The sequence below is a fragment of the Mesorhizobium sp. AA23 genome, assembly GCF_001672435.1.
GTDB lineage: Bacteria > Pseudomonadota > Alphaproteobacteria > Rhizobiales > Rhizobiaceae > Mesorhizobium.
The window spans coordinates 1-109088 of sequence record NZ_LYTP01000006.1; the positions used below are offsets into that span (position 1 = coordinate 1).

The window sequence follows — 109088 nt, forward strand, 5'->3', positions numbered from 1 at the left end:
GTAGAGCTGGACGTCGGATTTCTCGCGGGTGCCGGGGGAAAGCCAGGCGGGCGGCATGCTGCGCGCCGGTTTGCGGGCTTTGGATTTTTTGGGTTTGGGGGGAGTGCGGGCATCCGGCTCCGTGGATAGCTCAACAGCCGATAGGTTGGCGGGACAGCACCCCCCTCTGCCCTGCCGGGCATCTCCCCCGCAAGGGGGGAGATTGGCAGTTGCGGCGCCGGCGCCCTCAATCAGTTCGGCATGCCTGGAAAGCGCTGCCGGCTCGGAGAGCGTGACACCTCCAGCCGCCACCCTGCCCCGCCGGCCCGGCCGGTCCGGCCGTGCATGTTTCCGCGGCCTGCCGCCGGCGCGGCCACCCTTCGGGTTGGCGAAGCCGATGGCACGAAGGCCGGCGTTGCGGTGCACGATGCCGATAATGGCGTTGCGCGAGACCGGGCTGCCGCGCAGCGCGCTGAAGCGGCCGGCGATGCGGGAGGCCGATAGCCCCTCCTTCAGCCAGGCGGCGATCTCGTCGATTTCCTTTTCGGTGTAGGCGGCAGCCATGTCTCATTCCATTGCTTGCGAAGGGTTGCGAAGCGCTCGGCATGTGGCCAAGCGCCAGGGTTCGGCCGCGGGGCCGTTGGTCAGGTCAGGGAAACGGTTGGGATCAGGCGGCGCCGGGCGCCGCACCAAGCAGGCGAAGAAGGGCCGCCTCGGCGGCGGCCCGGGTCAGGCCCGACACCGCCAGGCCCGCCTTGCGGTCGAACAGGATGACGGTGCCGTCCTCGGTGCGGATGCAGGAGACGAGCCGGCCCGAATTGGGGGCCGGAGCCGGGGGAGGAGCGGCTCCGGCCGTTCCGGTGAACCGGGGTGCGGGCGGTTCGACCGGATCCGGGGCAGAGGCCCCGGAAAGCGTCCGGACCGGGGAGGAGGACGGCCCGGACGACTGGAATTCGACAGGTGAGGCAAGCGCGTTCATGCCGCCTCCCCTTGCATGGCGGCAGCGGCGCGATGGCCCGCCAGCCATTCGTAGCTGATACCGGCAATGCCGCGCCTGCGGCTCGCGGCCACCACATGCGGCCAGTGCTGCGGCGCGATGCGTCCGCGACGGCGCATCTGGCGGGCGGCTTCATAGCCGCAGCCGACATCTGCGGCGAAGGCGCCGATACTCTGCCAGGAATCAATTAGCCCCGAGATGCTCGTTGGCAGCCCCGAGATGCTCGTGGGCGGCCCCGGCACATTCGCGGCGGAGATGCTCGCAGGGAATGCGGAAACGCTTGCGGTAGGCTCATTCATGCGCTAAGCGTACGTTATGTACGAATGACGCGCAAGCGAAATCGTACAATTTGGACGATAATTTTCAGGCATTTTGTACGATGATGGATTCTCGGCACAGATTGCAGCAGGCGCGCGCCCAGGCCGGCTATGCCTCGCCCAGCGATGCCGCTCGGGCCTTGCGCGAAATCAACAAGAACACGCTTATCAGCCATGAGAACGGCAACCGGCCGCTGTCGCGCAAGGCGGCGGAGAAATACGGCCGGCTGTTCGGCGTCGACCCGGGCTGGCTCTTGTTTGACGCCGACGGCGTCGAAGCCGCGCCTGTGCACCTCGCCGCCTCGCCCATCACCATCGACGTGCCGATCGTATCGTGGATCAGCGCCGGCGAACTCGGCAGCCAGGACAGCGTGGTCAACCTTTCGGACTACCCGACCATCCCCACCGCCGATCTCGAGGAAGGCGAGTGGATTGCGCTGCGCGTCGACGGACCGTCGATGAACAAGATCTCGCCGCCGGATTCGATCATCTTCGTCAACCTGCGCGACAAGCGGCTGGTGACCAATGGCTGCTATGTGATCGCCGACGAAACCGGCCGCGCCACCTACAAGCGCTACCGCCCGAACGACACCCCGCCCTTCCAGCCGGCGTCCTATCTCGACATCCCGCCGCCGGAGCTCGAAGGCGCGATCACCATCATCGGGCGGGTCAAGCGCTCAATGATCGATATGTGAGAGACAATCTCGCTGAGAAACCGTCGCTCAACGAAGAACAAGAAGAACGTCGCGTTGCCAGGCTTTGAGGGTTGCGTTCTTTGGCCGAGAGCGAACACAGGATAGCGTTCGCAATTTCTGCTTGCATTTCGGAACAAAAACGGAACTATATAGGCAATTGCAGCCGCTGCCGCGGCAACTCCGGGGGGAGGATCAAAACATGTCACGCCGCACCGGCGCGTTCACCCGCGCATTCGTTGCATGGCTTTCATTTGGCCCGCTTTTGGCGCCGGCGGGAATAGTGGTGACGCTTGGCGGGCTTCGCAGTCCGGCCCTCGCAGAGAGCAAGGATTACGCTACTTGCTTCAGCGACGGCGCCCTCTCCGCCGACCAGCAGATTAGCGTCTGCACGCCCATCGCCGAGGACAGCGCCGAGATTCCCGATCTTCGCGTTAACGCCTATTTCTGGCGTGGCCTGGCTTACACGCAGAAGAACGATATCGACCGCGTCATCGCCGACATGACCGACGTGCTCGCGCTTGATCCGACATACGTGCCCGCCTTTACCAATCGCGCCATTGCCTGGGAGAGCAAGGCAGATTTCGAGCGAGCCGTCGCGGACTACACTCGCGCAATCGCGCTCACGCCGGACGATGCCAACCTCTATGCCGACCGCGCCAGGGCACTCAACAAGAAAGGCGAGCACGACCGTGCGATTGTCGAATGCGACAAGGCGATCGACATCGATCCCGCCAACGAGATGGCCTATGGCGTGCGCGGCGTCGCCTGGGAGGACAAGGGCGACGCCACGCGGGCCCAAGCCGACTATGACAAAGCAGAGAGCGTCCGCGCGGACCCCATCACGCCTTACCATGACCGCGCACTTTCATGGATCGCCAAGGGCGAGCGCAGGCGCGCGGAAGCCGATTGCAAGCACATCGCCGGCGTCGATGCGGACAAAGGGCGTGATTGCTCACGCCGGATCGCCGAGGCTTTTGGCGAGCCGCGCGACGGAGGTGGCGAGAAAACCGCCACCGCCCAAAATGCGGTCGGCATAGAATGGCAGGAAAAGGGCGACCATACCCGCGCCATCGCCGCATTCGACGAGGCGATCCGGCTCAATCCAGCAAGTTCCGCATTCTACTTCAACCGCGCCAAGAGCTGGGGCTTAAAGAAGAACTATGCCCGCGCTATCGCCGATCTGGATGAAGCCGTACGCCGCGACCCGGCCAACGCCCCGGCTTACCGCGTGCGCGGCATGACTATGGCTCGAGTCGGCAATTCGAAAGAGGCGCTTGCCGATCTCGACAAAGCGATTTCCATCAGTTCCGACGATCCAAAATCGTATTTCGAGAGGGCGCTTGTCTGGGAGGCGAGCGATCCTGATAAGGCAATAGCGGACCTGGACAAGGCAATCGCGCTCGACCCGGCCAACGCGGACTACCGAAAGGAACGGCTGAGCGTCCAGATTGGCAAGCGCAGGGCCGAGGGGCAACCCGTGCTGCAGTCACCGGGCGCTACGACCAGTCAGGCTCATGTCCCAATCCCAGCTGAGCCGCAGGCGGCCAAGCCTATCGCGCCTCCCACGTATGAGCCGCCGCAACTCTATGCCAAGCGCGACAATTCCGCCGCCATCGACTGGAATATGAAATCGGGGTTGCAGCAGATGCAGGTCGACCCCAAGGGCGCGATAGATACATTCAGCTTTGTCATCGGCCTCGATCCCTACAACGCCGATGCCTACTACCACCGATCCATCGCGGAGGCCTTGCTTGGCAATTTCGACCTCGCCGTCGGCGACTGCCGGCGAGCCGTCGAGCTCGACCCGAAGCGGGCAGGCACGTGCAGGGAACACCTGCCCGGCGAGCAAGGCAAGCCGACCGCCGCGAAGCCAGGCAGGGATCCGGCGACCGCCAGGATCCTGCTCGAGCGCGCCCGGATGCGGCTGTCGAAATATGGCGTGGACGGCGCATTGCTCGATTTCGACAAGGCCATCAGCCTCGATCCCGAAAACGCCGACGCCTATTTCGGTCGCAGCCGCGCCCGGATGCTCAAGGGCGATCAGGCCGGCGCGGCAGTCGATTGCCGGCGTGCCATCGAACTCGACCTGAAGCGGACTGGAAGCTGTGACGAGCAGGCTGCCGTTGGCGAAAACAGGCCGGCGCCGCCAGTGGACATGCAACAGTTGCAGCCCTCTGTTGCGGCCGCCGTTGAAACCTTGGCCAAGCAACTCGGCCAAGGCAAAGCGAGCCCAACGCGAATACTGTCCGCTTCAAAGATGCTGGAGGCGGCCGAGGCGACCGACCCACGTGTCCTGAGCGCCGTGCAGAGCGGCGACACCTTTTCCGACGCGGGCAAATATGACCATGCCATCGCAGAGTATGAGAAGGCGATCGCGCTCGACCCCAGTAGCCCATTCGCCTATTTCGGCCGCGGCAAGGCCTTGGCCGCCAAGCGCGCCTACGACCTGGCGATCGCCGACTACGATCGGGTGATCCAGCTCGTTCCGGATCTGGTCTCGGCCCATATTCGCCGGGGGATGGCCAAAACCATGTCGGGCGATGTCGAGGGCGCGCTTGCCGATTGCGGCCATGCCGCCACGCTCGACCCGAAGGCGCGCGACGCGTTCTTTTGCAAGGGCATGGCCTGGCACGCCAAGGGCGACGGCGGGCGGGCGATCGCGGCCTATTCATTAGCGATCGCGATCGATCCGAAAGACGCCGCCAGCTATTATGGGCGCGGCATGGCACGGGCCGACAGGAAGGACTATGACGGCGCCATCGCCGATTTCGACCGGGCAATCGACCTCGACCCGCACAATCCGGATTACCTGGTCAGCCGCAAGGCGGCCGACGCGGCAAGAGGAAAAGGCGATGTCGCGGCCGAAGCCGGCGGGCCTGATCCGAAGAAGCTCAAGGCTTTCATCGATCTCGGCGATGCCCTCTACAAGAGGCACAAATATGATCGCGCCATTGCCGAATACAGCAAAGCCATCACGCTCGATCCGAAAATGGCGTCCGCATATCTGGGGCGCGGCATGTCGCTGGTAGCGAAGGGCAAGTATGACGCGGCCATCGATGATTACGGCAAGGTGATCGAACTCTATCCTGCCTACGTCGAAGCTTACCTCGGCCGCGCCGTCGCCTGGAGCAAGAAGAACGAACTGGATCGAGCGATCGCCGATTTCAGCCGCGCGGCCAAGATCGACCCCAGTTCTGCGCCGATCTATTTCGGGCGTGGCAGCGCCTGGCTCGCCAACGGCGATTACGACCAGGCGATTGCCGACTACGACCAGGCGCTCAAGCTGGATCCAAGGCTGGCCCTAGCCGAGGAGGGCCGCAAGCTCGCCGTGGCGGCCAAACGCAAGTCAGCCGGAAGCGATCCTGTCGGCTCTGACCAGAGCAAGTTGAAGACCATCGTCGACCACGGCTACGTCTGGTACAAGAAACGCAAGTATGCACGCGCCACCACCGCGTTCGAACAGGCCATCGCGCTCGATCCGAAAAACCCCGCCGGCTATCGCGGACGGGCGATGGTCCGCACCGACACCCATGACTATGATGGCGCCATTGCCGATTTCAGCAAGGTCATCGAACTCGCGCCGAAGAGCAGCGATGCCTATTTTGGGCGTGCCGCTTTGTGGGGGAAGAAAAACGAGCTTGACCGGGCGTTAGCCGACTATGACCGAGGCCTCGAGATCGATCAGAGTTGGAGCATGGCCTATTACGGACGGGCAACCAAAAGGCTGGAGAAGGCCGATTACGAGGGTGCGATGACAGACTTCGACAAGGCGATCGAACTGGATCCCAAAGTCGCGCGCTTCTACATCGATCGCGGCTTTGCCTATGCGGCAAAAAAGGACATCGACAGCGCAACGCGAGACTTCAACAAGGCGATCAGCCTGGACCGGAAGAAGAGCGCTGGCGCCCATTTCGGTCTAGGTGCAATCAAGGAAAGCCAAGGCGACCACGATGGCGCCATCGCCGAGTACAGCCGCTCTATCGAGATCGACCCGACATATGCCGACGCCTACGATTTGAGGGCACATTCCTGGAGAGCTAAGGGCGATTTGAAGCGCGCCGAGGCCGACCGCAAGAAGGCGCTGAGCCTCGGACTGAACTAGACAGGCATTTTAGAGGGGCGGATGTCGCGTTGGAAATGGTTGCAGGTGGAGGCGGTCGTCCCTTTGAGCTTCGTTGAGGCAAAAGTGCTACCAGCGATGTTCGGCGGCGGCGATACCAGCAGATGGGCGGTCGCCGATCTGCGGCACAGATATGCACCGCTCCTGCTTTCAGCTCCGGACAGCGCAGTCTCGCAAGCGCTTTCGGCGCAACTCGACATGCTCAATCATGTCATGGCGCGCGAAACGCCGGCCACTGCAACAATTACCTGCGCTACGGGTAGGTCTCGAAGTATGGCCTTTCCTTCAACGCCTTGCCGTTGCGGTCGAGCAGTATTCCCGAGGCAAACAAATACCCGCCCATCGCTTCCATCTTCGCCATGTCCATGGTGCCGATGGCGCCGTTAGCACCCTTCAAAAAATGCCGGTCGTTCAGCGCCGGGTTGTGAGCGTGTCCTTGTTCGCCGCGATCAGCGGGTCGCCTGCATGCTTCGCGCGGTCGACGGCGAAGGCGTAGCCGGCCCGCGTCCCTCGAAAAAAGCAGCGGCGGCTTGTCGGTTGGCGCCAACGAACACGTTTCCGGAAACGATCAAGGTAGTGTGCTCGCCCGGCACGCCGTAATCGGCGTAACGGAAGCTGCGCTGCTCCAAGCTTCCAAGCCCGGCCTCAACGCCTTCCAGGTCGAGTCTTCGGGCGTGACGTCGACCGCACCGGGCAAACCGTTTCCCCAATCCGCAGAAGAGTGGCCCATCTCTCTTAGGAGATGCCGGTCGTTATAAGATTTTTACCAGTTTCTTATAACGCTCTTGAAATCTCGCCGAATAAGGCCCAGTTATAAGAAAACTGCAGGTTTCTTATAATGCTGCGCACGCCCGGGAGCGGCCATGAAGACCATCGATCTTGCCTATCGTACCCTCTATGCCGAGCTGGTGCAGCGCAGCCTGGATGCCTCCTTCGAGACCGATTTCTCGACGGCAGGCAATTTCGTGCGCGTGCCGGTGAAAGGCCGCGACTACTGGTATTTCGAAGAGACGCGGCCGCAAAAGTCCAGGCGCTATGTCGGCCCGGCGGAAGATCCCGAGATCGCCAAACGGGTCGCGGCCTTCAAGGAGATCAAGGACGATCTCAGGGCTCGCCGCAAGCTGGTCTCCACGCTGGTTCGCGACGCCGGTCTGGCGGCGCCCAATGCTTTCAGTGGCGACGTCGTCGAGGCGCTGGAAAAGGCCGGGCTCTTCCGCCTGCGCGCGGTGCTCGTCGGCACCGTCGCCTTCCAGACCTATGCAGGGCATCTCGGCGTCAAACTGCCAGGAGCCGCGCTGCAGACCGGCGATGCCGACTTTGCCCAGTTCCATTCCGTCTCGGCCGAAGTCGACGACAGCATGCCGCCGCTCATCGAGGTGCTGAAGGCGGTCGACCCGACATTCCGGGAAATCCCGCACCGAACCGATGCGGGGCGCACGACGCAGTTCGAGAATGCTTCGCGCTACCGCATAGAATTCCTCACTCCGAACCGAGGCAGCGACGAGCATGCTGACCATGCCAGCCCGATGCCGTCGCTGGGCGGCGCCTCGGCCCAGCCCTTGCGCTTCCTCGATTTCCTGATCCGAGACCCGGTGCGGGCAGTGCTGCTCCACCGCTCCGGCGTGCCGGTGCTGGTCCCCTCGCCCGAACGCTTTGCGGCCCACAAGCTGATCGTCGCGGCGCGACGCGCGGGAAGCGCTGCCGCCAAGCGGGAAAAGGACCTGCATCAAGCGAGCCTGCTGGTCGAGGCGCTCGAGACCACGCGTCGGCGAGACGACCTCGCCCATGCCTTCGCGGAAGCGTGGAACCGGGGCGAAGCATGGCGTGAGGCGCTGCGCAAAGGCTTGCAACTGCTTCAGCCGGACAGGCGCGAGATGGTGGACCTGGTCCTCGGCAGGGCGCTCGACGAAGCGCGCATCGAGCTCGACGGTTTCATGAGACGGTCCAGGTGAGGTATCGTTCAAATTGTACGAAACGTTCTTGACCACTTTTCGTACCTAATGTACGATACTGCCCTTCGTTGAGGGGATGTTCTTGAACACCGCGAACCATGCCGCTTTCGCCGACCTTTCCCGCCCATTGCTCTCGCCTTTGCCGCTCGCCGAGCGCGAACGCCTGGCCGGCGCGTGGCGCATGGCCAGCCAGGACATCGCCGACGACATCCGCTTCATCCGGCAATATCTGAAGGTGATCGCGGAGAAGGACGACCGGCTTTCGACCGGCACGCTGGTGCACGGCCGCGCCTATGTCGAGGCCTGCGCAGCCTGGCTGCCCGAAACGATCGCGCGATATTTGAGGAACCTCAGGCTGATCAGCGAATGCGAGTGCGCGATGACTGCGGCGGGCGTGCGCTTTGCAAAATCCAGCGATGCTTGGGAGTGAGATGTCTTCCTTCTTCGCGGAAGAAGACCACCAATCGCGAGGAGACAGAGGGGGCGCAAAGGAGCGCGGCGGCGGAACGGTTTCCGCCCGCGCCGGGTGCAGAGAATTCCCTTTTGCAACTTTCGGATGCACCTCGACAAATGTATCGTTTCACACAATTGCCAATTGGTGGACGCGGGCGAGCGGCCGGTAGTTAATTCCTTTCGGGCGAAAAGGCATAGTCGCGTACCAGGGAGGAACTCGTTTGATAGACCAGCAAATCGACATCGGCGCACCAGCCGACGATCAGCCTTACGAAGTCACCTCATTCGCCAGGAAGCATGGGCTGACGATCCCGATCGCGGACGCGGTGCTTTTTGCCAAGGGTCCGTCGCCGTCGCGGGCGGCCTGCGATACCGCCGCGCTGGCTTTCCTCTGCGCCGTTGCGCAATACGCCAGAAAGCAAGGGAGGCGATAGCCGTTCAGCCTCCACCTCCGCGCCCTAAATCTTCGGGCGCGGGCTTGCTACATTTCGATTGTGCGGATGGCAGCGGCGGAACGGCCGCTGGGTCAGGTCTTGGCTTTCGGCTTGGCAGGAGCCTTGGCCTTGGCGGGGCCTTTGACGGGCGTTTCGGCCTTGGCCGACTTCGGCTTGGCGGCGGCCGTCTTTTTGGGCGCGGCCTTGGACTTCGGCTTTACTTCGGCGTCGATCTCGGCGGCCGCCTGGTCCCAGTGCTCCATATGCGCGCCTTCCGGCCGGCCGGCCTGCTCCCAGATCTCGTGCGCCCGCCGGCGAATGCGTTCCTGCCTGTCGTCCGTCACTGTCGCCTCCTTTGAGTGGGGCCGCTCCCCGACGAAACATTAGCTGAATTTTCCGGTGGCGTCTTGCGCATCGACGCGTAGGTGCCTGAACGTCGGCAGCGATTTCTTCAGTGCACGTCGGAGACGATCGCAACGCCCAGATACGCCGCCTTCTTTGTAATCAATGCGGCTAAATCGGCGTCAGAGCGTTCGGTTCCGGTGCGCCTGCGCAGCAGGCCAATCGCTTCCTTCATCGATAAGAGGCCAGTGCGGCGTTCGGCCAGAAGCTGGTCGACCGCCTTTGCACAGTCGACTGATTCGACATGGGGGTGATGCATGGCTGCGACTCCTTCCTAGGAGCCGGCATCCCCCCGCCGGCATGGCGGGAGGATCGGGGCTCGTAAGCGTAAGATCACTCGATGACGTGGATGACCCTGCGTGTACCAGGATCGATCAGGACAGTGCGATCGTTGACCACGGCATATCTGTACTGAACGTCCGGCACCTCCCGCAGCTCGACCGTGTCAGGCACCGTCGAGCCGACGCCCAGTTCCAGCCCCAGTATGTTGACCGAGGCGATCGGGTGCTTGTGGACATATTCCTTGACGACAGTCTGCTGCTCCGGCGTGACGATGATCTGGTCCGCAGCGGCAAAGCCTACGCCGGCGATCAGAGCAAGGCCGGCAACAGCAGGAATAAGGGTGCGTTTCATCATAAGTCTCCTGTTGTGTTGGCGAGCTCCGCCCGCCTCCGCCGTCGCGGAAACCTGGCAGGTCGAACATAGGAGCTCCCGGGGCAAACGCGTGCATTGGGGTCTTGTTCCGTCTGCGGCGCCTAATTGATTGTTGCCGGCGGAACCGCCGGGGCAGCTTCGCATTGTTTGAATTGAATAAATTCGACCAGCAAAGGCCCGCCATGACTGCAGTTCACATCACAAGCGACATGCCGCTCCGCGCGCCGGTGGCGATCGCAGTCGGGGCCGGTTTCAAGCGCGAGATCGCTTCCCTGGCGGCGATGCAGAATTTCCTCAAAGAATGGCCGCCGGCAATGCGCGGCGACTGTTATGCCGCGGCCGTGCAGACCTGCGAGGCGGCGCGGACAGGCGAGAGGAAACTCGGGGAAGCGCGGCAGGCCTTCGTGGCATTCGCTCAGAAGGCCGGCATTCTGTGGACCGGCGTCGACCCCGTCACCGCGCTACGCGAAGCCAAGATCAGACGTCTCAAGGCCAGGAGCATAAGCCAGCAGCGCCGGCAATGGCCGCTGACGTGACAGGCTGCTGAAGTCCGGGCCTATAGGATCGGGCTTATCGAACCAAGCATCATCGAAAAAGCCCTCGCGGCCGAAGGCTTTTGTCGCGTAGCGCCGCTCACTGCCGCCCAGTGCTGGACGGCAGCCAGTCGACATCGATAACGGCTGTCAGTTCAGCGAAGCTTCGCACGACTCGGTGAGGAAAGATGCGGCGATCAGATCGTCCGCATCGATGCGTAGGGAGCCATCGCCGCCCCCCATTATGGCCGCGACCTTCTGGAAGGTCTTTATTTCATGTGCGGTGATGTGGGCGTCTTCCATCCTGGCCCGCAACTCGGCGACGCGCATCCCGAGCGAGCGGGATGTTCCGATTTCTCGTTTCGACATGTTAACTAGTCCTCCTCGCCCCTGCCCATGCCTGTTCGCCGCCGCCCGATTCTGCTCTCTGCCACCGGTTTGTGTTGCCTATGAGACAGGTTTGTTTCTGCCACCGGTTTGTGTTGCCTATGAGACAGATTTGACCCAAAGCGCCCAACTTGGGTGTGGGTCAAAGGTTCCGTTAGCATATCGTAAATTAATAATTTTCCGTTAACCGCCCGCCGCCGTGACCGGCGGCGGGCCATCCGTTCGGCCGATTACGCTATCGGTTAATTGAGCACCTTGATGATCTTGCGCGTGCCGGGGTCGACGATCACAGTCCGGTTATCGACCACGACATAGCGATATTTGACGTTCGGCACCTCGTGCAGTTCGACCGTCTCGGGAAGCGTGCTGCCGATGTTCAGCTCGATGCCGGGAACCTTCACCGAAGCCAGCGGCTGCTTTTGCACATATTCCTTGATGACGGTTTCCTGCTCGGGCGCGATCACGACGGTGTCCTGCGCAGCGACGGCGCCAGCGCCGGCGAGAAGCAGGAGGGCCGCGGCGGCGGTGGTGATGTGCATTTTCATGGTCGTCTCCTTTGTGTGGTCAATCGCCTCCTCTGCTGCGCCTGCGATTTCCACAGCCGATCGGCACCGTCCTAACGCCGAGGACCGCGGCTTGTTCCTGCAAAATTCCGCGCATCCGCCGGCGTAAGAACGCCGCCGCCGCTTGGCAAAACAATCTCGGAACAATGCCTTCCAAGTCGTGTTTAACCAACGAAGGGACCGACTTTCCGAGGAGAAATCAGATGAAGCATCTTCTGATCACGAGCATGATCGCGCTCGGCGTTGGTTGCGGCGCCGCGATGGCGCAGACCGAGTCCGTGCAGCCGAGCGGCGGCGATAGTTGTGCCGCCGGCCAGGCCGACTGCCCGAAGGGCGGCAAGGCTGGCGAGCAGGCCCAAGGCAAGATGAAGTCTCAGACCGAGCAGAATGCCCAGGGCACCACCAAGATGAAGACTGAGCAGAATGCCCAGGGCGAGGCTGGCACCAGCACCGAGCAGAACGCCGAGGACAATACGCAGCTGAAGAAGAAGCAGCAGGCGCAGGGCAAGGCCGACACAAAGACTGAGCAGAACGCTCAGGACAATACCACGCTGAAGAAGAAACAGCAGGCCCAGGACAAGACCGGCACCAGCACCGAACAGAATGCTGACAGCAACACAAAGGTGCAGACCGAGCAGAATGCTCAGGGCAAGACCGGCACCACCACCGACCAGAACGCCCAGGGCACCACCAAGATGCAGACCGAGCAGAACGCTCAGGGCAACGTCCAGACCGACCAGGACAAGACGGCCTCGATCACCAATGTGACGGTCGAGCAGCGGACGCAGATCACGCAGATCATCCGCGAGACCAACGTCCAGCCGGTTCGCGATGTCAGCTTCGACATCTCGGTCGGGGTCGAGGTTCCGCGGCAAAAGATCCGGCTGCATCGCCTGCCGGCCCGCATCGTCAAGATCGTCCCGGCTTACGAAACCTATATGTATTTCGTGCTGGCCGACGGGCGCATCGTGATCGTGGATCCGGACACCTACAAGATCGTCGTGATCCTGGAGGCCTGATCCAGACAGCATTTCAGACAGGAGGCCTGCCGTGCCGCATGGCATGGCGGGCTTTTCTTATGTCGCTTCAGCCGCGGGCGCAAACGCCCCTCTCCCCGAGGCCGGGGCAGCCCCATCAAAGCCTTATCGCCCGCCCTCACCGGAACACAGCCGTCGGACTGAGGTCTGGTTTGGCAGGGCATTGGTCCCCCTCTCGAAACATACAGGCAGTTATCTTGTTGGATCATGACTGGCGAGCATGGGTCCCTTCATCGTCGGTTGTTGTTGCACCCGCCGCTACCTGCGATGCGGCGGGTGCTCCTTTTGGGGGTGCTGCATGCAACTCGGAGAGATCATTGCGAACCTGTTCGCCGCCGTTCTTCTGATCTGCGTTGTGGCGCTTGTGTTCTTCGCAGGCGGCAGGCCACTCTGGCCGGATCGCGAGGCCAAGATGGTCATCCTCTTGCCGCCGGATGCCATGAGAACGGGATCGGTCAGGGCGCTGGCGCACGTTCGCCTGCCCGACGCCTTCGATACAAGAATGGTGCAGCCAAGGCCCCAATCCCGATAGCCGGTGGGCCAGCCCCTAGCCGGCCGCGACGTGATCCGGCCGAAATGGGGGTCAGAGCTAACCCTCCACTTCTTTCGCGGAAAGGCGGAGAGGCCGGCCTCCCGCCGATGAAGGGACGAGCTCGGCGGGCGGGCACTGCGGCGATCGTCAGAGGGCGTCAGCTCAGCAGCATTGCGGCAGCGGCGAAGACGATGCGCGTTCCAAAAGCAGGCGCAACAAGCCAGCGCGCCGCGTAGACGCTGCCGTCCATTAGCTACTCCTGATCATCGTTCCGCGAGGGAACGGAATCGGCCTCGGCTGGGTTCCTCAGGCGTAGGTCCTTCGGCGGGCCGGAATTAAGACCTATGGCAAGGGGTCTGCGTGAAGTCTTGCGATCCTGGCGGAAAAAGTGCAAGGGTCAAAATGGGTAGAGCAATGGGCGAGATCGTCGAAGACCCTAACTGGTCGCGGCGCTCGGTTGGGCAAATGTATTTTCCGCAGTTTCTTGTGGGAATGACGGCAACGCTTCTGGTGGTTCTCGGCTGGACCTTCATGTCCACCGGGTCCGTCTGGCAGTCGCTTGGCTGGACGTTCCTGGCGGGCGTGGTGCTGCAGGCAGGCTACTTCGTGGCCGTGCTGTGGCTCGTGCAAGCCGAAGGCCGGGCCACGGACGAGAGCAAGGCGAGCGACGCCGGCGCCCCCGCCAAGCTGCCCGGCCCGTTCGAGCGCGACGGCATCGTCCACGCGCTGATCTCGCGGCTGTTCCCGAGGCTGCTGCCGTAAGGCGGCTCAGCGTCCGGCCGAAGCCCCAACGCCGTCATCGTTGGGCGTAGCGACGCGAAGCGGAGCGAAGACCCGAGAACCCACGCTGTGACCTCGTCGAGGAACGCAGCGCGGCGGAATTCTCAACCGTCGTAACGCTCTGAGCTTACGGCCTGCAGTCTGCGCCGCGTCGCTTCGCTCCCTGCTCCGCCACAGGATGACGTGCCAATCTTGGCCGCGTGCGATCGAGCAATTGAGCGCGTCGCACTGGGCCGGTTCAGGCGACGCGCTGTTGGGTGCACCGTTACTGCGCCGGAGCAACCGTGGCCGAGCGCACCGTCTCTGCGGACGAGAAGACGATGAAGGCAAAGGTCAGCACCGCGGCGGCGACGATCAGCGAGCCGATAGCCACGACCGGCTCGATCTCCGGATGGCCTGCGGCCAGCATCCAGTAGAGCGCCGGCAGCATGATCACGAGGCCAACCGTGTAGAGACCGTAGTGGATCATGGCGATGCGGCGCTCGGCCTTGGCCGGATTGAGCGCGTAGTAACCGCCGAAGATCGCGCTGGTCACCCAGCCGAGAAGGTTGATGTGGGCGTGCGCCGGGAAGGCGCCGTGGTCGCCCGAAATCGCCATCTGCAGCCCGGCGCCTATGCCCAGGATGAGAAAGACGATGGCCGTCTTGAAGAAAAGCTCCGAAACCCGTGGCATTTTGTTGTCCTCCCAATGCCCTGTGAAATCCTTCACCCGCTAAGTCTACACACCGCAATGCATATTAGCCACACGACAGCGACGTTTTGGTGTGCATTGCGCACAGCGTCAGGCGAGGCAAAAAGACTCGCAAGGTCGGCGGCGGCGGGGCAGCGCTCCCGGGCCTGCAGTTGTTTTCCCCAATGCAGGGCGGCTCGCAAAAGAAATTGCCCGTTCCCCATTCCAACGCCGGCTTTTATATCGTAGCACGACATTCACAGCGAGATCTCGGGGGTGGCAACCGGGGGCCGGGAGCTGACCACGCAGCTCCCGGTCAAACTCGTTTTCGGCGGGCCGATTTTCGACTACCCGGTCTGCGTCACCGCCGTCGGTTCTGCCACCGTTTCAACACGTGGCACAACGCCGACCAAAACCGACGAAAGGCTTCCAGCGGTGCGGACGCCGAGGGATTTTTAGCTATTCCTTAACTAATGTTATTCGGTCGGTACACCCCCGCATGTTAACCTTCGGACGCGGGTAGAAGCCGTCTGACCACCTCGGCTTTTGCTACTTTTGGGCTCGCCTCAAGGGCGAGCCTTTTTTTGAACTCCGCCTGTGCCTCGGCGTGGCGTTTCTGCTCGCCGCAACCAGGATTCCCCCCGGCCTTCCCTGGGTCAGTAGCCATCGTTCCAATGCATTGCCGTCAAGCCAAACAAAATGCCGCCGGGTCGCCCCGGCGGCATGCATGCACTCCACTGCGGCAGGTTCGCCGCGTGTGCCTTATGGCGTGGACGTCGCCGCGGCCGCCTGGTCGATCTTGTCGGCCAGCACGTCCTTGGCCCAGTCCGTCACCTCCTGATCGACCGGCTTGTTGGCCATGTCCTGCAGGGCGGCGTCGAGCGTGGCGTCATCGGGCGCAGGGTTAGCGGTCACCGCAGCCTGTGCATCCGTGACCGCCTGGGTGTCAGCGGCGATCGCGGCGTTCTGGGCGTCGATCTGCGCCTGAACGTCGGCAACCTGCGCATCGAAAGCCGCCTTTTCCTCGGCCGTCATGTTGGTCGTGTCGGTTGCATTGAGGTCGGCGAGCTGTTGGGTGAGCGTGCCGAGCTGGGCCTGGTCGGCGGCCAGCTTCGCGTTTGCCGCGTCAAGCTTGGCCTGCGCGTTCTGGGCTACTGCGGCCTGGGTCACATAAGCCTGAATGCCCGCGAACTTCTTGCTCTTGGAATTCATGTAGGCATTGATGTTGCGCTGGAGCGAGTTCAGCCGGCCGAGCTTGGCATGGATGTTCTTCTCCTTCGGGGTGGCGGCCGTAGTGGTATCGTCCGTCGTGTCGTCATCGGTTGCATTGTCGACCTGCGACTTGGCGGCCTTTGCCGATGCCGACTTGCCGTGCGAGGCGCCGCTGTTGCTGCTTTGGCCCTTGCCGCCGCCGTTGCCGCCGCCGTTGCCATTACCGCCGCCATTGCCGTTACCGCCGCCATTGCCGTTGCCGCCGCCATGGCTGCCGCCATTGCCGTTGCCACCGCCATTGCCGCCGGCTCCGGCGAGTGCGGGAGCAGCCGCGAGCGCCAGAATGGCAAGCGAAGCCAAAAGTGTTTTCCGGATTGTCATCATGTTTCTCCGCAGGTGAATCGCCACCAATGCCCAACCGCTAGATCGCGTCATATGAGATTTCCCTAACGGCTTGGAGTAACTTTTAAACAAATTCGGTGGCGGCAAGAGAGTATCCCGAGAAGCAGCTCCGGAAATCCTGCTGAACACCTGTTAACTTGCTGAAATTATTGCGTAAATAAATGGGCCAAGGCCAGGTCCGCCCTCTGGAACAATGAAGGCCCACCTCCCGTCGGACCATGGGCCCAACGCTATGCGGCCAGCGTCCGTCGAGGAGTACAAGACGCCTGTTTATAAAGGCGATTTTCGGACGTGCGCGGCATCGTTTCGGGCAACCCGCGGGAGCGGTGATGCCACCAGCGCTTGGGGCGCGCTACCGAGGTGTTCTTATCCCGCTTTGCGGCCAATCCCAGATATATACTTATATATTCTTCCTCGGCATGCCCTGAAGCGTGTCGCAATCTTTCGGCCCACACAGCTTGTTAAGCTTAGCCCTGGCTTTGACCCGAAACGAAGTCTCACTTTGGGGAGACGTGCTTCAGCTGTTGATCAGCGGCACGGTGACAGTGGTCGAGTAATTGATCGGAAAATCGCTGAAATAGGGAAAGTTGATGACGAAGGCATAGCTGGCGCTGACATGCGCCATCTTGAAGCCGCCGCTCGGCGGGTCGGTGGTGATCGTAACTGTCACGTTCTGCAAGCCGAGCGCCTGTAGTTTCTGCGTCGCGATCGCCTGGATCTGAGCCTGGGTCATCGTCCTGTCAAGCTGCAGCGAGCGCGCCGAGGCCTCGAGCGCATAGCGCACGCTGGACTCGTTGTTCATCGACCAGCCGAAGGCGAAGATGCCGAACAGAAGCATGATCAGGAAAGGCACGATCAGCGCGAACTCGATCGCGGCGCCGCCAGAGGCGTTGCTGGCAAACAGCCTGGTTTTTTGCTTAGCGGACACGGACCACCTGCTGATGGCTGAGCGCGCTATTGCCCGGGAAGACGCCGAAGGTGAACGGCGGAACCCAGGTGCCCGACGCCTGGATCTGGACATAGATGGAAGGTACTTTCGATCCCGCACAGGTGGTCGACGACGTGACCACGGTCGTTCCGCATTTGTAGGTGCGTGTCACCGTGATCGCCGCATCGGAGGGTTTCTTCTCCCAACTCGCAAGAGCGGCGGCCTGAACGGCGGTGTCGTCTCCCCCGCCGGCCAGCAGCAGATTCGCCGCCGTCTTCACACCCGCCCGCATCGCCATCGAGCTGGTGACATAGGACCAGCCATCGGCGATTCCGAACAGCGCGACGCACAGCACCGGCAACACCAGCGCGAATTCCACCGCGGCCGCGCCGGAGCGATTCTTGCGGAAGCGGATCGCTGCCGGCGCCACGCGGCTACTCGACAATCGCAACAGACGGGGCGGCGGGGATGTCTTGCAGCCCAAGGCTCGAGCAGTTCTGGTTGATTGTGGAATTGCCCGACCACTGGATGGTGTCGGCCACAACCTGGGTGCAGCCGTTCGCGCCCGAGAAATTGCCGAGATAATTGACCTGCTGCTTGGGGAAATAGATTGCCCCGGTCAGCGAAGAAGTCGCCGTGCCGTTGAAGGTGCTCTGTGCGGCGTTGCCCGTCCTGTCGCCATAAAACAGCACGCCGGAATAGGTCCCCGAGGTCGGCGCGCTGAGCGTCACCGTGGCGTTGCCGTTCATGCTTATGGTGTTGCTGCCCGTCATATAGATGGTTACGCCGTTGGTGCAGGGTGCAGCGCAGGTGATGACCGCGCCGGCGTTGATCTTCAAATTGCCCTGGACAACGTAAGTGCCGGAAGAAAGCGCGACATTGCCGTTGAGGTTCATACCATTGCAGTAGGTACCGGGCTGGATTGTTTGCGTTGACTTGCCGCTGTTGACATTCTGGCAAGAGCCGCTGGTCGAGGGCGCCGGCAGGCTGGAGAACGGATCGGACGCGGGCAAGGCCTGGGTTATCGGCGACTTGCAGGTCGTGGTCACCGGGTTGTTCAGCGAAACGCCGCCGACCGAGATCAGGCAGTCGGCCTGAAGCCCTGCCGACCCCTGGACCTTGATGGCGTCCGCGGCGCTCGAATTCGACATGACCGAGCAGCCGGTCAGCTTGACGCTGGTGCTGCCGGAGAAAAGCGCCGCCTGCGAGGCCGACTTATTTAGCGCCAGCACGCAGGCCTTGGAAGCATCGGTAATGAGCGCCACCGCCCTCGCCTGCTCCGGCACCTTGGTCTGCGTGAAGATCGAGGTGAACATCCGGTCGAGGTTCTGGTTGAGGATGACCTCGACTGCCTTCTTGGCCGTGTTCGGCCCCGAGGTGGGCGGCGTGTGGACGGTGATGGTGCCATTGCCGAGGCCGTTGTCGGTCGCCGACTGGGTCGCGGCCGCCGTGATCGTCGCAGTGTCCGATCCCTGGATCTTTTCCAGCGCGCCGGCATAGGCGGCGGCGTCCGCCGTCGCCTGCAGCTTCAGGCTCGAATAGTACCAGTAGGACGTCTCGACGCCGAGCCCTGCCCCGCCGACGACGATCGGCAGGGTGAGCGCGAAGATCGTCGCAACATTGCCGCTCTCGCCGCGCCGCAGGCGGCGGGAGACGAACTGTCTGAAAATCCGACCGAATGTGTTCATGGCCGAGCGCGCCCAAGCTATCCCAGCCACCACGTTCAACACCCGGCGATAAACGAATGGCTAATTTTTTTCCTCGACTTGCGATTTTCAGACCCTTGCATGCATATTTACCACCCTGCGCGGCCACGACTCAGACTTAGGTCCCACTCTATATAGGACGTTAGGTCAAGCTGCGGATAAATCAGCGATTTTAGCTTTTGCTGCATTTTATCTTTTTCGGAAATCGGTCGTAGAGACGGCTGGAGTAGTGTCTCTGCCGTTTCCGGCGAGGGGTGCTGCCATGATCAGACGGTTCTGGGCTTCGACGCGCGGCAATTTCGCGCTGGCGACCGCAATCGCCATGGTGCCGCTGATGCTTGTCGTGGCCGGCGCCGTCGATGTGGCCGGCACGAGCGACGACGCGGCGCAACTGCAGAACTCGCTGGACGCAGCCGGGCTGGCGGTGGGCACGAAATACCAACCGACCATGTCGGCCGGCGATGTGCGCCAGCTCGGCCTAACTTTCTTCTCAGCCAATTTGAGCGTCGCCGACGCCGGCGAATATTCGGGCAGCGTCGGGGCGTTCCAGGCAGCGGCCAGCGGCGATCCGAGCGGCTACACCATCTCGCTGTCGTCGAGCATCAGCCGGGCGGCTTTCATCAGCGGCGCGCCGGCCTGGCAGGCGACCCGCTCCGCCTCCGTCGAGGTCAAACCCGGGGCGCAAGCGTGCGTTCTGGCGCTCGATCCGCATGTCGGCTCCGCCGTTAACCTGCAGGGCTCGACCAATGTGGCGATGAACGGCTGCGTGATCGCCGCAAACTCGGACGCGGCCGACGCCATCGACCGCGGCGGCTCGGCCCTGCTCAGCGCCGCATGCGTCTCGACGGTCGGCTCGACCTCGGGGATAACGCCGCCCAACGCAACACTCTCGTGCGACGCACCGCTCGAAAACCAGTACGCATCGTTCGACCCGTTGGCCAATGTCACCCCGCCCGCTTACGGCATGTGCCAATCGATGCCGAACGGCAAGACGGTCACGCTTTCGCCCGGCACCTATTGCGACAAGACCTGGTCAGGAAAGATCACGCTTAATCCGGGCGTCTACATCCTGCGCAATGTCACCATAAAGCCCGGCGGCAACGGTAGCCTCACCGGCCAGGGCGTGACGATCTTCCTGATGGAAGGCTCGCAGCTCTACATCAATGCCAATGAGCAGGTGAACCTCTCGCCGCCCACCAGCGGCGCCTATGCAGGCATCACCATCTTCCAGGCCAAGGGCAACACCTCGGCGCTGACGATCAACGGCGGATCCGGCTCGGTGGTCAGCGGCTTCATCTATGCCCCCGACGCGGCGATCTCCTATGCCGGCAATTCGGACATGAACGCGCAGGGCAATTGCCTGCGGCTGGTCGGCAATACCGTAGGCATGACCGGAAACTCGGCGGTGAAATCGGACTGCGCGGCCGAGCTCGGCAATCGCGAGATGTATGCCGGCAGGATGATCACCCTGGTGAAATAGCGCCGCTCTTCCTCAAGGGGAAATCAGTACTCGCCGACGATATCGGCGCCGGGCTGTTCGTCGAACAACACCGCGCAGCCGCGCTGCAGCGCCACCTGGCTCAACGCGTTCGCCGCCGCTTCGTCGGATGAGACGAAGTCACCGGTCAAGACGCGCAGTTCCTCGACGGCTCTCGACATTGAAACGAGGCGCCCAGCCGCGCCATCGCTGGCGCAGGCGTGGACGACGCAGAGAAGATCGATCAGTTCGAAGCTGTCCATGGCGGCCTCCGCCCACAGGATCCCTTCGCGGAAGTCAACGGCGTGACGGGCGGCCGGGTTCCGCTCGGAGTGGTGCATCATGATTTGGCGACAGCCTGGGCGGCCCGCGCTGAGATCGAGCGAAGCGGCAGGCAGGGCTTAAAAGCACGTCGCGCACGCCTGTGGTCGGATCGACCGGCAAAAGCGCGGAGAACGGGGTTCGCGAATCTCGGCAGACTGCGGGATTGTGGGAGTTGCCCGCCACATCGCAGGAAATGGCGGGCAACTCCACTTTCAAACCGCCGATGAAGGGACGTTACTCGACGGTTGTGCCACAATGAGTTGTGGGCCTACTTGTTTCCAGAAATAGCGCATTCGGACCTCTGCGCTCAAAGGTGCGGCCTCAGGTCCCGCCTGACAAGGGACCGTGGCCCGAAAGCAGGAACATTCCAGCTTTGGCGCCGTTGCCACGACATCCCAATCGGCAGAGGAGAGGAAACCATGGCCGACAGACCTACAGTTGTAAACACCAGTGGCGGGGGCGGCGCCGGCACAGCAGTGGCCATCGTTCTTGCCATCATCGCAATCGTGGCCCTGCTGTTCTTTACCGGCATCATCAATGTCGGTGGCCGCACCGGCGGTGGCGGATCGACGGATGTCAATGTGAAGCTCGATGCGCCGAAGGTCGAGGCGCCCAAGGTGGAGACGCCTGCGGCACCGTCGACGACGCCGGCACCCGCGCCTGCCGCTCCGGCTCCGGCCCCGGCTCCGGCCAACGGCGGTTGATCCGCCTGGCGCAACCGGTAGGCCGGCTGCGCGTTTATCGAATGGCTACTCCAGCTTCGGCCCGCGCATTCCTCTGGTAGGCGCGGGCCCTTTTTCTCTCGGGCCCTCTTTTCTCGGGCAGGTCCGCTCAGTCATCCAATTCCATCGGCCGATGGCCCGGCCTTTGATGCCAGACGACCTGGCGGAAGTCCGTCAGTTCGACGACTTGGTCGCAGGTCGGACAGATATAGTTGTCGCAGCACTGGCGAAGCGCCGGCGGAGTGCGGCGCACTGCCCCGACCGGCGGACGGGTTTCCGTTTTCCCTACCTGATGAAGCATCGATTCCTCCCAGTTTTTCTGATTTTCCGAGTATCGCCTTCCACCCGGCCTGGCCTCGCCTATGGCGGTTTCGATGGGCGCGGTGAGCGCGCGCCCGCGAGCGGAAATGAAAATGGACTATCGCGGACGGGGCCTGGCTTTGCCGCGGCCCTATTGGCGAAATTCACTTGCCTAGGGTTCACAGGATTCTCCCCAAGGGGCGACAAACGGGGTGGCCCCTCAACCACCGTCGTGCCAGGCGCAAGGAACAGCAAAACACCGGCAGAGCGTGCTTGCAATAGGGCCTGCGCGGCAAAATCGATTTCGCGCCGCGCCAAGCAACTTAGATTAGCAATCGGCTCCTGACTTCGTCCTAGCATGACGCAGTTTTGGGCCGCGATCCTTCCCGCCCCTCCCTGGTCTCGCGGTCAACCCGTCAAAGGGGAGCACACCGGCGCAACCGGTCAAAGCCCTTGGTTGTGACGGGTTGCAGATGTTCTCATCCCCAGCTGGCCGGCTTGACAGGAAACTCCTTTTGTTCTCTTTATGTTCACACGCATTACCGCTTACAACAGTTGCTGCTAATGCTGCGATGCCGCAAAGCGGATGGATGGAGCCGGGAGCGCGATGGCCGCCACGAACGCCGCTTCGGCCGCTACGATCCTGCATGCCGATCTCGACGCCTTCTACGCCTCGGTCGAGCAACTGCTCGACCCGTCGCTGCGCGGCAAGCCGATCGCAGTCGGCGGCGGCGTAGTGCTTGCCGCTTCTTATGAGGCGAAGATTTTTGGCGTGCGCGGCGGCATGCCCGGCCGCAGGGCGCGCGAGCTCTGTCCGCAGCTCATCTTCGTCGGCGGCCGCTTCGGCGAATACCAGCGTCTCGGCGACGCCGCGATCAAGGTGCTCGACGATTTCACGCCGCTGGTCGAGCGCATCTCGATCGACGAGGCTTTCGCCGATGTCGCCGGCTGCACGCATCTGTTCGGACCGCCGGACGAAATTGCGCGAACCATCCGCCGCCGCGTGAAGAGCGAGCTCGGCCTGCCGATCTCGATCGGGGTGGCACGGACGAAGCATCTCGCCAAGATCGCATCGCAGGTGGCCAAGCCCGACGGGCTGGTGGTGGTCGAGCCTGGCACCGAGCTTTCCTTCCTGCACGATTTGCCGGTGTCGCTGATGTGGGGCGTCGGTCCGGCAACCAAAGCCAGGCTCGCCGAGATCGGCGTCGAGACGATCGGGCAATTGGCGCGCACGCATAGCGGCGCGCTGGAGCGGCTGATCGGCCATGCCGCCGGCCAGAAGCTCGCGGCCCTTGCCTGGAACCGCGACCCGCGCCGGCTGGAGACGCATCGCCGCGCCCATTCCGCCGGCGCGCAGTCGGCGCTGGGCCGCAAACCGGCGCTGCCGCGCGTCTTCGTGCCGACGCTCCTGCATCTCGCCGATCGCGTCGCCAGCCGCCTGCGCGCCAAGGACCGGCCCGGCTGCACGGTGACGGTGCGCGTGCGCTTTGCCGACATGCGCGCGGTCACGCGCTCGGTGACGCTGGAGCAGCCGATCCAGGCGACGACCATGCTCGCTGACGTCGCGGAAGAGCTGGTCAGAGGCGTGCTCGCCGCTCACCCGGGCGAACGGGAAATCTCGCTGCTGGCGATCTCGGTCTCGCATCTGGAAGAGCATGCCGAGCTGCAGCTCGAACTGCCGCTCGGCCTGGCGGACGAGAAGCTGAAGCCCGGCAGCCGCAAAGGCCTCGCCCGCTTCGGCGCCGACCGCGCCATAGACAAGATCCGCCGGCGCTTCGGCAAGCAGGCCGTCGGCTACGGCACCGTCGCGCTGCAAGCAGCGCGCTCGGTGCCGGATGAATTCAGGGAGCTGGCGGAGAAGGAGCTGTGAGGGAGGTGCTTCGGCATGCTCTGCGGCGCTGGAGATTGGCGAAAGCCGACGCGCCCTCCGATCTCCCCCTTATGGGCCGGCAGGACAGAGGGGGCGGCGACCTATCCCTTCGTCATCCTAGGGCGAAGCAAGGAGCGAAACGACGCAGCGCAGACCCTAGGATGACGAACGGCCGCGATCCTTCGCGACCCTCTCTGGCCTGCCGGCCGTCTCCCCCTCAAGGGTTGAGATCACGCGCTCGGTCGGCTGCCCTCAACCCGCCACAGCCCAGTCCAGCCGCATCGTCGCGCTCATCGTTTGCCCATCTTCAAGCACCGTCAGCCCTTCGCCGTGATGCGCATCGACCGGGTGCGAGACCGGCTCGAAGCAGAAGAAGTCGGCGTCGGATGACGGCGAATAGAGGATATAGACGCCGAGCTCCGGCGAGGCGGTGAGCGTGATCCTGATCCCCTCCTCGAGCTGCGTGATCGAGGCGCGACGATTCCAGCCGTCGAAGGCGTTGTTGACCCAGTCCCACGGCAGCGGGATGGAGCGCGAGAAATCCCAGGCCGGGCGCTCGCTCACCGGCACGACGCCGACCGGCAAATGGCACTCGTCCTCCAGCCAGACGCGCCTCGCCTTGGCCCCGAGCAGCGTTGTGTCGCCGCGCGGGAACCAGGGATGGAAACCGAGGCCGTAAGGCAGGCGCATGCCGGCGCGGTTCTCCACCGTCAGCCGCGCCTCCAGCGCGCCGTCCCGCAGCGCATAGGTCACGGTAGCCGCATAGCGGTAAGGACCGATCGCGCCCTCGTCGAGCACCAGCTCCGCCTCGGTGTCAGTGCGGCGGGCGAGCCGCCACGGTTTTTGGAAACCGTCGCCATGGATCGGAAAGGCTTCGCCCGGAATGTTCGGCGCGACGGCGTGGAAGCGGCCGTCGAAAGTGAAGCCGCCGCCGGAGATGCGGTTCGACCACGGCACCAGGAGTTGGCAGCCGGACGTGCCGGTGCCATCGCCCGGCTTCAGCAGCGGTACCGGCGCGCTGCCGATCACCAGTGCGTCATAGCGCGCGATCGCCGCGCCCTTCTCAGGCGCCAGGACCAGCCTCGCCTGCCCGTCGTTCAGCTCGACCGCGCCGGCCATATCCTCACCAGCCGCCATCGATGGCGATGTTCTGGCCGCTGATCATGTCGGAGGCGGGTGAGACGAGGAACAGCACGAGCTCGGCGATGTTCTCAGGCTCGATGCGCGTCTTGAGGCTTTGGTTCTCGAGGATCCAGTCATTGTACTGCTTCAACCGGTCGCCGAAGACGCGCGCCTCCGCCTCCGAGACCACCGCGCCGGGCGACACGGCGTTGACGCGGATGCCATGCAGCCCGAGCTCGCGCGCCAGCGATTTGGTGAGACCGAGCATGGCGCCCTTCGAGGCGACATAGGGTACGTAGCCGTCCCAGCGGCCGTTGAGCGTGATCGAGCAGAAGTTGACGATCTTGCCGTAGCCCTTCGCCTTCATGCCCGGCGCGCAGGCCCGCGCCAGCGCAAAGGCGGCCGAGGAATTGACGCGGATCTGATCCTCATATTCGGCCAGCGAGAACTGCTCGAACGGCCGGTTGATGATCAGCGCCGCGTTGTTGATCAGGATATCGATCCCACCTTCCTTCGCCGCCAGCGCGGCAACAGCCGCTTCCGCCTCGGCCAGCCGGTTGAGATCGCAGCCGACGAAGGCCATATCGCCCCTGGCCTGTCCGGCAAGTCCCGCCACCGTCTGCTCGCCCTCACTAATGTCGGGGCGGTCGAGCACCAGCACGCGCGCGCCGGCCCGCGCCAGCGTCACCGCCTGGGCCCGGCCAAGCGAGCCGAGGCCGCCCGTCAGCAACACTTTACGACCAGCGAGCGCCTTCATTGCCTAACCCCTCACAGGACAGAATGGACTTCGTCGATCGAAGTGTCGCCGATACGCTTGTCCAGCACGATCTCGCCGCGCGCCATCGCGACGATACGGTCGCAGCACTCGAAGACGTGGTGCATGTTGTGACTGATGAAGACGCCCGTCACTCCCTGTTCTTTCAGGCCGCGCACGAAGCCGATCACCTTGTTGGTCTCCTTGACCGAGAGGTGATTGGTCGGCTCGTCGAGGATCATCACCTTCGACTTGAAGTGCATGGCGCGCGCGATCGCGACGCCCTGGCGCTGGCCTCCGGAGAGCTCGCCGACGAGCGCATCGGGGGAGCGCAGATGCAGGTCGACATTGGCGATGGCGCGCACGCTTTCCTCGGCCATCTTCTTCTGGTCGAGGATGCCGACGCCGAGGATCGAGAACCGGGTCGGCTCACGGCCGATGAACAGGTTGCGGGCGATCGACATGGTGGGGACCATGGAATTGTACTGGTAGATGGTCTCAATGCCGAGATCCATCGCGTCGCGCGGGGTGGCGATGCGGACGTCCCTGCCCTCGACCTTGATCTCGCCCTGGTCGGCACGGTGGACGCCGGACAGGATGTTGATCAAGGTCGACTTGCCGGCGCCGTTGTCGCCGACCAGGCCGAGCGCTTCGCCACGCTTGAAGTCGAGCGTGACGCCTTTGAGGGCATGCACGCCGGAATACCATTTGTGCAGATTGCGCACCGAGATGATGGCGTCGCTCACGGCTCAGCCCTCCATCTTGATGGCCTTGGCGCGCTTGCGCATCCAGGCATTGGCGACGACGGCGAAGATGGTCAGGAAGCCGATGGCGAATTTGAACCAGTTGGCGTCGACATGGCTGAGCACAAGGCCGTTGTCGATGACGCGGATGAGCGTCGTGCCGATGATGCCGCCCATGACGGTGCCGATGCCGCCGGCGAGCGAGGCGCCGCCGATGACGGCGGATGCCACCGCCTGCAGCTCCATGCCCTCGCCGATCGAAGGCAGCGGCGACCCCAGCCGCAGCACCTGCAGCATGCCGGCGAAGCCCGAGAGCACCGAGCACAGCATGAAGCAGACGATCTTGACCCTGGCCGTCGGGATGCCCATCGCCGCGGCGGCCGGCAGGAAGCCGCCGGTAGCCTTGATCCAGTTGCCGAAATTGGTGCGCGACAGCATCAGCGAGGTCAGCACCGCGACCGCGACGAACCACAGAAACGACATGCGGAACATGTTGCCCGGCCCGACGAAGGAAGTGAACAGCCAAGTCGGCAGGTCGGCGGGCAGCAGCGGCGGGAAGCCGCCGGACACGACGACGGTGAGCGAGCGCGCCATGAAGAGCATGCCGAGCGTGGTGATGAAGCTCGGGATGGCGAAGCGGATGGTGACGTAACCGTTGATGAAGCCGATGGCCGCCGAGACGAGCAGCCCGGCGAGCAGCGCCAGCGGGAACGGCCAGCCCTGCACCATCAGCACCGCCATCGTCATCGGCATCAGCGCGAAGACCGAACCGACCGACAGGTCGAACTCGCCGCTGATCATCAGGATGGTAACGCCGATGGCGACGAGGCCGGCCTCCGGCAGGATGCCGAGGATGCCGCGCAGATTGTCCTGGTTCAGGAACACGCCGTGGGAGCGGACCTGGAACAGGACGATGAGCAGCACCAGGAGGATCAGCCCGGCCAGTTCCGGCTTCTCGAGATAGGTCTTGAACAGGCGCTTCAATGAAAGGCTCCGGTGCGGTGATTGTGAAAGGTACTGTGGCGCCGCGTTCCTTCACACCCCCCTCTGTCCTGCCGGACGGTCCGGCAGGACAGAGGGGGGTGATGTCCCGCCAGCATTTCGGTGACGGGCGTCTCGGCCAATCTCAAAGGCATGCGACCTCAGCGCATGCCCTGCGCGGACAGCGCCATGATCGCATCGGCGTCCTTCTGGCGCACGATGCCCTGCCCCGTGTCGATGTCGGAAGGCGCAAGACCGAGCTTCTTGTTGAGATAGACTTCCATCACCGGCATGAAGCCCTGCATGTAGGGCTGCTGGTCGACCAGCGCCTGGACATAGCCCTTCTGCATCTGCTGCAGCACTTCCGGCACGAGATCGAAGCCGCCGAGCAGGACCTTGCCGGGCGCGACCCCGCGATCGGCCAGCACGCGCGCCACGCCGGCGCACCAGAAGCCGGTGTCGAAATAGGCGGTGGTGTCGGGATGCGCGTTGAGATAGGCGCCGACGCGGTCGGAAGTGATGGCGAGGTCGGTGCCGCTGTCGATACGCTCCCACGAAACGTCGCGGTCCTTATGAGCGGCCTTGTACTCCTCGAGGAACTGCATGACGCCGGCGCCGCGGGTTTCCGACCAGTTCTGGCCCGGCGCCGAAATGCCGACCAGCACCTTGATCGGACCATCCTTCGGAAAGTTCTCGGAAATCGCCTTGGCGAGCGAGTAGCCGGCTGGCTTGAAGCCCTGGCCGATGAAGGCCTGGCGCGCATTGCCCTTGGCGCCTTCGGTGTCGTCGACATTGACGGCGATCACCACCACGCCGGCGTCGCGGGCCTCCTTGATGACATCGTCGAAGGCATGGTCGTCGACGATGGAGGTGAGCAGCGCGTCGGGCTTGGCGGCAAGGGCCGCGCGCATGTTCGCGACCTGCTGCTCGATCGATCCCTCGGTCTGGGTGAAGACCATGTTGCAGTTGGCCTCGACCTTGGCGCAGCCATCATCGAAACCTTTCTTCACCGCCTGCCAGAATGTGTTGGAGGCCGACGAATGATGGGTGAAGACGATGTTGAGCCCGTCGGCTTTGGCGGCCGATTGCCCGCCGATAAGGGCGGCGCCGAGCAGAAGCATTGCTGTCAGTTTTCTCATGTTTGTTCCTCCCTATGGATCCTAGATGTGCGTCTTGGGCTAAATGTCCGTCTGGCTGCTGACGCGGCGGTGGACGGTGTAGGCCTTGCCAAGATCGGGACTGAGCGCCAGCCCGAGCCCAGGCCCCGGCGGCACGGTGATCATGCCGTCTTTCACCTCGGGCAGCGCCGTCACCAAGTCGCGGTACCAGGTGCGGTAGAAGGCGCGCACGCTTTCCTGGACGAGCGCGTTGGGCGCGTTGAGCGACAAATGGGTGGACGCTGCGAGCACGACCGGACCGGTGCAGTCGTGCGGCGCCACCGGCAGCCGCCAAGCCTCGGCCATCGAAGCGATCTTGCGCGCCTCCGACAGGCCGCCGCACCAGGAGATGTCGAGCATGACGATCCCCGCCGCTCCAGTCTCCAGAAGGTCGCGGAAAGCCCAGCGGCTGCCCAGCGTCTCGGAGGCCGAGATCGGGGCCGGACTGGCGGCGGCGTAACGCCTCAAATCGCCGAGGCTGTCCATGCGGATCGGGTCCTCGTGCCAATAGGTGGCGTAGGGCCTGAGCGCCTCGGCGATCCTCATCGCCGGCAAGAGCTGCCACATCGAATGGAACTCGACCATGATGTCGATCCTGTCGCCGACGGCTTTGCGAATCTTTTCAAAAGGCTCGAGCGCCGCCTTCAAGTCGGCTGCCGAGATGTCGTTGCCGCGCGTCTTCTCCGCCGCGTGGTCGAACGGCCAGATCTTCATGGCGGTGATGCCGTCGGCGAGCAATTCCTCGGCCAGCTCGCCGGCGCGGGTGAGGAAAGCGTTGAGATCGTCGTAATCGCGCCCGGCGCCGATGCCGTAATTGGCCGTCGTCTGGCCCTTGGCGTCCTTGATGTACTCGGTGCCGGCGCAGGTGTTGTAAGTGCGGATCGAGCGACGGCTGAAACCACCGAGCAGCTGCGCGACCGGCTGGCCGGTGGCCTTGCCGAAAATGTCCCACAGCGCGATGTCGAAGGCCGAGTTGCCGCGCACCTCGGCGCCGCTGGAGCGGAAGCCGAGATAGCCGACGAGATCGGCGGCCAAAAGATCGATCTCCAGCGGATCGCGGCCGATCACCCTGGGCGCCACATATTCGTGCAGATATTCCTCGACGGTGCGCGATAGATAGAACGTCTCGCCGAGACCGGTGATGCCCTCGTCGGTATGAACCTCGACCCAGAGCAGGTTGGGCCGTTCCTCGATGCGCACGGTCTCGATGGCGCGGATCTTCATCAGGCTAACCCCGCGTCGATCAGCGCCTTGACGCTCTTGTCGAAATGCTCGGCCATATGCTCGGCCGCAAGCCGCGGATCGCCCTTGAGGATGGCGTCGGCGATGTCCTCATGGCCCTTGATCATCTTGAGCTGGTCCTCGTCGGAGGAACGGGTTCGCCAGCCAATGACCCAGGTGCGCCGCGTCACGCCGCTGAAGGCGGTGACGATCAGCGAAAAGACCGGATTGTGCGAGGCCGCCGCGATCGCCTCGTGGAAGGCGATGTCATGCTCCATGACGGTCTCGGGGCTCTTGCAACTCTCGCGCATCAGCCGGGCCGACTGGGCGATCGCCGCGGCTTCCGCGTTGGTGCGGCGCAGCGCGGCCAGCGCCACGGTGCGCATCTCGATGGTGCGCCTGACGTCATAGACCTGCTGCACGCTGATCTGCTGGGTGGTGATGCCATGCTCGATCACCATCGACATGGCGCCGGTGTCGAGCTTGGCGACGGTGGCGCGGCGCCCGGCGCTCATGTCGATCAGCCGCATCGCCGACAGCGAGCGGAAGGCCTCTCGCACGACCGTTCGGGAAACGTTGAGCTGGCGCGTCATGGCCGCCTCGCTGGGCAGCGGATCGCCGGGCGCCAGGCCTTCCGAGCGGATGTGCTGGGTTATCGCCTGAATCGCCGTGCTGACCAGGCCAGGACTCGGTTCATCCCGTGGGTCCGTCTGCTCTTGCATCCGTTTCCTCAACACCTGTATGACAGGTTGATGTTGAATTGCTCATATTTCGGCTTAAAGATATATGTCAAGCTGATTTTCTGACACCCTGCCCCGAGGCGCCCCATGCACGAGAAGCAAGCCGGCCTGATCTTCGATGCGCGCGACGTGGTCGGCGAAAGCCTGGTGTGGGACGAGCGCCGCGAAAGGCTGGTTTGGGTCGACATCATCGGCCGCAGGATCCATCGGCTGGATCCGCTGAGCGGCGCGCATGAAAGCTGGCAGACGCCCGATCTCGTGACCTCGGTCGGCCTGCGCAACGACGGCGGCGCGATCGTCGGGTTGCGCAAGGAGATCGCGCTATGGGACTTCGATGGGCCGTTCCGGACGCTCGCGACGATCGAGGACGACAGGCCGGGAACGCGGCTCAACGAGGGCGTGGTGGCGCCGGACGGTTCGTTCTGGGTTGGAACGATGGCCAACAACATCGGCCCGGACGACGCGCCGGTGCCCATCGCCAGCGATGAAGGTCGGCTCTACCGGGTCGGCCGGGAGGGCAAAGCGACGCCGCTCAGCGAAGACCGGTTCGGCATCACCAACACGATGGTGTGGCTGCCCGACGGACGCTTCGTCACCGCCGACACGACGAAGAACGCGCTCTACAGCTATGACTGGGACAAGAAGGCGGGACGGCTCGGCCGGGCGCTCCCCTTCTTCACCGGCTTCGAGCGCGGCCTGCCGGACGGCTCCTGCCTTGACGCAGAGGGCTATATCTGGAACTGCCGGGTGGTTGGCGGAAGCTGCCTCGCCCGCATCGCGCCCGACGGCAGGCTGGACCGGATCGCCGAATTGCCCTGCAGCTGGCCGACGAGCTGCGCCTTCGGCGGCCCCGGCCTCGACACGCTGTTCGTCACCTCGGCGCGCTTCACCATGAGCGCCGAGCATCTCGACGCCAACCCCTTCGAAGGCGGCCTGTTCGCGCTCAGGCCCGGCGTGCGCGGCGTGCAAGGCAACCGGTTCGGATAATCTCCCCATCGAGAGATCGGCAGCAGCGATCAAAAAACTTCACCATCGATGTCGGACTGGCCAATCACCGTTCGTCATAGGAGCATAGACCGGCAATCAACAGGAGAAACGAAATGCCCAGCACTGTCCGCCTGCACCGCGTGCTTTCCACCAAACCTGAAAAAGTCTATCGCGCTTTCATCGAGGCGGACGCGCTGGCGAAATGGCTGCCGCCGAACGGCTTCACCTGCACGGTGCATCACTTGGATGCAAAGGCCGGCGGCAACTTCAAAATGTCGTTCCGCAACTTCACCACGGGCGAAAGCCATGCTTTCGGCGGCGACTATGTCGAGCTCGTTCCGGGTGAGCTCGTGCGCTACACCGACAAGTTCGACGATCCTAACCTGCCCGGCGAGATGCAGGTGACGGTGACGTTGAAGAAAGTCTCGGTCGGCACGGAGATGGAGATCACCCAGGCCGGCATTCCGGACGCCATCCCCGCCGAGGCCTGCTATCTCGGCTGGCAGGAGTCGCTCAAGAACCTGGCAAGGCTCGTCGAGCCCGAGATCAGTCAGTAAAGATCGATCGCAGGGTCTATGCAGCCGGCCGCGACGGAGCGGCCGGCACGCGGCCCGATTTCCAATCCGCGACGTTACGCGTTTCCCCCGCTTGCCAGAATGGCTGCGCTGGGCTGGATTGAGCAAAGCCGAGCTCGAATGCCGAACGGACAGGCAGAAGGGGGGCGCGATGGAGCCGATTCCAGCCGGATCGTCACCGGCTGACGACAAGGTCGAGCATTACGAGCTCGGCCTCTGCCTGTCGGGCGGCGGCTATCGCGCCATGCTGTTCCATGCCGGCGTGCTCTGCCGGCTGAACGAGGCCGGCCTGCTTCAGAAAATCGACATGGTCAGTTCGGTCTCGGGCGGCTCGATCGCCGCCGGGCTGCTTGCGGTTCTCTGGCCGCGCCTCAGCTTTGCCGACGGCGTTGCCACGAATTTCCGCGAGCTTTACGTCGAAAAAATCCTCGCTTTCTCGCAGGTCTTCCTTGACGCGCCGTCGATCCTCAAGGGCGTGTTCAACCCGTTTTCGAGCGCGGCGCGCGAAGTCGCCACCTGCTACGAGCGCCATCTGTTCGACGGCAAGGTGCCGACGCTGAAGAGCCTGACCCGGCGTCCGTGGTTCGTGTTCTGCTCGAGCAATCTCAGCACCGGCTCGCTGTTTCGCATGTCCAACCGCTACATTGCCGATTACCGGATCGGCATGGCCAAGCATGCGGACCTGCCGGTCGCGACCGCGGTCGCGGCGTCGTCTGCCTTCCCGCCGTTTCTGTCGCCGCTCAGGCTCGACCTCACTCAGTTCGCGTGGGAGAACGACAAGCTCGACGCGAGCGTCGGCCCGCCGGTCCCGGCCGGCCGCGCCGTGCTCACCGATGGCGGCGTCTATGACAATCACGGCATCGAGCCGGCGCTGAAGCGCTGCCGCTGGCTGTTGGTCAGCGACGCCGGCGCGCCCTGGCGAGCGTCCGGCTCCGGCTACTGGAACTGGTTCTCGCAGTTGAAGCGCGTGCTCGACACCACCGACAACCAGGTGCGCTCGCTCCGGCGGCGCGACCTCATCGCCCGCTTCCAGGCGGCGAAGGATGCCGACGACCAGGGCCTGCCCAATGACGCGACCCGGCCCGACTATGCCGCCACCCGCGGCGTCTACTGGTCGATCGCCAGCAAGCCTGACGCCGCCGAGCCGAGCTTCGTGCAAAGCGCGGCAATCGCGCCTGCCGATATCGGCACGTCGCTTCATTTCCTGGGAAGCGAGGAGACGATCGATCTCGTCAATTGGGGCTATTGCGCCAGCGACCAGGCGCTGCGGAGCTGGTACCGGCCGGCGGTGCCGGCTGGAAAGGGCGTGCCACTGAAGGCGGGCGACGTGAAGCCCGGACGCTGTGCGGTGGTGTCGAAGGCGCTGATGAGCGGTTTCAAGGTGTGAGCATGGCGTTCGGACTCCGCGTCCGCTTTCGCCAATCGGCATCGTGGCGCAATCCAAACCGGTTCGTGCCCTGCACCGCCGCGTGCTAACAGAGGCGCTTTCAACAAGGATGGACAGCGACATGGCAGGAGAAAAAGTAGCTCTGGTGACGGCGGGGGGCAGCGGCATGGGCGCGGCGGCGGCGAAGCGGCTGGCCGCCGACGGCTTCAAGGTCGGCGTGCTCTCCTCCTCCGGTAAGGGCGAAGCGCTGGGCAACGAACTCGGCGGTTTCGGCGTCACCGGCTCCAACCAGTCGAACGAGGATCTGAAGCGGCTGACCGACGGCGCGCTGGAACGCTGGGGCCGCATCGACGTGCTGGTCAACAGCGCCGGCCACGGGCCGCGCGCGCAGATCATCGAGATCAGCGACGAAGACTGGCACAAGGGCATCGACACCTATTTCCTCAACGTCGTGCGACCGACCCGGCTGGTGACGCCGGTGATGCAGAAGCAGAAGGCGGGCGTCATCATCAACATCTCGACCGCCTGGGCGTTCGAGCCGAGCGTCGCCTTCCCGACCTCGGCGGTGGCGCGCGCCGGGCTCGCCGCCTTCACCAAGATCTTTGCCGACACCTATGCGGCCGATAACATCCGCATCAACAACGTGCTGCCGGGCTGGATCGACAGCCTGCCCGGCGTAGAGGAACGCCGCCAGAGCGTGCCGATGAAGCGCTACGGCACATCCGAAGAAGTGGCGGCAACGATCTCCTTCCTCGCTTCCGACGGCGCGGCCTATATCACCGGCGAGAACATCCGCGTCGATGGTGGATTGATGCGGGGGTACTGAGGCTCGTTTCGGCAGGCACAGCTGTCGCTCGCCGGTACGCGGCTGCGGCTGACCGCTGGACAATGGCCGCCGCCTGCCGCACCCTTAAGACTGCAAGGGAGACACAAATGAGCGCTTCACTCAGGCTGGGCATTGTCGGCGGCGCCGGCTGGCTGGGCGGCGCCATCGCGGGTGCCGCGCTTTCGGCCGGCGTGGTGCGGGCGGAGAGCCTCACCCTCTCCTATCGGAGCACCAAACCGGATCGCTTTCCAGGCGTCTTCTGGACCGGCGACAACCAGGCGCTCGCCAACCGCTCGGACGTCATCATGCTTTCCGTGCAGCCGCAGGACTGGCCGTCGCTCGAGCTGGATGCCAAGGGCAAGCTGGTGATTTCGGTTATGGCCGGCATCCGATTGGCCGAGATCGGCGAGAAGCACGGCACCGGCCGCGTGGTGCGCACGCTGCCCAACGCGGCTGCCGAGGTCGGCAAATCGTACACGCCGTGGATCGCGAGCGGCGACGCCACCGAATTGGACCGCGCGACCGTGCGCGCGATCTTCGGAGCCTGCGGCGTTGAGGATGAGGTCGGCAGCGAGCGCGACATCGACTATCTCACCGGGCTGACGGGCTCGGGGCCCGCCTTCCCTGCCCTGCTCGCCGAAGCGATGATGCGCGACGCCGAGGCCTTCGGCCTCAAGCCGGAGGTCGCGCGCCGCGCGGTCAACACCGTTCTCACCGGAACCGGCCGGCTGCTGGAGCTCAACGACGCTTCTCCGACCGATACGGTCGAGGCCTTTCTCGGCTATCGCGGCACGACAGCGGCCGCGATCGAGACGATGCGCGAAGCAGGCTTCGACCAGGCCGTTGCCAAGGGACTGGCGGCCGCGTTCCTGAAGTCGATCGCGATGGGCAAGGCGTGAGCCGACGACGCTGCCCTTTGAGCGCGGAAAGCATCAGGCGAGCATCCGCCGGATCGGCCCCGCCGCTCAGGAGAGTCGTGCCGCCTAGGCCCCTCCCGCGCGATGCTTAATTTTTGATAAAGAAATTAGTAATATTGTGTAAAACTGAGTGAGCCCTCGCGTACAGATTGTATTAGGGCGTTCTCACTCTCTTTTCTTGCGAATAATTGATCGCTGAACGGCAAATTTTCTCTGTACTATTACACAATTCCTTGGAACGATACCCGGAATTACCAGTTGACCCGCTAGCGATCGGTTGAGTTCGCATCGCCGATTCAAGCAAGCCGTGTATTGCGAGGAGGGTTGTCCGATGAGCAGCTTCGTCAATGCCGTAGGCGTTCCTCTCCCCTATAGCGGCTCGTCCAACCATTGGTACTCGGCGGCGGGGTCCGGACCGGACTTGTGGGGCACCTCCGGAAACGACACCTTCTATGGAGCTTCCGGCGTCAATGTCACCATGCACGGCAGCTACGGCGATGACATCTATTATCTCTATGCCGCGGGCAACAAGGTGGCCGAGGGCTATGGGGCAGGCATCGACACAATCAGCACATGGATGAGCTACACGCTTCCCGACAATGTCGAGAACCTGATCGTCACCAACGCCAAGAACTACGCTTTTGGAAACGACCTGGACAACATCATCACCGCCAAGGCCGGCCACCAGACGCTGGACGGCGGCAAGGGCAATGATGTGCTGATCGATGGCGGCGGCGGTTACGACACTTTCATCATCGCGAAAGGCAACGGAAGCGACCTGATCGCCAATTTTGCCGCGACTGACAGCGTCCGTCTCGATGGCTATGGGTTCACTTCCTTCGACGCCATCCACTCGAACATGATCCAGGCGGGACCGAACGTCATCTTGAACCTCGGATCCGGCGAGATCCTCATGTTCAAGGACACGACCATCGACAAGCTGCAGCCCAGCCAATTCCAGCTGCCGATCGACAAGTCCGACATGACGCTGTCTTTCAGCGACGACTTCAACGCGCTGAACCTCCACAACAGCCAAGGCGGCACGTGGGATACCAACTTCTGGTGGGGCGCGCCGAACGGCAGCACGCTCGCCACCAACAACGAGCTGCAATGGTATATCGACGCCAATTACGCGCCGACGAGCTCGGTCCACCCGTTCAGCGTGAACAACGGCGTGCTCACCATCACCGCGGCGCAAGCGCCGGCGGACATCAAGCCGCTGATCAACAATTACGAATACACGTCCGGCATCCTGACCACGCATGACAGCTTCTCGCAGACATACGGCTATTTCGAAATGCGCGCCGACCTGCCGGAAAACGCCGGCGCCTGGCCGGCCTTCTGGCTGCTGCCGGAAGACGGCTCGTGGCCGCCTGAGCTGGACGTCATCGAAAGATACGGCCAGACCCCGAACTCGCTTCTGATGACCGCGCATACGATGGAGACGGGTACGCACACCATGGTCGGGTCTACGGTGAATGCGATGGATACTGCCGGTTTCCACACCTATGGCCTGCTGTGGACGCCGGACAAGCTTGTCTGGACCTATGACGGCGTGCAGGTCGCGGAAGCGGCGACGCCCTCGGACATGGATAAGCCCATGTACATGCTGGTCAATCTTGCGATCGGCGGCCAGGCCGGCGCGCCGCCGGATCATCTTGCCACACCGGCTGAGATGAAGATCGACTACATCCGCGCCTATACGCTGGACGCTGTGGAGGCTAACCCCCTGGTCGCCACCAGCAGCACCACCACCGCAACGCACAGCACTGCCACGCACAGCTTCGGCAGCAGCACGCTGCATCACGGTTCCGAGTTTGGGGGCCACGCTTAAGATTTTCAGGCGATCGGTTCGATGTCCCGGGATCATGCAGCGGCGGCCGATATGACTGCACCGTCGAGCCTGCGGGCGGTGTTCCTGCGCGCCGTCGCCGATGTCGGCATCTTCTCGCTGCTGATCAACATCCTGCTTCTGGTGATCCCGCTTTATCTGCTGCAGGTCTATGACCGCGTGCTGCCCTCCTCCAGCGTCGAGACGCTGGTCTATCTGTCGGCGATTGCGGTTCTTGCGCTCGCTTTCCTCGGACTGCTGGACGCGATCCGCGCCGTCTACACGCAGCGCGTCGCGGCCGCCGTCGACAGGAAGCTCGGGGCAAGGACATTCGCCCTCTCGCTGGCGCCCAAATATGCCGGCGGCCTGTCGCCGCTGCGTGATCTCGCCTCGGTCTGCGCCTTCGTCCGGTCGCGCGGCGTGGCGGTGCTGTTCGACCTGCCCTTTGCGCCCGTCTTCCTCGCTTTGCTCTATCTGATCCATCCGGTGCTGTTCTGGGTGACAGTCGCCGGCGCGGTGCTTCTGCTCGTCCTTGTCGTCGCGAACCAGCTCGCCATTGGCCGGAACGATGCCATGTCCGCGGAACGCTCGGCGTTGGCGAGCCATGCGGAACAGGTCTTTGCCCGCAATGCCGAAACGCTGCGCGCCATGGGCATGGTCGAGAACGCCGCTCGGGTCTGGGGGCGGCATGTCGGGGCAGCGCTCACGCTTTACGACCGTTCCTCGAGCGCCAATGCGATCTTCAGCGGCGCCTCGCGGGCGCTGCGCATGATGCTGCAGCTGGCGATCCTCGGCGCCGGCGCGTGGCTGGTGCTCGAGGGGCAGATGACGGCGGGTATGATCTTCGCCTCCTCGCTGGTGTCGTCGCGCGCGCTGCAGCCGCTCGACCAGCTGATCGGCGCCTGGCGGCAGATCGTCGAGGCAAAGCTGGCCTGGAAGCGGCTGGAGACGGCGCTTGCTGCGCATCCGGCTGGGAAGCGGAAACTGGCGCTCCCCGATCCATTAGGCGCGATTTCGGTGCAGGACGTTTTCTTCATGGCGCCGAACGCGCAGCCCGGCACCGAACCTATCCTCAAGCGGCTGAATTTCCAGATCGGCGCGGGCGAAGCGGTGGCGATCGTCGGGCCGAGCGGCGCCGGCAAATCGACGCTGGCGCGGCTGCTTGTCGGTGCCGCGCAGCCGACCGGGGGCGCAGTGAGGATCGACGGCGCCGACCTCAGGACGTGGGACGAAAAACAGCTCGGGAGACAGATCGGCTACCTGGCGCAGGAGGTGGAGCTCTTTCCCGGCACGATCGGCGACAATGTCGCCCGCTTCGACGCGCAGGCAGAGGACGCCGCGATCGTCGAGGCCGCCAGGCGCGCCCAGGCGCATGAGTTGATCCTGGCGCAGCGCGACGGCTACCAGACGATGATCGGCCCTTCCGACAGGACGCTCTCGGGCGGCGAGCGGCAGCGGATCGGGCTGGCGCGCGCCTTCTACGGCAACCCGCGCATTCTCGTGCTCGACGAGCCCAGTTCCCATCTCGACGGCAGCGGCGAGGCGGCGCTCGAAGTGGTTCTGGTCGCCGCGCGGGCGGCCGGCGTCACGATCCTCGTGATCACACATCGGCCGTCCATCGCAACGGCCTGCGACCGCGTGATGGTTCTGCGCGGTGGTGTGATCGAGGCCTTCGGCCCGAGCGCCGAGGTGCTGCGGCGGTCCACTGTCGATAGAGGCGCCGGCAACGCCCCGGCCGCCCAGCAGGGCACGGTGGTGACCGGATCATTCGCGCCGATGATCCGCACGCACGGCATCCGCTTCGGATCCTAGACGATGGCGATCGAGAGCCTTGCCTGGGATGGACAGCCGCGCACCGACTTCCGGCGCGTGGCCTTCATAGGATATGCGGCAATCGCGCTCTTTGCGGGCGGCTTCGGCTATTGGGCGGTAAGCGCGCCGCTGTCCGGCGCGGTAATCACGCAGGGCACGATCTCGGCGACGGGCGGCAACATCCTCATCCAGCAGCCCGAGGGCGGCATCATCCAGCAGCTGCTGGTCCGCGAGGGCGACCGCGTGCAGCAGGGCCAGGACCTCATCCTGCTCGACCGGACGGCAGCGCAAGCCGAGCTCAACCGTCTGACCAGGCAGTCGATCGCGCTCAAGGCGAGCATGGCGCGGCTGGAGGCGGAGCGCGACGGGCTGGACAGGCTCGCGCCGATCACCGAGGCAGCGCCGGCGCCGTTCCAGCAGGATTTCCAAAACCTCATCCGCGAGCAGCAGAAGGAGTTCGACGCCAGGCTCGCCCGGTTCCGGTCGGAGCAATCGATCATGGCGCAGCGGGTCGCCATGCATCGCGAGTCGGTCGTGGGCTTGAACGCCCAGAAGCTCGCCATCCAGCAGCAGGCCGATGTCGTGAAGAAGGAGCTCGGCATCAAGACAGGCCTGCTCGACAAGGGCCTCACCAACCGTACCGAATATTCGCAGTTGCTGCGCTCGGAAGCCGATCTGGTCGGCCAGGCCGGCGCGCTGGAGGCCAATCTTGCCGGGGCCAACAGCCAGATCGTCGAGGCGCAGGTGCAGGTCGAGCGGCTGACCACGCAGCGCGTGGAGGAAGCGCTGACCAAGCTCGACGAGGTGCGCACCAACCTCGGCGACATCGAGGAGCAGATCAGGGCAGCCGAAGCGGTGCTTCAGCGCACGACGATCAAGGCGCCGGCGGCAGGCATCGTGGTGTCCTCCACCTATAATTCAAAAGGCAGCGTGATCGCGCCCGGCGAAAAGATCATGGAGATCCTGCCCACCGCATCGGGCCTCAACGTCGATGCCAAGCTGCGGCCGAAAGACGTCGATCAGGTGCGCGTCGGCCAGCCGGCGAAGCTCAGGCTGTCAGCGCTCAACACGCGGCTGACACCAGAGGTATCGGCGACCGTGACGCAGATCTCGGCCGACCGGCTGATCGACCAGGCTACCCACGAACCCTATTTCCGCGCCAAGCTGAAGATCGCCGACGCGCTCCCGCCCGGCGTCAAGCCGGAGCAACTCTATCCGGGAACGCCGGTCGAAGCCTTCATCAACACCGGCGACCGTACCTTCTTTGAGTATCTGGCGCGGCCGATGACGGATTCGTTCGCCCGCGCGTTTGCGGAGAGGTGAGCGGGCGCTCCGCCCGACGCGACGGCGCCGTCGGGAGTTGCGTGCCTACGCAGGAACATAAGTCAACCTGATCGCTTCCTCCCCGATCAAATCACTGGCCACGAGGCGGAGCGGCGGCCGGGGGCCGGCGAAGAATGGCTTTCCGTGACCAAGCACGACGGGATGGATGTAGAGACGATACTCATCGATAAGCCCGAGGTCGGTCAGGCTTCGCGCCAGGTCCGGTCCGGAAACCGCGATCTCCCCAGCGAGCCGAGCCTTCAGGTCACGTATCATCTCCGCCAGGCCGCCTTCGACAAGCGTGGCGTTGGGGCCAACGGACTGCAACGTGCTCGACACGACCCACTTCGGCTGGCTACGCCACGCCGTCGCGAATTCGCGGAGCTCAGGGGTCCACTCGGAACGGTCCTCGTCCCAGTAGCGCATGACCTCGTACATGCGACGGCCGTACACGCTGCCCGTCAGGCCGCGCACTTGCTCTATCCAGTGACGAAAGAGCGCGGGATCGGGCGCAAATGCCTCGTGGTCGACATAGCCGTCCAGTGACTGATTCATTCCGAAGACGAGCTTCGCCATGCCTAATTCCATCCCAGCATTCTTTCAGGATACCAGTGAATCGCGCCGCTGCGTGATCTGTGACGGCCTCGTCACGCTCCTGGCCAGCACGACGGTTTCAAACGGCGATCTGAAGCGCCCCGTAGCGCTTGACTTCGGCTTCGATCTCCCTGACCAAAGTCTCCAGCGCGGGATTTCGGGAGTTGCGCGCGCGCCTGATGACATAGGCCAGGTCCGGCGGTTTGGGGAAGTGTTTGTCGACGATCTCCATGCCGGGTTGCAGGTGCCGCTGGCTCAAGAGCGCGACGCCGAGCCCGGAGGTCACGCCGGCGATGATACCGGCTGCGCTGGAGCATTCGAACACGGTCTCGAACACCGTTCCCTCGTCCTGCCCAAGATCGAGACCCCAGCGCCGATAGAAGCAGTTCTCGTCGAAGGACAGGAACGGGATCGGCTTTTCCTTCGACAGGACCAGATCCGGCGACTTCACCCAGTGCAGCGTCTCGCGGTAGAGGACGATGTCGGCAGGGCGAACCTCGTGCTGGAACAGCTGGACGATCGCGGCGTCAAGGGCCCCCTGGCTGAGCTGCTCCCGCAAGACGAGGCTCATGCGCACTTGCGTACGGACGCTCACCTCGGGATGAAGCCTGCGGAACCGGCCAAGAATGCGCGAGAGATCCGTGCAGGTCGTATCCTCGGTCATTCCCAGCGCGATCTTGCCTTGCAGCGTGCTTTTCGAGAGGCTCAGTACCGCCTCGTCATGAATTCCCAGGATGCGCCGCGCATAACCCAGGAGATCGTGCCCGGCCGTGGTGAACAGCGGCGCGTTTGGCTTCCGGCTGAGGATTTCGCAGTCGAGGCTCGCTTCCAGCCGCCTCATCTTGTGGCTGACGGCCGATTGCGACAACCCCAGAATCTCGGCCGCACGAGTGACACCGCCGTGTTTCTCGATCGCGACCAGCGCCCGCAGGGCATCGACATCCAGGCGGCGACTCATAATTCCAGCCATGACAATCCTCGCTTGCAATGAAAGCACCGCGCCAAAGCTCTGACACAGAGCGGGTTTTCGGGCAAATAATTATGTCATTGTTCGTGGCTGTTTCATGAGCCTATCGAAATTTGTCATGTGCAAGGCAGCGAGTGTGAAGTCATAAGTCTGCGCCAGACAGCGCTGGTGATCCGCTTCAGGAGCATGGCGCACCGCTCGAATAAAGACAGCCCATGACGCTTCTGCAGAACAAGCCTCATCCTCTGGTATGGCCGACCGTGGCGGCAGCCCTGGTCCTAAGCTGGAGCTCCGGCTTCGTCGGCATCCGCTACGCCAGCGAGAACGCCGACGTCATGCTGGTCCTGTTCTGGCGGACTTTTTTGTCCGGACTTATCCTTCTGCCATTTGCTCTTTTGATCGGGCAGCGCATCAGCGGGCGCGCCTTGGCGCAGCAGATGGCGTTCGGCGTGGCGACGATGTTCCTCTATCTAGGCGGATTCGCCCTTGCCATCGGCCAGCGCGTTCCGACCGGCCTTGTCGCGCTGATCTCCGATCTTGTCCCTCTCGCCATCGCGGCGCTGTCGCAGCCCATTCTCGGCCACCGGCTGAGCGCAAGACAATGGATCGGAACAGCCCTGGGCGTAACGGGCGTCCTTATCGTCTCCCTGGACAGCCTCAGTCTCGGCAAAGCACCGGTCTGGGCCTATGTCCTCACCGTCGCTTCCATGCTGGTGTTCGCCCTGGCGACCGTGGTGCAGAAGCGGATCAGGACGATCGATATGCCCATCCATCAGAGCTTGTGCATTCAATGCCTGACGGCGGCGATCCTCTTTGCCGCCTGCGCCGAATGGAACGGCGGCCTGACACCGCCGCTCGACGGGCGTTTCCAGTTCGGCATGGCGTGGCTGGTGCTGTTCTCGACCTTCTTCTGCTACGGCGTCTACTATATGAGCCTGCGTCACTACACCGCCGCACAGGTCAGCAGCGTGGTCTATCTCAGCCCGCCGGTGACGATGCTCTGGGCGTGGCTGATCTTCGGCGAACCGCTATCGAGAGCGATGTTCCTCGGCCTGGCGGTGACCCTGTTCGGTGTCTGGCTGACCTCATCGAGGAGCGCTGCATCGAAGGACAAAGCGCGTCTGAGCTCATGCGAGCAGCCTGCCGGATAATCACGCGACACCAACAAGGAGTGCAATTCCATGAAGCTGACCGATTTCAAGGCCCTGACCTTCGACTGCTACGGCACGCTCATCGACTGGGAATCCGGCATGATCGAGGGCCTGAAGCCACTGACAGAGCGCGCCGGCCGCCGTTTGAGCCGCGACGACATCCTCGAGGCGCATGCCCGGCACGAATCCAGCCAGCAGAAAGGGACTCCGGCAAGACGCTACCGCGATCTTCTGCCGATCGTCTACAAGCGGCTTGCCGAGGAATGGGGCGTCGTCGCCACCGCAGAGGAATGCACGGCCTATGGCGAAAGCGTGAAGGATTGGCCGGCCTTTGCCGACTCGGCGGAAGCCTTGCGGTATCTCAAGCAGCACTACAAGCTGATCATCCTTTCCAACGTCGACAACAAGAGCTTTTCGTTCAGCAACAAGAAGCTCGGCGTCGACTTCGACGCGATATACACGGCAGAGGACATCGGCTCCTACAAACCTTCCGCCCGCAACTTCGACTATATGCTCGAAAAGCTGGCGACGATCGGGGTGGAGAAAAGCCAAGTCCTGCACACTGCCGAAAGCATGTTCCATGATCACGCTCCCGCCAATCGCGTCGGCCTGGCATCGTGCTGGATCTATCGCCGTCATGCCGACCAGGGCTTCGGCGCCACGATGCACCCCGGTGACATGCCAAATGTGGATTTCCGCTTCGACAGCATGGCCGACCTCGTCAACGCGCACAGGCAAGAATTGGGCGCCTGAGTCCGCAGCGCGCGGAGGAGGCGCTGACCGAGCCGATGAGACCCCGAGATAGCTACACGACGCTACGCCGCCTGCTTTCGTGGCGTCCTCTCGCAACCGGATTCAATCCGCCAGCCTTGGAACCAAAAGACCTGCGAGACTGTTCAGCTATCGTTTCATACAACGCTGACGTGCCCTGCCGGTTGGGCAATCGGCGCTTTCGAGGAGTCTCACCATGTCCAGAATTCGTTCAGCCGCGATTGCGGTCATCGCCGCTGTCGGCGTGAGCTTTGCCAGCGCTGCTCACGCCGACAGCGGCACGATCCGCTTCTCGATCTATAAGGCGGCCTTCTTCATCGGCGGCGCCGGCGGCGAAGGCACGCTGACCTTCCGTGGTCGCAACTATCCCATCTCGATCGGGGGCATCTCGGGCGGCCTCGCCTTCGGGGCTTCCAAGACCTATTTCAAAGGCACAGTGCGCCACATTCGCCGCGCCCGCGACGTGGCGGGAGTGTACGGCGCAGCGGGCGGCGGCGGCGCGCTCGGCAGAGGCGCTCAGGTGATCGTGATGACCAACGACAAGGGCGCCGAACTCCAGCTCACAGGCCGGCAGGTAGGCCTGCAGATCAATGCCGATCTCAGCGGCATGACCATTGGGCTGAAATAAGGGGCGGGCCAGGCGGTCATTCCCTCCGCCCATTGGCGCTACCTGATCCAGCCGAACCAAGGGTCCGGTAGAATGGGAAGGGCCCGATGTCGGGCCCTTTCCCTTGCTTGCCTGGACTGTTTGCGTGGAGGCACGGGACGACGCGATCGCCAACAGTCGGAGGCTCTCTGGCTCAATCGCCGCCTGTAGACATCGCGCTCCCAATCACCCAATCTGAGCTGCGGGAACAGAAGCGCTTCAAAGAAAGCGCGGACCTTCGGGTGCGCATGAAAAATCGATGGACCTTGTATGATCCACGGCTGGCCTGGATGCTGATCGCGCCGGTGCTGCTGCTCTTGATCTTCTTCCTGGTGCTGCCGATCGCCGTGATGTCGGTCTACACCTTCTTCACCTTCGTCACCGCCGGCGTGGAAACCAGCGCGCTGACAACCGCGAACTGGCACGAATTCCTCACCGACAGCTACTATCACGGCTTCCTGTTGAAGACGCTGCGGGTCGGCGCCGTCACCGCGCTGCTCTGCGGCGTGCTCGGCTATTTTCCGGCCTATTTCATCTGGGCGACGAGCTTCAGGCACAAGTGGCTGCTGCTTCTCCTGCTCATCGTGCCGTTCTGGATCAGCTTCACCATCCGCACCTTTTCCTGGATCAACATTCTCGGCGAACAGGGCGTCATCAACGTGGCGCTCATAAAGTTGGGCATTGTCAGCGAGCCGCTGCCGATGCTCTACACCGAGGGCGCGGTGATCATGGGGCTGCTGCATTTCCTGCTGCCCTACATGATCCTCAACGTCTATGTCAGCCTGGAAAGCATCGACCGCACGCTGATTGCGGCAGCCCGCTCGATGGGCTGCACCAGTGCGCAGGCGTTTCGCGAGGTGACGCTGCCGCTTTCGTTGCCCGGCCTCGCGGCCGGCCTGCTGCTCTGCTTCGTGCTTGCCGCCGGCAGCTATGTGACGCCGCAGCTTCTGGGCTCGGGCCGCGACGCGCTGTTCGGCAATCTGATCTACGACACCATCATGAGCGAGCTGAACTGGCCGATGGGCGCCACGCTTTCGATCGTGCTGTTCGTCGTGCTCGGTTTCTTCGCCGCCATCTACACCCGCTACATGGGCATGTCGCAGATCGTCAAAGGCCTTGGAGGATGAGGGGATTGGGCGGATGAAGCCTGCACGCCGGAAAGAGGAAGGCAGATGGGCCTGGCGGCTGACTGGCTTCGTCACGCTCTGCGTCTACATCTTCATGTTCGCGCCGATTGCGGCGACCGTCATCCTGTCGTTCAACGCCTCGATGTTCGGCGGCTTCCCGATGACCGGCTTTTCGCTGCAATGGTACGGCAAGCTGATGGCCAATGAGGCGGTGCTGGCCGCGTTCCGAACGTCGCTGTGGATCGCCCTGGTCACCGCGGCCGCCACCACGGCGATCGGCGTCGTCACGTCGTTCGCGCTGGTGCGTTTCGAGTTCCCCGGCAAGCAGACGCTGAGCACGCTGGTGATCCTGCCGGCGCTGGTGCCCGAAACCATTCTGGGCGTCGGCCTCCTGGTGCTGATCAAGGCGGTCGACCAGCCGCGAACGTTGCTCCTCCTGGTGCTCGGCCATATTCTGCTCGCCGTGCCCTATGTGGTGCTGATCACCCAGGCGCGCATGGTGGGCATCCGGCGCGTCTATGAGGAGGCCGCGCTTTCGCTCGGCGCCTCGCGCTTCTCGTCCTTCCGCGAGATCACGCTGCCGCTGCTCATCCCGGCGGTCGTTGCCGGCGCGCTGCTCGCCTTCACCATCTCGTTCGACAACACCTCGGCCAGCCTGTTCTGGCGGCCGGCCGGCGTCGAGACCATGCCTACCCAAATCCTTTCGATGCTGAAGATTTCGATCAGCCCGGAGATCAATGCGCTGGGCACGGTCATGATCCTGGTGACCGTCGGCATCCCGCTGATTGGCGGCATTCTCATGCAAAGCCTGACAAAATTGAGAAGACGAGGCGAACCAAAGGAGGAAGCAAAATGAAACTATCCACCACCAAACGGCTGGAACGGCTGCATGACCGCTACGTGAACGGCGATTTGAGCCGCCGCACCTTTCTGAGCCTGACCGCCGCCGCCGCGGCCTCGGCGGGCCTCTCCATGCCGTGGATGAGCCGCGCGCTCGCCGCGGTCGAGCAGGTGCGCTTCGACGGCTGGGGCGGAACCGTGCAGGAGGCGATCGACAAATACGCCTTCCAGCCCTACACAGCCAAGACCAAGATCAAGGTGGTCCAGGGCACGTTCGGCGACGAGAACGAGATCATCACCAAGATCAAGACGGCGAAGCCAGGCGACTTCCAGATCGTGCATTCGTCCGGCGTCAACTACTACATCAAATACGTCAATGCCGGCATGAACTCGGAGATCAACGAGGCCAACATTCCCAACATGGCGAATGTGCTGCAGCCGATGATCGAGCCGTTCCGCAAGCTGACGCCAAAGCTCTCGGCGGTGCCCTACGACTACGGCACCACCGGCATCGCCTACAACACCAAGGTGATCTCGCCCGAGGAGGCGAAGGAAAAGGGTGCCGGCCTGCTGCTCGACAAGAAATACGCCGGCAAGGTCGGCGGCTATGCCGACATGACCACCCGCGTCTGGTACGCGGCTTTGGCCACCGGACAGGATCCCAACAACATCAAGGACATGGATACGATCTGGGCCAAGGTGCGCGAGACGCGCGACCTCGCCAAGAAATTCTGGAGCTCCGGCGCGGAACTGATGGACCTGTTGTCCAAGGGCGAGATCGTGGTGACCGACGCCTGGTCGGGCCGCGTCGCCGCCCTGCAGGATCAGGGCCATCCGATCGGCTATCTCGATCCGGCGGGCTCCTATGCCTGGATGGAGGACATGCTGATCCTGAAAGGCTCGCCGATGACCGAATGCGAAGAGCTGATCAACTTCATGCTCGATCCGGCGACCTCGATCGCGGTGGCCGAGGGCCAGAGCTACCCGCCGTCGCTCGACCCGACCAAGGTGAAGCTAACCGAGAAGATCGAGAAGCTGCCGGCTTTCGACAAGACCGGCTCGATGAAGGCGCTGACCTTCGCCGATCCGGTCTACTGGGCGACCAACGAGGACGCCTGGACCAAGCAGTGGGACAGGATCGCGAAAGGTGCCTGACAGAAGCCAAGCGTCACTCAGCCCCCGGCCGGTCTCGGCCGGGGCACCCGGCACAGCTCCCAACATGAGTGCGGAGCAGCCGGCGGTCGAGTTCCGCGACATCGACATCGCCTATGGCAAGTTCGTCGCTGTGCGCGACTTCTCGCTGTCGATCCGCAAGGGCAGTTTCGTCACCCTGCTTGGGCCGTCGGGCTGCGGCAAGACTACGATCCTGCGCTCCATCGCCGGGCTGGTCGACATTTCGGGCGGCCAGATCATGATCGATGGGCGGCGGGTCGACGACGTGCCGATCTACAAGCGCAACATCGGCCTGGTGTTCCAGAGCTACGCGCTGTTCCCGCACAAGAGCGTGTTCGACAATGTCGCCTTCGGCCTGAAGTATCGCAACGTGCCGAAGCCCGAGATCGCGCGCAGGGTCGGCCAGGCGCTCGACATGGTGCGGCTGCCGGGCAGCGAGAAGAAGCTGCCCTCGCAATTGTCGGGCGGGCAGCAGCAGCGCATCGCGCTGGCGCGGGCCATCGTCTTCGAACCGCAGGTGCTGCTGCTCGACGAGCCACTGTCGGCGCTCGACGCCAACATGCGCGAGGAGATGCGCGTCGAGATCAAGAAGATCCAGAAGGCAACCGGCATCACCGCCATCTTCGTCACCCACGACCAGGAAGAAGCGCTCTCCATGTCGGACCGCATCGTGGTGATGAACGCCGGCTCGGTCGAGCAGATCGGCACGCCGGAGGAAGTCTATGAGCGGCCCGCCACCGCCTTCGTCGCCGATTTCCTCGGCAAGGCCAACATGCTTGCCGGCACCGTCAGCAGATCCGACGGGCAGATAGCGGTGACGCTTGCCGCCGGCCAGACCGTCCATGTAACGTCGCCGCGGCCGCTGGCGCCGGGCAGCAAGGTCACCGTGGTGGTGCGGCCGCAGAAATTGTCGGTCGGTGCCGCAGCCGGCACCAACCAGCTCTCCGGCCGCGTCGTCTCGACCTCCTATCTCGGCGGCAGCGCCATTTACGAGATCGACTTCGGCGGCAAGACGAGCATCCGCGCCAACGCGCCGATCAACGGCCGCATCGTCCGGGAGGGCGAGACCATCGAGGTCGGATTCGATCCGAGCAGCTGTGTTTTGCTCGACGAGAACGGGCAGCGGATTTCGTAGCCTACTAAGCCCCTGTTCGCATCGGCCTTCAGGAATTCACTGCTTCGCCGCTTGAGCAGCCAAGCGGCCTGGATGCCTGAGGTTGGTCGGCGTGATGCCGGTGTGCTGGCGAAATACCCGGCTGAAGTGCCCGGCATTTTCGAAGCCGCATCTGTAGGCGATGTCGCCTATCTGCAGGTCGCTGCCTTCCAGCAGCGACTTGGCGTAGTGAACCCGGAGCGCCAGGTACGCGGCCATCGGGCTTGTGCCCAGCTCGGTCGCGAAAAGACGCTCGAGCTGGCGCCGGGAGCAATTCAACCGGCTTGCGATCTCGGTGACCGATATCTTTTCCTGCAGGCTGCTTTCCATCAGCAGCAAGGCCCGTTTCACCGCACGGCTCGACGCTTCGGGAAACAGATCGCCGACGGGCTGCACGTCCCGGATGTTGCGGATGCGATCGAGCACGAGGATCTTGGCGGCCTTTTCCGCCGCCTTCTGACCGATGAATTGCGACACGAAATAACCGGCAAGGTCTGCCGCGCCGGTGCCGCCGGCGCATGTCGCGCGGCCGCGGTCGACGGAATAGAGGCTGTCGGCATGCGCATTCACATCGGGGAATTCGGCGCGAAAATCCTTGATGTGGAACCAGCTGACGGCGGCACTGTAGCCGTCCAGCAAGCCATAGCGGGCCAGCACGAAGCTTCCCGTGCACAGCGCGGTTATCGGCACGCCCTTGTCGGCGGCCCGCAGAAGGAAGGCCTCCTTTTCAGCGCTGAGATTGCGGTTGGTGTCGAGCAGACCTCCAACCACGACGACGTTGTCGAAATCCTCCGGATTGCCGATCGCCTTGGTCGGCAGCAATTCGACGCCGCAGCTCGCCCGGATCGGCAGGCCGCGCTCGCCGACGATCTGCCAGTCGAACTCCACCCTGCGGCTGCGATCGCCCTCATCGCCGGCGAGCCGCAGCGTGTCGATGAAAAGCGACAGCGGCGACAAAGTGAAATCGCGCACCAGGAGAAACGCAAACTTCTTGGCCATGCTTTGCGGGACCTGTCCCTTGAGTTATCCGAGGCTCATTCAGACAAGATCGCCGTCCGGGCTGTCATTTGAGGCGAGCCAGCCGATCCATCTCGTCATATATTGTGTACCAAGAAAATACAATCCGTTGACTCACTTGCAAGCGCATGCGACTCTTCCAACTGCCAGGTATGTCGATTGGCAAGGACGATTCCGAAGGTGCGCCATGAAGGGAAGCAAGGGCAGTCTCTATGACGATCTGAAGCGTCGCATCCTGACAATGGAACTCGATCCTGACGAGGATTTGGACGAGGTGGCGCTGAGCGAGCGCTATGGCCTGTCGCGGACCCCGGTCAGGGAAATCTTCCGGCGGCTGGAGGGCGAAGGTTACATCGAGATCCGCGCGAACCGGGGCGCCAGGGTCGTTCCGATGAACCATTCGACCCTTCGGCAATTCTTCCTGGTCGCCCCCATGGTCTACGCCGCCATCGGCCGGCTGGCCGTGCAGAATTTCAAGCCTTCGCAGATGGTAGACCTGAAGGACACGCAGGAGCGTTTCCGCGCCGCCAGCAAGTCAGGCGACGCGCTTTCCATGGTGGTCGAGAACAACAGGTTTCACGAGATCATCGGCGAGATGTCTGCGAACGCCTATCTTCAGCCCAGCCTCGGCAGGTTGCTGATCGACCACGCCCGCATCGGCCATACCTTCTTCCGCCCACGCAATGACGACATGCGCAAGCGGCTGCAGACGGCGGTCGAACATCATGACGGCTTCATCTCGGCCATCGGCGCGCATGACGAGGATGCCGTCGTCGACCTGGTGTTCGAGCACTGGGAACTGTCGCGCGAGAACATGGAAATGTTCATCGCGCCGCAGGGAATGAAGGCGGACGCGCTGGTCGGCGATAACTGACGGCCGCTTAGGAAAGCGACTGCGGCCGGGATAGGAAGAACGCCTGCTGCCGGGCCCGGTGCCGGCAGCGAAACTGCGGCGACGCCACCGAATACCTGCTCCATATCCGCAAATGCGCGACGGGCGCGCTCCCCAGAATTGTACTCGTGCCATATTTTTTATGTGTACGTAAATTATACAATCTGTTGACTCTCGGATGCTGACGTGCAATCTTTCGCGTTATCAAACGCGATCAACCGGTTTCGAGCGCTGCGAATCCCCGCTTGGGAATTCGCGGATGGCCTCCGTTTTGCCGAATGACGCATTGGTCGAAACGGCCACTCCATCGATGGAGAAATGTCTTGAAGTTTGAGGGCATCTACACGCCGGCGGTGACGCCGATCGGTCCGGACGGTCAGATCGATAACGCGGCCTTCGCCGACGTTCTCGAGTCACTCATCGAAGCCAAGGTGCACGGCATCATCGTTGGTGGATCGACCGGTGAATATTATGCCCAAAGCGCCCAGGAGCGCTTCGAGCTCGGTGCCTATGCCAAGCAGGTGATCGGCACCCGCCTTCCGCTGGTCATCGGCACAGGCGCTACCAGGACCGAAGATTCGGTCGAATACGCCAAGGGGGCGAAGGAGATCGGCGCCGACGCGATCCTCGTCTCGTCGCCGCCATATGCCTTGCCGACGGAGCGCGAGAATGCGGTTCATGCGCTCACCGTCGACCGCGCGGCCAACCTCCCGATCATGCTCTACAACTATCCGGCCCGCATGGGCGTGATGATGGGCGAGGAGTATTTCTCTCGCGTCGGCAAATCCCGCAACGTCGTCGCCATCAAGGAAAGCTCCGGCGACATGGGCAATTTGCACCGGCTTGCCCGCAAGTTCCCGCACATCTCGCTTTCCTGCGGCTGGGACGACCAGGCGCTGGAATTCTTCGCCTGGGGCGCCAGGAGCTGGGTCTGCGCCGGCTCGAACTTCCTGCCGCGCGAGCACGTCGCGCTCTACGAGGCCTGCGTGCTCGAAAAGAACTTCGACAAGGGCCGCGCCATCATGAGCGCGATGCTGCCGCTGATGGACTTTCTCGAATGCGGCAAGTTCGTCCAGTCGATCAAGCATGGATGCGAGCTGATCGGCCTGAAGGCAGGCGGCGTGCGCGCGCCGCTGCGGCCTCTCAATTCGGAAGAAAAGCGATCCCTTCAGACTGTCGTCGCCACGCTGAAGCGGACGGTCGCCCAGATCACGTCGGGAGCAAACCAATGCATGAGCCTTTGACCGCCGCCGAATACAAGGCGCTCGCCGCCGAGATTCAATTCCCGACCAATGCCTTCATCGACGGAGGCTTCCGCCCGGCGAAATCCGGCAAGACCTTCAGGACGACCAATCCGGCGACCGGCGAGGTGCTTGCCGACATCGCGGCCTGCGATGCCAGCGATGTCGACTTCGCCGTGGCCAAGGCCAGGGAAGCCTTCGACGACGGCCGCTGGCAGCATCTCGCGCCTGGCGAACGCAAGGCCGTCCTGCTCAAATTCGCCAAGCTTCTGGAGCGCAACCGCCACGAACTCGCGGTGATGGAGAGCCTCGACAGCGGCAAGCCGATCCGCGAATGCCAGACCGTCGATGTGCCGGACACGATCCATACCATCCGCTGGCATGCCGAGCTGATCGACAAGCTCTACGACAACACCGCGCCCGTTGGTTCGAAGGCGCTGACCATGGTCGTGCGCGAACCGGTCGGCGTCGTCGGCTGCGTCCTGCCGTGGAATTTTCCGCTGCTGATGCTGGCCTGGAAGATCGGCCCGGCGCTTGCGGCCGGATGCTCGGTCATCGTGAAACCTGCCCAGGAGACGACGCTGACCACGCTGCGTGTCGCGGAGCTCGCCCATGAGGCCGGCATCCCGGCCGGCGTCTTCAATGTCGTGCCGGGCGGCGGCAAGGAGGTCGGCGAACCGATCGGAATGCATATGGGCGTCGACATGGTGGCCTTCACCGGATCGACGCCGACCGGCCGCCGTTTCCTGCGCTACGCGGCCGACTCCAACCTCAAGCGCGTCGTGCTGGAATGCGGCGGCAAGAACCCGGCAGTGGTTCTCGACGACGCCGAAGACCTCGATCTCGTCGCCGAACAGGTGGTCAACGGCGCCTTCTGGAACATGGGCGAGAACTGCTCGGCCACCTCGCGGCTCATCGTCGACGCCAAGATCAAGGACGAGCTGCTGCTGCGTATCGGCGCCTACATGCGCGAGTGGAAGACCGGCGATCCGCTCGATCCTGAAAACCGCATCGGCGCGCTGGTCAGCAAGACCCATTTCGAGAAGGTGAAATCCTTCCTCGGCGACGTAAAGACCGAGAAGCTCTCGGTCGCCCATGGCGGCGCCACGCATAAGGGTGCCTATATCGAGCCGACCGTCGTCGACGGTGTCACCCCTGCGAGCCGCCTCTTCCAGGAGGAAATTTTCGGGCCGATCCTGTCGGTGACGACGTTCAACTCGCTGGCCGAGGCGATCGCGCTCGCCAACGACACGAATTACGGCCTCACCGCGTCCGTCTATACGGGGAGCCTGCGCAAGGCGATCAAGCTCTCCCGCGAGCTCCGCGCCGGCGTCGTCACGGTCAACTGCTTCGGCGAAGGCGACGCGACAACACCGTTCGGCGGCTACAAGGAATCCGGCTTCGGCGGGCGCGACAAGTCGGTCTTCGCGCATGACAATTACTGCGAACTGAAGACGGTCTGGATCGACGTCTCCGACCGCTCGGTCGACGAGACCGTCCGGTGAGCGATCTCGTCGTCAAGCGGCTTCCGGCTGAATCCGGAATCTCTGGCTGGGAGGCGATCAGCAGACGCTGCTTCCCCGTCCGCACGCTCGACGGCGACATCAAGGCCGACTGGCTGATCATCGGCGGCGGCTTCGCCGGCCTCTCCGCCGCCCGGCGGCTCGCAAAGCTTCGGCCGGGCGACAGGATCGTCCTGCTGGAAGCCGGAGAGGTCGCCAAAGGTCCCGCCGGCCGGAATTCCGGCTATATGATCGACACCCCGCACAATTTGTCGTCGGGCGAATATTCCGTCGCCGGTGAGGCCGAAACAAAGGCGGAGATCGCCGAGAATCGCTTCGCGATCGCTTTCGCCGCCGAGGCGGCCGCGGAATACGCAATGTCCGCGCGCACCTTCGATCCCTCGGGCAAGATCAATGCCGCGGCGACCGAACGCGGCATGACACTCAATGCCAATTACGGCCGCTCGCTCAAGACGATCGGCGAAGAGCATCGCTTCCTCGACGCGAGCGACATGCGGGAAATCACCGGGTCGTCCTACTATCTCGGCGGCCTCTACACGCCCGGCGCCGTGATGATCCAGCCTGCCGACTATATCCGGGGGCTCGCGGCGGGGCTCGCACCGAAGGTCGACATCTTCGAGCACTCGCCGGTGCTCAAGCTCACCCGGGCCGGAAGAGCCTGGAAGGCGGTGTCGCGCACCGGAAGCGTCACCGCGCCGAAAGTCATCCTCGGCGTCAACGGCCATATCGACGATTTCGGTTACTTCCGCGGCCGCCTGATGCACATCTTCACCTATGCATCGATGACCGCCCCATTCACCGCGAAGTCGACGGGCAAGGACCGGTGGGCATTGCTGCCGGCCGATCCGATGGGCGCCACGGTCCGGAAGATAACCAGCGACGGGCTCTCGCGGATCGTGATCCGGACCCGGTTCACCTATGACTGGCCCGTGCGGGTCAGCGAGAAGCGCTTGGCCGGCATCGCCGGCGAGCAGCGGATGTCACTCGATGCCAGGTTTCCGGACCTCAAGGATGTGCCGTTCGAATATGTCTGGGCCGGACGGCTTTGCCTCAGCCGCAACCACGTGCCCGCCTTCGGCGAGATCGAAGACGGCCTTTATTCGGCGTGCTGCGAGAACGGCCTTGGGACCGTGAAAAGCACGCTCGCGGGCATCATGGCCGCGGATCTCGCGACCGGCACCCGGTCGAACATGCTCGACAAATATGCGGATCAACCCCAACCCGCGCGGCTTCCTCCCGAACCGTTCGCGTGGATGGGCATCAACACGGTGATCCGTTTGCAGGAATTGCGTGCTGGCCGCGAGGGATGAGCTCTCGCCGCGCAATGTGAAGACCGAGCAGACCGCGAAGTCTTCGAACGGGAATGGAAACGATAACTAAGGAGTGAGGAAACATGAAGACGTTGTGGAAAGCGCTCTGCGCTGCCGCGATGGTCGGGATGACCATGCTGTCCGCTCAGGCGGAAGAAAAGACAATCACCGTTGGCACGATGTCGTGGGAGGATCTCACCCCCATCACAGGCATCACCAAGAAGGTGCTTGAGGACGCCGGCTACACCGTCAAGGTGGTCGATTTTTCCGAATGGGGCATCGCCTACGCCGCATTGACCAAGGGCGACATTCAACTGCTCGCCTCGCAGACGGACTATGTCGCGCAGGACTACTGGGACAAGAACAAGAAGCGCCTCGAGAAGATCTCTCCGGTTTCGCACGGCCTCTACCAGGCGATCGCCGTGCCGAACTACGTGACCATCGATTCGACCGAGCAGCTCAACGACAACGCCGACAAGTTCGGCGGCAAGATCGTCGGCATCGAGCCGGGTTCGGGCCTGATGCGCGACGCCGCCAATGCGATCAAGGAATACGGCCTGAAGCTCCAGCTGGTCGAAGGCAGCACCGCCGCGATGACCGCCGCGCTGAAGTCGGCCGTCGACCGCAAGGAATGGATCGCCGTCACCATCTGGGAGCCGTCCTGGATGATGCAGAAGTATCCCGTGAAATACCTCAAGGATCCGAAGGGCATCTTCCCGCCGCCGCAGAGCTACTACTGGATTGCCAAGAAGGGCTTCTCGGCCGACCATCCGCATGCCCGCGAGGTCATCGCCTCGGTCTATGTGCCGCTCGCTGATATTACCGCCATCAACGGCGCGGTCAGCGACGGCAAGAAGATGGATGAAGCCGTCAAGGCCTGGACCGACGCTCACGCCGATCTCCTGAAGCGCTGGGAAAACATCAAGGGCGAGTAATCACACCAACGGCGGGCCGCCGAACCGGCTGCCCGCCTCCAAACACGATAGCCATTTGGTGGCCCATGGGGAAGGCAATGAACATGACCGTGAATGCCCCCAACGAAGTGTTGGTCGACTGCAAATCCGTGTGGAAGGTGTTCGGGAGCCGCGCCTCGGCCGCGGTCAAGGCGATCTCCGAGCGCGGGCTCTCCAAAAAGCAGGTGCTGCAGGAGTTCAACTGCGTGGTCGGTGTTGCCGACGCTAGCCTCCAGGTCCGCCGCGGCGAGATCTTCTGCATCATGGGCCTCTCGGGAAGCGGCAAGTCGACGCTGATCCGTCTGCTTAATCGCCTGATCGAGCCGAGCCTCGGCAAGATCACGGTCAAGGGAAAGGAGATCGCCAAACTCAATGCCACGGAGCTGCGCGACATGCGCGCCCGCAATATCGGCATGGTGTTCCAAAGCGTGGCGCTCCTGCCGCACCGCACGGTTCTGGAAAACGCCGGCTTCGGCCTCGAGGTGCGCGGCGTCGCCAAGGAAGAACGCAACAAGATCGCCCGTGCTGCCCTCGGAAAGGTCGGGCTCGCCGATTGGACATCGCGCTATCCCTCGGAGCTTTCCGGCGGCATGCAGCAGCGCGTGGGCCTCGCCCGAGCCTTGGCGGCAGACCCGGAAATCATCCTCATGGACGAGCCTTTCAGCGCGCTCGACCCGCTCATCCGCCGTCAGTTGCAGGACGAGTTCCGGCAACTGACGAAGTCGCTCGGCAAGTCGGCGGTCTTCATCACGCATGATCTCGAGGAAGCCATCCGCATCGGCGACCGTATTGCTATCATGAAGGACGGCGTCATCGTCCAGGTCGGGACGGCTGAAGACATCGTGACAAAACCCGCAGACGATTACGTCTCCGATTTCGTGGCGGGCATTTCCAGGATTCACCTGGTCAAGGCGCACTCCGTGATGACGCCAGTGGGCGAATACAAGAGTGCGCAACCGCATAGCGACGTGAACGCCCTGCCCCAAACGTCGCCCGAGGCCGACATCGGCGCGCTCATCGACCTCACGACCCAGTCCGATCGCGATGCGGTCGCGGTGGTCGAGGGCGAAACGGTCGTCGGCGTCGTCACCATCCGCGGCCTGCTGCGCGGTGTCGCCGGCAAGCCTGCGGGGGAACTCGTGGCGGCATAGCTCGGGAGGAGCACTATGGACATCTCGACCATCACCGACACGTTCGACAGTTGGACCGACACGGCTCTCGGCTGGATCAGCGACAATGGCGACTGGCTGTTCGAAACGCTGAGGACCGGGCTTGAAGGAACCTATGACGGCGTCCTCTGGCTGCTGCAGCTCGCACCGTTCTACCTGATCGCGATGGTCGCGGCGCTGCTCGCGTGGCGACTGATCAATGCCCTCGCCGGCGTTCTCGCCGGGCTTGCCCTGGTCTTCTGCGCGGTCATGGGGCTCTGGGCCGAGACCATGAGCACGCTCGCCCTGGTGATTACCGCCACCATATTGGCGCTGCTCTTCGGCATTCCGATCGGCATCGTGGCGGGTTTCGGCAGGGCGTTCGACCGTTTCCTCGAGCCGATACTCGACCTGATCCAGACGCTGCCACCCTACATCTATCTTCTTCCGGCGATCGCGCTGCTGGGTTACGGACCGGCGACCGCGCTCGTGGCCACTTTCATCGTCGCGATGCCTCCTGCCATCCGGCTCACTGCGCTGGGCATCCGAATGACGCCGCGCGAATTCGTGGAGCTGGGACACGCGACCGGCCTGACCCCTTGGCAGATGTTCGTCAAGATCAGGCTCCCCTTCGCCATCCCGAGCGTCATGGCGGGGATCAACCAGAGCCTGATGATGGCCTTCGGCATGGTCGTCATCGCCGGCATCGTCGGTTCGGGCGGTCTCGGCGAGACGATCTATTCGGCCGTGCGCACGCTCGACATTGCAACCTCTATCAACGCCGCCATCGCCATCGTCATACTGACCATGGTGCTCGACAGGCTCACGCAAAGCGCGGCCAGCCGCGCCAAGGGAGGCGCAAGATGAATTTCGATCTGCTCCGCTTTTCGCCGGGGGGTTATCTTGCCCCCGCGGTGGATTGGCTGAACACCAACTTCCATCCGTTTTTCGACGCCGTGGCCAAACTGATCGAGGCGGTGCTCAGCGGCATCGAAGTCGCCCTGCTCTACCCGCCCGCCTATGTGACGATCGTCTTGGCCGTTGCTCTGGCCTTCTTTCTCGTCGGCACCAGGGTTGCCGTCGTGACGGCCGTTGCGCTTCTCTTCTGCCTGCTGGCCGGCTTCTGGGCCGCGTCGATGCAGACGCTGGCGCTGGTGACGGTGGCGGTGATCATCTCGGTGTCGATCGCGTTCCCGCTCGGCATCCTGGCATCGCGCTCCAAGAATTTCGAGGCCGCGATCCGGCCGGTGCTGGACATCATGCAGACGGTACCGCCTTGGGTCTATCTCATCCCAGCCGTCATGATCTTCAGCCTCGGCCGCGTGCCGGCGATCATCGCGACGATCGTCTACGGCATACCGCCGATGCTGCGCCTGACGACGCTCGCCTTCAACCAGGTGCCGAAGGATCTTCTGGAGCTTGGCCAGGCCACCGGGGCTTCGCCGCGATCGATCCTGTTCAAGATAGAAATCCCCTCCGCCACGCCCACCCTGCTGGTCGGCCTCAACCAGTGCATTCTGCTCTCACTGGCTATGGTCGTGCTGGCCGGCCTCGTCGGAGCGGGCGGCCTCGGCGCGGAGGTGACGCGGGGATTGACCCGCATGGAGATGGGGCTCGGCCTGCGGGCCGGCCTGTCGATCGTGGCGATCGCCATCTTCCTCGACCGGCTGTCGAGGGGCGCGCTGGAGCGCAGCCGGGCACCCGGTGCGGCCAAGCCTGCCTGAACGGAGAGATCATGCGCCGCAGCTTCTTCTGCATCGACGCCCACACCTGCGGCAACCCGGTTCGGCTGGTCGCCGGCGGCGGACCCTTGCTGCCGCACGCCCCGATCGCCGAGCGACGCGAGCTCTTCGTGCGCGAGCATGACTGGATCCGGCGGGCGCTGATGTTCGAACCGCGCGGCCACGACATCATGTCGGGCGCCATCATCTATCCCGCCTACCGCGAGGACTGCGATTTCGCCGTCATCTTCATCGAGGTCAGCGGCTGCCTGCCGATGTGCGGCGCCGGCACGATCGGCCTGGTTACGGCGGCGCTGGAAGAAGGGCTCGTTACGCCGCGCATCCCGGGCAGGCTGTCGATCGAGACGCCGGCGGGAAGAGTGGACATCCAGTACGAGAAGCCGGGCGAATTCGTGGACTCCGTGCGGATGTTCAATGTCGCCAGTTATCTGCATGCGGCCGATGTCGGCGTCCATGTTCCAGGGCTCGGCCGGCTCGTGGTCGACATCGCCTATGGTGGCAATTTCTACGCGGTGGTCGAGCCGCAGGAAAACTGGCGGGGTCTGGAGGGCATGTCGGCCAGCGACATCGTCGACCTCAGCCGGCGTCTGCGCGACGCGTTGGCGATTGTCTGCAATCCGGTCCACCCCGAGGACGAGAGAATAAGCGGCGTCCACCACGCCATCTGGTGCGACAAACCCTTGGGCAGCGATGCCGACGGCCGCGGTGCGGTCTTCTATGGCGACAAGGCGATCGACCGTTCGCCGGGCGGCACGGGAACGTCGGCGCGCATGGCGCAACTTCGCGGCAAGGGCCGCCTGAAAGTCGGCGACAGCTTCCGCCAGGAAAGCCTGATCGGCACTGTCTTCGAGGGCCGTGTCGAGGCGGAGGTTGACGTTGGCCCTTTCAAAGGCATTCGGCCAAGCGTCGGCGGATGGGCGCAAATTATTGGCCACAATACGATCTTTGTGGACGACCGCGATCCGTTGGCCCACGGATTCCAGATCAGGTAGGCGCTTGCTTCGCTGCCTTGTCGTGGCCTCGGTCGTCCGAATGGCCGAGCATGCGAAGCGCACGGCCGATATTTACCTAAGCTGGCCAGTCTGGCCATCGTCCTTAGGGATGCGTTTCAATTGTATTAGCATTAGCGCATATTTCTATCAGCCGGTGCCCTCTTAGCGAAGTCCCCGTACTAGGTCCCCGCCGGTTAGGCCCGGTGGCCCTTGCCTTTCGCCACCAAACCCACAAGGGCTCCGGGCCGCTCCCGTGTCAGGGTGTCGACAGACCGTGTCATTCGAACCCCGAAGGACATCGGGCATGGGCGATCGACCGCGCCGATGCGGTAAACTCTCCTTGCACTTGCCATCACCGGGCTACGCGACGCGAGCCGCATGCGGCTTCAACATCGTGGCAAGCACGATGCCGGCGACGATGAAGGCGGCGCCGATGAGATCGTAGTCATGCAGGCTCTCGCCGAGCAGCAGATAGGCGAGGATGGCGACGAACATCGTCTGCAGATAGAGGAGCATGCTCGCCCGGCTGGCGCCGAGCGTCGCCACGCTGCGATTGTAGAGATAGTACATCAGGGCGCCGCCCGGGCCCGCCAGATAGGCGAGCGCGAGCCAGCCATGGGCGTTCAAGGCGGAGCGTTCGTCGTTGACCAGTTCCCACAGATGGAAAGGCAGGGCGACGAGCGCGCCGGCGCCGAGCAGGAGCACCACCAGCGGCAACAGCTCGATGCCGAATTTGGACCGGCGCACCAGCACGGTGTAGAGCGCCCAGCAGAACGCGCTGCCGACGATCCACAATTCGCCCAGGTTGAACTGTAGCTGAAGCAGCGCCGCCAGGTCGCCATGCGCGACGATCACCAGCATGCCGGCGAGCGCAACCACCGCGCCGAGCGCCTGCCAAAGCCCGAGCGGCTCGCCGAGCACGAAACGCGCGAGCACCATCGTCATGACCGGAGACAGCGCCATGATGATGCCGGCCGTGGTCGCGTCGGTGTCGGCGAGGCCGCGGTAGATCATGCCCTGGCAGAGCGTCAGGCCGATCGCTCCGACGGCGGCGATCTCGAGCGGCCGGGATTTGAGAAGCGCGATCATCGCGCCGTGATGGCGATGCACGATCGGCAGCAGGATGGCGCAGGCGAGCGCAAGCCGCCAGAAGCAGAGTCCCCAGGGCGGCATTTCCGGCGCCACCCATTTTGCCGCGATATAGACGCCGGCCGACAGCAGCCAGCACAGCACCGCGGCCGGATAGCCGGAGAGCGAAGGTATCGAGGCGGCGGCGGACTGTTCCGCCGGATGAGCTATCGGCACCGCCTGCATGTCATGCCCCCGTTCAAACAACGTCAGCGCCCAAGGATGGCGGCAATATATCTCAATCCCGGGCCGTCACATATATGCGCTTCCATGGACAGCGGCGGCCAAGATGCCTCGCTCTGGCTGGATGTGCTTCGGAGCCGCTACCGCATGCGCCCGCCACCGGAGCCATGCATGAACGACTGCAGCTCGTCCAGGTCGAGGCTGCCGTCGCCATCCTCGTCGGCGGCGTTGAAGATCCTGCCGACGATATCCTGAACTTCGCCCTGCGACAGTGCGCCGTCGCCGTCGGCATCCACTATCGCGAACATGACCTGCATACGGGCGCGGTGCATCATGCGCGGTCCCATCCGATCAGGCCTGCCAGCCATTCTGTCGCCGTCGCGCCGCGCTTGTCTGTCTTCGCGGTGCCAACGTCCGCCATGCCGGGGTCCCTGTTCAGCCGAACGATCTTCCTGCAGCTTCTCCTGGAGCGCGTCGTCGATCATCTGGCGGATCATCTCGCGCGTCGGACCTGCGGGTTGGGCGTTGGCTTCCGGTGTCGCGGTCGGTCCGGGCTTCTGCGGAATCGGCGTGGGCTCCGGCGCAGCACTTGTCTGGGCAAGGACCGGGAAGCTCATGAATAGCAAGGCAGCAGCGGCGGCTGTGGTTCTGTACGGAAGTTTCATCGGGTTCTCCCTTGAGCTATGACTGTCTCTCAAACTGAGATGCACAACCAACCTGCTCTCGATCCGATGGTTCCGCGCGAAGCGCCGACGGCCCAAGAAGTGTTTCGAGCCTGCAGAATGCCGGCGCGCTCCTAGGCGCGTGACACGGACTTCGACATCCCGCCAAGCTCCATCGCTCAATCACCTAAGAGCAATGTTTCGCGCTGCCGACGGCAGCAGGCTCTCGGTGCCGGGCGCGGAAACCGGGGCGCCGTGAAGAACCCAGTCGGCCGCGATCTGCCCGATCACCGGGGCCAGCTGAATGCCGTAGCCGCCGGCGCCGGCGGCGGTCACCAATGTCGGCTCGGAAGCATCGATCGGGCCGACGAAGGGGCGATGGTCGGCGGTCACGGGGTAAAGGCCGGCCCAGCCCCGGCCAAGCCGCGCGCCCGGCAGATCGGGCAGCCGCTCAAGGAGAAGCTCCGCCAGTCTGACCTTAGATCGTTCCTCGCAATGGTCGTTATAATTGTCGGGATCCTCCGGCGCGAGCGAGTCGACCTTGTGAATCTCGGCGATCAGTTCGGTGCTTTTCTCATGGCGGAAATTGAGGCCGCTGCCTTCGCCGTTTACCAGATCCATGACCATCGGCATCGTGTAGCCGAGCGGCTCGTCGAGATGGATGACGACCGCCTCGTGACGCTCGGGCCAAATGTGCAGGCGCTGGCCGAAGAGTTCGGCCACCTGCGGCGCCCAGGCTCCTGCCGCATTGACCACGACATCGCAATCGATCGGATCGCCGCTGGTCTCCAGCGTGTAGCCGCGCGCTCGCCGCCTTACCCCCAGCAGCTTGCGATACTGGCGGATTTCGCCGCCCTGGGTGCGGACCGAATGCGCCAGGAAAGTGCACATCTCGTGAGGGTCGAGGAAGCCATTGTCGGGCCCGAACAGCCCACCCTCCAGCCCACCCGGGTTGATATGCGGCACGAGTTCCGTGAGTTCGTTCGCACGATAGAGTCGGGAGCGCAGGCCGGCCTCTTCCTGAATTTCCACCGACTTTGCAAACAGTTCCATCTGCTTCTGCGTGCGCGCCAGCCGCAGATAGCCGATGTGGTTGAAGCCAAGCCCCTGGCTCTCCCATTGGCGGAAGCGGCGCAGCGCATGAACGCGAAGCATGATCTCAAACGGATCGGTAAATTGCGATCCGACCACGCCAACCGACCTGCCGCTCGATCCGGAGGCGATCGACTGGCCTTCGAGCACGGTTACGCGCGCGCCCTGTTCGACAAGGTGGAGGGCCGAGCACAAACCCAACGTGCCGGCGCCGATCACCACCACATGAGGAGAAGCTGTCATCCGTGATCCTCCTGTCGGCCTGTCTCAGGACTGGCGAGCGATCTCGCCCAGGGTCTCGTCGATCGCCTGCAGAATGGCGCGGGCGTCCGCCTCGGTCATCGGTGTCGACAGCGCGAACAGGCCATAGCTGGCCGACAAGACGCCGCGGCCAAGCAAGCCCTTGTGGAAGGCATCGAGCTTCCTGCGTTCGGCCTGGCCGGGATAGACGGAGCGGTAATCCGTGACGGGATGCGACGTGAAATGGACCTTGAAGAGCGAGCCCAGGCCGACGCATTGGCCGGCAAGACCATGCTTGCCCAATGAGGCGGCGATGCCGTCGCTCAACAAAGCGCCGAGGCGATCGAGGTGGGCAAAGCTTTCCCTGGTCAGCGCCCGCATCGCGGCCAGCCCGGCGCGCATCGTCACCGGATTGGCGGTGAAGGTGCCGCCATGCGGCAAAGCGGGCTTGCCCTGGGTCGGATCGAACACCGCCATGATGTCGGCCCGGCCGCCGACGGCACCCACGGGAAAGCCTCCGCCGATGATCTTGCCCAGCGCCGTCAGGTCGGGCTCGATGCCCCACAGCCCCTGCGCGCCCGAATAGCCGAGGCGGACGGAAATCACTTCGTCGAAGATGACCAGGGCACCCGCCGCATGGGCGATCTCGACCATGGCGTGCAGGTAATCCTGCCGCGCCGGAATGAGGCCGGCGCGGTTCGGTATGGGATCGATCAGCACGCCGGCAATGGTATCGCGCTCAGCGGCGAAGACCGCGCGCAGCGCTTCGCTGTCGTTGAACGGCACGGCGATCACATCGTCCAGCACCCCGCGCGGCGTGCCCCTCGCATAGGGCGTGGAATTCGGCATGTCTCCCCAATTGGCGGGAGTACTGTCAAGGCTGACTTCGGCGAAGTCGTAGGAGCCGTGATAGGCGCCCTCGATCTTGACGATTTTGGGCCGTCCGGTGAAGGCGCGCGCGGCCTTGATGGCCATCATCACCCCCTCGGTCCCGGAGTTGGCGAAGCGGATCCGGTCGACCGAGGGCAAGCGCTCGACCAGCAGCTCGGCAAGCTCGATCTCGCTGACCGTCGGCGCACCGAAGGCCGTGCCGAACGGCAGCTGGTCGATCACCGCGGCGGCCACATCCGGTTGCGTGTAGCCATGGATCATCGAGGTGAAATTGTTGATGCAGTCGTAATAGACGTTGCCGTCCACATCCCAGACCCTGCACCCCTCGCCTCGCGAGGCATAGATCGGAAACGGATCGACAAAGACCGTGGTGCGCGTGTTCCCGCCCGGCATCACCTTCCTGGCACGTTCGAACAGGGTCTTCGACAGGGGCATTGCGTCTGGATAGTGCGGCATGGTTCGATCGTATGGCTTTGTTGGCGCAGTGCGCAATCGGCCAGGCGAGGCCTGCGACGTGACCACCAAGACCCAATTGAAGCCAAAGCTAGGCCAACCCCGCCATGCGAAGTCCGCTGATGTAGAGAGCGCGCTTTTCGGGCCTGACGATGGGGTGGTGCTCGTCGACCCAGGCCACCGAGAGGTTCGGCTGTAGCCGCAGGGCCTCCTTCAACGCCGCGGCGGCGGTGGCGACATCGCCGGCAAGGGCAGCCGTCGCCGCATAAGTCCGCCAAGCGGTGCCGAAAGCCGGCCGAAGCTGAACGGCCCGGCGCTCCAGATCGGCCGCCACATCGAACCGTCCCGCGGTGAAGTGGCAGATACCCATGGTGGAAAAGATCGCCGCCTGAATGAAATCCCGCGGGCTGAGCCGCGCGGCAATCGCCAGGTGATGCAAGCCATCCTCCGCCATGTCGCCATAGCCATAGGTGGAACCCAGAATGCAGTGCGCGAGCGAGAGCCCAGGATTGCGTTCGATCGCCTCCAGCAATTCGTCTACCGCCGAGCGAAAATTTCGCGACACCATGTGAACATAGCCGGCCGAAAGATGCGCCCAGGGATCGTCCTGATCGCGCACGACCGCCGCTTGTGCCCTCGTCAAAGCGGAGGCCAACAGCTCACGGGGTTTCGGCGTCAGGCCAAGCGCTGCCCGCGCGCCGGTCGTCCAGGCAAGAAGGCTGTTGGCGCGGGCATAATCGGGATCGATCTCAAGCGCCTTGACGAGCAGACCCTCGGCCATGTCGAGGTCTTTCTCGGATCCCCACGTCCAGACATGGGGCATGGCCTTCATCACAAAGCCCCAGGCGTCGAGCCTCTCGGCGGGACGGCTATGCAGGCGCAGACGCTCGGCTTCGTAAAGCTGGGGCTCGATCGAAGCCATAACCTTGTGGGTGATCTGGTCTTGCAACGCCAGGAAATCGCCGCTCTCGACATCGAAGCGTTCCGCCCACACCTGCGTACCCGCGCTGGCATCGCTCAGCGTCGCCGTGATCCTCAGGGCCTGCCCGGACTGGCGCACGCTGCCCTGCAGGACGTAGCGGACTTTCAACTCGCGGCGCAGGCGATCGAGCTCGATGTGCTGCGGGTCATAGGCAAAGGAAGAACTCCGGTCACGCACATGCAGACCTCGCAACCGCGACAGGCCGGTGATGATGTCCTCCGACAGGCCGTCGGCAAAGTAGGACTTTTCGGGATCGTCGCCGATCAGGCGAAAACGGGTCACCGCGATGGACGGCCCTTCGTCCGATTCGGCTGCACCGTTTCGCGTATCGCTTGCGTCAAGCCGCACCTCGCCGGTCAGCCGGTAGCCCACGCGCGCGACCGACAGGATCGAATGCGAGGCGTCGGGTCCCTCGCCCAGGACCTTGCGCAAGGCGGCGATCTGCACCGACAGGTTGCCCTCCTCGACCGCCAGTCCGTTCCAGGCTGCATCGAGCAGTTCGTCCTTACCGACCACGACTCCGGCCGAGCGCAGCAGGCGCTCCAGAAGCAGCATGGCCCGGTAGCCTACCGAAATCGGCACTCCGCGTCGGTAAAGCATTCCCGCTCCCGCATCGAGCAAGAAAGGACCAAAACTGTAGCGCCGCTCCTCCATCAGCTCACGCTAATGCAATGAGGCGTTTTTTGGAAGTTTTCGGAAGTTTTAGCACCTCGGTTCGCTACATTTAGCGGCCCGCATTTCACCTTGATTGCTCCTGACCGAGAGGAGCGATCCCATGACCGCCGCCACCAAGATCGAAGTTGCCGTGCCCCCCTCTGCCCTGTTCCAAGAAATGTGGGGCATCTACCGCAAGGTTCTGGACAACAACTACCTGTTTCACCGTGAAGCTTATGCGGTGCTTCGCCAGTTGCTGCAAAACCAACGCCCTGGTTTCTCTTTCCTGGACCTTGCCTGCGGAGACGCCTCGTTCAGTGCGGCTGCCTTGGAGGGCTTGCCCGTCGGTCGCTATGTCGGCATCGACCTGTCGCGGACAGCGCTCGATGAGGCAACCGCCAATGTCGCCGGTCTGTCATGCGCCGCCGAACTGCGGCGCGGGGAATTCGTAGAGTGGCTGACCGCCTCGGAGGAGCCTGTCGACTTCGCCTGGATCGGCCTGTCCTTGCACCATTTACGCTTCGACAAAAAACTCGAGGTCATGCACCAGCTGCGGCGCCTTGTCGGCCCATCCGGGACACTTCTGGTCTACGAGAACACATGCAAAATGTGGGAGAGCCGGGCCGGCTGGATGAGACGATGGGAACGGCAGCGCAAAGATTTTTCAGCGCTCAGCAGCCTCGAATGGCTGCTGCTCGCCACCCACGTGCATAGCATGGATTACCCTGAGACGGCGTCTTCCTGGCGGAATCTTGGCCGGCGGGCCGGCTTCCGCGAGGTGCGTGAGCACTACAGGAGTCCTTCGAACCTATTCCGGTTGTTCAGCTTCAAGGCTTAGCGGCTCGCGGCCGACAACTTCGCGTCGACGAGCCGGGCTCGGCGAACTCACACGCGAACCAAAGCTCTACCTGAATGGTCGAAATGCAGGGCGCGAGTGGGCGGGACATCGAGCTGCCAGGCGCGGCATCAAAGCGGTCAGGTCGGGAACATGCCAATCCTGCCTGGCCGCCGGTGGCTACACAAATTCGCGGGCAAAGCTGCCCGCGCTCAGAAGCGCGCGCCGTCCGGCGCTCAATTGCGCATTCCAGACCGGCCAGGCATGGATCATATGCGGCCAGATTTCGAGGCGTGCCTCGACGTCCGCCATGCCGGCGGCCTCGGCGAGCCGCGTCGCGTCCGACAGCAGCGTCTCGGCGGAACCGACCTGGATCAGCATTGGAGGAAATCCGGTCAGATCGGCAAACAAGGGCGAGATCAGCGGATCGCGCCGATCCACACCATGGGGAACATAGGCGCCCGCCAGTTCCTCCAGATAGGCCCGGTGGATGATGGGGTCGATCGCGTCCTTGGCTGACAATGTCGTGCCGGACATCGAAAGATCCGTCCAGGGCGAGACCAGCCAAAGGCAGCCCGGCAACCGCTCGCCCGCCGCGCGCAACCGGCCGACCAGTGACAGGCTGAGATTGCCGCCGGCACTGTCTCCGCCGACAACGATGCGATCCGGCGCGATCCCTTGCTCGGCGAGGAAGCGCCACGCCGCGAGCGCGTCTTCGTGCTGCGCGGGAAAGGGATGTTCCGGCGCGCGCCGATAGCCGACCGCAAGCGTGCGCATTCTCATTGCCCGGCCGGCCTCTGTCACCATTCGACGATGGCTTGTGATCGAGCCGGAGCAGTAACCGCCACCATGGAAGAAGAGCAGCACCTTGTCCGTGTCGGACCCGGGCGCCAAGGACCACTCGGACGCGAGGTCGTTGAAGGTCACCGCCTCGCATCGGATATCGGCCGCGACCGGCGAGGACGAGCCGACCTCATCGAGCCGCGCCCGGCGTTCGTCCCAGCCCACCGGCCGCGGCTTCGACGCCAGCAAGGCGCGAATTGCGTTGATTTCCTTTAGATCGAGGTTTTCGCCCGCACCGCTCATTTCTACGCCCCGACCAAGCGCGCCGCGACTAGTAGCGCTTTGAGCTTTGGCAACGGAAATCGTTGGGATAGTCGCTGGATGTGTCAAGCTGCGTCAGCGAATTCGCCCATGGACTATTTGAATTGATCGGCATGGCACGGCGCGAGCAGAACCCTATTGTGTTTGTGTTAGCTGCAAACCACGCGGAGACGAACGTGACCCTGACCAACCGAGACCTGGTCGAGCTGACGGAATGGCGGCGCAAGCTGCATCGGCAGCCGGAAATCTCCAACGAAGAGGAGAAGACGGCGAAGGAGGTCGTCGACTTCCTCGCCGATACCGGGCCGGACAAGGTGCTGACCGGGCTCGGCGGCCATGGGGTGGCGGCGGTCTATGACAGCGGGCAAGCCGGGCCGACGGTGCTGTTTCGCTCCGAGCTCGACGCGCTGCCGATCCACGAGCTTTCGGGCGTCGCGCATGCCTCGCAGGTGCCGGGCAAGTCGCATATGTGCGGCCATGACGGGCACACAGCGATCCTGGCTGCGCTCGGCCGCCAGTTCGGGCGCCAGAGGCCGGCGTGCGGCCGCGTGGTGCTGATGTTCCAGCCGGCGGAAGAGACCGGCAATGGCGCGGCGGGCGTCGTCGCCGATCCGCGCTTTTCCGAGATCCAGCCTGACTTCGCCTTCTCGCTGCACAATCTGCCGGGCGTGCCGTTCGGCGAAGTGCGGCTCAAACCCGGCGTGGTGAACTGCGCCTCGCGCGGCATGCGGATCGTGCTCGAAGGCAAGACCGCGCATTCCTCCATGCCCGAGACCGGCAGCTCGCCGATGCTGGCGGTCAGTGAGCTGATGCCTCAATTGCCGGCGCTCGGGCGCGGCACCTTTGCCGACGACGATTTCGCTATGGTCACGGTCACCCATTGCTCGATGGGCGAAGCGGTGTTCGGCATTGCGCCCGGCTACGCCGAGGTGTGGGCGACCCTGCGCACCCGCCGCGACGAGCGCATGGCGGAGTTGGTTGCAGCGGCGGAGGCGCTGGCGGCAAGAATCGCCGCCCAACACGGCCTTTCCGTCCGCCACGACTACCACGAGATTTTCGTGGCCAGCGTCAACGCGCCGGACGCGGTGCAGCATCTCGAGCGCGCGCTGGACGAGGAAGGCGTGTCGCGCGGCGAGGAAGCCTTGCCGATGCGCGCCTCGGAGGATTTCGGCATCTTCGGCCACAGCGCCAAGTCGGCGATGTTCTTCCTCGGAGCCGGCGAGCGCTACCCGGCGCTGCACAATCCCGACTACGATTTCCCGGACGACCTGATCCCGATCGGTTCGAAGATCTTCATGCGCGCGGCGCGCAATCTGCTGGGGTGAGCGGGCTGGAAAGGAGGCGCATTCTCCGGCCGGAATTGCGTCGGTCCAGAGAGACAGGGCAGTTCACCTTTTCCATGAAACGCTGAACTGAGACGGTGCGCAGGGCCGGCCGGACAGCTTTCGCTGGCGGTTTGCGTGTGCCGCGTAGCGCCCTGTATTGTTATGCCGGCTTGCCGCTTGTATGAGCGGGGAATGACCTCGATCTCCCGTCTTACCGCCCTCGTGCTGCTGGCGGCCATCACGTTTGCCACCCTCTCACCCGTCCAAATGCGCCCGCATCTCGGTGAGGCGAACATGGAACGCGCACTGGCCTATGCCCTGTTCGGCCTTGCCTTGGCCTTCGGATTCCGCGCCCGCCTGATGCACGCAATGCTGTTTGTCTGCGCCGCGGCCGGCCTATTGGAATTGCTGCAGGCGGTCGATCCCGGCCGGCATGCCCGGCTCCAGGATGCGCTCGTGAAAGCGGCGGCCGGGCTCATTGGGATTGCCTTGGCGCGGATTGTGTTTGCCGTCGCGAGCAGGGCCGTCGATCGTTCGGCAGGTCCGAGGATTTGAATCCCGGCACGGCAGCGCAGGCAATAGCCGCGCGGAACCCGCTTGGGGTTCTTCGCTGGCGCGGCGCTATCGCGCGGAAAAGGTCCGCGAGGTCGGCGACCGGATCATCAAAAACCAGCTGGCGCGGCACCGGCGCGAGAGCGCGCCCGACCTCGATCTGGGCGATGCGGCGGCGCTCATCGAGACGCTCCTGGAGAACGTGGTCCACCGCGCCATCGAACGGCACCCGGCCAGCGTCGCCGGCGAACGCGCGATGGGCCAGTGCCGCAGGATGATTATGGCCTATCTGACGAGCGTTGACCGCCATGCCGCCTAGCACTCACGCCGACCAGCACCACAATTTCTTCGCGCGCGAAGCCGTCACGGTGGCGCGCGCCTTGATCGGCGCGCGGCTCGGCCTCGCCGGCGTCGGCGGCATCATTGTCGAGACCGAGGCCTATCGCCCCGACGATCCGGCCTCGCACAGCTATCGCGGCCGCACGCCGCGCAACGCGCCGATGTATGGCGCCCCCGGCACGGCCTATGTCTATCGCTCCTACGGCTTGCATTGGTGCCTGAATGCGGTGTGCCTGCCGGGCAGCGCGGTGCTGATCCGCGCGATCCAGCCGCAGTCCGGCATCGCCGCCATGCGCGACAGGCGGGGAACCGACGATGACAGGCTGCTCTGCTCCGGCCCGGGCAAGCTCTGCCAGGCGCTGGGCGTCGACGGCTCGCATAACGGCCTGTCGCTCATCGCCCCGCCCTTCGAGTTTTCCGCCTCGGAAACCAACGCGGCCGCTATTTTGAGCGGACGCAGGATCGGCATCACGAAGGGCGTGCAGGCGCAGTGGCGGTTCGGCCTCGGCGGATCGCCTTATGTCAGCCGGAAGTTTTGACAGATCGATAGCGATCGATCACGCCGCCATCCATTCCTGCGCGGCACGCGCCGCGGCCAGTTCCATCGCTTCGGCAGCGAGAATGCCGCGCGACCTCGCGAACGCTTCGAAGGCGACGCGTGCGGCTTCGGCATCCTGTTCACCCGCGACCGCCGCCCGGCACAGCGCGATGGTCGTTGCGTAGGTCGGGCTGCGGCTGCCCGTCCATTCGTCGAGAAACTGATAGGCCTCGAAGACGGTGTTTATCTCGCGCGGAAAGCCGAGCCCGACGAAGATTGCGACGGGCTGAGAGAAACGCTTGGCGGGCATTGGTGTGGGCTCCATGAGGTAAGCTGCTTCGACAACGCGCGTCCCGCAGGCCGGTTGCAGCTCGAAAGCGATTTTGGTTCCCGTCGACGGATGCTTGCCCGAAGCCTCCGTGTGTGTTTTCTCGCCCGCACATTAGGAAAGGCTTGCGGATGCGAATCGCAATGATCCTTGCGCTGAGCGCGGCGCTGGCTGGATGCGTGACCTCTCCGGTCGACTACGGAGCGAAGCTGTCGCAGCAGGACCCGAAATGGGCCTCGCCGGAATGCCAGCAGGCCCGCATTGCGGCCTCGGACTACGACGTGCGCGAAAAGGAGCATCCCGGCTGGGGTTTTGGCGTGCTGCTCGGCCCGTACAGCATGGGGATGGTGGCGGCGGTGAAGGAGCATGAGCAGCAACAGCGACGGCTTCTTGCCCGCCAGGTGCACCTGCAATGCTCCAGCCAGCCGCTGCCGAAGGAGCTGGATTTCGATCCGGCAACCTACGCGCCGACGAAGACGCAATATCCGTAGGCGAAAGCGCGCCGCTGCGACTTCGAATCGGCGGCCGCTGTTTCTTGTTGAAGGCGCAGGTGGGGATGGCCTCGCTTGATGGCGAGATGCTTGCATTCAGCGTTCGCCCCACGCCTTCAGCAATGGTCCGTCGCGGCCATAGACCGGGTCCTTGCGCGGCCGGCTCACCTTCGGGATCATGCGTAGCGCTTCCGCGTGCTGCTCGGGCTTGGTGCATTCGTCATAGGTGCCGGAGGGCGGATAGGCGCCGACGACGAGGAAATCGGCGGAAGCCGAGAGCCGCTGGTGACCGGTGCCGGCCGGCAGGACCGCGACGTCGCCGGCCTTGACCGTGAGCGCGCGGCCCTTGTCGCCGCCGAAGCGCACCTTGGCCTCGCCGCGCGCAATGCCCAGCACCTCATGGATGCGCGAGTGGTAGTGGACATAGTCGTAGATGCCGTTGCGCCAGCTGTCGCCCCAGCCATTCGCCTTGAATAGCTCCTCGAAGACGGCTGCCGGATCGAGATCGTCCGGCAACGTCACGGCGCCGCGGTAAACGATCAGCGGCCACGACGGATGGTTCGGAACAAGGCCGTCGTCCTTGAAGCGGAAGGCATTGGCTTTCCTCTGCCTAACCAGATCCGCGAGCCTGGACGTGGCCGGTCTTGCGATCCCGGTCAGCTTCTCGGCTGCTTTCTTGATGCTCTCGACAATGCTCAAAGCCGGGCCCTCCATAAGTGCCGCTTGCAACGCCTTGCGACCTCGGCCGACCGAACTCAACCCGTGGGGACAGCCTTGGTTCCAGAGGTTGGCGACGCCCGCTCGCGGCACGAGCGACCCCCATTGCTTCCCGGCATCGCAGCGGTCAAGCTGCGGGAGGTTGCCGGCATCCCATGCCTCACGCCGCCAATGGCCGCGCGCCCTTCCCGAGGAGTTCAAAATGCGTGCATTTTGCCTTTCGACCATCGGCGTTTTCGCTTCGGTGCTGCTTGCGGCATCCGCCTTCCCGGTCCTCGCTTCAGGCAGCGCGGCGAAGGGCCAAAATCTCCATCGACTGTGCCGCCAGGTGAAGAACGACGATACGATCCGCGCCTACTCGCACGAGCTCTACGGCGGCACGGTCAAGGCGTTCAGGAAGCTCTTTCCGGACGCCAAGGGCGCGCCGGCGGAATCGGAACTGCAGGCGCAGGCCAACTACCGCTGCATGAACGGCAAGGTGCTGGCCTGCTTCGTCGGGGCAAACCTGCCCTGCGCCAAAATGAACGCCGCGCGCGACAATCCCGGCGCGGACGAATTCTGCAGGACCAACCCGAATGCCGACGTCGTGCCAGCCTTCGCGACCGGTCACGACGCGCTCTATTCCTACAAATGTCTGGACGGCAAGGCGGTGGTGACCGGCGAGACCTGGGTGCTCGACAAGCGCGGCTTTGCCGCCCGGTTGTGGGCCGAAGTGCCCCGGCACTGAGGCTGACCGAAGAGCCGATCCGACGACCTGCAGAGACGGCTTAGCGGCGGCGCGCTTTCCGTTACATCCTTGCCCGGGCTGACCTGCGGCGAAGCAAGAGCGCGATGGCCAAAGCCGGAAGTGCCGCCGCGGCGGCGGCGAGGAAGACGAACCGCAGCCCGGCGGACGCGGCGATCAGGCCGAGCGCCGGGCTGCCGAAGCCGAGCGCCACGTCGAGAAAGACGGTGTAGAGCCCCATGGCAAGGCCGCGGCTGCCCCCGGGGAGATGGGCGACCGCCTCGGTGCCGAGGCCCGGATAGACCAGCGAGTAGCCGAGCCCGGTCAGGCCCGCTCCGATTACCGCGACGAGCGGCCCCGGCGCCAGCCAGATCGATAGTAGGCCCGCCGCCTCGACCACCACGAAGATGGCGGCGACGCGGGCGCCGCCGAGCCTGTCCGGCAGGTGGCCGAAGCACAGCCTTGCCGCGATCAGCGATGCCGCATAGGCGGTGAAGGGAAGCCACACCGGATGCCAGCCGCGCTCGGCAAAGAGCAGTGCTGCGAAGGACAGGATCGCGCCATAGCCGAGGCTGCTGAGGGCTGCTCCGACGCCCGGAAGCCAGACCGCTTGCGCGACGCTCGTCCAGGACTGCGGCGCGGCGCTGCCGGCGGCCTTGACGCCGCGCATCGGTAGAGTGGCGAGCAGTGTTGCAAGGGGCAGGACCATTGTGGCAAGAGCGATCGCGGCGAAGCCCCCGGCTTCATAGAGCGCGGACCCGATCGGCGCGCCGAGCGCCAGCGCCGCGAACATTGCCATACCGATCCAGGCGATGACCTTGCCGGAGTTCTGTCCGCCGGCAAGCGCCAGGCCCCAGGCGACGCCGCCGGTGATGATGAAGCTCTCGGCGGCGCCCAGCACCGCCCTGCCGACGAAGAGCACCGTCGCGGACGCGGTCGGCTGAGCGAGCAAGGCCAGCGAGCCGAGATAGATAAGCCCGGCCAGCGCGGCGGCGACAAGGCCGACCACGACGGCGCGCTTGCCGCCACGCAGATCGGCATAGTTTCCGGCACCAATGCGCGACAGCAGCGAGGCGAGGAACTGGCTGCCCGTCACCAGCCCGACGGCGAACGGGCCGAAGCCGAGCCTGTCATGCAGGTGCAGCGGCAGGACGGGCAACGCCAGGCCGATGAGCAGGAAGCCGGCAAAGACCGCCGCCATGATCGGCAGCAATCTCGCCATCGTCCGGCTTTCATCGGCTGCAGTGCCCGTCGCGACCATCGCCGGCGCCTAGACCTCGAGCATGACCTTGACCGCGCGCCGCTCGTCCATGGCGCGGTAGCCCTCGGCGACCTCAGTCAGCGGCAGCTTGAGGTCGAAAACCTTGCCGGGCTTGATCCTGCCCTTGAGCACGCGCTCCATCAGGTCGGGCAGGAAGCGGCGCACCGGCGCCGGGCCGCCGAGCATGCGCTTCTGGCCGAAGAACAGTTTCTGGCTGTCGAAGCTCACGCCATGCGGCACGCCGACATAGCCGATGGTGCCGCCGGGGCGCGAGCAGGCCAGCGCCTGGTCGAAGGATTCGGCCGTACCGACGCATTCCAGCACCGAGTCCGCGCCGACGCCCGCGGTCAGTTCCTTGATGCGGGCGATGCCTTCCTCGCCGCGCTCGGCCACGATGTCGGTCGCGCCGAATTCGCGCGCGAGTTTCTGGCGGCTCTCGTGCCGGCTCATGGCGATGATGCGCTGCGCGCCCATCTCGCTCGCCGCGAGCACGCCCATCAGGCCGACGGCGCCGTCGCCGACGACGACAACGGTCGATCCTTGGCGCACCTCGGCCGCATCCGCCGCATACCAGCCGGTGCCGAGCACATCCGAGACGGCCAACAGGTCAGGCACCAGGTCGGCCGGCGGAACCTCGGAAGTCGCCACCAGGGTGCCGTCGGCCAGCGGCACGCGGGCATAAGGCGCCTGCGCGCCCGACATGAACTCGCGTTGCACGCAGGAAGACTGGAAGCCGAAGCGGCAATGCGGGCAGGTGTTGTCGGAGAGGCAGAAGGAGCCGACGACGAACTGGCCGGGGCGCACGTTGCGCACCTCCGCGCCGACATCGACGACGATGCCGCAATATTCGTGGCCCATATGCATCGGGCGATCGATCGGCTGCAGCCCACGATACGGCCACAGGTCCGAGCCGCAGATGCAGCTCGCCGAGAGCTTGATGATGGCGTCCGTCGGGCGAAGGATCTTCGGGTCCTCGATTTCCTCGCAGCGGATATCGCCGGGCTTATGAAGAACAGTTGCGAGCATTTTGCTTTCCTTTTCGTTCGATCGGTGATCAGGCGCGGTAGTCGGCGTCGCTGACATGTTCCAGCCAGTCCACGACCTTGCCGTCCTTGACCTCCTGGAGGGCAATGTGGGTCATGGCCGTCTCGGGAGACGCGCCGTGCCAATGCTTCTCGCCGGGCGCGAACCAGACGACGTCGCCGGGGCGGACCTCCTCGAGCGGCCCGCCCTCGCGCTGCACGCGGCCACGGCCGGAGACGACGATCAGCGTCTGCCCCAGCGGATGCGTATGCCAGGCGGTGCGGGCGCCGGGCTCGAAGGTGACCTGCGCACCCTGCACCCGGGCGGCATCGAAGGGATTGAAGAGCGGATCGATCCGGACCGTGCCGGTGAACCAGTCGGAAGGCCCCTTGCCGGACGGCCTCGTGCCAGCGCGAAGAATGTCCATGGTGATCTCCTTTGCGTTCTCACACGCGTTCGATGCGCAGCGGGAACTCGCCGCGTATGTGCAGGGCCTCTTCGCCCTCGTCGAAGCGGCCGAGCCTGATCAGCCCGGGATGGCGGTAGTCGGCGTAGAACATCGCCAGATTGCCCCAGGGCACGAAGTAGCAGAGGTCATAGGGCTGCTCGTTGCCGAACGGGCCGCTGCCCTCTTCGGTCAGCTTGCGCGGCAGATAGGCGATCTTCTCGTTACGCGCGTAGTCGTCGATCGTGAGATCGAGCGGCAGCATGGAAAAGAAATCGCGTGCCGAAGGATTGTCGTAGAGCGTGGCCGTCATGGTTCGGCCATCGAATGTCATTCTGATCTTCATGTCGGCGGGTTCCTGGCTGGCCGGGCCCCTGCCCTGCTGGCTGCGGGCGCGCCGCGGCAGGAGCGTTGATGCGAGCGCGGCGCCGAGCAATGCGCGGCGACTGAGCTTGGGATGGCCGGTCGTCATGGCACGGCCCTCCCGCCCATGCGCGATGCGGCGAACGCGGCGAGCGCCGCTCCGCAAAGCAGCGCCGCGCCGAAGGCAAAGGCTCCCCACCAGCCGACCGTGTCGAAAAGCGTGCCGCCGATCGCAGCGCCGCCGGTAATGGCAAGCTGGATGACGGCCACCTGCAACCCGCCGCCGGCCTCCGCGTCTTCAGGCAGCGTGCGGCTGAGCCAGGTGCCCCAGCCGACGGGCGCGGCCGTGCCGAAGAAACCCCAGACGAAAAGCAGCAGGGCCGTGGGAAGGGGTATTGCGCCGAGGGCGATGAGCGCGAGCGCAAGCACGGCCATGACCAGCGGAATGACGATCAGGATGCTGAACAGACGCGCGCGCAGCAGCCGGCCGATGCACCAGGTGCCGCCGACGCCCGCGAGCCCCATGACCAGCAGGATCGCCGAAAGCGTCGCGACGTCGACCTGGGTGACCCTTTCGAGGAAGGGACGCAGATAGGTGAAGAGCGCGAACTGGCCCATGAACAGCATCATGACCGATGCCATGCCGATGGCGACCGGAGGACGGCCGAGAAGAGCTAGGCTGTTGCCCGGCCGCTTTCGCCGGCGCGGCGGGAGCGGTGGCAGACTGAGCCACTGCCAGACGAGCGCCAGGAACCCGAGCGGCACGACCAGGAAGAACGCGCCGCGCCAACCGGCATAGGCCCCAAGCAGGCTGCCCAGCGGCGCGGCAATGGTGGCCGCGACGGCGTTGCCGGCGTTCAGCATGGCGAGGCCCTTAGGGACCTGCTCCTCGGGGACGAGGCGCATGACGATCGCGGTCGACATCGACCAGAAGCCGCCGATCGCCATGCCGAGCAGCGCGCGGCCGGCCATCAGGAACGCGTAGTTGGAGGCGAAGGTGACGGCAAGCCCGGACGCGATGAGAAGCACAGTGAAGCCGGTGACTACCAGCCTGCGATCGATGCGGCGCGTCAGGCCGGCGACCAGCAGGCTGGTCACGACAGCGAAAATGCCCGAAATCGAGATCGCCTGGCCCGCCCGACCCTCGGTGATACCGAGATCGGTCGCGATCGGCGACAGCAGGCTGACCGGCATGAACTCCGAGGCGATGAGCACCGAAACGCAAAGCGCCATCGAGAGCACCGCGCCCCGCATGGCGCGGTCTTCGACAAGCCTTGTGTCGTAAGTGGTTTCCATTCGGGGGCATCCTTGCAAGCGGGGCGCCGGAATCGGCCACGGCCGCCGCGACCTGCCCGGAAGATATTGCAGTGCAACCAATTCGATTAGAGCAGATAATCCGTATGGACTTATCGACCTGTGATATAAATCGACCAGGAGGTTCTCCATGCAGCGCGGCGACATGAAAGATTTGCTGTGGTTCCTGGCTGTCGCCCGGGAGCGCAGCTTCACCAGGGCAGCGGCGGAACTCGGCACGTCACAGTCGACGCTCAGCCACACCATCAAGCAGCTGGAAGCCCGCCTCGGCGTTCGCCTGCTTACGCGCACGACGCGAAGCGTGGCGCCGACGGAAGCCGGCGAGCGGCTCTACCAGTCGCTCGCCCCACGCTTCGAGGAGATCGAGGCCGATCTCGCGGGTCTGGTCGCCTTCCGGGACAAGCCCGCTGGCACGGTACGCATCACGCTGTCCGACCATGCGCTGGAGACGACGGTCTGGCCGAAGCTCGAGCCGATGCTCTGCGACTATCCCGACTTGCGCGTCGAGCTCTACAGCGACAACGGCATGCGCAACATCGTGGAGGAGCGCTTCGACGCCGGCGTGCGGCTTGGCGAGAGCGTCGACCGGGACATGATCGCGGTGCGGATCGGCCCCGACTGGCGGCTGGTGGCCATCGCCTCGCCGGATTATTTTTCCCGCCGCCCAGTCCCGAGGACACCGCAGGATCTGGTCGGGCATGACTGCATCGGCCTGCGGCAGGCGACGTTTGGCGGGCTCTATGCCTGGGAGTTCGAGAAGAAGGGCCGCGAGCTTCGGGTCCGGGTCGATGGCCAGCTGACCTTCAACTCGACCCTGCCGATGATCGATGCGGCGCTAAGCGGCTACGGCATCGCTTATGTCCCGGAAAACCTCGTCAGCCGCCACATCGCGGAGGGGCGGCTGACGCTCGTGCTCGACGATTGGAGCCTGCCCTTTCCGGGCTATCACCTCTATTATCCGAGCCGGCGGCAACTTTCTCCGGCGATGGCAGTCGTCGTCGAGGCGCTTCGGCATCGGAGTTGAGCCTGGGGCCGGGGGCGGCAAGAGCGCCGAGCAGTGGACGCTCATTGCAGGCTGAACTCGGCAATGCCCGACAAAAGATGCTTGACTCGCCCTGCCCCTTCCGGACAATTGTGTTGTCAGACATCTTACATACGAGAGGGAGGTTTCGTGAGGAGATTGATCGCTTGTTTCGCGCTGGCTGCCGGCGCGCTCGCATTCGTGTCGGCAGCGCGAGCGGGAGAAACCCTGGATCGCGTCACATCCAAGAAGGCCATGGTGGTCGCGACCAACAGCGGCTGGCCGCCGCAGAGCTTTCTCGACGAAAGCAACCAGTTGGTGGGTTTTGATATCGACGTCTCGAAAGCGATCGCCAAGCGTCTGGGCGTGGAGGTCAGCTTCGAGACGCCCGACTGGGCCACAATGACCGGCGGCCACTGGCAGGGCCGCTACGACCTCGGCGTCGGCTCGGTGACGCCGACCAAGGCCCGGGCCAAGGTGATCGATTTCGCCGGCATCTATTATTACAGCCCTTATGTTTATGTGGTCCACAAGGACAGCAAGGCGAAGTCCGTGATCGACCTGAACGGCAAGGTGATCGGTGTCGAAACCGCCACGACTTCGGAAGATTTCATCCGCCGTCAGCTGGAGATCGACGCTCCCGGCCTTCCGCCAGTCGAATACAAGCTGCAACCCGGCGAGATCCGGACCTTTGCCGATTCCATGCTGCCATTCGACGATTTGAGACTTGGGGACGGCGTGCGGCTCGATGCAGTCATCGCGCCCGAGCAGACCGCCCAGAACGCCATCAAGAACGGGTATCCGCTGCGCATTCTTGAGGGCGACTACGCCTTCCGCGAGCCGCTGGTGGTGATCGCGGACAGGGGTGACGCCGAGTGGACCACCAAGGTCGGCGGCATCATCGACGAGATGAAAAAGGACGGCACGCTCGCCACGCTGACCACCAAATGGTACGGCAAGAACTACAGCACCGACTGATGTTCTTCGCGGGCGGCTTTCAAGGCCGCCCGCTCTCATGCGATTCATCATGACCTATCCCGACACTTACTATCGCCGCACGCTTGCCGACGAGAAGGTCCGACCACCATTGGCGGGTCTGGCCGAATGCGACACGGTCATTGTCGGCGGCGGACTGGCCGGTCTGACGACGGCGCTGCAGCTGGCGCGCGCCGGGCGCGAGGTCGTCCTGCTCGAAGCCGAGCGCGTCGGCTTCGGCGCCTCGGGCCGCAACGGCGGCTTCGTCAGCCCCGGCTTCGCCACCGGCAGCGACAATATCGCCGCGATGGTCGGCGCCGCGGCAGCACAGAAGCTGCACCGATTGTCGATCGAAGGCGTCGAATTCGTGCGGCAGACGATCAAGGATCTCGACATCAAGACGGCAAAGCCTCGCCCCGGAATTATCGGCGTGCTTCGCCATGACGGCGGCGCCGAACTGAAGGCCCACGCCGAACGGCTGGCGCGGGATTTCGACTATCCGCTCGAATATCTCGAGCGTGACCAGGTGCGCGCGGTGCTGCAGTCCGAGCGCTACTATCAGGGCCTGCGCGACGCCAACGCCTTCCACATGCATCCGCTCAACTATCTGCGCTCCGTCGCCGAGGAGATCGAGCGGCTGGGCGGCAGGATCCACGAGGCGTCGAGCGCCGTCGAGGCGAGACTCGACGGCCCGCAAAAGACCATGCGCACAGCAAACGGCGAAGTACGCGCGCGGCGGGCGGTGTTCGCCACCGGCGGCTACACAGGACGGCTGCTCGGCCAGTTGAGGCGGGCCATGTTGCCGATTGCGACCTATGTGATGCTGAGCGAGGAGGCCCCGGAGCTCATCGCCAGCGCCATCGCGACGACCGACGGCATAGGCGATAGCCGCCGCGCCGGCGACTACTACCGGGTCGTGGAAGACGGGGGGCGGCTGCTCTGGGGTGGGCGCATCACCACGCGGGCCGCTTCGCCGGCGGCGCTGGCCTGGGAATTGCGCCGGGAGATGGTCGGAACCTATCCTCAGCTCGCTGCGCTCAAGACCGAACTCGCCTGGTCGGGGCTGATGGCCTACGCCCGGCACCTGATGCCCCAGATCGGACAGCTGCAGCCAGGCGTCTGGTATCTCACGGCGTTTGGCGGCCATGGCATCAACACCACCGCCATGGCCGGCAAGGTAGTGGCCGAGGCGATACTCGGCCAGTCGGACCGTTACCGGCTGTTCGAACGGTTCGGACTGACCTGGGCGGGCGGGCCGGTCGGGCTTGCCGCGGCGCAACTCACCTATTGGAAGCTACAGGCGCAGGATTGGTGGCGCGAACGCCCCCGCTGACCACAGGGAGATCGACAGGTGATCGGCAGACTGCTGCTCAATTATCCGGACGCCGCGCGTCGCATCGGCATGTGCCTGGCGCTCGCCGCGTTCGCTGCAGGCCTCTACGGGCTTGGCATCAAAGCCGACTGGATCGGCAAGCTGGTTCCGAGCTCCCTCGAATGGCTTGCCGCCAATCCCGCGGCAGCGCGAGGCGTTTCGGCGGTGCTGATCGCGCTGATCGCGGCGGCCAACTGGAAAGCCCTGCAGCAACTCGGGCGCAAACAGCAGATCGTGGCGGTGTGGATCGAGCTGTTCGTGCTGCTGATGCTGTTCTTCTATTCCTTCGACCTGTCGTTCTCTTTCATTGCCAGGAAGATCGGCTTCCTCGTCTCGCAGGGCGTGGTGACGACGCTCTACATCTCCGCCATTTCGATCGCCATCGCCACGGTCATCGCCTTCATCGGCGCCATAGCCAAGCTCTCCAAGAACGGCGTCGTCTATGGCCTGGCAACGTTCTACACTTCGCTGTTCCGCGGGCTGCCGTTGCTGATGCAGATCTACATCATCTATCTCGGCCTGCCACAGGTCGGCTACGTGATCGGGGCCGTGCCCGCCGGCATCATGGCGCTGTCGCTTTGCTACGGCGCCTACATGACCGAAATTTTCCGGGCCGGCATCGAAAGCATTCCGCGCGGCCAGACGGAGGGCGCCACCGCGCTTGGCCTCAGCCCCAACCAGACGATGTTCCTGGTGATCCTGCCGCAAGCGATGCGCGTTATCGTGCCCCCGACCGGCAACCAGTTCATCGCGATGCTGAAGGATTCCTCGCTGATTTCGGTGGTCGGCGTATGGGAGATCATGTATCTGGCGCGCACGCAGGGCCAGACCGAGTTCCGGCACATCGAGATGCTGATCACCGCCTCGATGATCTACTGGCTGCTGTCGATCGGGCTCGAATTCCTGCAGTCTCGCATCGAGGAACGCTTCGGGCGCTCGCTGAAGCGCTGAACTTCAGTGCGGCATTCCCTCCTGGGGGAAGCCGCCGAGATGGCAGCAGGTCAGCGCGGCGCGATCGCGGCCGCTTTCGAGACATTGCAACAGCGGCTTTTTGGCCAGCCAGGCGTGGAGAAAGCCGGCAATGAAACTGTCGCCGGCGCCGGTCGTGTCGACGACCTCGACCGGACGGATGCCGGTCTCGGCGCGCTCGCGGGCAGTGAACGCCATCGACCCCTCGGCACCGCGCATGACGACGGCGCAGCCTGCGCCGCGCGACAGAAGATCCGCCGCCATCGCCGCCGCGGCACCATAGGGTTCGCCGGTCGAGCAGAAGGCTACGCTCAGGCCCTCGACGCCGAGATTGGCCGGATCGGCGTTGACCGAAATGTCCTGCGAGACGCTGACGCCTGCCCGCGACAGGCGCCTGCGCAAGGCGCCGCCGTCATCCAGCCAGCCGATATGGACGTGATCCATCGCCTCCAGGATCGCAAGTTCGGCCTCGTGCGGCGCGTATCCGGCGCAGGCGCCGAAATCCTCGGCGGCGATCAGCCGCTCACCGGACGGCAACACTTTGATGTCGGTCCAGGCGGTGTTGCGGTCGCCGACTCGCAGGTGGTCGACCACGACCCGATTGGCTTCGAGCTCGGCGCGGGTGCGCTCGCCTTCGGCGTCGCGGCCGACGGCACCGAAATAGAAGCTCCTATTGCCAAGCCGGGCGAGCTGGACGGCGACGTTGAGCGCGTTGCCGCCGACCAGCGAGCGCCCGATCGGCAAGCCGAGGCGGTCAGTGCAATTGTCGCCGACGGCGGCAAATCGAAATTGAGCCGTCATATCCCCTCTGCTACGCCGCTAAAGGCAGGCGCTCAATAGGCTACGCGTTTGTAGTAGCGGCGCGTCGACAGCGGGTGGTTGCGGATCACCTCGAGATGAGCGCTGACGCGTTCGAGGGCGGTGGCCAGCACGACCGGCGAAACCAGCGCCCGCACGTCCGCAGAAATGCCGGGCAGTTCGAAGGCGGCCGTATCGAGCACCGTCGTCTTGTCCGTGTAGATAGCTGCGAAGTTCTCGACCCGCTCGGCCAGCGGCCGGGCGCTGTCCTCGCCCTTGAAGAGAACAACGCTCACGTCTTTTTCCACCAGCTCCAGCGTGCCGTGGAAAAAATCGGAGGCATGCACCGGACGGGTCCGGATCCATTGCATCTCTTCCAGGATGCACATGCCGTAATACCAAGCCTGCGGCCAGACGTTCCCGGCGCCGGTTATGATGTGATAGTCGGAGGCGGCCAGTTTTCGGGCGAAGTCGGCGGCTTGCTTTTCATAGCTCCGCTTCACCTCCAGCAGCAATCGCGGCAACTGCGCCAGCTCGGCGAAAATTCGTTCGGATTCGGCGAGCTCGCCGCGATGCTTCAGCACCGAAAGCGCGATGAACAGCGACTGGAGGTAGAAGGACTCGCAGGAGGTGTCGTCCTCAGCGAAGTTGACGAAGACGTGGTCCCCGCCCGCGCCGAGCGGCGTCTCCTCATGCCCGACCAGCGCGATCACCGTCGCTCCGATCTCCTTGATCCTAGCCAGCAGCGCCACGCTTTCCTTGGTGGTGCCCGAGAGCGAAGGCAGCACGACGATCGACTTCTCGGTCAGGTGCACGGATTGGGCAAGCTGCAGCTCGGCAGTGATATCGACGAAGGCGGGAAAGCCGGACCGGCGCTGCAGCAATTGCGCGGCCGGATGCATCAGAATCGCCGCGCCGCCGGTGCCGAGGAAGAAGATGTTTTGAGCCCCGCCGGCGAGACATTGCGCAACGGCGGTTTCGATGCGCTCCCGCAGAGCCACCGCCCCCGATTGAATGCGTACAAACCGGGCTTCGTCGAAATTGAGCATCGTTCCCTCGATCGCTTCTGTTGTAAGACAACTGACATCTCAATGAGCGCATTTCAAGAGAAATTTTGCGGACCGGCTTCGGTCCATTTGCGTATGCAGCAAAGTCAGGCGCCACGACATGCCCCGCTTGACCTAGCCGCGATTGTCCGACAACAAAAGGAGAGTTGGCACAATGGGGATAAAGGACTTGGACGAGCCGCTTCGCGATGCGCGCACACTGGCGGTCCAGCTCCGCGACCGCCTTGCCGACCTGATCAGAAGCGAGGGGCTCAAGCCCGGCGACCGGCTGCCGACCGAGTCGCAGTTGACGCAGCGCTTCCGCATCTCGCGCCCTGCCCTGCGCGAAGCGCTGAAACTTCTCGAACAGGACGGCGCCATTTCCGTCACCCACGGCCTCGGCCGCTTTGTCACGGCGAACTCTGCCGTGCAGGTCGACCGGCCGATCACCATGTTCGAAAGCGTGACCGACATGTCGCGTCATTATGGCTACGACACCATCAACAAGGTTCTGTCGATCGCCGAGGAAACGCCCGATCCGGTGATCCAGCAGCAATTGCGGCTGGCCGACGGAGAGCGCGTCATAAGGCTTGAACGGCTGCGGCTGCACAACGACGTGCCCCTGATCTACTCGCTGGATTACGTGCCGCGCGGCCTTTTGCCCGGCCGCCTTTTCGACATCGAATGGAGTGGTTCGCTGCTCGCGCTGTTGGAGAAAAACCGCCATCAGCCGCGTATGTCGGCCGCCTCGGTTTCAGCCGTGACGCTGCCGGACGAAATCGTGCAACGCAACGACCTGCGCGATTTCGGGCCGGCGCTGCTCATTACGGAAACCTGTTTCGATGCGACCGGGACACCGGTCGTCTATGCCGCTGTCTATCATCGCGGCAGCCATTTCGCCTTCAGCTTCGCAAGGCGGTGACGCCCAACGCCGGCGATTCGGGCCGGCGACGGCGGTGTTCGCCGGGACGCTGCCGCACAGCCTTCGAACAGATCCTCTGGTGCCGGCAGTTGCACGCTGCGTGGCGGTTAGCCCGGCAGCGTGTTGGCGCGCAGATGCTTGTCGGCCCCGGTGGATCACCTCCCCACCGGATCTCGACAACGCGTAGAGCTGTTCGCGGTGGCCCGGCAACGAGAAGCTCACGGAATCCCGGTCGGCGGGGCGCATTTGGCCTGCAGCAAACCTGAGCCCCCGACGAGCCGCCTATCCCGGATCCTAAATAGATTGCGCTCAGTCTCTAAATGGCATATAGATTTCGTACGCCATCTAAATATGGAGGCCGATCATGCGCGTGAGCCGCATTCAGGCTGAGAAGAACCGGCAGACCGTGATCGACGTGGCCAGCCGCCTTTTTCGGGAACATGGGTTCGACGGCATCGGCCTCAAGGATCTGATGAAGGGTGCCGGGCTGACCCAAGGCGCCTTCTACAAGCAGTTCGCGTCGAAGGAGGACTTGGTCGCACAGGCTTCCAGACGGGCGGTGGAGAGTACGGCTGCCCGATGGGCGACAGCGACCGCAGCCAATCCCAGCGATCCGCTTGGGGCGGTGATGGCATTTTACCTCAGCATGGGCCATCGCGAGCAAAGGATGGACGGCTGCCCGGTCGCGGCGCTCGGCTCGGATGCCGCCAGGCAGCGGGCCGAGGTGAAAGGGTCGTTCGAAGCCGGCATCAAGCAGTATCTCGAAATCATCGGCCGTTTGATCGCCGCGACCGACGTAGACGAGCCCAACAGCAAGGCCATGGCCATTCTTTCGACGATGGTCGGCGCGCTGACATTGTCGCGCGTCGTCAATGACCCCGACCTCGCTCGGGCCTTTCTGGATGCGGCCACCGAACAGGTTCGCGACGCGGTCAGGGCTTGAACGGCGCCGGACTGACGACCGGGATTGATAGGAGAATGGATGCGACGGATCGTTGTAACGGGCATGGGCGCGGTCACGCCGCTTGCGGCGGATGTCGAGACGTCCTGGTCGCGTCTCCTGGCCGGCCGCTCTGGTATCCGCAGGCTCGCGGACGACGTGGTGGAAGATTTGCCGGCGAAGATCGGCGGCGTGGTTCCCTCCCTGGAAGAAGATCCCGAAGCCGGCCTCGATCCGAACGCTTTCCTGACTCCGAAGGATCAGCGTAAGGTCGACCGCTTCATCCTGTTCGCGCTGGCCGCAGCAGAAGAGGCGCTTGCCCAGGCGAGATGGAAACCGGCCTTGGAAAAGGATCGGCTTCGCACGGTGACGATCATCGCTTCAGGTGTCGGAGGTTTTCCCGCCATCACCGAGGCTGTCCGGACCGTCGACCAGCGCGGCGTTCGGCGCCTTTCGCCGTTCACGGTGCCATCTTTCCTGGTGAACCTCGCGGCTGGCCACGTCTCGATCCGCTACGGCTTCAAAGGCCACATCGGCGCACCGGTAACCGCATGCGCCGCCGGCATCCAGGCGATCGGCGATGCGGCCCGCATCATCCGCGCCAATGAGGCCGATGTCGCTTTGTGCGGCGGCACCGAGGCATGCATGAACACCGTCAGCTTGGGGGGCTTCGCAGCGGCACGCTCGCTTTCGACCTCCTTTAATCACCGTCCCGATCAGGCCTCTCGTCCGTTCGACCTGTCGCGGGACGGGTTCGTCATGGGCGAAGGCGCCGGCATCCTGGTCATCGAGGAATTGAGCCATGCGCTGGCTCGCGGCTCGAAACCGCTCGCCGAGGTCGTCGGCTACGGCACCACGGCGGATGCCCATCATGTCACTTCCGGCCCCGAGGACGGCGATGGCGCGCGACGCGCCATGGAGATCGCGATTGCCCAGGCCGGCATCTCGCCACGCGAGATCCGCCACCTCAATGCGCATGCGACCTCCACGCCGGTGGGCGACCTGGGAGAAATCGAAGCGATCAAAAGGGTGTTCGGCGCGGATTTCTCGATCGCCGTCAGCGGGACCAAGTCGGCGACCGGACACCTGCTCGGCGCTGCCGGCGGGCTCGGCGCGATCTTCACGATATTGGCGCTCAGGGACCAGGTGGCGCCGCCAACCCTCAATCTGGGCGCGCCCGATCCGGCCGGCGACGGCATAGACTTCGTCGCGAACCAAGCCCGGCCAATGGAAATGGACTACGCGATCTCCAATGGTTTTGGCTTCGGAGGTGTGAACGCCAGCGCGCTGTTCCGGCGCTGGGACGGACAGGCATGAACGGTCGAGCCGCTCCCTGGCTGAGGCTTTTGTTTCGGCCTTCCGATTTCCCCACTCCAGCCGCAAGAAAGTGATCTCATGGAAAAGACCAATCCTGGCGTCGCCCTCGTCACAGGCGCATCCTCGGGCATCGGGCGCGCAACAGCCGCAGCCCTCCGGAACGCGGGCTTTCGCGTGTTCGGAACCAGCCGTCGCGCGATCTCCGAACAGTCCGACGGCGTTACCATGCTGACCGGCGACGTGACCGACGACGCGTCCGTATCGAAGCTGGTCGAAGAGGTGCTGGCCGAAACCGGACGCATAGACCTGCTCGTCAACAATGCCGGCATCGGCCTGCTTGGCGGCGCGGAGGAATCCTCGACTGCGCAGGCTCAGGCGCTGTTTGCTGTCAATGTCTTTGGTGTCATCCGGATGACCAACGCGGTGCTGCCGACAATGCGACGCCAACGGAGCGGCAGAATCGTGAATTTGAGTTCCGTGCTGGGCCTGATTCCGGCTCCCTATTCCGCTCTCTATGCGTCGACCAAGCATGCGATCGAAGGCTATTCAGAATCGCTGGACCATGAACTGCGCTCGTTCGGAATTCGCGTGGTGCTGGTCGAGCCCGCCTACACCCGCACGTCGTTTGAAGAAAATCTCGCAAGGCCCGATCAGTTGCTGGACATCTATGGCACCGCGCGCGCCGACATGGATGTGGTTCTGCGGAAAGCCATCGAGACAGGCGATGCGCCCGAGATCGTGGCCAAGACGGTCTTGCAAGCGGCGACCGCCTCCGTTCCACGGAGGCGCTATGCTGCCGGAAAAATGGCTCGCCAGATCAGCTTGCTGCGCCGTTTCGTTCCCGAATCCGCCTTCGACAAGAGCCTGCGAAAGCAAAACGGCCTGCCGGCCTGATATCCAAGTCGCCGACAGGGTCCTTCGAGGCTCTCTGACACAGGAGTTGGGCAGCCGCAGCCGCCCACCCCCTTAGGCGGCGCTGCCGGTTCGGCGCGACGGGAGTTGCCCGGGATCACAGGCGGCCCTTGCGGCGGCAGAGGTGTCGAAATGCCTCGGCTCGAAGGCCAGCGCATCGTGCATGGGAAGCGCTGCCGAGAAGAGGAAGCCCTGCCCGATCATGCAATCGAGCGAGCGCAGGATCAGCCGATCGGCGTCCGTTTCGACCCCCTCCGCCATGACCTCTATGCCAAGCGTTCGTCCGAGATCAATGACCGCCTTGACCAGCGCCTGATCTTCCACGGACTTGGCCAGATCGCGAACGAAGTCCTTGTCGATCTTGATCTTGCGGATCCGACTGTCCTTCAGCGAAACCAGGGTCGAAAAGCCGGTGCCGAAATCGTCCAGCACGATCGATATGCCCGCGTCCGCCAGGCGTTCCAGCTTTTCGTCGACCCGGGCGCGATCCACGGGCGCCTCTTCGGTGATCTCTATCTCGAGCATGGCCGCGGGGACATTCCTCGTCTTCAGGATGTCCAGCATCATATCGTCGACATTGCCTGCCTCGAGCTCACGCGGGGACAGATTCATCGCAACGCGCACATCCTGGCGCCCTTTCCTCGCCAGTTCCTCGATCATGGAGCAGCAATTGAGAAAGACCTTCTCCGTCAGCAAGGAAAGCAGACCGGTTTCGCGTGCCGCTGTCACGATCTCCGGCGGGGGAATGGCGCCGTGAACCGGGTGCTGCCACCGCAGCAGCGCTTCGAAGCCGGCGACCGCTTGCGTGTCCAGCCGCACGATGGGCTGGAACCATGAGCAAAGCGTGCCTCTCTCGATGGCTGCGCGCAGGTCGCGCTCGATGCAGTGCTTGCGTTCGAGCCCGTGATCGAGCTCGGCATCGAATAGGCAGTATTCGTTCCTGCCGCTGCGCTTGGCCGCGTAAAGCGCGAAGTCGGCGCGCAGCAGCATCTCCGTCAGTCGCGGTGTCTCCGATACGTAGATACCGATCGAGGCGCCGACACGCACCGATTTCAATGCCGGATCCGGATTGGCGATGGCCGCGATGATCAAGGACGCAAGCTCGTCTATCGAGTGCTGCGAGCTTGCGACGGGAAAGAGCAGCACGAACTCGTCGCCGCCGATGCGCGCGATCGTTGCCCCCGGCGGCGCGTGGTTCTCTATCCTGCGCGCGACCCGGACCAGCAGGTCGTCGCCGATATTGTGACCATAGGTGTCGTTGACGGATTTGAAGCCGTCGAGATCGATCAGCATGGTCACGAACGGACCGTCGGAAAAACCCATCTCGCCGATTGCGTGCTCGAGCCCGTGCCTGTTGAGCAAGTTCGTCAGCGGATCGCACCTGGAGTTTCGTTCCATCCGGGCTGCGAACGCCCTCGCCTCGTATTTGAGGCGGCTCGTCTCCTTGAAGCGGGTCTGCCCGAGCAGCGAGCTTCTGATCATGCCTCCAAGAAAAAGCAGGACCGTGAGGCCGAGGACGTAGTTCTCGATATTGCCTTTCGCCAACACGCATCCTGCGGCGATCAGAAGCGGCAATGTCAAGAAGTTGATCGAAGCCGGCGCGTATGACGCACCATAGGTGACCGAACCGGCCGACAGGCCGGCGAGCACGATCAGATAGAGCGGCGCCTGGGGAGTGGTGTATCCATCCGACAGCACGGCCAGAAAAGACCAGGCGATGCCCGATGCCAGGGCCAACAGCCCGTAAACGGAAAGTCGCGCATCGACCGGCCTCGACCGGCCATCGGGCCCATTAAAGGCAATTTCCGGCTGGGTGAGGGCCAGTCCTATGCGGGCGCCGTTGATGATGGTGACCGCCACAAACCACAGCGCCGCCGCCGGGCCACCGCCCGAGAGCATCTGCACGGCCAGGATCAGGGCCGAGAGAACGGTGCCGATGGGCATCGAGATGAAAAGGCCCTTCTTCAGGTCAGCGAACTGATCCCGCAGAATTCCCGCTTCCACGGCTTCGCTTTGCCCCTGAAGGGCTGAACCTGGGCCGGGCTGGTCGGAATTTCTCATGCCTAGTGGCTAAACGAGCGGAATGAAAATCGCGTTAAGGATTTCAGCGACTTACGCCGCATCAGTCATAGGCGAGCGCGACGGTCCGGCCCGCCTCCCCATCGGGGTCGAGGCTGTCCACAACTCCAGCCGAACGGACTGTTCCCCACGCTGCCTCTGCGCTTCGATCTACCCCGGTGTGGCGGGAGTTTGCGAAAATCTTTGGGTCCGTTTGGAAACCGATCTGACGAAACTCCATCAAATCATTCGTCGGCCGCTACGGTCACCAAAGGATGGGTGTCGATGTCGTGACAGGCCTCGAACTTTGCCCATCGACTGGCGCAAAGCAGGCCAGGCGATCGTTGATTTGCCCAAACCAGCGTCGGGAGTCAGTCTGGCTCGGTCGGACTCCAATCGAATAGCGCAGGGAGAAAGAAGATGGCTCAAGACCACTCTAAATCGAACGGACCGGATCTGGCCCAAGGCATTGCGCTAGCCGACCTTGCCGATGGCGCAAAGCTGGTCGGTCACTGTGGCGATGAACAGGTGCTGTTGGTGCGCCGCGGGACAGAGGTCTTCGCAATCGGAGCGGCGTGCACGCATTATGGCGGGCCGCTGGTCGACGGTCTTGTCGTGGAGGATACCGTTCGATGTCCGTGGCACCACGCCTGCTTCGATTTGCGCACCGGCGAAGCCGTGCGTGCGCCTGCGTTCAGTCCACTCGCCTGCTGGTCGGTGGAACAGCGCGGCGATCGCATATTCGTGGGCGAGAAGCGCAAGCGAGCGGCTCAAACGCCCGGCAGCGGAGGCGCTGGCCAGTTTGCCGGCAGAATCGTGATCGTCGGAGGCGGCGCGGCCGGTTTCGCAGCCGCCGAAAGACTACGGCGCGAAGGCCATCAGGGCAGCATTGTCATGCTCAGCGACGACGAGGCGCCGCCCGTCGATCGCCCCAACCTTTCCAAGGACTACCTCGCCGGCAAGGCGCCGTCGGACTGGGTTCCGCTGCGTCGGGAAAGCTTCTATGCCAAGAACGGCATTGATCTGCGCCTCAAAGCCAGCGTCGCCGACATCGATGTCCGGTCCGGCGAGGTCGTGCACGCAGACGGGAACCGAACTGCCTACGACCGTTTGCTGCTTGCTACGGGAGCCGAACCGGTCCGCCTCACGATCTCGGGCGCCGATCAGCCACAGGTCCATACGCTGCGCTCGCTCTCCGACTGCTGCACGATTATCGAGGAAGCCAAGACGGCCCGCAGCGCCATCGTGCTGGGCGCCAGTTTCATCGGCCTCGAGGTTGCCGCGTCCCTGCGTGCGCGGAACATCGAAGTTCATGTCGTCGCGCCCGACGAACGGCCGATGGAGCGGGTCCTCGGGCCGCAGATGGGCGACTTCATCCGCAGCCTCCACGAGCAAAATGGCGTCGTCTTTCATCTCAAGGACACCGCGACCGCCATCGACGGCACGAACGTGCAACTGAGCAGCGGCCTTACGCTGACCGCGGATCTCATCGTCGCTGGCATCGGCGTGCGGCCGCGGCTCGGGCTTGCCGAAAAGGCTGGGCTCAGGCTCGACCGCGGCATCATGGTGGACGCCTTTCTGGAGACGAGCGCGCCGGGCATTTTCGCGGCAGGCGACATTGCGCGATGGCCCGATGCCCACTCCGGCGAAAACATCAGGGTCGAGCACTGGGTGGTCGCAGAAAGGCAGGGACAGACGGCAGCTCTGAACATGCTCGGACAGCGCGAGAAATACACTGCCGTGCCGTTCTTCTGGAGCCAGCATTATGACGTCCCGATCAACTACGTTGGACATGCGGAGCGATGGGACAAGATCGCGGTGGAAGGCGACATCGCCGCCAAAGATTGCCTCCTGCGTTTCAAGCGCAAGGGACGCACACTGGCGGTCGCCTCGATTTTTCGCGACATCGAAAGCCTGAAGGCCGAATTGGAGATGGAACGCCAGAGCGCTACCTGATGAAGCATGCGGAGGCCGCTTAGCGCAGCGCACGCACGGAGGCGGCCGGCGTCGGTCTGCAATGCGCTCAAATCCGACATCCGACCGGAACGGCCGACCGCTGCAAATGTGATGCAGTTGAGGACCAAAGGCCGTTTTGCCGTTTCAGACGGCCTGGCGAAGGCTGATTTGCCGCCATGCGATCGGCGGTACCAATCGCCTACGAAAAGCAACAATGCGATGAAACCTTTCAGGGCTTCTTTCCGTTCGGTCGGAGGAGGATCCAACAATGACCGAACCCGGCGAAAGCAGTTCCCATAACCGGATCGACGACAAGCAGCTCGTCATTTTGCTGAAACAGAAAACAGGCATTTCGGACGCGCAAGCCAGGAGGCTGATAAAAGCGGTTGGACGCGATCGTCCTGCGCTGTTGCGGGAAGCCAGAATCATCAGGGCGAGGCACTCGGGCGTCTAGTTCACGCCGCCGCTTGAGCCGGTCGATGGGCCTTTCCGAAAAACGGCCATCCCCTCAGCGTGCGACCAGCCGAGAAACCTTGAGCCGCGGCGCGAAGAAGCAGCGCAAATAGGGCTGATTGGTTATCACGTAGTTGTTTTCGCAGATATGATATTGGCCGTCCGGCGATTCCTGAACCCGATCTCGCGGGATGTTGAAACCGTCGGGCAAATAGGTATAGCCGCCGTCGGCTCTGGACCGCACCGAAGACTGAGGGATGGCGCGGCAATCTTGACTGCCGCAGCACTTGAATCTCGTTACCGGGTCAATCTTGTCTTCGTACCAATCATGCGCATTGGCGCCTGTTGCGGCGGCAATGCACATGGCTGTGAAGATGACCCTTCGCATGGCATTCCTCGTGTGCGGAGGCGCTGCTCATTCGGGCGTCATGTATATTAGCGTTGCGCCGAAAATGCCATTGCATCGCGAAGGCCCGGCACGGCAGCCGTCTGCCTCGCCCGCTCACACCAGCCATCGTTTTGGATGGTCTCGCCGGTCATGAACGCGTTCTGCATAAGATACAGACAGGCGGGCGCGCGATGTCGGAGGGCGTGGCGAAGCGCTTTTAGTCGTTGGTTGCTGCGTCTCGTTGCCCCAGAATCGCTTGTGCCTCCTGGCGGCATGCACAAGAATCGGCGGCTTGCGCAGACCTGCCGATTGCGAGATGGTGGGCGATGATCGCCGGTAGGTATCTGGATCACAAATTGGAATGCCCGTATTGCGGTGTGATCCGGTTGCAGATCCCCATCGATGCTCAACCCATTACCCAAATCCATTGTGCCGAATGCGGCAAATATCTGGGTACGTGGGACGAACTCCAGACCGACTTCGAGCGCCAGGGCGGCACCGAGGGGGTGTTCCGTCTGGACAAAGGGCGTATCCAGAAGCTCGCTTCCAGCCAATAACGGACCGCCGGTGGCAGCCAAGCCCGGAATTGGCGGGAACTAATTTCTGACTTGAACGTTGCGCCGCCATAGGGGACTTCCCATGGCGCTCACATCTGACAGTCAGTCACAGGAAGCTGTTGTTCAACGGCTTGTCCGGGAGATCGGCATTACCGAAGCGCAGGCGTTGGAACTTGTTTCTTTCCTAGGCTTGAATTGGGGTTCGCTCGTTCGCGAGGCGAAGGCACTGTCGTTCAGGAAGTAGCCTGTTGACGAGCCAGATCCGGTTTTCTTGCACGCGTGCCAAGGCACGCGCTGGAAAGTGCGCAAAGATACATTAGCGATCGCTTGACGAATCCGCCGACCGCACCAGTCTTGCGTCTATGGCAAGAGGCATCAAGGTCGGAGACGAGGTCGCCATCACCGCAACGGTTCGCCGGCGGGTGACGGAGGACCGCGTCAGCGTGTCGATTCCCTCCTATGAGCAGCCGCATTCGATCATCGACCGCACGTCGACCGTGAAGAGAGGCCAGCCGATCGAGCTCGTCGGAGATGTAACGCGCGTCAATGGGGACCGGGTGACAGTGAAGCTCGGCGTACCGGTTACAGTTGACATCGACAAGGTCAGGCTGGTGACCACCAGCAAGCCTCCCGCGCGAAAGCCACCGGTGGTTCAGCGGCCGGCGTAAGGAAGACCGTGCCTGCCGGCAGTTCCGGACGGAAACCCGAGTCACGCTTTCTAGAATTGCTCCGGCAAAAACCCGCCCGGGGAGGAGCGCGGGCGGGTTTTCGCAAGAGCGGCCACATGACTCGCTCACGGATGGCGGCCCTCATTTCGGAGCAAAGGTTCGCCCCGCCGCTGCGTACCGAACAGCAAGACCCGCGGAAGGTTCCCATCGAGCCGAACGCTCCCGCACGCGCCCTCATCTTGACGGCCAAAAACCGCAAACCCATATCGCAGCCAGGCCAGGATCGTTGAAGGTTCCGGCCCGTCTCAGAACTCAAATTGTTCGTTCGACTTGGAGGATCTTATGAACGATCGGATGTTTGACAGCCCTGTTTTCGTGAAGAGCGGGAACAGCCTCATCCAGGAAATCGCGTGCCTCGATGACGCCCTGGAATTTCTCTACGAATGGCCCAAGAACAGACGCGGCACCATCTACGAGACCGCCCTGCGTGCCTGTCAGCGAGCATTCGACAGCGACTATCCGCTAACGGCGGCCAGAGACGCGTTCTGCGGCTTCGCAAAGTCGGTCAAAATCCACGAGGACGTGAGTGTCACTTTGCCTTGGATGACCGGCAAGGGCCCAGGCAGCGGCGTGACTGCGTAGCCGCAAAAAGGAGGCAGTCACGATGCTTGCAAAACCGTTCGAAAAGCCGATCCGCGTCTGGGTCGGACTGGGATTTCCGCGTCAGCTGAACACTGTCGTAGATGCCTATCAGTTCGTCGCCGACTGGTGTGGCAACAGCCCTGAGCAGAAGGCGGCGATGCGTGCCTGCAAGGCCGCCTTGGCCGGCGAAATCGACGCAGAAACGGCGAGAGGCGTCTTCGTTGCCTTTGCCCGCCGGAAGGACATCCTCATCGAGGAGGGAGCAGTTCCGCTCCCAACTGGAAAGGCAGCCCAGCCGAAGCACGCTTGATGGGACCGAGGCGGCGGCCAACGCCGCCTCGTTCACCTGTAGGACGCGAACTAGCGCTTGGCGCTGTCGGTGTCGGCATCGGCCCGGGCGAGGAATGTCTCGGTGACCTGCGGAAGATTGTCCTTCAGCCACTCGGCCATCGCTTCTTCTTCGCGCAGGTTCTGCTCACAGACCCGAGCAATCTCGGCTTCACCCACGGATTCAGCGGCAGCCATGAGGATCGTATAGGAAGCGATCTCCATATGCTCGAAGGTGTAGCTGGCCAGAGAGCCTTTCATCACCTCGTCGCCGGCGAACACGCCGCTGATCGACTGCGCCATTGCGGTCAGTTTTCCGCCTGCGTCCTTCAGTGTTGACGAACCTTCTTCCAGGCCATCGAGGCAAGACTTCAATCGTCTCGCCTGCTCCTTGGTCTCGGCGAGGTGAGCGCGGATGCGTTCGCTGAGGTCCGGATAGCTCTCGAGCCGGCCCAGCTGGCCGGACAGCATCGTCTCGGCTTGCTCTTCCATTGCGTGAGCATCCCTCAGCCACTGGATCAGCCATTCGCGGGATTCAGACATAGTTTGTTCCTCCTAGTTGGGTGCGCCCGAACCACAAGGACTGCGGATTGTTCCGTGGCGAGAGTGACGGGAGTGGGCATGACGAGCAGCAGGCCCGCGGCTCCTCGAAAAGCGTCGCTGACAGGACGGAAGCCGCGTCCGCATACCACCTCCCAGAGGCTGGAACATTCCCAAAGGGAGGCGGTTTTATTCCTATCCAGGAGGAACAACCATGGCAGACGACACGACCAAGCGTGATTTCCGCGACCGCGGCCGCGTGTCAGGCGATGAGGAATATGAGATCGCCCACTTCGCGAGGAAATTTCAGCTGACAATCCCCGAGGCTCGCGACCTCATCAAAAAGCACGGAAACGATCGTGCGACGCTGGAGCGCGAAGCAAGGGCGGTGGCGAGCCGCTGACGGGCGTTCGCACTTGTGCGGAGATACTGCGAAGGAGACTTGACATGGCTAATAACCTATCCCGCGAGGAGGAGCAGCGTGGCACCAGCAGGGTCTTCATGTGGGGTAGCGTCGCCGCGGCCGTAATCTTTGTGGCCCTTCTGGCGCTATTTTGGTTCGGCTCGTGATTGCCGTCGGCCACAATGGCAAAGACTTTGCGGCGTGCCTCAGCCCTGCTCGACCGGTCAGGGCTGCGTCCTTAACTTGAGATTTCGAAATGAGGCAACCGACGGCATGGGCGGGGGGCGATGGGGAGCCGTCGGTTACCAGGAACAGGGGCCATCGAATCAAAATATGCATAGGCCCTTATATGATCATGCCAGCAATTTGCGTTCTTGGAAACTGGTTCCGCCCGAAAATTCAATCGCCTATGCCTAAGAACGCAGATTCGAGATGATCTTCACGGGCCTCGCCCGCTACGCCGCATTTCGCTGAGCCGCACTGAACGGATGGTCCATGGTAAACGCATCCGGCCGGATACGCCGCTCTACCTGCACCCAAGTAACGGGATGCGCGATGGGGAAGCCGGGGCGGGCCCGCGGCGAAAAAGCGCCGGCGGCCGTGTTGCCTCGCCCGTTGCGAAGATAGTCGATAAAGATGCGGCCCTTGCGGGCCGCCGGCGCGGCCGACAGCAAGTAGCGGTCGGGTTCTGCGTCGGCGAGGACCTGGGCAATCGACCTGGCGAGCTGCCGCGCGCGGTCGTGGGTCATTTTCGCCGCCAGCGGCGCCAACAAGTGAATGCCCTTGCCGCCCGTGACCTTCGGCCAGCTTTCCAGACCTGACGCTGCCATGATGTCCCGCAGCGCCAGCGCGGTCTCAGTCACTTGCGCCCATTCCACGCCCTCACCAGGGTCGAGATCCAGCACGATCCGGTCGGCATGCTCGATGTCATCCACCGTGGCATTCCACGGGTGGAGCTCGACCGCATCCATTTCGACCAGCCCGAGCAAGCCGTCGAGGTCGTCGACCCAGACCCGAGTGCCCTCCCCACCTTCTCGCTTCTCGACGCGCAGCTGGTGCACCGCTGCCGGGATCTCGGGCAGCATTCCCTTGTGGTAGAAAGTTGCCCCGAAGGCATGACGGACGAGCTTCAGTGGGCGACGGCCGAGGTGCACCAGCGCCTGATCGGCGACCAGACTCCAATAGCGGAAGAGCTCATCCTTGGAAGGCGAAACCGCATCGGGCAGCAGCTGCAAGATATTCTCACGCGGCACGCCGTGATCTCGGTCCGCTCTTCGTTTCGACGGCGCCGGCGGCTTTGGCGGGACGGCCACCAGGTCCTCGCGGAGCCCCTTGAACACGGCTTCGCGCAAGATCCCGCGATCGGTAACGCCGCTGAACTGCACCTCGGCCAGGACTTCGGGTCTCACCCAGGTCGCCTTTGGCTTCACAATGGGCTCCGACAAAGGCGATTTGCCGATGATCAGCGGATCGAGCCGTTCGCGAACGCGTCGCGCCACTTCAAGCGTATAACCGCTCTGAGCCTTGCCTGCATAAAGCAGCCGATCGCCCTCGCGCCTGCCGATATAGAGCGATGCGATCCGGCGCGGCTCAGCACCAAGTTTCTCGACGAACGCGACGATCGGAAAGGTGTCGCTCTTGATGCATTTGACCTTGACCCAACTCGTCTGCACGCCAGAACGGTAGGGCGCGTCCGAGCGCTTCGACACGATCCCCTCCAGGCCCATCCGGCAGGCATGATCGAACATCTCCCTGCCGCTCACCTCCAGATGCTCGGCATAGGTCAGCGTCGGCGCGCTGTCCTTCAGCAGCGTTTCGAGCGCTGCCTTGCGCTCGACCAGCGGCTGCTGTCGGAGATCGCGGCCGTCGAGGTGCAGCAGGTCGAAGGCATAGAAGATCAATCTCGAAGAGTTTGGGTTGCCCAACTCGCGCTCCAGCGCCTGGTAGTCAGGCAGGCCGGTGTCGCCGATCACGACAGCCTCGCCATCGATGATCGCAGATTTCACCGGCAAGCCTGCCGCCGCCTGGACAATCCTCCTGTAGCGATGTGACCAGTCATAGCCGCGGCGCGTGAAGGCTCGCGCTGTTCCGCCCTCCACGATGAGCTGGGTTCGGTAACCGTCATATTTGATCTCGTGCAGCCATTCGCCGTCTTCGGGAGCTTTCTCGACCAAGGTGGGCGATTGGAACTCGATGAAGGAAAGCCGGTCTTTGCCGCTGGTCATGCACGCGCGACTCCACGAACCGCGACTCAAGCCGGAGCAGTCCCATCAGTTCCTTCCATTTTAGTAAAATCGTATGTTTGTCCAACTTGGCAAAGCGCGGCCTCGCAAAGGCAACACGTTGCCCTCCGGGCCGCAGAGTGCTCCGATTATCTGATCAGATGTTTTATCAGTTGAGTGCGGAACAATCCTTAGCCGGCGACGTTTGGCTGCGGGGTGGATCTTCTTCAGGTGGGCCGTCAATGAACAAGTCAATCGTAATGGATTCGGTCGAAATCGACACGCTGGAAGACAGGTATTACGTGCGCGTTATCGAGGATGGCGTTGTCACCATCAAGGGTTTCGGTTCCGAAGCGGACGCGAAAGCTTTTGCCAAGCACGAACACACGCGACTGGGACTTGACGCTGTCAAGCAGCCGGGCACCGGCCAAAAGCTGCGATACGGGTTTCCGGAAAGTTGATGCCGCCTCGAAGATCGAGGAGTCTCTGACTTCCCTTCGGGAACGCCGGCAACGCGCGGCCGCGGTCCTGCCCTGCAAATAAGTCAGCCATGCGCGTCGTTCATTTGCCTGGTCGAGGTTGAACCAGCTTGAAGTCGAAGCTCTCCGGCAAACGTCCACGAGTGCTCACAGGCCTCACGGAGGACGCGACCTCCGGTTTGCGTGGACAGTTAGCTCGCTGCCAGCAGCGCTCGGCAGCGGGACTAGCTTAGCGGCGCTGTTTATGGCGATAGCCATTCATTTCGGGCCTGACGGCCGAAAGCGAGGGCCCCTTCGCCGTGAACACGACGCCCGCCGCCTCAAAAGCGCGACGGATGCGGGTTCGTTTCTCGGCCCGCAGAATTCTGATCCCGTTCTCGAAGTCGCGAATGGTCCCCTCCCCTAGGCTGGCCTTGGCGCCGAGGCGCACTTGCGACCAGTGCAGGAGTTCTCGCGCGGCTCGCGACTCCTCTGGCGTCAAATCCATCAAGGGGTCTCCCCTAGGGTTTTTCAGCTGTCAATTTCCAGCCTCGCGTGTCCCGGCTGCTCGTGCCAGATCACCTGCCGGAGATCGCCCCAGTCCACTGCCTGCCCGCAGGCGGGACATGTCCGGAACTGGTCCTCTTCGTTGGCGGCTGCTCTGACCCGCAACCGGGCAAAGATCGGCGGCCCCAAATCAGAAAGCTTTGTCACCCAGCTTCCTTGCCTCACGTTGCAAAATCTTACGGTCGTTGCCGTGCTCGCTGATCAGTTCCCGAACCTGTTCAGGCGTGATGCGATGCTGCTTGGCAAAGTAGCGAACCTCATAATCGTCGTCCGCCGACACACGGTCGCGGTCCCGGAAATCGCGCTTCGTTTTGACGTCTGCCATGGTTGCTCCTCCTGGCAAAACGAACACCGGGAAGGCAGGAATGTTCCAAACCGCTAATATGTGCGTGAAGCGCTACGGCCGGGATGGGGTCGGCCACGGCATTGCCTGGGGAGGCCTCAAATGAAGTAACCGGCGGCATGGGCGGGGGGCGTTGGGGAGCCGCCGGTCACCAGGCAAGGGCCCATCTAATCAGAAAATGCATAGGCCCTTATATGATCATGCCAGCATTTTTCGCTCTTGGGAACTGGTTTCGGCATAAAATTCAAGATCGTACGCCCAAAGGTGCACGTTCTAATGATTTGCACGCCGGCGCTGCGACAGGAACCAGATCGGCACGCCCGCGTCATAAAGACAGGTTTCTGTCGTAACCCGGGAGTGAAGTCGATGGTCCGGCTCTTCGTTGTCGCTGCCGTGGCGTTCGCGCTCGCATGCAGCGGAGCTCAGGCGGCCAGGCTTGACCTCGACGCGGTCAATCAGGCGCAATTCAGCGAGGGCGAGCCGAAGGACGTCAGTCCGATGCTTCTCAAGGCGCAGATCCTTCTCGATCGCGCCCGCTTCTCGCCGGGCCTGATCGACGGTCGCCTCTCCGACAATTTTGCCAAAGCCGTGGCGGCGTTCCAGGCGGCCAACGGACTGGCTTCCGACGGCAAGCTCACACGCGAGACCTGGGACAAGCTGACGGCGGGCTCCGCCGAGCCGGTTCTGGTGACATATGAGGTCACGGTCAAGGACGTGCGCGGCCCCTTTACCAGGCGCATCCCCACGCGCCTGGAGCGGATGGCTAGTCTGAAGCGCCTCGGCTATCGCAATGCGCGGGAGAGGCTGGCCGAGCGTTTCCACATCAGCGAACAATTGCTGAAGACGCTAAACCCGCGCGTCGGGTTCCGGAAGGCAGATGTGAGCCTCGTAGTGCCCGATCTCGGACGGGGCGACGCCCCGGCGGAGATCGAGACCATCGAGGTCGACAAGGCATCCCGCCAGGTCCGCGCGCTCGATCCATCAGGCAAGCCGGTTGCGGTCTATCCGGCCTCGATCGGCAGCGAGGAAAAGCCGGCGCCGAGCGGCGCCGCGGAGGTCAAACGCGTGGTGCGCAATCCGACCTATCACTACAATCCGAAATTCGCCTTCAAGGGGGTCAAGAGCAAGCGGCCCTTCACCATCGCCAAGGGACCGAACAATCCGGTGGGATCGGTCTGGATCGACCTCTCGATCGAAAGCTATGGCATCCACGGCACGCCGGATCCCGGCAAGATCGGCACGACCTACTCGCATGGCTGCATCCGGCTGACCAACTGGGATGCCGAAGACCTCGCCGCCATGGTCAAGCCGGGCATGAAAGTCGAGTTCAAGGACGAGACGGCGCAGGACGGGCAGGCGCAGTAAAAACGCCGGGAGGAGCGAGCCGCCAAGGCGGGATCGCTGCATAAGCCTAATTTATCGTTACCCCTAGTTTTTCAGAACGTTACACGGCCTTCCGTCGCCTGTAGCTTCGGCGGCGCGCTTTTGAAAACGATCTGGAATTGGTGGTTCGATGCAAGCACATGCGAGAGTGGTGATCGTCGGCGGAGGATGCGTCGGCGCCGGCATCCTTTACGGCCTGGCCAAGCGCGGCTGGACCGACGTTGCGCTGCTCGAGCGGACCCAGCTTACGGCCGGCTCCACCTGGCATGCGGCGGGCCTGATCCCGTCCTATACCCGCAACATCAATGTCGGCCGCATGATCAAGAAGACCATCGAGATCTATGAAGGGCTGGAGGCCGAAACCGGCCAGCCGGTCGGCTGGCACAAATGCGGCCAGCTGCGCATTGCCAACAGCCGCGACCGGCTAGACGAATTCAAGAGTTATATGAGCGTGGCCGACGTCCAGGGCATGCGCGCTGAGTTGCTGACGCCGGGCGAAGCGAGGCAGCTGGCGCCGCTGCTCGACAACGACCACATGCTGGGCGCGCTTTATCATCCCGATGACGGCCATATCGCGCCGGCCGATGTGACCATCGCCATGGCCAAAGGCGCGCGGGATCTGGGTGCCAAGGTGTACTTGAACACCGAGGTCACCGGCTTCAGGCGCACGCCCGGCGGCGAATGGCTCGTCCAGACTAACAAGGGCGACATCACCTGCGAGCACGTGATCTCCGCGACCGGCAATTATGCGCGCCAGACCGGCGCGCTGCTCGGCCTCGATATCCCGGCGATCCCGATCCTGCATCAGTACTGGATCACCGAAGCGGTGCCGGAAATCGTCGAGCGGAAAAGGCAGGGCCGCCCCGAAATGCCGATCCTGCGCGACGAAGGGTTCGAGGGCTATCTGCGCGAAGAAGGCGACGGGCTGATGTTCGGGCCTTACGAGCGCACGCCGAACCTGAAACTGTTCGCCGAGGACGGCGTCCCTTCCTGGTTCGGCGCCGACCTCGTCGAAGAAGATTTCGAGGCGGTGTCGTGGAACTGGGAGCAGGCTCTGCAGCTGGTGCCGGCGCTGGGGCGCGTCGGTATCAAGGCCAATGTGCGCGGACCGTTCCAGATGACCGCGGACGAGCTTCCCTTGATGGGGCCGGCCTGGGGCCGGCCCAATGTCTGGCTGGCCGAAGGCGTGCCAGGCGGCATCCTGTGGGGCGGCACGATCGGCTATTACCTGTCGGAACGGATCGTCGAAGGCGGCAACAGCCTCGACACCTCGGATCTCGATCCGCGCCGCTTCGGCGACTATGCCAACAAGGCCTGGACGCGCGAAAAGGTCCGCGAGGCCTGGGGCACACATGCGGAGCAGAAGTATCCGGGACAGGACATGCCCGCCGCCCGGCCGCAGAAGACCGCGCCTTCCTATGACAGGCTGACCGAGCTCGGCGCCGTCTGGGGCGTGCTCAATGGCTGGGAGATGCCCAATTGGTTCGCGCGCAGCGGCGTCGAAGCCAAGGACCAGTATAGCTGGCGATGGACGCCGAAGGGGAACCTCGTGGCCGAGGAAGTCCAGGCGGTGCGCACTGCCGTCGGCCTGGTCGAGATGACGCCAATGACCAAGTTCGAGGTATCCGGACCGAACGCGGCCGCCTGGCTGGACAGGATCATCGCCAATCGCTTGCCGGCGGTCGGAAAGGTGACGCTGGCCCATCACCTCACTGCAGGCGGCGGGGTGCAGGCGGAGTACATGGTGGCGCGCCTCGGAGAAGACCTGTTCTACCTCATCTCGACGCCGCGCGCCGAGCGCTGGAATTTCGACGATCTCTCAAGGCTGCTGCCCGCCGACGGCAGCGTATCGCTGAAGAACGTCACCAACGATCGCGGCTGCTTCACCGTCGTCGGGCCCAAGGCACGCGAAGTGCTGCAGCCGCTGACCGAGATCGATCTTTCGAACGAAAAGTTCCCGTGGTTCAGCGTGACGACCGGCCGCGTCGCCCTGGCCAGCGACGTGCGGCTGCTGCGCGTCAACTATGAGGGCGAGCTCGGCTGGGAACTCTATCATCCGCTGCCCTATCAGCGGCAGCTGCTGGATGCCATCCTAAAGGAGGGCGAGAAGCACGGCATGCGGCTTGTCGGGTTGCATGCGCTGGAGTCGCTCAGGCTCGAAAAATCCTATCGCGCCATGTATCGCGACATGAACCCTGAGCTCAACGCGCTGGAGAGCGGGCTCGAGCGCTTCATCCGCCTCGACAAGGGCGATTTCGTCGGCCGCGAGGCGGTGCTGAAATACAAGGCGAGGAACGACCAGCGCCGGTCGGTGACGCTCAAGATCGAAACCGACGGCGCGAGCACGCTTGCCTCCGAGGGCCTTTATAGCGACGGCGAACTTGTCGGGCGCATTACGTCGGGCGGCTACGGCTATGCGCTCGGCCATGACGTGGCGCTGGCCCTTCTGCCGGAACGTCTGAGCAAACCCGGCACCAAGCTCGAGGTCGCCATTTTGGGGGAATGGAAGATCGCCGAGGTGATCGCGGACTCGCCTTACGATCCGACCTCGGCCAGGGCGCGTATGTGATGCGCGTCGATCGGATCAACGTCTATTCGGCGCAGCTGCCCGTCAAAGGCGGCGTCTACCGCATGGCCAGCGACGACGTGGAGTCGCTGGACTCGACGCTTGTCGAGATCGTGACCGAAGACGGTTTGACCGGCTGGGGCGAGACCTGCCCGATCGGACCGGTCTATCAGCCGCACCATGCGCTGGGCGCTCGCGCGGCGATCGCCGAAATCGCCCCGGGACTGATCGATGCGGAGATCGCTTCGATCAGACTGCTTGCGAAACAGATGGACGAGCGCCTGAACGGACATGGCTATGCCAAGGCCGCGTTCGACATGGCCTTTCTCGACCTGCTCGGCCAAAAGCTCGGCGTGCCGGTCTCGACGCTGCTGGGCGGCGCGCTGACCGATCGCGTGCCGGCCTATTATTCGCTGATCGTAGGTCCGCCGGACGAAACGGCGAGGATCGCCGCCGACAAGGTGAAGGCCGGCTATCCGCGCCTCCAAGTGAAGATCGGCGGGCGCAACCTCGAAGAAGACGTGGCCGTCGTGCACAAGGTCTGGGAAGCTGTCGGCTACAAGGCGCGCATCGCGGTCGACGGCAACCGGGGCCTGACAATCGCGTCGGCAATCCATCTCGACCGGCTTTGCCACGCCATCCCCTTCGTCTTCGAACAGCCCTGCAACACCATGGATGAAGTCGCTACGCTGAAGGGCCGGGTGACGCATCCGGTCTACCTCGACGAGAGTACCGAGGACCAGAACGCGGTGCTTCGAGCGATCTCCATGGGCATCGCCGATGGCTTCGGCTTCAAGGTGACGCGCCTCGGCGGCCTCACGAAGATGACAACCGTGCGCGACCTTTGCGCCATTCGCTCGCTGCCGCACAGCTGCGACGACGCCTGGGGCGGCGACATCATCGCGGCGGCCTGTGTCCATCTTGCTGCCACGGTCGAGCCGCGCCGGATGGAGGGAGCCTGGATCGCCCAAGAATATATCGACGGGCATTTCGACCGGAAGAACCCGGTCGTGATCGAAAAGGGCTTCATAGCCGTGCCGCAGCGGCCGGGCCTGGGCGTCAAACCGGAACCCGGGACATTCGGCAAGCCGCTGGCGACTTACGGAGCCTGACCACCGGCCAGGCTTTGGCTGGCGCCAGCCGATCACTTCTTGGGCCTCGCGGATCGTTCCGCCTCATCCCGCGTTGAGTGGCACGCAAAGGGAGGAACGGCAATGGATGATGATCGGACCGAGAAGATCAGGCAGCGTGCCTATGAGCTCTGGCAGCGCGAGGGCAGCTTGCATGGCGACCATGAGCGGCACTGGCGCCAGGCCGAGATGGAGATCGATCGCGAGGCGGCGCTGCCGCTCACGGCAGACGATGCGCTGCCGGGAACGCGCGAGATCGACAGCGCGGATGTGCTGACGGTCGAGGCGCTTGCGATACGCACCGGCATATCGGCCCAAGAAGCGCAGGAGTTGCTCGACAGGCTGGGCAGCGACCGCGCCGCGATCGAGCAGGCGGCGCGGAGCATCCGGGCACGGAAAGGGCTGTAGGTCAGGAACCCAGACGCGTGCGACGTTGCCGGCATTCGACGTCGGCGGAACCCTCGTTGCCATCGACAGTTCCTCCTGTCTAACCACAGGAGACCTGTCATGGATCATACCAACCACGTGAGGCTGACAAACGCCGAATTGACTCCCAGCATTCTCGAAGGCGCGACCATCTACGGCCCGGACGACGAAAAGATCGGCTCAGTCGACCACATGCATGGCAGCCAGGTCGTCATCGCTGTCGGCGGCTTCCTCGGCATCGGTGCAAAGCCGGTCGCCGTCAGCGCCAACCAATTGGATTTCATGCGCGACGAGGACGGCGACGTCCACGCCGTGACCAGATGGACGAAGGACCAGCTGAAGTCGATGCCCGAGCATCACGACTGAGCACGGGAGGGTCCGACGAGAGCCGGGCCTCCATTCAGCAGGTCGCGCTCGGCGGCCTGCACGTGGCCCCCGCGCTCAACGAGACGACGGCGGTGGAGAAGCGGCGACGCGCTCCGCCCCGTTGCCGGGGCTAACGAAGGCCGTCAGCCCTTCATTGAATTGCTGTAGACCTGCACGCCGACGCGCTCGTTGCGGCGCCAGCGCACCACGGCCCGATAAACGGCGTCGTCATCGGGAACAATGAGCGTGAAACGGTCGGGCAATTCCACCTGCGGCCCGACGCGCAGTTCGGCGCCATGCTCGTGCTGATTACGGACGGAGCACCTGATGCTGGCGTCGCCGGTGACGATTGTAGCCTCCTTCAGCACGAATTCTCGTGAATGAAGACGGCGCTCTAAGTGGGGAAAGGTGGCCATGATGCACTGGTCCCGAAACTTGCCCGGCGGGCTCAAACTCAATCGCCCGACGCACCACCCTAGCGCGGACGTGTTTCCGTTCCGTTAGCGTTTTCTAATCACTGCCCACTCGGCGATCCCGTTTCCGCACAGGCGGCGCCGGACCGAACGAGCTTGTCGCATGCCGCTAATGCCGCTTGAAATACTGGACCTCGCGCTCGTGCTTTTCGGCAGCCTCGCGCGACTTGAAGGTACCGAGATTCCGGCGTTTGCCGGTCCTCGGATCCGCCTTGCGCGAATAGAGCCGGTAGTCGCCGGACTTCAGCTTGCGGATCATGGGACACCTCCTCTGCTCGTAAGTCTAATCCACTCGACCTGTCCGGGGTTCCAGCAGCGAACGTGATCCATTTCACGGAAGCGCCGCGCCGAATGTCGGAATCGACGCGGCAGCGACACGATTGGGTCGGATTATTTGTACTCAAACGACTTCCGCGGCGTTAGTCTTTGCGTCCGCGAGCATGCCGGACTGGAGGAGGGTGAGATGGCGACGGCCAAGCTTCACGGCGTTGAACTCGTCAAGGGCCAGAGGTGGACGGTGCGCGTCACCGCCTACGGCACTACGCTGACCTTCCCTTTCGAAGCCGAGCAATTTGCGCGCTCCTATGCCGATGGTCAGGCCTTCCGCCTCGGCGTCGAGGTGGTCGAGTTGAAGGACTGCGCCTGAGCGGCTGCGGGCGTAGCGATCGCCGCCACGGGTTCGCCGCGCGACAAATCTATCGCCAAGCTCCGATAGCGGCGGACCTTATGCAGGAACTAACAAGAAGTCGGTGTCGTGCCCATCACTTTGTCGACTCGTTCGCAAACCACGAGCCTCGATCTACTTCATGAAGCATCTGGCGTTCTAGGTTTGCGGCAACCAGGCAACCTTCTCGCCATCCTCCTTGATGAATTCGCGCACGGGGTTGTCGAGCAGCGGCAGCACCGCCTCCGACGGCCGGCAGAGCCTCGTGCCCTTGGGCGTCTCCACGATCGGCCGGTTGATGAGTATCGGATGGGCGAGCATGAAACCGATCAGCTCGTCGTCGCTCCATTTCGGATCGGCGAGGCCAAGCTCCGCGTAGGGCGTGCCTTTCTCCCGCAACAGGTCGCGCGGGGTGATGCCCATCGCCGCGATCAATTCGAGTAGCCGTTCGCGGCTCGGCGGCGCCTTCAGATATTCGATCACCATCGGCTCCTCACCGCTGGCGCGGATCATGGAAAGCGTGTTGCGCGAGGTGCCGCAAGCGGGGTTGTGGTAGATGGTGACCGTCATGGCTCGGCTTTCAGTGGCTCGGATTGCTCGATGGATTCGGGCCGCAGCAGCCATCCCATCAGCGCCAGCGCGATAAAGGCGCCGAGCAGTTCGGCGACGATGAAACCCGGGAGATCGGCCGGCCTGATGCCGGAAAAGCTGTCGGTGAGCGCACGCGCCACGGCGACGGCCGGATTGGCGAAGGACGTAGAGGCGGTGAACCAGTAGGCGGCGGTGATGAAGAGGCCTACCAGCCATGGCACAGCCCGTCGCTCGAAGCGCAGGCCGGCGAGAATTACAGCGACCAGGCCGAATGTCGCGACAATCTCCGAAAACCATTGCGCCGGTCCGGCGCGCGGCTTGGTCGCGATCTCCAAGGGCGGCAGGGCGAACATGAGGTGCGCGGCGATCGTGCCGGCGATGCCGCCGGCGAACTGCGCGGCGAGATAGGCAGGCAGATCGCGCGGCGGGAGCGACCGGTTCAAACAGAAGACGAGCGAGACGGCCGGATTGAAATGCGCCCCGGAGATCGGTCCGAGGATGGTGATCAACACCACCAGCATGGCGCCGGTCGCGAGCGTGTTGGCGAGCAGCGCCAGCGCGGTGTCATGCGTCAGCGTCTCCGCCATGATGCCGGAACCGACCACCGTTGCCACCAGCAGGCCGGCGCCCAGGGCTTCAGCAACGGCACGTCGCGGCAGATCGTAAGAGATCATTGCCGGGGCCCCTCGCCCGGCCGGCAGCACGGGGCGGCGAGCGCCGGCGCGCAGATTTCCGGCCGGCCCGAGCAGCAATCCTCCATCAGGAAGCGGATCAGAGCGGAAAGCGCATCGTATTCCGCGCTGTAGACGATCGAGCGTGCGTCGCGGCGCGTGCCGACCAGGCCGGCGCGCTCCAGTTCCTTGAGATGGAAGCTGACATTGGACGGAGATACCTCGACCTGTTCGGCAAGCGAACCGGCGGCGATGCCGTCCGGCCCGGCAACCACCAGCAACCGAAGCAGTTTCAGCCGCGTTTCCTGCGACAGCGCACCAAAGGCCATCAGGGCTTGTCGCTCATCCACGTTTCAACAATCCTTGAAATATTGAAACGAGGCATAGCCGACATGCTCACTCCTGACAAGAAATATCGTCCCCGCTCCTCCATTGGATCCTCGGACCTGACCATCGGCGATCTGCTCCACACGCTGGCTGATTACCAAGACAAGCCGCTGGTGTTTCGTTACGACGCGGCCGGCCGGTGAAATTTCCATCCCAACTAGGATAGTGGGTCGGTTTGAAATCGCGGGTTAGCCCAAACTCCCCCGTCCATCACGCTCTATTGAGCGAATGTGAATGATCGCCAGCTTCCTCTAAACCCGTGATTGTGATGAATATCCGACCGCCAGAGCACACCCAACAATGTCGCTCTCAGCAAGGAAAAGGGCTCGCGCCTAAACGCCGCGAGCCCTTCTCTTTTTACGTCACGTCCGCGCACTGTTGGCTTCTCGGCTTCGACAAGCGCAACGATGTTCGCGCTTCCTCCCAAAGCTTGTCGGTGACGCCCGTTCCCGTCTATTTCCAGACGGGGCCTAGGCGAAAGCGCCTGTTCTGATCGGGATGGACTTTCAAACTGACCCACTACCCAAATTAGCGATCTCTTGTATTTCTTGAAAATGAGGATCATGCTTGGCCCAATGCGTGGCAACCTGATGCGCAGCCGGGTGGATAAAAGGGTAAGGCGCCATGGAATTCGCAGTCTGCTATGACCACAGCGTGATCGATCTGGCTTGGTCGATCTTCCTCAGCATCACGACGGTTTTCATGTTCCTGGCGCCATTGGCCGTCGCGCGGCTGATAGCGATCTTGCGCGGGGCACCTGTCGCACGTCTTCAGACGGCCTGACAGCCGAGGCCTCTCCTAGCCGACGATTTTTAGCCCAGGCACTTCACCGAACAGCGCCGAGCAGTCGATCTCGTCCCGGAAAAGCGCGTCGGGATCGAGCACCAGCCACGATGTATGCGTACGAAGATCCCTCAGTCTGGCGTTCTTTTCGGCGCGCGCCTGGCGCTCCGCCTCGGCAATCGAGGCCAAGCCTGGCATCTCGGCCTTGTGAAGGTGAGAACTCCTCGACATAGCGAGGCAAAACGCGGTCGCCCTATTTTGCGTTCCAGCCCATCCGCCTGAAAACAAGTGCGGTGATCATACCCGCGAGCACGACCAAAAGCCGGATGGCCAAGGCCACCCCAAGCCGCCGCACGTTTCATTCGCGCCGCCATCGCTACGAGCGGCCCGGCTCGAATCAGCGCAGACCCAGAAAACTCAAAATGGCGATCACGATGACGATAGCACCTACGATCCAGATGATGTTGTTCATGGTCCTCTCCACATGTCGGCGGTCAGGAAACGCGCCTGCCAAGGGGGCATAGGCCGAAGTTTCTTTCGGAAGCCCTCGCAAAGACCTCAACACTTAGAAACTGCTAATGTTCCGCCCGCATCTGTGCCGGGGGCCGGACTAGGCGTTCTTGGCACCTGGAAGCGGTTTCTGCAGCCTCGACGGCCGCGCTGTTAACCGCTCGCCTGAAGGCCGGACCAAGGTCGGTGTCGCAATTGCCGCGGCTGGCCTATACTCTTTGTCCGTGGTGGGGTGAATCGCGCGAATGCTCAGGGAGACCTTGAAGCGACTTGTGCAAATCTGGAGCGGGCTGTCGCTGGCCTGGCAGTTTGTGATTGCCGGCGGCATCGGGCTTTTGGCGGTGATGCTCGTGGTTGGCCTCTGGGTGACCTCGCAAATCCGCGAAGGCGTGATGCACAACTCCGCCACCACGACGGCGCTCTATGTCGACAGCGTGATCGCGCCGCTGCTGCCGGACCTGCGCAAGAGCCGCGAGCTCGACGACACGGTCAAACGGGCGCTGGACGAGACGCTCGGCCAGGGCGCGCTCGGCAAGAGGCTGGTGTCATTCAAGCTGTGGCGGCGCGACGGCACGGTG

At 63.7% G+C, this 109088-nt stretch carries 121 protein-coding genes and 1 pseudogene (1 of these 122 running past the window's edge); 70 read left to right on the forward strand and 52 right to left on the reverse strand.

Features of this window, described 5'->3' with window-relative positions; all coding sequences use genetic code 11:
• The 3 genes and pseudogenes from A9K66_RS31015 to A9K66_RS31020 all read right to left on the reverse strand — a co-directional run.
• A pseudogene (locus A9K66_RS31015) lies at positions 1-543 on the reverse strand (hypothetical protein); the annotation flags it as partial.
• A gap of 103 nt (positions 544-646) precedes the next feature.
• Complete coding sequence (locus tag A9K66_RS07300) at positions 647-958, reverse strand: hypothetical protein (protein WP_067001068.1); 312 nt, start codon at positions 956-958, stop codon at positions 647-649.
• Positions 955-1095, reverse strand: a complete 141-nt coding sequence (locus A9K66_RS31020) for a hypothetical protein (RefSeq protein ID WP_245307422.1) — start codon at positions 1093-1095, stop codon at positions 955-957. The genes A9K66_RS07300 and A9K66_RS31020 overlap by 4 nt, the downstream gene beginning before the upstream one ends.
• A gap of 260 nt (positions 1096-1355) precedes the next feature.
• On the opposite strand from A9K66_RS31020, the gene A9K66_RS07310 reads away from it, so the two are divergent.
• Together A9K66_RS07310 and A9K66_RS07315 are read left to right on the forward strand one after the other, a co-directional pair.
• On the forward strand, positions 1356-1988 hold the full coding sequence (locus tag A9K66_RS07310; protein ID WP_067321658.1) for an XRE family transcriptional regulator: 633 nt from the start codon (positions 1356-1358) through the stop codon (positions 1986-1988).
• 199 nt (positions 1989-2187) lie between these two features.
• Positions 2188-6090 carry a tetratricopeptide repeat protein gene (locus A9K66_RS07315; protein WP_156751030.1) on the forward strand — a complete coding sequence of 1301 codons (3903 nt, stop codon included), beginning with the start codon at positions 2188-2190 and terminating at the stop codon, positions 6088-6090.
• Between the two features lie 271 nt (positions 6091-6361).
• Here the strand turns inward: A9K66_RS07315 and A9K66_RS31025 are convergent, their stop codons facing one another.
• Complete coding sequence (locus A9K66_RS31025; protein ID WP_156751031.1) at positions 6362-6655, reverse strand: hypothetical protein; 294 nt, start codon at positions 6653-6655, stop codon at positions 6362-6364.
• Positions 6656-6971: 316 nt separating this feature from the next.
• Between A9K66_RS31025 and A9K66_RS07325 the strand changes: the two genes are divergently transcribed.
• The 3 genes from A9K66_RS07325 (at position 6972) to A9K66_RS07335 (ending at position 8947) form a co-directional block, all read left to right on the forward strand.
• Positions 6972-8060 carry a GSU2403 family nucleotidyltransferase fold protein gene (locus A9K66_RS07325; protein WP_067321668.1) on the forward strand — a complete coding sequence of 363 codons (1089 nt, stop codon included), beginning with the start codon at positions 6972-6974 and terminating at the stop codon, positions 8058-8060.
• Positions 8061-8142: 82 nt separating this feature from the next.
• On the forward strand, positions 8143-8490 hold the full coding sequence (locus A9K66_RS07330) for a hypothetical protein (protein ID WP_127215790.1): 348 nt from the start codon (positions 8143-8145) through the stop codon (positions 8488-8490).
• 244 nt (positions 8491-8734) lie between these two features.
• Positions 8735-8947, forward strand: a complete 213-nt coding sequence (locus tag A9K66_RS07335; RefSeq protein WP_067001092.1) for a hypothetical protein — start codon at positions 8735-8737, stop codon at positions 8945-8947.
• A 92-nt stretch (positions 8948-9039) separates the two neighbouring features.
• On the opposite strand, the gene A9K66_RS07340 is transcribed toward A9K66_RS07335, so the two are convergent.
• The 3 genes from A9K66_RS07340 to A9K66_RS07350 form a co-directional block, all read right to left on the reverse strand.
• Positions 9040-9291, reverse strand: a complete 252-nt coding sequence (locus A9K66_RS07340) for a DUF2934 domain-containing protein (protein WP_067321674.1) — start codon at positions 9289-9291, stop codon at positions 9040-9042.
• Positions 9292-9398: 107 nt separating this feature from the next.
• Entirely contained in the window at positions 9399-9608 is a 210-nt protein-coding gene (locus tag A9K66_RS07345; protein ID WP_067001047.1) for a hypothetical protein, read from the reverse strand.
• Positions 9609-9682: 74 nt separating this feature from the next.
• Complete coding sequence (locus A9K66_RS07350) at positions 9683-9982, reverse strand: DUF1236 domain-containing protein (protein ID WP_067001089.1); 300 nt, start codon at positions 9980-9982, stop codon at positions 9683-9685.
• A gap of 203 nt (positions 9983-10185) precedes the next feature.
• On the opposite strand from A9K66_RS07350, the gene A9K66_RS07355 reads away from it, so the two are divergent.
• Complete coding sequence (locus A9K66_RS07355) at positions 10186-10539, forward strand: DUF982 domain-containing protein (protein WP_082953750.1); 354 nt, start codon at positions 10186-10188, stop codon at positions 10537-10539.
• Positions 10540-10686: 147 nt separating this feature from the next.
• Here A9K66_RS07355 and A9K66_RS07360 read toward each other — a convergent pair whose 3' ends face one another.
• Both A9K66_RS07360 and A9K66_RS07365 read right to left on the reverse strand, forming a co-directional pair.
• Positions 10687-10905, reverse strand: a complete 219-nt coding sequence (locus tag A9K66_RS07360; RefSeq protein WP_067001044.1) for a hypothetical protein — start codon at positions 10903-10905, stop codon at positions 10687-10689.
• Between the two features lie 260 nt (positions 10906-11165).
• Positions 11166-11468 (reverse strand): DUF1236 domain-containing protein, encoded by a 303-nt coding sequence (locus A9K66_RS07365; RefSeq protein WP_067001081.1) that lies wholly within the window; start codon positions 11466-11468, stop codon positions 11166-11168.
• Positions 11469-11689: 221 nt separating this feature from the next.
• Here A9K66_RS07365 and A9K66_RS07370 point away from each other — a divergent pair, with 221 nt between their 5' ends.
• The 3 genes from A9K66_RS07370 (at position 11690) to A9K66_RS07380 (ending at position 13817) form a co-directional block, all read left to right on the forward strand.
• Positions 11690-12505, forward strand: a complete 816-nt coding sequence (locus tag A9K66_RS07370) for a DUF1236 domain-containing protein (RefSeq protein ID WP_067321677.1) — start codon at positions 11690-11692, stop codon at positions 12503-12505.
• Positions 12506-12821: 316 nt separating this feature from the next.
• Entirely contained in the window at positions 12822-13055 is a 234-nt protein-coding gene (locus A9K66_RS07375; RefSeq protein ID WP_067321681.1) for a polymerase, read from the forward strand.
• 414 nt (positions 13056-13469) lie between these two features.
• Complete coding sequence (locus A9K66_RS07380) at positions 13470-13817, forward strand: hypothetical protein (RefSeq protein WP_245299725.1); 348 nt, start codon at positions 13470-13472, stop codon at positions 13815-13817.
• Positions 13818-14100: 283 nt separating this feature from the next.
• Here the strand turns inward: A9K66_RS07380 and A9K66_RS07385 are convergent, their stop codons facing one another.
• The 5 genes from A9K66_RS07385 to A9K66_RS07410 form a co-directional block, all read right to left on the reverse strand.
• On the reverse strand, positions 14101-14508 hold the full coding sequence (locus A9K66_RS07385) for a hypothetical protein (protein WP_067321684.1): 408 nt from the start codon (positions 14506-14508) through the stop codon (positions 14101-14103).
• A 759-nt stretch (positions 14509-15267) separates the two neighbouring features.
• On the reverse strand, positions 15268-16206 hold the full coding sequence (locus tag A9K66_RS30105) for a hypothetical protein (protein WP_156751032.1): 939 nt from the start codon (positions 16204-16206) through the stop codon (positions 15268-15270).
• A 430-nt stretch (positions 16207-16636) separates the two neighbouring features.
• Positions 16637-17047, reverse strand: a complete 411-nt coding sequence (locus A9K66_RS07400; RefSeq protein ID WP_067321690.1) for a TadE/TadG family type IV pilus assembly protein — start codon at positions 17045-17047, stop codon at positions 16637-16639.
• A complete protein-coding gene (locus A9K66_RS07405; RefSeq protein ID WP_067321694.1) occupies positions 17037-17477 on the reverse strand; it encodes a TadE/TadG family type IV pilus assembly protein in 441 nt (146 codons plus the stop codon). The genes A9K66_RS07400 and A9K66_RS07405 overlap by 11 nt, the downstream gene beginning before the upstream one ends.
• A gap of 4 nt (positions 17478-17481) precedes the next feature.
• Complete coding sequence (locus A9K66_RS07410; RefSeq protein WP_067321698.1) at positions 17482-18735, reverse strand: pilus assembly protein TadG-related protein; 1254 nt, start codon at positions 18733-18735, stop codon at positions 17482-17484.
• 280 nt (positions 18736-19015) lie between these two features.
• Here A9K66_RS07410 and A9K66_RS07415 point away from each other — a divergent pair, with 280 nt between their 5' ends.
• Positions 19016-20233, forward strand: a complete 1218-nt coding sequence (locus A9K66_RS07415) for a TadE/TadG family type IV pilus assembly protein (protein WP_067321701.1) — start codon at positions 19016-19018, stop codon at positions 20231-20233.
• A 23-nt stretch (positions 20234-20256) separates the two neighbouring features.
• Here the strand turns inward: A9K66_RS07415 and A9K66_RS07420 are convergent, their stop codons facing one another.
• Positions 20257-20493 (reverse strand): hypothetical protein, encoded by a 237-nt coding sequence (locus A9K66_RS07420; RefSeq protein ID WP_067322006.1) that lies wholly within the window; start codon positions 20491-20493, stop codon positions 20257-20259.
• Positions 20494-20973: 480 nt separating this feature from the next.
• On the opposite strand from A9K66_RS07420, the gene A9K66_RS07425 reads away from it, so the two are divergent.
• On the forward strand, positions 20974-21258 hold the full coding sequence (locus A9K66_RS07425; protein WP_067001023.1) for a hypothetical protein: 285 nt from the start codon (positions 20974-20976) through the stop codon (positions 21256-21258).
• Positions 21259-22183: 925 nt separating this feature from the next.
• Entirely contained in the window at positions 22184-23446 is a 1263-nt protein-coding gene (gene dinB, locus A9K66_RS07435) for a DNA polymerase IV (protein WP_067321707.1), read from the forward strand.
• A 252-nt stretch (positions 23447-23698) separates the two neighbouring features.
• On the opposite strand, the gene A9K66_RS07440 is transcribed toward dinB, so the two are convergent.
• The 7 genes from A9K66_RS07440 to A9K66_RS07470 all read right to left on the reverse strand — a co-directional run bounded on the left by A9K66_RS07440 (position 23699) and on the right by A9K66_RS07470 (position 30146).
• On the reverse strand, positions 23699-24583 hold the full coding sequence (locus tag A9K66_RS07440) for an aldose 1-epimerase (RefSeq protein WP_245307424.1): 885 nt from the start codon (positions 24581-24583) through the stop codon (positions 23699-23701).
• A complete protein-coding gene (locus A9K66_RS07445; RefSeq protein WP_067321710.1) occupies positions 24570-25325 on the reverse strand; it encodes an SDR family oxidoreductase in 756 nt (251 codons plus the stop codon). The genes A9K66_RS07440 and A9K66_RS07445 overlap by 14 nt, the downstream gene beginning before the upstream one ends.
• A gap of 11 nt (positions 25326-25336) precedes the next feature.
• Positions 25337-26068 carry an ATP-binding cassette domain-containing protein gene (locus A9K66_RS07450; RefSeq protein WP_067321713.1) on the reverse strand — a complete coding sequence of 244 codons (732 nt, stop codon included), beginning with the start codon at positions 26066-26068 and terminating at the stop codon, positions 25337-25339.
• A gap of 3 nt (positions 26069-26071) precedes the next feature.
• Complete coding sequence (locus tag A9K66_RS07455) at positions 26072-27049, reverse strand: ABC transporter permease (RefSeq protein WP_066993166.1); 978 nt, start codon at positions 27047-27049, stop codon at positions 26072-26074.
• 158 nt (positions 27050-27207) lie between these two features.
• Positions 27208-28185 (reverse strand): sugar ABC transporter substrate-binding protein, encoded by a 978-nt coding sequence (locus A9K66_RS07460; protein ID WP_066993164.1) that lies wholly within the window; start codon positions 28183-28185, stop codon positions 27208-27210.
• A 39-nt stretch (positions 28186-28224) separates the two neighbouring features.
• Positions 28225-29427 (reverse strand): mandelate racemase/muconate lactonizing enzyme family protein, encoded by a 1203-nt coding sequence (locus A9K66_RS07465; protein WP_067321716.1) that lies wholly within the window; start codon positions 29425-29427, stop codon positions 28225-28227.
• Positions 29427-30146 (reverse strand): FadR/GntR family transcriptional regulator, encoded by a 720-nt coding sequence (locus tag A9K66_RS07470; RefSeq protein ID WP_067321719.1) that lies wholly within the window; start codon positions 30144-30146, stop codon positions 29427-29429. The genes A9K66_RS07465 and A9K66_RS07470 overlap by 1 nt, the downstream gene beginning before the upstream one ends.
• 105 nt (positions 30147-30251) lie before the next feature.
• Here A9K66_RS07470 and A9K66_RS07475 point away from each other — a divergent pair, with 105 nt between their 5' ends.
• From A9K66_RS07475 to A9K66_RS07510, 8 genes are all read left to right on the forward strand, one after another.
• Positions 30252-31151, forward strand: coding sequence for an SMP-30/gluconolactonase/LRE family protein (locus A9K66_RS07475; protein ID WP_067321722.1), 900 nt, complete (start codon positions 30252-30254; stop codon positions 31149-31151).
• A gap of 113 nt (positions 31152-31264) precedes the next feature.
• The gene (locus A9K66_RS07480) at positions 31265-31708 is read left to right on the forward strand and encodes an SRPBCC family protein (protein ID WP_067321724.1); all 444 of its coding nucleotides are present in this window, start codon (positions 31265-31267) and stop codon (positions 31706-31708) included.
• 169 nt (positions 31709-31877) lie between these two features.
• Positions 31878-33113 carry a patatin-like phospholipase family protein gene (locus A9K66_RS07485; RefSeq protein WP_067321727.1) on the forward strand — a complete coding sequence of 412 codons (1236 nt, stop codon included), beginning with the start codon at positions 31878-31880 and terminating at the stop codon, positions 33111-33113.
• Positions 33114-33234: 121 nt separating this feature from the next.
• Positions 33235-33939 carry an SDR family oxidoreductase gene (locus A9K66_RS07490; protein ID WP_067322013.1) on the forward strand — a complete coding sequence of 235 codons (705 nt, stop codon included), beginning with the start codon at positions 33235-33237 and terminating at the stop codon, positions 33937-33939.
• A 107-nt stretch (positions 33940-34046) separates the two neighbouring features.
• Entirely contained in the window at positions 34047-34838 is a 792-nt protein-coding gene (locus A9K66_RS07495; protein ID WP_067321730.1) for a pyrroline-5-carboxylate reductase dimerization domain-containing protein, read from the forward strand.
• Positions 34839-35187: 349 nt separating this feature from the next.
• Positions 35188-36690, forward strand: coding sequence for a family 16 glycosylhydrolase (locus tag A9K66_RS07500; protein ID WP_067321733.1), 1503 nt, complete (start codon positions 35188-35190; stop codon positions 36688-36690).
• A gap of 51 nt (positions 36691-36741) precedes the next feature.
• Entirely contained in the window at positions 36742-38499 is a 1758-nt protein-coding gene (locus tag A9K66_RS07505) for a type I secretion system permease/ATPase (protein WP_067322016.1), read from the forward strand.
• Positions 38500-38502: 3 nt separating this feature from the next.
• Positions 38503-39822: an HlyD family type I secretion periplasmic adaptor subunit gene (locus A9K66_RS07510; RefSeq protein WP_067321736.1), complete on the forward strand. Its 1320-nt coding sequence runs from the start codon at positions 38503-38505 to the stop codon at positions 39820-39822.
• A 45-nt stretch (positions 39823-39867) separates the two neighbouring features.
• Here A9K66_RS07510 and A9K66_RS07515 read toward each other — a convergent pair whose 3' ends face one another.
• A complete protein-coding gene (locus A9K66_RS07515; RefSeq protein ID WP_067322019.1) occupies positions 39868-40398 on the reverse strand; it encodes a dihydrofolate reductase family protein in 531 nt (176 codons plus the stop codon).
• A gap of 97 nt (positions 40399-40495) precedes the next feature.
• Entirely contained in the window at positions 40496-41386 is an 891-nt protein-coding gene (locus tag A9K66_RS07520) for a LysR family transcriptional regulator (RefSeq protein WP_067321738.1), read from the reverse strand.
• Positions 41387-41598: 212 nt separating this feature from the next.
• Here A9K66_RS07520 and A9K66_RS07525 point away from each other — a divergent pair, with 212 nt between their 5' ends.
• The 7 genes from A9K66_RS07525 to A9K66_RS07555 all read left to right on the forward strand — a co-directional run bounded on the left by A9K66_RS07525 (position 41599) and on the right by A9K66_RS07555 (position 48226).
• Complete coding sequence (locus A9K66_RS07525; protein WP_067321741.1) at positions 41599-42534, forward strand: DMT family transporter; 936 nt, start codon at positions 41599-41601, stop codon at positions 42532-42534.
• 30 nt (positions 42535-42564) lie between these two features.
• Complete coding sequence (locus A9K66_RS07530; RefSeq protein WP_067321744.1) at positions 42565-43287, forward strand: haloacid dehalogenase type II; 723 nt, start codon at positions 42565-42567, stop codon at positions 43285-43287.
• A 214-nt stretch (positions 43288-43501) separates the two neighbouring features.
• Complete coding sequence (locus A9K66_RS07535; RefSeq protein WP_066993122.1) at positions 43502-43933, forward strand: hypothetical protein; 432 nt, start codon at positions 43502-43504, stop codon at positions 43931-43933.
• Between the two features lie 266 nt (positions 43934-44199).
• Positions 44200-45078 carry an ABC transporter permease gene (locus A9K66_RS07540; RefSeq protein WP_082953754.1) on the forward strand — a complete coding sequence of 293 codons (879 nt, stop codon included), beginning with the start codon at positions 44200-44202 and terminating at the stop codon, positions 45076-45078.
• Positions 45079-45091: 13 nt separating this feature from the next.
• Entirely contained in the window at positions 45092-45934 is an 843-nt protein-coding gene (locus A9K66_RS07545) for an ABC transporter permease (RefSeq protein WP_082953755.1), read from the forward strand.
• Positions 45931-47073: an extracellular solute-binding protein gene (locus A9K66_RS07550; protein WP_066993114.1), complete on the forward strand. Its 1143-nt coding sequence runs from the start codon at positions 45931-45933 to the stop codon at positions 47071-47073. The genes A9K66_RS07545 and A9K66_RS07550 overlap by 4 nt, the downstream gene beginning before the upstream one ends.
• Complete coding sequence (locus A9K66_RS07555; protein WP_082953756.1) at positions 47066-48226, forward strand: ABC transporter ATP-binding protein; 1161 nt, start codon at positions 47066-47068, stop codon at positions 48224-48226. Before A9K66_RS07550 ends, A9K66_RS07555 begins: the two co-directional genes overlap by 8 nt.
• Positions 48227-48262: 36 nt before the next feature.
• Here the strand turns inward: A9K66_RS07555 and A9K66_RS07560 are convergent, their stop codons facing one another.
• Entirely contained in the window at positions 48263-49243 is a 981-nt protein-coding gene (locus A9K66_RS07560) for a GlxA family transcriptional regulator (protein ID WP_066993111.1), read from the reverse strand.
• Between the two features lie 205 nt (positions 49244-49448).
• On the opposite strand from A9K66_RS07560, the gene A9K66_RS07565 reads away from it, so the two are divergent.
• From A9K66_RS07565 to A9K66_RS07605, 9 genes are all read left to right on the forward strand, one after another.
• Positions 49449-50135: a GntR family transcriptional regulator gene (locus tag A9K66_RS07565; protein ID WP_067321755.1), complete on the forward strand. Its 687-nt coding sequence runs from the start codon at positions 49449-49451 to the stop codon at positions 50133-50135.
• A gap of 341 nt (positions 50136-50476) precedes the next feature.
• Positions 50477-51397, forward strand: a complete 921-nt coding sequence (locus A9K66_RS07570; protein WP_067321758.1) for a dihydrodipicolinate synthase family protein — start codon at positions 50477-50479, stop codon at positions 51395-51397.
• On the forward strand, positions 51382-52899 hold the full coding sequence (locus tag A9K66_RS07575) for an aldehyde dehydrogenase (protein WP_067321761.1): 1518 nt from the start codon (positions 51382-51384) through the stop codon (positions 52897-52899). Before A9K66_RS07570 ends, A9K66_RS07575 begins: the two co-directional genes overlap by 16 nt.
• On the forward strand, positions 52896-54227 hold the full coding sequence (locus A9K66_RS07580) for an FAD-binding oxidoreductase (RefSeq protein WP_067321764.1): 1332 nt from the start codon (positions 52896-52898) through the stop codon (positions 54225-54227). Before A9K66_RS07575 ends, A9K66_RS07580 begins: the two co-directional genes overlap by 4 nt.
• Positions 54228-54310: 83 nt before the next feature.
• Positions 54311-55162, forward strand: a complete 852-nt coding sequence (locus A9K66_RS07585; protein WP_067321768.1) for a glycine betaine ABC transporter substrate-binding protein — start codon at positions 54311-54313, stop codon at positions 55160-55162.
• A 77-nt stretch (positions 55163-55239) separates the two neighbouring features.
• Positions 55240-56331 carry a glycine betaine/L-proline ABC transporter ATP-binding protein gene (locus tag A9K66_RS07590; RefSeq protein WP_067321771.1) on the forward strand — a complete coding sequence of 364 codons (1092 nt, stop codon included), beginning with the start codon at positions 55240-55242 and terminating at the stop codon, positions 56329-56331.
• 15 nt (positions 56332-56346) lie between these two features.
• Entirely contained in the window at positions 56347-57195 is an 849-nt protein-coding gene (locus tag A9K66_RS07595) for an ABC transporter permease subunit (protein WP_067321774.1), read from the forward strand.
• Positions 57192-58052 (forward strand): ABC transporter permease subunit, encoded by an 861-nt coding sequence (locus A9K66_RS07600; protein WP_067321777.1) that lies wholly within the window; start codon positions 57192-57194, stop codon positions 58050-58052. The genes A9K66_RS07595 and A9K66_RS07600 overlap by 4 nt, the downstream gene beginning before the upstream one ends.
• Before the next feature lie 11 nt (positions 58053-58063).
• Positions 58064-59062 carry a 4-hydroxyproline epimerase gene (locus A9K66_RS07605; RefSeq protein ID WP_067321781.1) on the forward strand — a complete coding sequence of 333 codons (999 nt, stop codon included), beginning with the start codon at positions 58064-58066 and terminating at the stop codon, positions 59060-59062.
• 360 nt (positions 59063-59422) lie between these two features.
• Here the strand turns inward: A9K66_RS07605 and A9K66_RS07610 are convergent, their stop codons facing one another.
• The 5 genes from A9K66_RS07610 to A9K66_RS07630 form a co-directional block, all read right to left on the reverse strand.
• Positions 59423-60376, reverse strand: coding sequence for an EamA family transporter (locus A9K66_RS07610; RefSeq protein WP_067321784.1), 954 nt, complete (start codon positions 60374-60376; stop codon positions 59423-59425).
• Positions 60377-60513: 137 nt separating this feature from the next.
• Positions 60514-61083, reverse strand: coding sequence for an EF-hand domain-containing protein (locus A9K66_RS07615; protein ID WP_245307429.1), 570 nt, complete (start codon positions 61081-61083; stop codon positions 60514-60516).
• 135 nt (positions 61084-61218) lie between these two features.
• Positions 61219-62370, reverse strand: coding sequence for an FAD-binding oxidoreductase (locus A9K66_RS07620; RefSeq protein WP_082953757.1), 1152 nt, complete (start codon positions 62368-62370; stop codon positions 61219-61221).
• 24 nt (positions 62371-62394) lie between these two features.
• Positions 62395-63714 carry an aspartate aminotransferase family protein gene (locus tag A9K66_RS07625; RefSeq protein ID WP_067321794.1) on the reverse strand — a complete coding sequence of 440 codons (1320 nt, stop codon included), beginning with the start codon at positions 63712-63714 and terminating at the stop codon, positions 62395-62397.
• 88 nt (positions 63715-63802) lie between these two features.
• Positions 63803-65293 carry a winged helix-turn-helix domain-containing protein gene (locus A9K66_RS07630; protein ID WP_164750424.1) on the reverse strand — a complete coding sequence of 497 codons (1491 nt, stop codon included), beginning with the start codon at positions 65291-65293 and terminating at the stop codon, positions 63803-63805.
• Between the two features lie 175 nt (positions 65294-65468).
• Here A9K66_RS07630 and A9K66_RS07635 point away from each other — a divergent pair, with 175 nt between their 5' ends.
• A complete protein-coding gene (locus tag A9K66_RS07635) occupies positions 65469-66185 on the forward strand; it encodes a class I SAM-dependent methyltransferase (RefSeq protein WP_067321804.1) in 717 nt (238 codons plus the stop codon).
• Positions 66186-66362: 177 nt separating this feature from the next.
• Here A9K66_RS07635 and A9K66_RS07640 read toward each other — a convergent pair whose 3' ends face one another.
• Positions 66363-67268, reverse strand: coding sequence for an alpha/beta hydrolase (locus A9K66_RS07640; protein WP_067321809.1), 906 nt, complete (start codon positions 67266-67268; stop codon positions 66363-66365).
• A 194-nt stretch (positions 67269-67462) separates the two neighbouring features.
• Here A9K66_RS07640 and A9K66_RS07645 point away from each other — a divergent pair, with 194 nt between their 5' ends.
• The 4 genes from A9K66_RS07645 to A9K66_RS07660 all read left to right on the forward strand — a co-directional run bounded on the left by A9K66_RS07645 (position 67463) and on the right by A9K66_RS07660 (position 70041).
• Positions 67463-68611 (forward strand): amidohydrolase, encoded by a 1149-nt coding sequence (locus A9K66_RS07645; protein WP_067322025.1) that lies wholly within the window; start codon positions 67463-67465, stop codon positions 68609-68611.
• Between the two features lie 192 nt (positions 68612-68803).
• Positions 68804-69166: a VanZ family protein gene (locus A9K66_RS07650; protein WP_067321824.1), complete on the forward strand. Its 363-nt coding sequence runs from the start codon at positions 68804-68806 to the stop codon at positions 69164-69166.
• Positions 69117-69482, forward strand: coding sequence for a hypothetical protein (locus A9K66_RS07655; RefSeq protein WP_067321825.1), 366 nt, complete (start codon positions 69117-69119; stop codon positions 69480-69482). Before A9K66_RS07650 ends, A9K66_RS07655 begins: the two co-directional genes overlap by 50 nt.
• A complete protein-coding gene (locus A9K66_RS07660) occupies positions 69472-70041 on the forward strand; it encodes a DNA-3-methyladenine glycosylase (RefSeq protein ID WP_067321828.1) in 570 nt (189 codons plus the stop codon). Before A9K66_RS07655 ends, A9K66_RS07660 begins: the two co-directional genes overlap by 11 nt.
• Positions 70042-70059: 18 nt before the next feature.
• Here A9K66_RS07660 and A9K66_RS07665 read toward each other — a convergent pair whose 3' ends face one another.
• Positions 70060-70350, reverse strand: a complete 291-nt coding sequence (locus A9K66_RS07665; RefSeq protein ID WP_067321830.1) for a DUF982 domain-containing protein — start codon at positions 70348-70350, stop codon at positions 70060-70062.
• A gap of 149 nt (positions 70351-70499) precedes the next feature.
• Here A9K66_RS07665 and A9K66_RS07670 point away from each other — a divergent pair, with 149 nt between their 5' ends.
• On the forward strand, positions 70500-70859 hold the full coding sequence (locus A9K66_RS07670; RefSeq protein ID WP_067321832.1) for a hypothetical protein: 360 nt from the start codon (positions 70500-70502) through the stop codon (positions 70857-70859).
• 96 nt (positions 70860-70955) lie between these two features.
• On the opposite strand, the gene A9K66_RS07675 is transcribed toward A9K66_RS07670, so the two are convergent.
• Positions 70956-71558: a cupin gene (locus tag A9K66_RS07675; protein WP_067322027.1), complete on the reverse strand. Its 603-nt coding sequence runs from the start codon at positions 71556-71558 to the stop codon at positions 70956-70958.
• A 220-nt stretch (positions 71559-71778) separates the two neighbouring features.
• Here A9K66_RS07675 and A9K66_RS07680 point away from each other — a divergent pair, with 220 nt between their 5' ends.
• Entirely contained in the window at positions 71779-72303 is a 525-nt protein-coding gene (locus A9K66_RS07680) for a hypothetical protein (protein ID WP_156751033.1), read from the forward strand.
• A gap of 61 nt (positions 72304-72364) precedes the next feature.
• Here the strand turns inward: A9K66_RS07680 and A9K66_RS07685 are convergent, their stop codons facing one another.
• Genes A9K66_RS07685 through A9K66_RS07705 form a run of 5 tightly spaced genes read right to left on the reverse strand, consistent with a single transcriptional unit; the run spans position 72365 to position 76688 of the window.
• The gene (locus A9K66_RS07685) at positions 72365-73561 is read right to left on the reverse strand and encodes an arabinose transporter (RefSeq protein ID WP_067321842.1); all 1197 of its coding nucleotides are present in this window, start codon (positions 73559-73561) and stop codon (positions 72365-72367) included.
• Positions 73562-73570: 9 nt separating this feature from the next.
• Positions 73571-74587, reverse strand: coding sequence for a zinc-dependent alcohol dehydrogenase family protein (locus A9K66_RS07690; RefSeq protein ID WP_067321844.1), 1017 nt, complete (start codon positions 74585-74587; stop codon positions 73571-73573).
• A 28-nt stretch (positions 74588-74615) separates the two neighbouring features.
• The gene (locus A9K66_RS07695; protein WP_067321846.1) at positions 74616-75011 is read right to left on the reverse strand and encodes a cupin domain-containing protein; all 396 of its coding nucleotides are present in this window, start codon (positions 75009-75011) and stop codon (positions 74616-74618) included.
• Positions 75012-75030: 19 nt separating this feature from the next.
• On the reverse strand, positions 75031-75501 hold the full coding sequence (locus A9K66_RS07700; RefSeq protein ID WP_067321849.1) for a cyclophilin-like fold protein: 471 nt from the start codon (positions 75499-75501) through the stop codon (positions 75031-75033).
• Complete coding sequence (locus tag A9K66_RS07705) at positions 75498-76688, reverse strand: MFS transporter (protein ID WP_067321852.1); 1191 nt, start codon at positions 76686-76688, stop codon at positions 75498-75500. The genes A9K66_RS07700 and A9K66_RS07705 overlap by 4 nt, the downstream gene beginning before the upstream one ends.
• A gap of 148 nt (positions 76689-76836) precedes the next feature.
• Between A9K66_RS07705 and A9K66_RS07710 the strand changes: the two genes are divergently transcribed.
• From A9K66_RS07710 to A9K66_RS07725, 4 genes are all read left to right on the forward strand, one after another.
• Positions 76837-77730 carry a LysR family transcriptional regulator gene (locus tag A9K66_RS07710; RefSeq protein ID WP_067321853.1) on the forward strand — a complete coding sequence of 298 codons (894 nt, stop codon included), beginning with the start codon at positions 76837-76839 and terminating at the stop codon, positions 77728-77730.
• Positions 77731-77877: 147 nt separating this feature from the next.
• Positions 77878-78705 (forward strand): transporter substrate-binding domain-containing protein, encoded by an 828-nt coding sequence (locus A9K66_RS07715; RefSeq protein ID WP_067321861.1) that lies wholly within the window; start codon positions 77878-77880, stop codon positions 78703-78705.
• Between the two features lie 49 nt (positions 78706-78754).
• Positions 78755-80035, forward strand: coding sequence for an FAD-binding oxidoreductase (locus A9K66_RS07720; RefSeq protein ID WP_067322030.1), 1281 nt, complete (start codon positions 78755-78757; stop codon positions 80033-80035).
• Between the two features lie 18 nt (positions 80036-80053).
• Positions 80054-81025, forward strand: a complete 972-nt coding sequence (locus A9K66_RS07725; protein WP_066993007.1) for an amino acid ABC transporter permease — start codon at positions 80054-80056, stop codon at positions 81023-81025.
• Positions 81026-81028: 3 nt separating this feature from the next.
• Here the strand turns inward: A9K66_RS07725 and A9K66_RS07730 are convergent, their stop codons facing one another.
• Both A9K66_RS07730 and A9K66_RS07735 read right to left on the reverse strand, forming a co-directional pair.
• On the reverse strand, positions 81029-81844 hold the full coding sequence (locus tag A9K66_RS07730) for a PfkB family carbohydrate kinase (RefSeq protein ID WP_067321863.1): 816 nt from the start codon (positions 81842-81844) through the stop codon (positions 81029-81031).
• A gap of 32 nt (positions 81845-81876) precedes the next feature.
• Positions 81877-82890: an SIS domain-containing protein gene (locus A9K66_RS07735; RefSeq protein ID WP_067321871.1), complete on the reverse strand. Its 1014-nt coding sequence runs from the start codon at positions 82888-82890 to the stop codon at positions 81877-81879.
• A gap of 187 nt (positions 82891-83077) precedes the next feature.
• Between A9K66_RS07735 and A9K66_RS07740 the strand changes: the two genes are divergently transcribed.
• From A9K66_RS07740 to A9K66_RS07755, 4 genes are all read left to right on the forward strand, one after another.
• Positions 83078-83809 carry a GntR family transcriptional regulator gene (locus A9K66_RS07740; protein ID WP_067322033.1) on the forward strand — a complete coding sequence of 244 codons (732 nt, stop codon included), beginning with the start codon at positions 83078-83080 and terminating at the stop codon, positions 83807-83809.
• A gap of 364 nt (positions 83810-84173) precedes the next feature.
• Entirely contained in the window at positions 84174-84752 is a 579-nt protein-coding gene (locus tag A9K66_RS07745) for a TetR/AcrR family transcriptional regulator (protein ID WP_067321874.1), read from the forward strand.
• 39 nt (positions 84753-84791) lie between these two features.
• The gene (fabF, locus tag A9K66_RS07750; protein ID WP_067321876.1) at positions 84792-86066 is read left to right on the forward strand and encodes a beta-ketoacyl-ACP synthase II; all 1275 of its coding nucleotides are present in this window, start codon (positions 84792-84794) and stop codon (positions 86064-86066) included.
• A 78-nt stretch (positions 86067-86144) separates the two neighbouring features.
• Positions 86145-86960 carry an oxidoreductase gene (locus tag A9K66_RS07755; protein ID WP_067321878.1) on the forward strand — a complete coding sequence of 272 codons (816 nt, stop codon included), beginning with the start codon at positions 86145-86147 and terminating at the stop codon, positions 86958-86960.
• 72 nt (positions 86961-87032) lie between these two features.
• Here A9K66_RS07755 and A9K66_RS07760 read toward each other — a convergent pair whose 3' ends face one another.
• Positions 87033-88982 carry a GGDEF domain-containing phosphodiesterase gene (locus A9K66_RS07760; RefSeq protein ID WP_245307426.1) on the reverse strand — a complete coding sequence of 650 codons (1950 nt, stop codon included), beginning with the start codon at positions 88980-88982 and terminating at the stop codon, positions 87033-87035.
• Positions 88983-89456: 474 nt separating this feature from the next.
• Between A9K66_RS07760 and A9K66_RS07765 the strand changes: the two genes are divergently transcribed.
• Both A9K66_RS07765 and A9K66_RS07770 read left to right on the forward strand, forming a co-directional pair.
• Positions 89457-90992: an FAD-dependent oxidoreductase gene (locus tag A9K66_RS07765; RefSeq protein WP_067321883.1), complete on the forward strand. Its 1536-nt coding sequence runs from the start codon at positions 89457-89459 to the stop codon at positions 90990-90992.
• A gap of 268 nt (positions 90993-91260) precedes the next feature.
• Entirely contained in the window at positions 91261-91446 is a 186-nt protein-coding gene (locus A9K66_RS07770; protein WP_066992988.1) for a hypothetical protein, read from the forward strand.
• Between the two features lie 54 nt (positions 91447-91500).
• Here the strand turns inward: A9K66_RS07770 and A9K66_RS30110 are convergent, their stop codons facing one another.
• Positions 91501-91833 carry a hypothetical protein gene (locus A9K66_RS30110; protein ID WP_127215351.1) on the reverse strand — a complete coding sequence of 111 codons (333 nt, stop codon included), beginning with the start codon at positions 91831-91833 and terminating at the stop codon, positions 91501-91503.
• A gap of 326 nt (positions 91834-92159) precedes the next feature.
• Here A9K66_RS30110 and A9K66_RS07780 point away from each other — a divergent pair, with 326 nt between their 5' ends.
• From A9K66_RS07780 to A9K66_RS07795, 5 genes are all read left to right on the forward strand, one after another.
• Complete coding sequence (locus A9K66_RS07780; RefSeq protein WP_067321889.1) at positions 92160-92390, forward strand: hypothetical protein; 231 nt, start codon at positions 92160-92162, stop codon at positions 92388-92390.
• A gap of 82 nt (positions 92391-92472) precedes the next feature.
• Positions 92473-92634 carry a hypothetical protein gene (locus A9K66_RS30685; protein ID WP_095801495.1) on the forward strand — a complete coding sequence of 54 codons (162 nt, stop codon included), beginning with the start codon at positions 92473-92475 and terminating at the stop codon, positions 92632-92634.
• Positions 92635-92752: 118 nt separating this feature from the next.
• Positions 92753-93058 carry a hypothetical protein gene (locus A9K66_RS07785; RefSeq protein ID WP_066992982.1) on the forward strand — a complete coding sequence of 102 codons (306 nt, stop codon included), beginning with the start codon at positions 92753-92755 and terminating at the stop codon, positions 93056-93058.
• Positions 93059-93400: 342 nt separating this feature from the next.
• Positions 93401-93700 (forward strand): DUF982 domain-containing protein, encoded by a 300-nt coding sequence (locus A9K66_RS07790; RefSeq protein ID WP_067321894.1) that lies wholly within the window; start codon positions 93401-93403, stop codon positions 93698-93700.
• 22 nt (positions 93701-93722) lie between these two features.
• Positions 93723-94010 (forward strand): DUF982 domain-containing protein, encoded by a 288-nt coding sequence (locus A9K66_RS07795; protein WP_067321896.1) that lies wholly within the window; start codon positions 93723-93725, stop codon positions 94008-94010.
• A 50-nt stretch (positions 94011-94060) separates the two neighbouring features.
• On the opposite strand, the gene A9K66_RS07800 is transcribed toward A9K66_RS07795, so the two are convergent.
• Positions 94061-94570 (reverse strand): DUF892 family protein, encoded by a 510-nt coding sequence (locus A9K66_RS07800; RefSeq protein WP_067321899.1) that lies wholly within the window; start codon positions 94568-94570, stop codon positions 94061-94063.
• 211 nt (positions 94571-94781) lie between these two features.
• Between A9K66_RS07800 and A9K66_RS07805 the strand changes: the two genes are divergently transcribed.
• Positions 94782-94970 (forward strand): DUF3606 domain-containing protein, encoded by a 189-nt coding sequence (locus tag A9K66_RS07805; protein WP_067321902.1) that lies wholly within the window; start codon positions 94782-94784, stop codon positions 94968-94970.
• 44 nt (positions 94971-95014) lie between these two features.
• Positions 95015-95137: a hypothetical protein gene (locus tag A9K66_RS31445; RefSeq protein ID WP_278056501.1), complete on the forward strand. Its 123-nt coding sequence runs from the start codon at positions 95015-95017 to the stop codon at positions 95135-95137.
• A gap of 288 nt (positions 95138-95425) precedes the next feature.
• Here the strand turns inward: A9K66_RS31445 and ligD are convergent, their stop codons facing one another.
• Positions 95426-97195, reverse strand: a complete 1770-nt coding sequence (ligD, locus tag A9K66_RS07810) for a DNA ligase D (protein ID WP_067321907.1) — start codon at positions 97193-97195, stop codon at positions 95426-95428.
• Between the two features lie 239 nt (positions 97196-97434).
• Here ligD and A9K66_RS07815 point away from each other — a divergent pair, with 239 nt between their 5' ends.
• Positions 97435-97653, forward strand: coding sequence for a hypothetical protein (locus A9K66_RS07815; protein WP_095824617.1), 219 nt, complete (start codon positions 97435-97437; stop codon positions 97651-97653).
• A gap of 247 nt (positions 97654-97900) precedes the next feature.
• Here A9K66_RS07815 and A9K66_RS07820 read toward each other — a convergent pair whose 3' ends face one another.
• Entirely contained in the window at positions 97901-98158 is a 258-nt protein-coding gene (locus tag A9K66_RS07820) for a helix-turn-helix domain-containing protein (RefSeq protein WP_067321910.1), read from the reverse strand.
• 189 nt (positions 98159-98347) lie between these two features.
• Positions 98348-98542: a DUF3606 domain-containing protein gene (locus tag A9K66_RS07830; RefSeq protein ID WP_066992956.1), complete on the reverse strand. Its 195-nt coding sequence runs from the start codon at positions 98540-98542 to the stop codon at positions 98348-98350.
• A 384-nt stretch (positions 98543-98926) separates the two neighbouring features.
• On the opposite strand from A9K66_RS07830, the gene A9K66_RS07835 reads away from it, so the two are divergent.
• The 5 genes from A9K66_RS07835 to A9K66_RS07855 all read left to right on the forward strand — a co-directional run bounded on the left by A9K66_RS07835 (position 98927) and on the right by A9K66_RS07855 (position 104431).
• Positions 98927-99925, forward strand: a complete 999-nt coding sequence (locus tag A9K66_RS07835) for a L,D-transpeptidase (RefSeq protein ID WP_067321915.1) — start codon at positions 98927-98929, stop codon at positions 99923-99925.
• A 148-nt stretch (positions 99926-100073) separates the two neighbouring features.
• A complete protein-coding gene (locus A9K66_RS07840) occupies positions 100074-102512 on the forward strand; it encodes an FAD-dependent oxidoreductase (RefSeq protein ID WP_067321917.1) in 2439 nt (812 codons plus the stop codon).
• Positions 102512-103621: a mandelate racemase/muconate lactonizing enzyme family protein gene (locus tag A9K66_RS07845; RefSeq protein ID WP_067321919.1), complete on the forward strand. Its 1110-nt coding sequence runs from the start codon at positions 102512-102514 to the stop codon at positions 103619-103621. The genes A9K66_RS07840 and A9K66_RS07845 overlap by 1 nt, the downstream gene beginning before the upstream one ends.
• Before the next feature lie 102 nt (positions 103622-103723).
• Positions 103724-104047 carry a DUF2934 domain-containing protein gene (locus tag A9K66_RS07850; protein WP_067321922.1) on the forward strand — a complete coding sequence of 108 codons (324 nt, stop codon included), beginning with the start codon at positions 103724-103726 and terminating at the stop codon, positions 104045-104047.
• Between the two features lie 99 nt (positions 104048-104146).
• Entirely contained in the window at positions 104147-104431 is a 285-nt protein-coding gene (locus A9K66_RS07855; protein WP_067321925.1) for a photosystem reaction center subunit H, read from the forward strand.
• 143 nt (positions 104432-104574) lie between these two features.
• On the opposite strand, the gene A9K66_RS07860 is transcribed toward A9K66_RS07855, so the two are convergent.
• Positions 104575-104847 (reverse strand): PilZ domain-containing protein, encoded by a 273-nt coding sequence (locus tag A9K66_RS07860; RefSeq protein ID WP_067321928.1) that lies wholly within the window; start codon positions 104845-104847, stop codon positions 104575-104577.
• Positions 104848-105013: 166 nt separating this feature from the next.
• Positions 105014-105163 (reverse strand): hypothetical protein, encoded by a 150-nt coding sequence (locus A9K66_RS30115; protein ID WP_156751035.1) that lies wholly within the window; start codon positions 105161-105163, stop codon positions 105014-105016.
• Between the two features lie 204 nt (positions 105164-105367).
• Here A9K66_RS30115 and A9K66_RS07865 point away from each other — a divergent pair, with 204 nt between their 5' ends.
• Complete coding sequence (locus tag A9K66_RS07865; RefSeq protein WP_067321930.1) at positions 105368-105550, forward strand: hypothetical protein; 183 nt, start codon at positions 105368-105370, stop codon at positions 105548-105550.
• Between the two features lie 177 nt (positions 105551-105727).
• Here A9K66_RS07865 and arsC read toward each other — a convergent pair whose 3' ends face one another.
• The 3 genes from arsC to A9K66_RS07880 are packed head-to-tail and all read right to left on the reverse strand — an operon-like array spanning position 105728 to position 107180.
• The gene (gene arsC, locus A9K66_RS07870; protein ID WP_067321933.1) at positions 105728-106138 is read right to left on the reverse strand and encodes an arsenate reductase (glutaredoxin); all 411 of its coding nucleotides are present in this window, start codon (positions 106136-106138) and stop codon (positions 105728-105730) included.
• The gene (locus tag A9K66_RS07875; protein ID WP_067321937.1) at positions 106135-106833 is read right to left on the reverse strand and encodes an MIP/aquaporin family protein; all 699 of its coding nucleotides are present in this window, start codon (positions 106831-106833) and stop codon (positions 106135-106137) included. The genes arsC and A9K66_RS07875 overlap by 4 nt, the downstream gene beginning before the upstream one ends.
• Positions 106830-107180: a metalloregulator ArsR/SmtB family transcription factor gene (locus tag A9K66_RS07880; protein WP_067321941.1), complete on the reverse strand. Its 351-nt coding sequence runs from the start codon at positions 107178-107180 to the stop codon at positions 106830-106832. The genes A9K66_RS07875 and A9K66_RS07880 overlap by 4 nt, the downstream gene beginning before the upstream one ends.
• Here A9K66_RS07880 and A9K66_RS30120 point away from each other — a divergent pair.
• A complete protein-coding gene (locus tag A9K66_RS30120) occupies positions 107166-107360 on the forward strand; it encodes a hypothetical protein (RefSeq protein ID WP_164746740.1) in 195 nt (64 codons plus the stop codon). The genes A9K66_RS07880 and A9K66_RS30120 overlap by 15 nt on opposite strands.
• 481 nt (positions 107361-107841) lie before the next feature.
• Positions 107842-108000, forward strand: a complete 159-nt coding sequence (locus tag A9K66_RS30125; protein WP_156751037.1) for a hypothetical protein — start codon at positions 107842-107844, stop codon at positions 107998-108000.
• A gap of 15 nt (positions 108001-108015) precedes the next feature.
• Here the strand turns inward: A9K66_RS30125 and A9K66_RS07885 are convergent, their stop codons facing one another.
• Positions 108016-108198, reverse strand: coding sequence for a hypothetical protein (locus A9K66_RS07885; protein WP_066992926.1), 183 nt, complete (start codon positions 108196-108198; stop codon positions 108016-108018).
• Positions 108199-108755: 557 nt separating this feature from the next.
• Between A9K66_RS07885 and A9K66_RS07890 the strand changes: the two genes are divergently transcribed.
• Positions 108756-109088: the start of a sensor histidine kinase gene (locus tag A9K66_RS07890; protein ID WP_067321944.1), read on the forward strand. The gene runs 1068 nt beyond the window's last position; 333 of the gene's 1401 nt are visible here — the first part of the coding sequence; the start codon lies at positions 108756-108758; its stop codon lies off the right edge, out of view.

Coding starts and splice junctions, on each gene's coding strand:
- A9K66_RS07300 (WP_067001068.1), bottom strand. CDS start 958: ATGAACGCGCTTGCCTCACCTGTCGAATTCCAGTCGTCCGGGCCGTCC.
- A9K66_RS31020 (WP_245307422.1), bottom strand. CDS start 1,095: ATGCGCCGTCGCGGACGCATCGCGCCGCAGCACTGGCCGCATGTGGTG.
- A9K66_RS07310 (WP_067321658.1), top strand. CDS start 1,356: ATGATGGATTCTCGGCACAGATTGCAGCAGGCGCGCGCCCAGGCCGGC.
- A9K66_RS07315 (WP_156751030.1), top strand. CDS start 2,188: ATGTCACGCCGCACCGGCGCGTTCACCCGCGCATTCGTTGCATGGCTT.
- A9K66_RS07325 (WP_067321668.1), top strand. CDS start 6,972: ATGAAGACCATCGATCTTGCCTATCGTACCCTCTATGCCGAGCTGGTG.
- A9K66_RS07345 (WP_067001047.1), bottom strand. CDS start 9,608: ATGCATCACCCCCATGTCGAATCAGTCGACTGTGCAAAGGCGGTCGAC.
- A9K66_RS07350 (WP_067001089.1), bottom strand. CDS start 9,982: ATGAAACGCACCCTTATTCCTGCTGTTGCCGGCCTTGCTCTGATCGCC.
- A9K66_RS07355 (WP_082953750.1), top strand. CDS start 10,186: ATGACTGCAGTTCACATCACAAGCGACATGCCGCTCCGCGCGCCGGTG.
- A9K66_RS07360 (WP_067001044.1), bottom strand. CDS start 10,905: ATGTCGAAACGAGAAATCGGAACATCCCGCTCGCTCGGGATGCGCGTC.
- A9K66_RS07365 (WP_067001081.1), bottom strand. CDS start 11,468: ATGAAAATGCACATCACCACCGCCGCCGCGGCCCTCCTGCTTCTCGCC.
- A9K66_RS07370 (WP_067321677.1), top strand. CDS start 11,690: ATGAAGCATCTTCTGATCACGAGCATGATCGCGCTCGGCGTTGGTTGC.
- A9K66_RS07375 (WP_067321681.1), top strand. CDS start 12,822: ATGCAACTCGGAGAGATCATTGCGAACCTGTTCGCCGCCGTTCTTCTG.
- A9K66_RS07380 (WP_245299725.1), top strand. CDS start 13,470: ATGGGCGAGATCGTCGAAGACCCTAACTGGTCGCGGCGCTCGGTTGGG.
- A9K66_RS07385 (WP_067321684.1), bottom strand. CDS start 14,508: ATGCCACGGGTTTCGGAGCTTTTCTTCAAGACGGCCATCGTCTTTCTC.
- A9K66_RS07410 (WP_067321698.1), bottom strand. CDS start 18,735: ATGAACACATTCGGTCGGATTTTCAGACAGTTCGTCTCCCGCCGCCTG.
- A9K66_RS07415 (WP_067321701.1), top strand. CDS start 19,016: ATGATCAGACGGTTCTGGGCTTCGACGCGCGGCAATTTCGCGCTGGCG.
- A9K66_RS07420 (WP_067322006.1), bottom strand. CDS start 20,493: ATGGACAGCTTCGAACTGATCGATCTTCTCTGCGTCGTCCACGCCTGC.
- A9K66_RS07425 (WP_067001023.1), top strand. CDS start 20,974: ATGGCCGACAGACCTACAGTTGTAAACACCAGTGGCGGGGGCGGCGCC.
- dinB (WP_067321707.1), top strand. CDS start 22,184: ATGGCCGCCACGAACGCCGCTTCGGCCGCTACGATCCTGCATGCCGAT.
- A9K66_RS07440 (WP_245307424.1), bottom strand. CDS start 24,583: ATGGCGGCTGGTGAGGATATGGCCGGCGCGGTCGAGCTGAACGACGGG.
- A9K66_RS07445 (WP_067321710.1), bottom strand. CDS start 25,325: ATGAAGGCGCTCGCTGGTCGTAAAGTGTTGCTGACGGGCGGCCTCGGC.
- A9K66_RS07460 (WP_066993164.1), bottom strand. CDS start 28,185: ATGAGAAAACTGACAGCAATGCTTCTGCTCGGCGCCGCCCTTATCGGC.
- A9K66_RS07465 (WP_067321716.1), bottom strand. CDS start 29,427: ATGAAGATCCGCGCCATCGAGACCGTGCGCATCGAGGAACGGCCCAAC.
- A9K66_RS07470 (WP_067321719.1), bottom strand. CDS start 30,146: ATGCAAGAGCAGACGGACCCACGGGATGAACCGAGTCCTGGCCTGGTC.
- A9K66_RS07475 (WP_067321722.1), top strand. CDS start 30,252: ATGCACGAGAAGCAAGCCGGCCTGATCTTCGATGCGCGCGACGTGGTC.
- A9K66_RS07480 (WP_067321724.1), top strand. CDS start 31,265: ATGCCCAGCACTGTCCGCCTGCACCGCGTGCTTTCCACCAAACCTGAA.
- A9K66_RS07485 (WP_067321727.1), top strand. CDS start 31,878: ATGGAGCCGATTCCAGCCGGATCGTCACCGGCTGACGACAAGGTCGAG.
- A9K66_RS07490 (WP_067322013.1), top strand. CDS start 33,235: ATGGCAGGAGAAAAAGTAGCTCTGGTGACGGCGGGGGGCAGCGGCATG.
- A9K66_RS07495 (WP_067321730.1), top strand. CDS start 34,047: ATGAGCGCTTCACTCAGGCTGGGCATTGTCGGCGGCGCCGGCTGGCTG.
- A9K66_RS07500 (WP_067321733.1), top strand. CDS start 35,188: ATGAGCAGCTTCGTCAATGCCGTAGGCGTTCCTCTCCCCTATAGCGGC.
- A9K66_RS07505 (WP_067322016.1), top strand. CDS start 36,742: ATGACTGCACCGTCGAGCCTGCGGGCGGTGTTCCTGCGCGCCGTCGCC.
- A9K66_RS07510 (WP_067321736.1), top strand. CDS start 38,503: ATGGCGATCGAGAGCCTTGCCTGGGATGGACAGCCGCGCACCGACTTC.
- A9K66_RS07515 (WP_067322019.1), bottom strand. CDS start 40,398: ATGGCGAAGCTCGTCTTCGGAATGAATCAGTCACTGGACGGCTATGTC.
- A9K66_RS07520 (WP_067321738.1), bottom strand. CDS start 41,386: ATGGCTGGAATTATGAGTCGCCGCCTGGATGTCGATGCCCTGCGGGCG.
- A9K66_RS07525 (WP_067321741.1), top strand. CDS start 41,599: ATGACGCTTCTGCAGAACAAGCCTCATCCTCTGGTATGGCCGACCGTG.
- A9K66_RS07530 (WP_067321744.1), top strand. CDS start 42,565: ATGAAGCTGACCGATTTCAAGGCCCTGACCTTCGACTGCTACGGCACG.
- A9K66_RS07535 (WP_066993122.1), top strand. CDS start 43,502: ATGTCCAGAATTCGTTCAGCCGCGATTGCGGTCATCGCCGCTGTCGGC.
- A9K66_RS07540 (WP_082953754.1), top strand. CDS start 44,200: ATGAAAAATCGATGGACCTTGTATGATCCACGGCTGGCCTGGATGCTG.
- A9K66_RS07545 (WP_082953755.1), top strand. CDS start 45,092: ATGAAGCCTGCACGCCGGAAAGAGGAAGGCAGATGGGCCTGGCGGCTG.
- A9K66_RS07550 (WP_066993114.1), top strand. CDS start 45,931: ATGAAACTATCCACCACCAAACGGCTGGAACGGCTGCATGACCGCTAC.
- A9K66_RS07560 (WP_066993111.1), bottom strand. CDS start 49,243: ATGGCCAAGAAGTTTGCGTTTCTCCTGGTGCGCGATTTCACTTTGTCG.
- A9K66_RS07565 (WP_067321755.1), top strand. CDS start 49,449: ATGAAGGGAAGCAAGGGCAGTCTCTATGACGATCTGAAGCGTCGCATC.
- A9K66_RS07575 (WP_067321761.1), top strand. CDS start 51,382: ATGCATGAGCCTTTGACCGCCGCCGAATACAAGGCGCTCGCCGCCGAG.
- A9K66_RS07585 (WP_067321768.1), top strand. CDS start 54,311: ATGAAGACGTTGTGGAAAGCGCTCTGCGCTGCCGCGATGGTCGGGATG.
- A9K66_RS07590 (WP_067321771.1), top strand. CDS start 55,240: ATGAACATGACCGTGAATGCCCCCAACGAAGTGTTGGTCGACTGCAAA.
- A9K66_RS07595 (WP_067321774.1), top strand. CDS start 56,347: ATGGACATCTCGACCATCACCGACACGTTCGACAGTTGGACCGACACG.
- A9K66_RS07600 (WP_067321777.1), top strand. CDS start 57,192: ATGAATTTCGATCTGCTCCGCTTTTCGCCGGGGGGTTATCTTGCCCCC.
- A9K66_RS07605 (WP_067321781.1), top strand. CDS start 58,064: ATGCGCCGCAGCTTCTTCTGCATCGACGCCCACACCTGCGGCAACCCG.
- A9K66_RS07610 (WP_067321784.1), bottom strand. CDS start 60,376: ATGCAGGCGGTGCCGATAGCTCATCCGGCGGAACAGTCCGCCGCCGCC.
- A9K66_RS07620 (WP_082953757.1), bottom strand. CDS start 62,370: ATGACAGCTTCTCCTCATGTGGTGGTGATCGGCGCCGGCACGTTGGGT.
- A9K66_RS07625 (WP_067321794.1), bottom strand. CDS start 63,714: ATGCCGCACTATCCAGACGCAATGCCCCTGTCGAAGACCCTGTTCGAA.
- A9K66_RS07630 (WP_164750424.1), bottom strand. CDS start 65,293: ATGCTTTACCGACGCGGAGTGCCGATTTCGGTAGGCTACCGGGCCATG.
- A9K66_RS07635 (WP_067321804.1), top strand. CDS start 65,469: ATGACCGCCGCCACCAAGATCGAAGTTGCCGTGCCCCCCTCTGCCCTG.
- A9K66_RS07640 (WP_067321809.1), bottom strand. CDS start 67,268: ATGAGCGGTGCGGGCGAAAACCTCGATCTAAAGGAAATCAACGCAATT.
- A9K66_RS07650 (WP_067321824.1), top strand. CDS start 68,804: ATGACCTCGATCTCCCGTCTTACCGCCCTCGTGCTGCTGGCGGCCATC.
- A9K66_RS07660 (WP_067321828.1), top strand. CDS start 69,472: ATGCCGCCTAGCACTCACGCCGACCAGCACCACAATTTCTTCGCGCGC.
- A9K66_RS07665 (WP_067321830.1), bottom strand. CDS start 70,350: ATGCCCGCCAAGCGTTTCTCTCAGCCCGTCGCAATCTTCGTCGGGCTC.
- A9K66_RS07670 (WP_067321832.1), top strand. CDS start 70,500: ATGCGAATCGCAATGATCCTTGCGCTGAGCGCGGCGCTGGCTGGATGC.
- A9K66_RS07680 (WP_156751033.1), top strand. CDS start 71,779: ATGCGTGCATTTTGCCTTTCGACCATCGGCGTTTTCGCTTCGGTGCTG.
- A9K66_RS07685 (WP_067321842.1), bottom strand. CDS start 73,561: ATGGTCGCGACGGGCACTGCAGCCGATGAAAGCCGGACGATGGCGAGA.
- A9K66_RS07690 (WP_067321844.1), bottom strand. CDS start 74,587: ATGCTCGCAACTGTTCTTCATAAGCCCGGCGATATCCGCTGCGAGGAA.
- A9K66_RS07695 (WP_067321846.1), bottom strand. CDS start 75,011: ATGGACATTCTTCGCGCTGGCACGAGGCCGTCCGGCAAGGGGCCTTCC.
- A9K66_RS07700 (WP_067321849.1), bottom strand. CDS start 75,501: ATGACGACCGGCCATCCCAAGCTCAGTCGCCGCGCATTGCTCGGCGCC.
- A9K66_RS07705 (WP_067321852.1), bottom strand. CDS start 76,688: ATGGAAACCACTTACGACACAAGGCTTGTCGAAGACCGCGCCATGCGG.
- A9K66_RS07710 (WP_067321853.1), top strand. CDS start 76,837: ATGCAGCGCGGCGACATGAAAGATTTGCTGTGGTTCCTGGCTGTCGCC.
- A9K66_RS07720 (WP_067322030.1), top strand. CDS start 78,755: ATGACCTATCCCGACACTTACTATCGCCGCACGCTTGCCGACGAGAAG.
- A9K66_RS07730 (WP_067321863.1), bottom strand. CDS start 81,844: ATGACGGCTCAATTTCGATTTGCCGCCGTCGGCGACAATTGCACTGAC.
- A9K66_RS07735 (WP_067321871.1), bottom strand. CDS start 82,890: ATGCTCAATTTCGACGAAGCCCGGTTTGTACGCATTCAATCGGGGGCG.
- A9K66_RS07745 (WP_067321874.1), top strand. CDS start 84,174: ATGCGCGTGAGCCGCATTCAGGCTGAGAAGAACCGGCAGACCGTGATC.
- fabF (WP_067321876.1), top strand. CDS start 84,792: ATGCGACGGATCGTTGTAACGGGCATGGGCGCGGTCACGCCGCTTGCG.
- A9K66_RS07755 (WP_067321878.1), top strand. CDS start 86,145: ATGGAAAAGACCAATCCTGGCGTCGCCCTCGTCACAGGCGCATCCTCG.
- A9K66_RS07765 (WP_067321883.1), top strand. CDS start 89,457: ATGGCTCAAGACCACTCTAAATCGAACGGACCGGATCTGGCCCAAGGC.
- A9K66_RS07770 (WP_066992988.1), top strand. CDS start 91,261: ATGACCGAACCCGGCGAAAGCAGTTCCCATAACCGGATCGACGACAAG.
- A9K66_RS30110 (WP_127215351.1), bottom strand. CDS start 91,833: ATGCGAAGGGTCATCTTCACAGCCATGTGCATTGCCGCCGCAACAGGC.
- A9K66_RS07780 (WP_067321889.1), top strand. CDS start 92,160: ATGATCGCCGGTAGGTATCTGGATCACAAATTGGAATGCCCGTATTGC.
- A9K66_RS30685 (WP_095801495.1), top strand. CDS start 92,473: ATGGCGCTCACATCTGACAGTCAGTCACAGGAAGCTGTTGTTCAACGG.
- A9K66_RS07785 (WP_066992982.1), top strand. CDS start 92,753: ATGGCAAGAGGCATCAAGGTCGGAGACGAGGTCGCCATCACCGCAACG.
- A9K66_RS07790 (WP_067321894.1), top strand. CDS start 93,401: ATGAACGATCGGATGTTTGACAGCCCTGTTTTCGTGAAGAGCGGGAAC.
- A9K66_RS07795 (WP_067321896.1), top strand. CDS start 93,723: ATGCTTGCAAAACCGTTCGAAAAGCCGATCCGCGTCTGGGTCGGACTG.
- A9K66_RS07800 (WP_067321899.1), bottom strand. CDS start 94,570: ATGTCTGAATCCCGCGAATGGCTGATCCAGTGGCTGAGGGATGCTCAC.
- A9K66_RS07805 (WP_067321902.1), top strand. CDS start 94,782: ATGGCAGACGACACGACCAAGCGTGATTTCCGCGACCGCGGCCGCGTG.
- A9K66_RS31445 (WP_278056501.1), top strand. CDS start 95,015: ATGGCTAATAACCTATCCCGCGAGGAGGAGCAGCGTGGCACCAGCAGG.
- ligD (WP_067321907.1), bottom strand. CDS start 97,195: ATGACCAGCGGCAAAGACCGGCTTTCCTTCATCGAGTTCCAATCGCCC.
- A9K66_RS07815 (WP_095824617.1), top strand. CDS start 97,435: ATGAACAAGTCAATCGTAATGGATTCGGTCGAAATCGACACGCTGGAA.
- A9K66_RS07820 (WP_067321910.1), bottom strand. CDS start 98,158: ATGGATTTGACGCCAGAGGAGTCGCGAGCCGCGCGAGAACTCCTGCAC.
- A9K66_RS07830 (WP_066992956.1), bottom strand. CDS start 98,542: ATGGCAGACGTCAAAACGAAGCGCGATTTCCGGGACCGCGACCGTGTG.
- A9K66_RS07835 (WP_067321915.1), top strand. CDS start 98,927: ATGGTCCGGCTCTTCGTTGTCGCTGCCGTGGCGTTCGCGCTCGCATGC.
- A9K66_RS07840 (WP_067321917.1), top strand. CDS start 100,074: ATGCAAGCACATGCGAGAGTGGTGATCGTCGGCGGAGGATGCGTCGGC.
- A9K66_RS07845 (WP_067321919.1), top strand. CDS start 102,512: ATGCGCGTCGATCGGATCAACGTCTATTCGGCGCAGCTGCCCGTCAAA.
- A9K66_RS07850 (WP_067321922.1), top strand. CDS start 103,724: ATGGATGATGATCGGACCGAGAAGATCAGGCAGCGTGCCTATGAGCTC.
- A9K66_RS07855 (WP_067321925.1), top strand. CDS start 104,147: ATGGATCATACCAACCACGTGAGGCTGACAAACGCCGAATTGACTCCC.
- A9K66_RS07860 (WP_067321928.1), bottom strand. CDS start 104,847: ATGGCCACCTTTCCCCACTTAGAGCGCCGTCTTCATTCACGAGAATTC.
- A9K66_RS30115 (WP_156751035.1), bottom strand. CDS start 105,163: ATGATCCGCAAGCTGAAGTCCGGCGACTACCGGCTCTATTCGCGCAAG.
- A9K66_RS07865 (WP_067321930.1), top strand. CDS start 105,368: ATGGCGACGGCCAAGCTTCACGGCGTTGAACTCGTCAAGGGCCAGAGG.
- arsC (WP_067321933.1), bottom strand. CDS start 106,138: ATGACGGTCACCATCTACCACAACCCCGCTTGCGGCACCTCGCGCAAC.
- A9K66_RS07875 (WP_067321937.1), bottom strand. CDS start 106,833: ATGATCTCTTACGATCTGCCGCGACGTGCCGTTGCTGAAGCCCTGGGC.
- A9K66_RS30125 (WP_156751037.1), top strand. CDS start 107,842: ATGGAATTCGCAGTCTGCTATGACCACAGCGTGATCGATCTGGCTTGG.
- A9K66_RS07885 (WP_066992926.1), bottom strand. CDS start 108,198: ATGCCAGGCTTGGCCTCGATTGCCGAGGCGGAGCGCCAGGCGCGCGCC.